96 protein-coding genes and 1 pseudogene (1 of these 97 cut by a window edge) are annotated in these 104,239 nt (G+C 70.8%); 48 read left to right on the plus strand and 49 right to left on the minus strand.

Annotation, left to right across the window (positions count from 1 at the left end):
- The 5 genes from ACFY1E_RS32150 to ACFY1E_RS32170 form a co-directional block, all read left to right on the plus strand.
- Positions 1-117 carry the final stretch of a TetR/AcrR family transcriptional regulator gene (locus ACFY1E_RS32150; protein WP_351463428.1) on the plus strand. The gene continues 576 nt to the left of window position 1, outside the view, so the window shows 117 of its 693 coding nt (coding positions 577-693); its start codon lies beyond the left edge, outside the window; its stop codon occupies positions 115-117.
- 143 nt (positions 118-260) lie between these two features.
- Positions 261-1,079, plus strand: coding sequence for an SDR family oxidoreductase (locus ACFY1E_RS32155; RefSeq protein WP_389082035.1), 819 nt, complete (start codon positions 261-263; stop codon positions 1,077-1,079).
- A complete protein-coding gene (locus tag ACFY1E_RS32160; protein ID WP_389082038.1) occupies positions 1,076-1,900 on the plus strand; it encodes an enoyl-CoA hydratase-related protein in 825 nt (274 codons plus the stop codon). The genes ACFY1E_RS32155 and ACFY1E_RS32160 overlap by 4 nt, the downstream gene beginning before the upstream one ends.
- Positions 1,887-3,110: an acyl-CoA dehydrogenase family protein gene (locus tag ACFY1E_RS32165; RefSeq protein WP_389082039.1), complete on the plus strand. Its 1,224-nt coding sequence runs from the start codon at positions 1,887-1,889 to the stop codon at positions 3,108-3,110. The genes ACFY1E_RS32160 and ACFY1E_RS32165 overlap by 14 nt, the downstream gene beginning before the upstream one ends.
- A gap of 1 nt (position 3,111) precedes the next feature.
- On the plus strand, positions 3,112-3,891 hold the full coding sequence (locus tag ACFY1E_RS32170) for an SDR family oxidoreductase (RefSeq protein WP_389082042.1): 780 nt from the start codon (positions 3,112-3,114) through the stop codon (positions 3,889-3,891).
- Between the two features lie 21 nt (positions 3,892-3,912).
- Here ACFY1E_RS32170 and ACFY1E_RS32175 read toward each other — a convergent pair whose 3' ends face one another.
- The 3 genes from ACFY1E_RS32175 to ACFY1E_RS32185 are packed head-to-tail and all read right to left on the minus strand — an operon-like array spanning position 3,913 to position 6,548.
- The gene (locus ACFY1E_RS32175; protein WP_389082044.1) at positions 3,913-4,560 is read right to left on the minus strand and encodes a dihydrofolate reductase family protein; all 648 of its coding nucleotides are present in this window, start codon (positions 4,558-4,560) and stop codon (positions 3,913-3,915) included.
- A 27-nt stretch (positions 4,561-4,587) separates the two neighbouring features.
- On the minus strand, positions 4,588-5,256 hold the full coding sequence (locus ACFY1E_RS32180; protein ID WP_389082047.1) for a TetR/AcrR family transcriptional regulator: 669 nt from the start codon (positions 5,254-5,256) through the stop codon (positions 4,588-4,590).
- The gene (locus ACFY1E_RS32185) at positions 5,253-6,548 is read right to left on the minus strand and encodes a PucR family transcriptional regulator (RefSeq protein ID WP_389082049.1); all 1,296 of its coding nucleotides are present in this window, start codon (positions 6,546-6,548) and stop codon (positions 5,253-5,255) included. Before ACFY1E_RS32185 ends, ACFY1E_RS32180 begins: the two co-directional genes overlap by 4 nt.
- Before the next feature lie 188 nt (positions 6,549-6,736).
- On the opposite strand from ACFY1E_RS32185, the gene ACFY1E_RS32190 reads away from it, so the two are divergent.
- The 5 genes from ACFY1E_RS32190 to ACFY1E_RS32210 are packed head-to-tail and all read left to right on the plus strand — an operon-like array spanning position 6,737 to position 11,634.
- Positions 6,737-7,495 carry an ABC transporter ATP-binding protein gene (locus ACFY1E_RS32190; protein ID WP_389082051.1) on the plus strand — a complete coding sequence of 253 codons (759 nt, stop codon included), beginning with the start codon at positions 6,737-6,739 and terminating at the stop codon, positions 7,493-7,495.
- Positions 7,492-8,304 carry an ABC transporter ATP-binding protein gene (locus tag ACFY1E_RS32195; RefSeq protein ID WP_389082054.1) on the plus strand — a complete coding sequence of 271 codons (813 nt, stop codon included), beginning with the start codon at positions 7,492-7,494 and terminating at the stop codon, positions 8,302-8,304. Before ACFY1E_RS32190 ends, ACFY1E_RS32195 begins: the two co-directional genes overlap by 4 nt.
- A gap of 5 nt (positions 8,305-8,309) precedes the next feature.
- Positions 8,310-9,191: a branched-chain amino acid ABC transporter permease gene (locus tag ACFY1E_RS32200; RefSeq protein WP_351582796.1), complete on the plus strand. Its 882-nt coding sequence runs from the start codon at positions 8,310-8,312 to the stop codon at positions 9,189-9,191.
- Positions 9,188-10,351, plus strand: a complete 1,164-nt coding sequence (locus tag ACFY1E_RS32205; protein WP_389082057.1) for a branched-chain amino acid ABC transporter permease — start codon at positions 9,188-9,190, stop codon at positions 10,349-10,351. The genes ACFY1E_RS32200 and ACFY1E_RS32205 overlap by 4 nt, the downstream gene beginning before the upstream one ends.
- Before the next feature lie 5 nt (positions 10,352-10,356).
- Positions 10,357-11,634, plus strand: coding sequence for an ABC transporter substrate-binding protein (locus tag ACFY1E_RS32210; protein ID WP_389082059.1), 1,278 nt, complete (start codon positions 10,357-10,359; stop codon positions 11,632-11,634).
- 85 nt (positions 11,635-11,719) lie between these two features.
- Here ACFY1E_RS32210 and ACFY1E_RS32215 read toward each other — a convergent pair whose 3' ends face one another.
- On the minus strand, positions 11,720-12,292 hold the full coding sequence (locus tag ACFY1E_RS32215; protein ID WP_389082061.1) for an SDR family NAD(P)-dependent oxidoreductase: 573 nt from the start codon (positions 12,290-12,292) through the stop codon (positions 11,720-11,722).
- 191 nt (positions 12,293-12,483) lie between these two features.
- Here ACFY1E_RS32215 and ACFY1E_RS32220 point away from each other — a divergent pair, with 191 nt between their 5' ends.
- The 3 genes and pseudogenes from ACFY1E_RS32220 to ACFY1E_RS32230 all read left to right on the plus strand — a co-directional run bounded on the left by ACFY1E_RS32220 (position 12,484) and on the right by ACFY1E_RS32230 (position 15,188).
- Positions 12,484-12,708, plus strand: a complete 225-nt coding sequence (locus tag ACFY1E_RS32220) for a helix-turn-helix domain-containing protein (protein WP_389082063.1) — start codon at positions 12,484-12,486, stop codon at positions 12,706-12,708.
- Positions 12,709-12,766: 58 nt separating this feature from the next.
- Positions 12,767-13,459: pseudogene (locus ACFY1E_RS32225) on the plus strand (PAS domain-containing protein); the annotation flags it as partial.
- 298 nt (positions 13,460-13,757) lie between these two features.
- Positions 13,758-15,188, plus strand: a complete 1,431-nt coding sequence (locus ACFY1E_RS32230) for a SpoIIE family protein phosphatase (RefSeq protein ID WP_389082065.1) — start codon at positions 13,758-13,760, stop codon at positions 15,186-15,188.
- Positions 15,189-15,204: 16 nt separating this feature from the next.
- On the opposite strand, the gene ACFY1E_RS32235 is transcribed toward ACFY1E_RS32230, so the two are convergent.
- Positions 15,205-16,821 (minus strand): cation acetate symporter, encoded by a 1,617-nt coding sequence (locus tag ACFY1E_RS32235; RefSeq protein WP_389082068.1) that lies wholly within the window; start codon positions 16,819-16,821, stop codon positions 15,205-15,207.
- Positions 16,818-17,300, minus strand: coding sequence for a DUF485 domain-containing protein (locus tag ACFY1E_RS32240; protein ID WP_389082070.1), 483 nt, complete (start codon positions 17,298-17,300; stop codon positions 16,818-16,820). The genes ACFY1E_RS32235 and ACFY1E_RS32240 overlap by 4 nt, the downstream gene beginning before the upstream one ends.
- Positions 17,301-17,514: 214 nt before the next feature.
- Here ACFY1E_RS32240 and ACFY1E_RS32245 point away from each other — a divergent pair, with 214 nt between their 5' ends.
- Both ACFY1E_RS32245 and ACFY1E_RS32250 read left to right on the plus strand, forming a co-directional pair.
- Entirely contained in the window at positions 17,515-18,522 is a 1,008-nt protein-coding gene (locus ACFY1E_RS32245) for an NADP-dependent oxidoreductase (RefSeq protein WP_389082072.1), read from the plus strand.
- Positions 18,519-19,322 (plus strand): SDR family oxidoreductase, encoded by an 804-nt coding sequence (locus ACFY1E_RS32250; protein WP_389082074.1) that lies wholly within the window; start codon positions 18,519-18,521, stop codon positions 19,320-19,322. Before ACFY1E_RS32245 ends, ACFY1E_RS32250 begins: the two co-directional genes overlap by 4 nt.
- Before the next feature lie 8 nt (positions 19,323-19,330).
- Here the strand turns inward: ACFY1E_RS32250 and ACFY1E_RS32255 are convergent, their stop codons facing one another.
- A complete protein-coding gene (locus ACFY1E_RS32255; RefSeq protein WP_389082076.1) occupies positions 19,331-19,768 on the minus strand; it encodes a MarR family winged helix-turn-helix transcriptional regulator in 438 nt (145 codons plus the stop codon).
- A 130-nt stretch (positions 19,769-19,898) separates the two neighbouring features.
- On the opposite strand from ACFY1E_RS32255, the gene ACFY1E_RS32260 reads away from it, so the two are divergent.
- Complete coding sequence (locus tag ACFY1E_RS32260; RefSeq protein ID WP_389082078.1) at positions 19,899-21,407, plus strand: MFS transporter; 1,509 nt, start codon at positions 19,899-19,901, stop codon at positions 21,405-21,407.
- 217 nt (positions 21,408-21,624) lie between these two features.
- A complete protein-coding gene (locus ACFY1E_RS32265; RefSeq protein WP_389082081.1) occupies positions 21,625-22,422 on the plus strand; it encodes a maleylpyruvate isomerase family mycothiol-dependent enzyme in 798 nt (265 codons plus the stop codon).
- 16 nt (positions 22,423-22,438) lie between these two features.
- Here the strand turns inward: ACFY1E_RS32265 and ACFY1E_RS32270 are convergent, their stop codons facing one another.
- Positions 22,439-22,588: a M23 family metallopeptidase gene (locus tag ACFY1E_RS32270; protein ID WP_389082083.1), complete on the minus strand. Its 150-nt coding sequence runs from the start codon at positions 22,586-22,588 to the stop codon at positions 22,439-22,441.
- 893 nt (positions 22,589-23,481) lie between these two features.
- Between ACFY1E_RS32270 and ACFY1E_RS32275 the strand changes: the two genes are divergently transcribed.
- The 4 genes from ACFY1E_RS32275 to ACFY1E_RS32290 all read left to right on the plus strand — a co-directional run bounded on the left by ACFY1E_RS32275 (position 23,482) and on the right by ACFY1E_RS32290 (position 27,287).
- Positions 23,482-24,090 carry a hypothetical protein gene (locus ACFY1E_RS32275; protein ID WP_389082085.1) on the plus strand — a complete coding sequence of 203 codons (609 nt, stop codon included), beginning with the start codon at positions 23,482-23,484 and terminating at the stop codon, positions 24,088-24,090.
- Positions 24,091-24,103: 13 nt separating this feature from the next.
- Positions 24,104-25,444, plus strand: a complete 1,341-nt coding sequence (locus ACFY1E_RS32280; protein WP_389082087.1) for a Dyp-type peroxidase — start codon at positions 24,104-24,106, stop codon at positions 25,442-25,444.
- A 25-nt stretch (positions 25,445-25,469) separates the two neighbouring features.
- The gene (locus ACFY1E_RS32285; RefSeq protein WP_389082088.1) at positions 25,470-26,558 is read left to right on the plus strand and encodes a catalase family protein; all 1,089 of its coding nucleotides are present in this window, start codon (positions 25,470-25,472) and stop codon (positions 26,556-26,558) included.
- A 102-nt stretch (positions 26,559-26,660) separates the two neighbouring features.
- Positions 26,661-27,287: a TetR family transcriptional regulator gene (locus ACFY1E_RS32290; RefSeq protein ID WP_389082091.1), complete on the plus strand. Its 627-nt coding sequence runs from the start codon at positions 26,661-26,663 to the stop codon at positions 27,285-27,287.
- 425 nt (positions 27,288-27,712) lie between these two features.
- Here ACFY1E_RS32290 and ACFY1E_RS32295 read toward each other — a convergent pair whose 3' ends face one another.
- Entirely contained in the window at positions 27,713-29,326 is a 1,614-nt protein-coding gene (locus ACFY1E_RS32295; RefSeq protein WP_389082093.1) for an MFS transporter, read from the minus strand.
- 187 nt (positions 29,327-29,513) lie between these two features.
- On the opposite strand from ACFY1E_RS32295, the gene ACFY1E_RS32300 reads away from it, so the two are divergent.
- On the plus strand, positions 29,514-30,152 hold the full coding sequence (locus ACFY1E_RS32300; RefSeq protein ID WP_389082095.1) for a TetR/AcrR family transcriptional regulator: 639 nt from the start codon (positions 29,514-29,516) through the stop codon (positions 30,150-30,152).
- Between the two features lie 35 nt (positions 30,153-30,187).
- The gene (locus ACFY1E_RS32305; RefSeq protein ID WP_389082097.1) at positions 30,188-30,958 is read left to right on the plus strand and encodes a DUF2993 domain-containing protein; all 771 of its coding nucleotides are present in this window, start codon (positions 30,188-30,190) and stop codon (positions 30,956-30,958) included.
- Between the two features lie 2 nt (positions 30,959-30,960).
- Here the strand turns inward: ACFY1E_RS32305 and ACFY1E_RS32310 are convergent, their stop codons facing one another.
- Positions 30,961-31,596, minus strand: coding sequence for a TetR/AcrR family transcriptional regulator (locus ACFY1E_RS32310; RefSeq protein WP_389082099.1), 636 nt, complete (start codon positions 31,594-31,596; stop codon positions 30,961-30,963).
- Positions 31,597-31,731: 135 nt separating this feature from the next.
- On the opposite strand from ACFY1E_RS32310, the gene ACFY1E_RS32315 reads away from it, so the two are divergent.
- From ACFY1E_RS32315 to ACFY1E_RS32335, 5 genes are read left to right on the plus strand one after another with little or no spacing between them, the layout of a single operon-like run.
- Complete coding sequence (locus tag ACFY1E_RS32315) at positions 31,732-32,874, plus strand: VOC family protein (RefSeq protein ID WP_389082101.1); 1,143 nt, start codon at positions 31,732-31,734, stop codon at positions 32,872-32,874.
- 35 nt (positions 32,875-32,909) lie between these two features.
- Complete coding sequence (locus tag ACFY1E_RS32320; protein WP_389082104.1) at positions 32,910-33,848, plus strand: fumarylacetoacetate hydrolase family protein; 939 nt, start codon at positions 32,910-32,912, stop codon at positions 33,846-33,848.
- A 19-nt stretch (positions 33,849-33,867) separates the two neighbouring features.
- Positions 33,868-35,448: a bifunctional 3-(3-hydroxy-phenyl)propionate/3-hydroxycinnamic acid hydroxylase gene (locus tag ACFY1E_RS32325; protein ID WP_389082106.1), complete on the plus strand. Its 1,581-nt coding sequence runs from the start codon at positions 33,868-33,870 to the stop codon at positions 35,446-35,448.
- Positions 35,445-37,412, plus strand: coding sequence for an acetoacetate--CoA ligase (locus tag ACFY1E_RS32330; RefSeq protein WP_389082109.1), 1,968 nt, complete (start codon positions 35,445-35,447; stop codon positions 37,410-37,412). The genes ACFY1E_RS32325 and ACFY1E_RS32330 overlap by 4 nt, the downstream gene beginning before the upstream one ends.
- Positions 37,409-37,753 (plus strand): DoxX family protein, encoded by a 345-nt coding sequence (locus tag ACFY1E_RS32335; protein WP_389082111.1) that lies wholly within the window; start codon positions 37,409-37,411, stop codon positions 37,751-37,753. The genes ACFY1E_RS32330 and ACFY1E_RS32335 overlap by 4 nt, the downstream gene beginning before the upstream one ends.
- Before the next feature lie 194 nt (positions 37,754-37,947).
- On the opposite strand, the gene ACFY1E_RS32340 is transcribed toward ACFY1E_RS32335, so the two are convergent.
- From ACFY1E_RS32340 to ACFY1E_RS32365, 6 genes are all read right to left on the minus strand, one after another.
- Positions 37,948-38,223: an MMPL family transporter gene (locus tag ACFY1E_RS32340; RefSeq protein WP_389082255.1), complete on the minus strand. Its 276-nt coding sequence runs from the start codon at positions 38,221-38,223 to the stop codon at positions 37,948-37,950.
- Between the two features lie 112 nt (positions 38,224-38,335).
- Complete coding sequence (locus ACFY1E_RS32345; RefSeq protein ID WP_389082114.1) at positions 38,336-39,196, minus strand: 3-hydroxybutyryl-CoA dehydrogenase; 861 nt, start codon at positions 39,194-39,196, stop codon at positions 38,336-38,338.
- Between the two features lie 45 nt (positions 39,197-39,241).
- The gene (locus tag ACFY1E_RS32350; RefSeq protein ID WP_389082116.1) at positions 39,242-40,213 is read right to left on the minus strand and encodes a PDR/VanB family oxidoreductase; all 972 of its coding nucleotides are present in this window, start codon (positions 40,211-40,213) and stop codon (positions 39,242-39,244) included.
- 18 nt (positions 40,214-40,231) lie between these two features.
- Entirely contained in the window at positions 40,232-41,422 is a 1,191-nt protein-coding gene (locus ACFY1E_RS32355) for an acetyl-CoA C-acyltransferase (RefSeq protein ID WP_389082119.1), read from the minus strand.
- Between the two features lie 29 nt (positions 41,423-41,451).
- The gene (locus tag ACFY1E_RS32360; protein ID WP_389082121.1) at positions 41,452-42,063 is read right to left on the minus strand and encodes a histidine phosphatase family protein; all 612 of its coding nucleotides are present in this window, start codon (positions 42,061-42,063) and stop codon (positions 41,452-41,454) included.
- Positions 42,064-42,122: 59 nt separating this feature from the next.
- Entirely contained in the window at positions 42,123-43,658 is a 1,536-nt protein-coding gene (locus ACFY1E_RS32365) for an AMP-binding protein (RefSeq protein WP_389082124.1), read from the minus strand.
- A gap of 195 nt (positions 43,659-43,853) precedes the next feature.
- On the opposite strand from ACFY1E_RS32365, the gene ACFY1E_RS32370 reads away from it, so the two are divergent.
- Genes ACFY1E_RS32370 through ACFY1E_RS32380 form a run of 3 tightly spaced genes read left to right on the plus strand, consistent with a single transcriptional unit; the run spans position 43,854 to position 46,700 of the window.
- Positions 43,854-45,092 (plus strand): acyl-CoA dehydrogenase family protein, encoded by a 1,239-nt coding sequence (locus ACFY1E_RS32370; protein WP_389082126.1) that lies wholly within the window; start codon positions 43,854-43,856, stop codon positions 45,090-45,092.
- A 42-nt stretch (positions 45,093-45,134) separates the two neighbouring features.
- Positions 45,135-45,899: an SDR family NAD(P)-dependent oxidoreductase gene (locus ACFY1E_RS32375; protein ID WP_389082128.1), complete on the plus strand. Its 765-nt coding sequence runs from the start codon at positions 45,135-45,137 to the stop codon at positions 45,897-45,899.
- 3 nt (positions 45,900-45,902) lie between these two features.
- On the plus strand, positions 45,903-46,700 hold the full coding sequence (locus ACFY1E_RS32380; protein WP_389082131.1) for a ThuA domain-containing protein: 798 nt from the start codon (positions 45,903-45,905) through the stop codon (positions 46,698-46,700).
- A gap of 35 nt (positions 46,701-46,735) precedes the next feature.
- Here the strand turns inward: ACFY1E_RS32380 and ACFY1E_RS32385 are convergent, their stop codons facing one another.
- Genes ACFY1E_RS32385 through ACFY1E_RS32400 form a run of 4 tightly spaced genes read right to left on the minus strand, consistent with a single transcriptional unit; the run spans position 46,736 to position 51,576 of the window.
- On the minus strand, positions 46,736-47,779 hold the full coding sequence (locus tag ACFY1E_RS32385; RefSeq protein ID WP_389082133.1) for an NAD(P)-dependent alcohol dehydrogenase: 1,044 nt from the start codon (positions 47,777-47,779) through the stop codon (positions 46,736-46,738).
- Positions 47,776-48,912, minus strand: coding sequence for an ABC transporter permease (locus ACFY1E_RS32390; RefSeq protein ID WP_389082135.1), 1,137 nt, complete (start codon positions 48,910-48,912; stop codon positions 47,776-47,778). The genes ACFY1E_RS32385 and ACFY1E_RS32390 overlap by 4 nt, the downstream gene beginning before the upstream one ends.
- Before the next feature lies 1 nt (position 48,913).
- Positions 48,914-50,437 (minus strand): sugar ABC transporter ATP-binding protein, encoded by a 1,524-nt coding sequence (locus ACFY1E_RS32395; RefSeq protein ID WP_389082137.1) that lies wholly within the window; start codon positions 50,435-50,437, stop codon positions 48,914-48,916.
- Entirely contained in the window at positions 50,434-51,576 is a 1,143-nt protein-coding gene (locus ACFY1E_RS32400) for a sugar ABC transporter substrate-binding protein (RefSeq protein ID WP_389082140.1), read from the minus strand. The genes ACFY1E_RS32395 and ACFY1E_RS32400 overlap by 4 nt, the downstream gene beginning before the upstream one ends.
- Positions 51,577-51,963: 387 nt before the next feature.
- On the opposite strand from ACFY1E_RS32400, the gene ACFY1E_RS32405 reads away from it, so the two are divergent.
- Genes ACFY1E_RS32405 through ACFY1E_RS32420 form a run of 4 tightly spaced genes read left to right on the plus strand, consistent with a single transcriptional unit; the run spans position 51,964 to position 54,933 of the window.
- Positions 51,964-53,370: an SRPBCC family protein gene (locus ACFY1E_RS32405; RefSeq protein WP_389082142.1), complete on the plus strand. Its 1,407-nt coding sequence runs from the start codon at positions 51,964-51,966 to the stop codon at positions 53,368-53,370.
- Positions 53,355-53,681 (plus strand): 2Fe-2S iron-sulfur cluster-binding protein, encoded by a 327-nt coding sequence (locus ACFY1E_RS32410; RefSeq protein ID WP_389082144.1) that lies wholly within the window; start codon positions 53,355-53,357, stop codon positions 53,679-53,681. The genes ACFY1E_RS32405 and ACFY1E_RS32410 overlap by 16 nt, the downstream gene beginning before the upstream one ends.
- A 6-nt stretch (positions 53,682-53,687) precedes the next feature.
- Positions 53,688-53,903 (plus strand): transposase, encoded by a 216-nt coding sequence (locus ACFY1E_RS32415; RefSeq protein WP_389082147.1) that lies wholly within the window; start codon positions 53,688-53,690, stop codon positions 53,901-53,903.
- Positions 53,904-53,907: 4 nt separating this feature from the next.
- A complete protein-coding gene (locus ACFY1E_RS32420; RefSeq protein ID WP_389082150.1) occupies positions 53,908-54,933 on the plus strand; it encodes an NADP-dependent oxidoreductase in 1,026 nt (341 codons plus the stop codon).
- A gap of 49 nt (positions 54,934-54,982) precedes the next feature.
- On the opposite strand, the gene ACFY1E_RS32425 is transcribed toward ACFY1E_RS32420, so the two are convergent.
- The 4 genes from ACFY1E_RS32425 to ACFY1E_RS32440 form a co-directional block, all read right to left on the minus strand.
- On the minus strand, positions 54,983-55,297 hold the full coding sequence (locus ACFY1E_RS32425; RefSeq protein ID WP_389082152.1) for a putative quinol monooxygenase: 315 nt from the start codon (positions 55,295-55,297) through the stop codon (positions 54,983-54,985).
- Positions 55,298-55,369: 72 nt separating this feature from the next.
- The gene (locus tag ACFY1E_RS32430; protein WP_389082155.1) at positions 55,370-57,106 is read right to left on the minus strand and encodes a PEP-utilizing enzyme; all 1,737 of its coding nucleotides are present in this window, start codon (positions 57,104-57,106) and stop codon (positions 55,370-55,372) included.
- 31 nt (positions 57,107-57,137) lie between these two features.
- Positions 57,138-57,929, minus strand: coding sequence for an SDR family NAD(P)-dependent oxidoreductase (locus ACFY1E_RS32435; RefSeq protein ID WP_389082157.1), 792 nt, complete (start codon positions 57,927-57,929; stop codon positions 57,138-57,140).
- A 29-nt stretch (positions 57,930-57,958) separates the two neighbouring features.
- Complete coding sequence (locus tag ACFY1E_RS32440; RefSeq protein ID WP_389082160.1) at positions 57,959-59,242, minus strand: aromatic ring-hydroxylating dioxygenase subunit alpha; 1,284 nt, start codon at positions 59,240-59,242, stop codon at positions 57,959-57,961.
- A gap of 155 nt (positions 59,243-59,397) precedes the next feature.
- On the opposite strand from ACFY1E_RS32440, the gene ACFY1E_RS32445 reads away from it, so the two are divergent.
- The 4 genes from ACFY1E_RS32445 to ACFY1E_RS32460 all read left to right on the plus strand — a co-directional run bounded on the left by ACFY1E_RS32445 (position 59,398) and on the right by ACFY1E_RS32460 (position 63,403).
- Positions 59,398-59,853 (plus strand): VOC family protein, encoded by a 456-nt coding sequence (locus ACFY1E_RS32445; RefSeq protein ID WP_389082162.1) that lies wholly within the window; start codon positions 59,398-59,400, stop codon positions 59,851-59,853.
- Positions 59,854-59,950: 97 nt separating this feature from the next.
- Positions 59,951-60,955, plus strand: coding sequence for a thiamine pyrophosphate-dependent dehydrogenase E1 component subunit alpha (locus ACFY1E_RS32450; RefSeq protein ID WP_389082164.1), 1,005 nt, complete (start codon positions 59,951-59,953; stop codon positions 60,953-60,955).
- A gap of 5 nt (positions 60,956-60,960) precedes the next feature.
- Entirely contained in the window at positions 60,961-61,974 is a 1,014-nt protein-coding gene (locus ACFY1E_RS32455; RefSeq protein WP_389082167.1) for an alpha-ketoacid dehydrogenase subunit beta, read from the plus strand.
- A gap of 4 nt (positions 61,975-61,978) precedes the next feature.
- The gene (locus ACFY1E_RS32460) at positions 61,979-63,403 is read left to right on the plus strand and encodes a 2-oxo acid dehydrogenase subunit E2 (RefSeq protein ID WP_389082169.1); all 1,425 of its coding nucleotides are present in this window, start codon (positions 61,979-61,981) and stop codon (positions 63,401-63,403) included.
- 8 nt (positions 63,404-63,411) lie between these two features.
- Here ACFY1E_RS32460 and ACFY1E_RS32465 read toward each other — a convergent pair whose 3' ends face one another.
- On the minus strand, positions 63,412-64,017 hold the full coding sequence (locus ACFY1E_RS32465; protein WP_389082171.1) for a TetR/AcrR family transcriptional regulator: 606 nt from the start codon (positions 64,015-64,017) through the stop codon (positions 63,412-63,414).
- Positions 64,018-64,159: 142 nt separating this feature from the next.
- Here ACFY1E_RS32465 and ACFY1E_RS32470 point away from each other — a divergent pair, with 142 nt between their 5' ends.
- A complete protein-coding gene (locus ACFY1E_RS32470) occupies positions 64,160-64,840 on the plus strand; it encodes a TetR/AcrR family transcriptional regulator (protein ID WP_389082174.1) in 681 nt (226 codons plus the stop codon).
- Positions 64,841-64,989: 149 nt separating this feature from the next.
- Here ACFY1E_RS32470 and ACFY1E_RS32475 read toward each other — a convergent pair whose 3' ends face one another.
- The 7 genes from ACFY1E_RS32475 to ACFY1E_RS32505 all read right to left on the minus strand — a co-directional run bounded on the left by ACFY1E_RS32475 (position 64,990) and on the right by ACFY1E_RS32505 (position 72,085).
- Positions 64,990-65,232: a hypothetical protein gene (locus ACFY1E_RS32475; protein WP_389082176.1), complete on the minus strand. Its 243-nt coding sequence runs from the start codon at positions 65,230-65,232 to the stop codon at positions 64,990-64,992.
- A gap of 27 nt (positions 65,233-65,259) precedes the next feature.
- Positions 65,260-66,414, minus strand: a complete 1,155-nt coding sequence (locus ACFY1E_RS32480; protein ID WP_389082178.1) for a thiolase family protein — start codon at positions 66,412-66,414, stop codon at positions 65,260-65,262.
- Entirely contained in the window at positions 66,411-66,854 is a 444-nt protein-coding gene (locus ACFY1E_RS32485; protein WP_389082181.1) for a Zn-ribbon domain-containing OB-fold protein, read from the minus strand. The genes ACFY1E_RS32480 and ACFY1E_RS32485 overlap by 4 nt, the downstream gene beginning before the upstream one ends.
- A 20-nt stretch (positions 66,855-66,874) precedes the next feature.
- Entirely contained in the window at positions 66,875-67,999 is a 1,125-nt protein-coding gene (locus tag ACFY1E_RS32490) for an acyl-CoA dehydrogenase family protein (protein WP_389082183.1), read from the minus strand.
- The gene (locus ACFY1E_RS32495) at positions 67,996-70,596 is read right to left on the minus strand and encodes a putative PEP-binding protein (protein ID WP_389082186.1); all 2,601 of its coding nucleotides are present in this window, start codon (positions 70,594-70,596) and stop codon (positions 67,996-67,998) included. Before ACFY1E_RS32495 ends, ACFY1E_RS32490 begins: the two co-directional genes overlap by 4 nt.
- Positions 70,593-71,225 carry a hypothetical protein gene (locus ACFY1E_RS32500; RefSeq protein ID WP_389082188.1) on the minus strand — a complete coding sequence of 211 codons (633 nt, stop codon included), beginning with the start codon at positions 71,223-71,225 and terminating at the stop codon, positions 70,593-70,595. Before ACFY1E_RS32500 ends, ACFY1E_RS32495 begins: the two co-directional genes overlap by 4 nt.
- Positions 71,226-71,296: 71 nt before the next feature.
- Positions 71,297-72,085, minus strand: coding sequence for an enoyl-CoA hydratase/isomerase family protein (locus ACFY1E_RS32505; RefSeq protein WP_389082191.1), 789 nt, complete (start codon positions 72,083-72,085; stop codon positions 71,297-71,299).
- A 120-nt stretch (positions 72,086-72,205) separates the two neighbouring features.
- Between ACFY1E_RS32505 and ACFY1E_RS32510 the strand changes: the two genes are divergently transcribed.
- Positions 72,206-73,441, plus strand: a complete 1,236-nt coding sequence (locus ACFY1E_RS32510) for an acyl-CoA dehydrogenase family protein (RefSeq protein WP_389082193.1) — start codon at positions 72,206-72,208, stop codon at positions 73,439-73,441.
- A gap of 206 nt (positions 73,442-73,647) precedes the next feature.
- On the opposite strand, the gene ACFY1E_RS32515 is transcribed toward ACFY1E_RS32510, so the two are convergent.
- The 3 genes from ACFY1E_RS32515 to ACFY1E_RS32525 all read right to left on the minus strand — a co-directional run bounded on the left by ACFY1E_RS32515 (position 73,648) and on the right by ACFY1E_RS32525 (position 77,965).
- Positions 73,648-74,868 carry a metallophosphoesterase gene (locus ACFY1E_RS32515; protein WP_389082196.1) on the minus strand — a complete coding sequence of 407 codons (1,221 nt, stop codon included), beginning with the start codon at positions 74,866-74,868 and terminating at the stop codon, positions 73,648-73,650.
- On the minus strand, positions 74,865-75,128 hold the full coding sequence (locus ACFY1E_RS32520; protein ID WP_389082257.1) for a hypothetical protein: 264 nt from the start codon (positions 75,126-75,128) through the stop codon (positions 74,865-74,867). The genes ACFY1E_RS32515 and ACFY1E_RS32520 overlap by 4 nt, the downstream gene beginning before the upstream one ends.
- Before the next feature lie 143 nt (positions 75,129-75,271).
- A complete protein-coding gene (locus ACFY1E_RS32525) occupies positions 75,272-77,965 on the minus strand; it encodes an RICIN domain-containing protein (RefSeq protein ID WP_389082198.1) in 2,694 nt (897 codons plus the stop codon).
- 447 nt (positions 77,966-78,412) lie between these two features.
- Between ACFY1E_RS32525 and ACFY1E_RS32530 the strand changes: the two genes are divergently transcribed.
- The gene (locus ACFY1E_RS32530) at positions 78,413-80,356 is read left to right on the plus strand and encodes an RICIN domain-containing protein (RefSeq protein WP_389082200.1); all 1,944 of its coding nucleotides are present in this window, start codon (positions 78,413-78,415) and stop codon (positions 80,354-80,356) included.
- 34 nt (positions 80,357-80,390) lie between these two features.
- Here ACFY1E_RS32530 and ACFY1E_RS32535 read toward each other — a convergent pair whose 3' ends face one another.
- The 4 genes from ACFY1E_RS32535 to lat all read right to left on the minus strand — a co-directional run bounded on the left by ACFY1E_RS32535 (position 80,391) and on the right by lat (position 87,362).
- Complete coding sequence (locus tag ACFY1E_RS32535; protein WP_389082203.1) at positions 80,391-82,055, minus strand: alkaline phosphatase family protein; 1,665 nt, start codon at positions 82,053-82,055, stop codon at positions 80,391-80,393.
- A 204-nt stretch (positions 82,056-82,259) separates the two neighbouring features.
- Positions 82,260-84,425, minus strand: coding sequence for a thiamine pyrophosphate-dependent enzyme (locus tag ACFY1E_RS32540; protein WP_389082205.1), 2,166 nt, complete (start codon positions 84,423-84,425; stop codon positions 82,260-82,262).
- On the minus strand, positions 84,422-85,975 hold the full coding sequence (locus ACFY1E_RS32545) for an aldehyde dehydrogenase family protein (protein WP_389082207.1): 1,554 nt from the start codon (positions 85,973-85,975) through the stop codon (positions 84,422-84,424). The genes ACFY1E_RS32540 and ACFY1E_RS32545 overlap by 4 nt, the downstream gene beginning before the upstream one ends.
- A gap of 46 nt (positions 85,976-86,021) precedes the next feature.
- Complete coding sequence (gene lat, locus ACFY1E_RS32550) at positions 86,022-87,362, minus strand: L-lysine 6-transaminase (RefSeq protein WP_389082210.1); 1,341 nt, start codon at positions 87,360-87,362, stop codon at positions 86,022-86,024.
- 210 nt (positions 87,363-87,572) lie between these two features.
- On the opposite strand from lat, the gene ACFY1E_RS32555 reads away from it, so the two are divergent.
- Genes ACFY1E_RS32555 through ACFY1E_RS32565 form a run of 3 tightly spaced genes read left to right on the plus strand, consistent with a single transcriptional unit; the run spans position 87,573 to position 90,605 of the window.
- Positions 87,573-88,931 carry a hypothetical protein gene (locus ACFY1E_RS32555; RefSeq protein WP_389082212.1) on the plus strand — a complete coding sequence of 453 codons (1,359 nt, stop codon included), beginning with the start codon at positions 87,573-87,575 and terminating at the stop codon, positions 88,929-88,931.
- Between the two features lie 4 nt (positions 88,932-88,935).
- Positions 88,936-89,625 (plus strand): transcriptional regulator, encoded by a 690-nt coding sequence (locus ACFY1E_RS32560; RefSeq protein ID WP_389082214.1) that lies wholly within the window; start codon positions 88,936-88,938, stop codon positions 89,623-89,625.
- Positions 89,622-90,605 carry a threo-3-hydroxy-L-aspartate ammonia-lyase gene (locus ACFY1E_RS32565; RefSeq protein WP_389082216.1) on the plus strand — a complete coding sequence of 328 codons (984 nt, stop codon included), beginning with the start codon at positions 89,622-89,624 and terminating at the stop codon, positions 90,603-90,605. The genes ACFY1E_RS32560 and ACFY1E_RS32565 overlap by 4 nt, the downstream gene beginning before the upstream one ends.
- Here the strand turns inward: ACFY1E_RS32565 and ACFY1E_RS32570 are convergent.
- Positions 90,600-90,995, minus strand: a complete 396-nt coding sequence (locus ACFY1E_RS32570) for a nuclear transport factor 2 family protein (protein ID WP_389082218.1) — start codon at positions 90,993-90,995, stop codon at positions 90,600-90,602. The genes ACFY1E_RS32565 and ACFY1E_RS32570 overlap by 6 nt on opposite strands.
- 170 nt (positions 90,996-91,165) lie before the next feature.
- Between ACFY1E_RS32570 and ACFY1E_RS32575 the strand changes: the two genes are divergently transcribed.
- The gene (locus ACFY1E_RS32575; protein WP_351483510.1) at positions 91,166-91,525 is read left to right on the plus strand and encodes a cupin domain-containing protein; all 360 of its coding nucleotides are present in this window, start codon (positions 91,166-91,168) and stop codon (positions 91,523-91,525) included.
- Positions 91,526-91,528: 3 nt separating this feature from the next.
- On the opposite strand, the gene ACFY1E_RS32580 is transcribed toward ACFY1E_RS32575, so the two are convergent.
- Both ACFY1E_RS32580 and ACFY1E_RS32585 read right to left on the minus strand, forming a co-directional pair.
- A complete protein-coding gene (locus ACFY1E_RS32580; protein WP_389082260.1) occupies positions 91,529-92,821 on the minus strand; it encodes a VWA domain-containing protein in 1,293 nt (430 codons plus the stop codon).
- A 59-nt stretch (positions 92,822-92,880) separates the two neighbouring features.
- Positions 92,881-93,738 carry an AAA family ATPase gene (locus ACFY1E_RS32585; protein WP_389082262.1) on the minus strand — a complete coding sequence of 286 codons (858 nt, stop codon included), beginning with the start codon at positions 93,736-93,738 and terminating at the stop codon, positions 92,881-92,883.
- A gap of 188 nt (positions 93,739-93,926) precedes the next feature.
- On the opposite strand from ACFY1E_RS32585, the gene ACFY1E_RS32590 reads away from it, so the two are divergent.
- Positions 93,927-94,523, plus strand: coding sequence for a hypothetical protein (locus ACFY1E_RS32590; RefSeq protein ID WP_389082221.1), 597 nt, complete (start codon positions 93,927-93,929; stop codon positions 94,521-94,523).
- A gap of 74 nt (positions 94,524-94,597) precedes the next feature.
- Here ACFY1E_RS32590 and ACFY1E_RS32595 read toward each other — a convergent pair whose 3' ends face one another.
- Together ACFY1E_RS32595 and ACFY1E_RS32600 are read right to left on the minus strand one after the other, a co-directional pair.
- On the minus strand, positions 94,598-96,091 hold the full coding sequence (locus tag ACFY1E_RS32595; RefSeq protein ID WP_389082223.1) for an MFS transporter: 1,494 nt from the start codon (positions 96,089-96,091) through the stop codon (positions 94,598-94,600).
- The gene (locus ACFY1E_RS32600; RefSeq protein ID WP_389082226.1) at positions 96,088-96,387 is read right to left on the minus strand and encodes a hypothetical protein; all 300 of its coding nucleotides are present in this window, start codon (positions 96,385-96,387) and stop codon (positions 96,088-96,090) included. The genes ACFY1E_RS32595 and ACFY1E_RS32600 overlap by 4 nt, the downstream gene beginning before the upstream one ends.
- A 187-nt stretch (positions 96,388-96,574) precedes the next feature.
- Between ACFY1E_RS32600 and ACFY1E_RS32605 the strand changes: the two genes are divergently transcribed.
- Complete coding sequence (locus ACFY1E_RS32605; RefSeq protein ID WP_389082229.1) at positions 96,575-97,606, plus strand: sigma-70 family RNA polymerase sigma factor; 1,032 nt, start codon at positions 96,575-96,577, stop codon at positions 97,604-97,606.
- 45 nt (positions 97,607-97,651) lie between these two features.
- On the opposite strand, the gene ACFY1E_RS32610 is transcribed toward ACFY1E_RS32605, so the two are convergent.
- The 5 genes from ACFY1E_RS32610 to ACFY1E_RS32630 form a co-directional block, all read right to left on the minus strand.
- Positions 97,652-98,320, minus strand: coding sequence for a lactate utilization protein C (locus ACFY1E_RS32610; protein WP_389082231.1), 669 nt, complete (start codon positions 98,318-98,320; stop codon positions 97,652-97,654).
- Complete coding sequence (locus ACFY1E_RS32615) at positions 98,317-99,795, minus strand: LutB/LldF family L-lactate oxidation iron-sulfur protein (RefSeq protein ID WP_389082233.1); 1,479 nt, start codon at positions 99,793-99,795, stop codon at positions 98,317-98,319. Before ACFY1E_RS32615 ends, ACFY1E_RS32610 begins: the two co-directional genes overlap by 4 nt.
- Positions 99,792-100,547, minus strand: coding sequence for a (Fe-S)-binding protein (locus tag ACFY1E_RS32620; protein WP_389082236.1), 756 nt, complete (start codon positions 100,545-100,547; stop codon positions 99,792-99,794). Before ACFY1E_RS32620 ends, ACFY1E_RS32615 begins: the two co-directional genes overlap by 4 nt.
- Positions 100,548-100,618: 71 nt before the next feature.
- Entirely contained in the window at positions 100,619-102,055 is a 1,437-nt protein-coding gene (locus tag ACFY1E_RS32625) for a rhamnulokinase family protein (RefSeq protein WP_389082265.1), read from the minus strand.
- Between the two features lie 8 nt (positions 102,056-102,063).
- Complete coding sequence (locus ACFY1E_RS32630) at positions 102,064-104,103, minus strand: bifunctional aldolase/short-chain dehydrogenase (protein WP_389082238.1); 2,040 nt, start codon at positions 104,101-104,103, stop codon at positions 102,064-102,066.
- Positions 104,104-104,239 lie beyond the last annotated feature (136 nt).

Below are 104,239 nucleotides of genomic sequence, written 5' to 3' on the forward strand. Positions count from 1 at the left end.
AACGCCTTCGTGCTCGGTGAGCGCGAGGAAGAAGGCACGCCGGTGGACTTCGAGGAGCTCGTCTCCACGGTCAGCCGGCTCTGGGCGAACGCGCTGCGCTTCCCTGACCACCGCTGACCCGGCAGCCTGAGCCGGGACGATGCCCCCCACCACCCCCCTGTGTGGGGTGGCGTACGCCCAACTATTGAACTTGACGTCGGATTCAACTATACAGTTCGGACGGACGGTGCACGGTCCCGCCATCTCGGAGAGGGTTCGCTGTGAACGTTGCACGAAGAGTCGCCATCGTCACCGGTGGTGCCGGCGGTATCGGCAGCGCGCTGGTCGCGCGGCTCGCTCGCGAGGGCGCCCGGGTCGTCGTCACGGACCTCGACGCGGACAGCGCGCGGGCGGTGTCGGACAGGGTCAACGCCGACCATCCGGGGAGCACTGTCAGCGCCGCCGCAGACGCGTCGGACACCCCCCAGATCCAAGAGCTGATCGACCTGGCGGAGAGCACGTTCGGCCCGGTCGACCTCTACTTCGCCAACGCGGGCGTCGCCGGCGCACCCGGCCTCGACGCGAGTGAGCAGGACTGGGACCTGTCGATCGACGTCAACCTGCGCGCCCACATCCGCGCGGCTCGACTGCTCCTCCCGCGCTGGCTGGAGCGCGGCGAAGGCTACTTCGTCACTACCGCCTCGGCCGCCGGGCTGCTCACCCAGATCGGCTCCGCCACATACGCCGTCACCAAGCACGCCGCCGTCGGCTTCGCCGAATGGCTGAGCGTCACGTACGGCGATCGCGGGGTCCGGGTCAGCTGTCTGTGCCCGATGGGCGTGAACACCCGGATGCTGACCGCCGGAAAGGACTCCGGGGACGCGCTGGGACGAGCGGCCACGCAGGCCGTCATGTCCGCGGGTGACGTCCTGGAGCCGGCCGAGGTCGCCGACGCCGTCCTGACCGCGATCGCCGACGAGCGCTTCCTGATCCTGCCGCACGAAGAGGTGCTGGACATGTACCGGCAGAAGGGCGCGGACTACGACCGGTGGCTGCGCGGAATGCGCCGCTACCAGAGCTCCCTGCTGGAGCAGGAATGACCGGCGCGAGCGGAGAGCTCGTCCTCGCCGAACACCGCGGGCCGGTGCTCGTGCTCACCTTCAACCGGCCCGCCAAGCTGAACGCCTGGACCGACGAACTCGAAGACCGCTACTTCGCGCTGCTCGACGCCGCCGAGGACGACCCGGACGTACGTGCCGTCGTGGTGACCGGCGCGGGGCGCGGATTCTGCTCCGGCGCCGACCTCCAACTCCTGCGGTCCGTCCGTGAGATCGACGAGGCCTCCGCGGCGGACAGTGCGCACCGCCGCCCGCGCGACCTGCCACTGACCCAGCGGAAACCGCTGATCGGCGCGATCAACGGCGTCGCCGCCGGCCTGGGCATGGTGGAGGCCCTCTACTGCGACCTCCGCTTCGGCTCGCCCTCGGCCCGGTTCACCACGGCCTTCGCGCAACGCGGGCTCATCGCCGAGTACGGCATCTCCTGGCTGCTGCCCCGGCTGACGGGGCACAGCCGGGCCATGGACCTGCTGCTGTCGAGCCGCATGGTGGACGCCGACGAGGCACTGCGTATCGGACTCCTCGACCACCTGGTCCCCACCGGCAGCGTGGTCGACGCGGCTGTCGGGTACGCCGCCGACCTGGCGACGCGCTGCTCCCCGGGCTCCATGGCCACCATCAAGAGCCGGCTGCACCACGACGCGGACGGCACCTACGCCGACTCCGTGGCCCGCGCGGAGAGCCTCATGCTCCAGGCCTTCCGTGGGGCCGATGTCGTCGAAGGCGTGGCCGGCCACCTCGAGAAGCGCCCACCGGGTTTTCCTCCCCTACCGCCCGTCAGGAGTTCGGATGTCCCTGTTTGAGACGTCGGATCGCGCCAAGAAGTACCAGGCGGATCTGCTGGAGTTCATGGACTCGCACATCTACCCCGCCGAGTCGGTCTACCACGAGCAGATGCGCGCCTCCGGTGACCCGCACTTCCAGCCGCCGATCCTCGAGGAACTCAAGGCGGAGGCACGGCGGCGCGGACTGTGGAACCTCTTCCACCCGCACCCGGAGTGGGGTCCGGGGCTGACGAACCTCGAGTACGCGCCGCTGGCGGAGATCATGGGGCGCAGTCACATCGCCTCCGAAGCGTGCAACTGCAACGCTCCCGACACCGGAAACATGGAGGTGCTCACGCTGTTCGGCAGCGACGAGCACAAGGAGAAGTACCTGAGGCCCCTCCTCGACGGGACGATGGCCTCGGCCTTCGCGATGACCGAGCCGCAGGTCGCCAGCTCCGACGCCACCAACATCGAGCTGCGGATGGAACGCGACGGCGACGAGTACGTGCTCAACGGCCGCAAGTGGTTCGCGTCCAACGCCCTGCACCGCAACTGCAGAGTACTCATCGTCATGGGCAAGACCGACCCCACCGCTGCTGTGCACCGGCAGCAGTCGATGATGGTCGTCCCCATCGACGCCCCCGGGATCACAGTGATGCGCGGCCTGCCGGTGTTCGGCTACCAGGATCGCGAGGGACACGCCGAGATCGACTTCACCGACGTACGGGTCCCGGCCAAGGACCTCCTCAAGGGTGAGGGAGAGGGCTTCGCGATCAGCCAGGCCCGGCTCGGACCCGGTCGGATCCACCACTGCATGCGGGCCATCGGCGCGGCCGAGCGGGCGCTGGAGCTGATGTGCCGGCGCGCCCAGTCACGGGTGACCTTCGGCAGCCCGGTCGCCGAACGGTCCAACATCCAGGACTGGATCGCGGAAGCACGCATCGACATCGAGATGATCCGGCTGCTCACGCTCAAGGCCGCATACCTGATGGACACGGTCGGCAACAAGGAAGCGCGCACCGAGATCGCGGCCATCAAGGTGGCCGCACCGAACATCGCGCTGAAGATCGTCGACCGCGCGATCCAGGTGTACGGCGCTGCGGGCGTGACCGAGGACTTCCCGCTGGCGATGATGTACGCCCACCTGCGGACATTGAGGCTGGCTGACGGTCCCGACGAGGTCCACAAGCGGGCCATCGCCAAGCAGGAACTGCGCCAGTACCGCGACGCGGCAGTGGTGAGCTGACATGGCCGGACTGGATCTCACCGGCCGCACCGCCGTCGTCACGGGTGCCTCACGCGGTATCGGGCTGGCGATCGCCCAGGCCCTCGCCGCCGCCGGCGCGAACGTCGTCCTCACCTCCCGCTCCCAGGAGGCGGCGGACGCCGCCGCGGCCCAGGTCGGCACAGCGATCGGCGTCGGGGCCCACGCGGTCGACGAGGAGGCGGCCCGACGCTGTGTCGAGCTGACGCTCGAACGGTTCGGCAGCCTGGACATCCTCGTCAACAACGCGGGGACCAACCCGGCCTTCGGGCCCGTCATCGACCAGGACCACGGCCGGTTCGCCAAGACCTTCGACGTGAACCTGTGGGCTCCCGTCCTGTGGACGGGCCTGGCCACCCGGGCCTGGATGGGCGAGCACGGAGGCGCGGTCGTCAACACGGCATCGGTCGGCGGCATGGCCTTCGAGGCGAACATCGGCCTCTACAACGCGTCGAAGGCCGCACTGATCCATCTCACCAGGCAACTGGCCCTGGAACTCTCACCGAAGGTCCGCGTCAACGCGGTGGCACCCGGTGTGGTGCGCACCAAGCTGGCCGAGGCCCTGTGGAAGGAGCACGAGCAGACCGTCTCCGCCTCGACGGCACTGGGGCGTATCGGGGAGCCTGCCGACATCGCCTCGGCAGTCGCCTTTCTCGTCTCGGACGCGGCGAGTTGGATCACGGGCGAGACGATGGTGATCGACGGCGGCCAACTCCTGGGTGACGCGGTCCCGTTCAGGCAAGGAGCCGGTATCGGCATCTGAGGCGTGTTGCACAGAGGCGGTTCAGAGACCTGCGCGGCTGAACGTCACATGCGTGACCCCGCTGGGCGAGGAGGTGGCCTCGACCCGGTAGTCCTTCTCGACGCTCTCCAGTCCGTCCCAGAGGCGTACGCCCCGGCCGAGCAGGATCGGGACCACCACGACGTGCAGATGGTCGATGAGCCCGGCGGCGAGGAAGTCGCGGATCACGGTGGGTCCCCCGCCGATGCGTACGTCCTGGCCGCCGGCGGCCTCGCGGGCCGTCTCCAGCGCCTGGGCGGGCGACGTGTCGAGGAAGTGGAAGGTCGTGCCGCCCTCCATCTCGATCGACGGGCGCGTGTGGCGGGTGAGCACGAAGGTCGGTGTGTGGAAGGGCGGGTTGGGTCCCCACCACCCCTTCCACTCCTCGTCCTCGTGCCATCCGGGGTAGCCGTACTTCCCGGCGCCCATGATCTCGGCGCCGATCCCGGGCGTGAACTGCCGCACGAAGGCGTCGTCGAGGCCGCTGGTCCCGCCCGGCTCGCCGGTCATCTCGTGCCACCACCGGGTGGCGAACATCCACTGGTGCAGCCTTTCACCGGCGTGGCCGAACGGCGCTTCCTGGCTCAGACCCTCACCGGTGCCGAAGCCGTCGAGCGAGAGGGAGAAGTTGTGGACGCGGGCGAGTGACATGGCTGGCGACTCCTCTTCTTCTGCTGGTCACGGGCCGGGCGGTGCCGACAGATGGATCAGGATGCCGCACACCTCGTCCACTATCTCCCGGGCCTCCGTCTCATCCCGGCAATCGCCCAGCTCGCGCGCCGCCCCGCCGATGACGGTGGTCAGTACGCTCACCCGGACCCGGCCGGCGCGTCGTCGCTCGTCCACCTCCAGCAGCCGGGCGTTGCGCCGCACCCATGCGCGGTCCCACTGGCGGCGCAGCGCGTCGAAGCCCGCGGGGCCGTCGTCCTCCACGAGGAGCATGCCGAGCCTGCGATTGTCCCAGGCGCCCTCCAGATACGCCCTGGTTCCCGCCACGAACAGAGCGACGGGGTCGTCCACACCACGGCCGCGCTCGGCGGCCAGCGTGGCCGCGGTCCTGCGCTCCTGCTCCTCCCGGAACTCCTCCCACAGGGCGAGGTAGAGCCCTCGCTTCCCGCCGTAGTGCTGGAAGAGGCTGCCCACCGGGATGCCGGAGCGCGCCGCGATCTCGGTGAGGCCGGCGTCGGTGTAACCGCGCTCGGTGAACACCTCCAGCGCGGCGTCCAGCAGCGCACGCCGGACCGTTCCGTTCTGCTCCGCGTGCCCCTCCGGCAGGGCCGACTCTCCCCGCCCGCCCGGCAGTTGACGTGCCGCCTCGGTTCCGGCGGACTCCACGATGCCGCTCACCGGCCCTCCTCACCTTCCCTGGCGCCGTCGCGGATGGCGAGGGCGACCAGTAGTTCCAGCAGGTCGGCGATCCGGCGCGGATTGCGGCCGGTGCGTTCCTCGATCCGGCGCAACCGGTAGTGCGCCGTGTTGTGATGCACCCGCAGCCGGTCGGCGGCCAGCCGCAGATTGAGGTCGGCCTCCGCGAAGGCCCGAATGGTGGCGGCCAGCGTGTCGCCCCGCCCGCGGTCCTCCTCCAGCAGCACCCGCACCCGCGGATCGACCAGCTGACGGGCCAGGTCGTCGGCCCGCAGCGCGAGGTAGTCGAAGGGGGAAAGCCGCGGCAGCGCAGCCACCCCGCCCCCGCTCGGCACCAGGTCGAGGGCTGCCCGCGCCTCCTCGTACGCGCGCGGCAGTTCACACGCGCCTTGCGCGACCGTACTGATCCCCATGGAGAGCATGGTCCCGCCCCGCGCGAGCCGCTGCTGCACGGCCTCGAAGTGGGCGCAGATGTCGTCCGCGGTCATGCCGGCCCGGACCACGGGCACGGCCACCACCTCTTCGTGGCGTACGACGACCAGGGTCCGGCCCGCCCACGGCCCGGCCACGCTCATCGACGCGGTGGTGTCATACCCGTGCTCGGCCGACGTGAGGTCCCCGGTGCGGGTGTCGCCCACACACACCGCCACGACCGCCATCATCGGCGAGTGCGGCCCGATGCCGTACGCCTGCGCGGCGGCGGACAGCGGACCGCGCGTCGGTGCCACGCCGGCCAGGAGCTGGTCAAGAAGGTCCCGGCGCTCCCGGTCGGCGTCCGCCACCACGTGCTGCTGGTACTCGACGTAGGCCTGCGCGGCATGGGTGCTGGCGTAGTCGACGTACCGCATCAGCGGGGTGACCAGGGACAGCGCGGCCTGCTGGGCCTCGGCGGACGTGCCGGCGCAGTCCAGCAGCGCGTCCCACAGCACCTGCCGGCCGACCCGGAAGGCACTGATCCAGTCCTCCAGGGCGAACCCGGCCCGTGCCCGCCGCATGGCCGCGGCGCGGCTGAAGACCAGGTCCTCGGGGGCGATACCGCGATCCCCGGCCAGCGCCGCCAACTGCATCCGGTAGTGCTCGAGCACCTGCTCCCGTACGTCCGAGAAGAAGCGTTCGTCCTGCAGTGCGTACGACGGGATCTCCGCACGCATCACCCCCACGGCGGTGTCCGCCACCTCCTCGACCCGGTCGTGGACGGCGTGCAGGATCCGCCACCGCTCCCGGCGGAGCGGTTCGGAAAGCAGGGGAGCGCCCACAGCGGGCCCGTGCGGCATGGCGCCGATCGTCGCCGCCCGCCTCGTGCTCCGTCAACAGGCTCGGAGTGAGACATCAAGCGTTATCTGTGCGCGGCGCACAGTCCGACGGCCGGGAAGTTGGGTGCTCGCACCCAATGTGCGCCCCGAACGCCCCCACCTACTGTGACGCTCTCCCACCCCCCAGAACGTCGGAAGGGGCGTCACTCATGCTCGCGGTCGACGGTATCACCGTGCGTTTCGGCGGGATCACGGCACTTGACGGTGTCGCGTTCACCGTCGAGCCGGGCACCGCCGTAGGGCTCATCGGGCCGAACGGAGCCGGCAAGACCACCTTGTTCAACTGCCTCACCAGGCGCTGCACTCCCGACGGGGGAGACGTGCGATTCCAGGGCGAGGACCTGCTGGCCCTCCCTCCGCACGCCGTGGCCGGGCGCGGCATCGCCCGCACCTTCCAGAACCTGGGCCTGTTCCCGCAGCTCACGGTCCGGGAGAACGTCATGGTCGGCGCCCACAGCCGGGGGCGCACCGGACACCTCGCCGCGGCGCTCCGGCTGCCCCGCGTCCGGCGGGAGGAGAGGGAACTGCGTGATCGGGCGGACGACCTGCTACGGCGGCTCGGTCTGGCGGACGTCGCCGACCACCCCGCCGCCGGGCTGCCGTTCGGCACGCTCAAACGCGTCGAACTCGCCAGGGCCCTCGCCGTACGGCCCCGGCTGCTGCTGCTCGACGAACCCGTCAACGGGCTCAGCCACGGCGAGGTCGGCCAATTCGCGGATCTGGTCCGGTCGGTGCGCGAGGAGTTCGACCTCACGCTCGTGGTGGTCGAACACCACATGGGCTTCGTGATGGGCCTGTGCGACAAGGTGGTCTGCCTCGACTTCGGCCGCAAGATCGCCGAGGGCACGCCGGAGGAGATCCAGCGCGATCCGGCGGTCGTCGAGGCGTACCTGGGAGTGGCCGCATGAGCGAGCCCACCACCACCGAGACCATGCAGCCGGATGTCCCGACCGCGGAACCGGACTTCCTGAAGGTGTCCGGACTGCACGCCGGATACGGCCAGGCCCGCGTCCTCCAGGGCCTCGACTTCTCCGTCGCCCGCGGCGAGGTGTGCGCGATCCTCGGACCCAACGGCGCGGGCAAGACCACGACACTGCGGGCGCTGAGCGGCATGGTCCGCGGCCGCGGCTCGGTCACCCTGAACGGCACGGAACTGCTGGGCCGTTCGCCCGAACAGGCCGCCCGGCTCGGCGTGGCGCATGTGCCCGAGGGACGGGGCACCTTCAACGAGCTGACCGTCGAGGAGAACCTGTGCATCGGCGCCCACCTGCGCACCGGCTCCGGATGGCGGAGCCGCGCCGAGCGGGCGGCCGTGGCGGCCGACCTGGACCGGATCTACGGCCACTTTCCCAGACTGCGCCAACGCTCGCGGCAGGCCGCCGGCAGCCTCAGCGGCGGGGAGCAGCAGATGCTCGCCATCGGCAGGGCTCTGATGCTGCGGCCCTCGCTGCTGCTCCTCGACGAGCCGTCCCTGGGCCTCGCGCCACTGGTCACCCGTGAGCTGTTCGAAATCGTCCGTGCCGTCAACGAGGAGGAACGCACCACCGTGGTCGTCGTCGAGCAGAACGCCCAGCTCGCGCTGGACATCGCGCACCGGGCGCACGTACTGGAGGCCGGCCGCCTGGTGCTGTCAGGGTCGGCCCAGCAGATCCGCGAGGACGGGCAGGTCGCCGAGGTCTACCTCGGTGTCTCCCTCGGCTCCCGCAAGGCCGGGTGAGCGCCGTGACCGACTTTCTCCAGCAACTGGTGGAAGGACTGGGCTCGGGCGCGGTGTACGCCAGCCTGGCTCTGGCCCTCGTACTGATCCACCGGTTCACGGGCATCGTCAACTTCGCGCAGGGCGAGCTGGCCATGCTCTCCACGTACGTCGCCTGGCAGTTGGTGGCATCCGGGATGCCGTTCTGGCTGGCGCTGCCGGTCACCCTCGCGGTGTCCTTCGCGGGCGGCATGCTGGTCGAGCGGATCGTCATCCGCCCCGTGCAGGGCGCGCCCGAGCTGACGGTGGTCATCGTCACCGTCGGCCTGTTCATCTTCGTCAACGCGCTGGCCGGCCTCATCTGGTCGTTCACCGTCAAGGACTTCCCGCAGCAGTTCCCCGACGGCGGGCTCGACCTGGCCGGAGTACGCGTGGACTGGTCGACGCTCGGGATCCTCGGCGTGGTGGCCGTCGTGATGGGCCTGCTGTATCTGCTGTTCCAGCACACCTCCATCGGCCTGGTGATGCGGGCGGTCGCCTGCAATCCGGCCTCCGCACGGCTGTCGGGCATCCGGGTGGGCCGGGTCCTGATGCTCGGCTGGGGGCTGGCCGCGACGGTCGGCGCCGTGTCGGGCGTGCTCGTCGCCCCACTGCTGTTCCTGGAACCCAACATGATGGGCGGGGTGCTGATCTACGCCTTCGCCGCGGCCACCCTGGGAGGCTTCGACAGCCCCGTGGGCGCGGTCGTCGGCGGCCTGTTCGTGGGCGTCGCCGAGACGCTGACCGGGGCGTACGTCGATGTCGTCGGGGCCGATCTGAAAGTGGGCGTACCCCTCGTGATCATCCTGGCGGTGCTGCTCGTGCGGCCCCAGGGCCTGTTCGGACGGGCGGCGGTGGAGCGCGCATGAGCACCCTCACCACGGCACTCGGCTCCGACCGGGCCCGGCGGCTGCGAGCCGGCCTCACCGCGCTGCTCGCGGTGGCGGTCGCCTGCGGCGCACCCTTCTACTTCGCCCCGTTCCAGGTCTTCCAGCTGACCATGGTGCTGCTGTACGCCGTCGCGCTGGCCGGGCTGAACCTGCTGGTCGGCTTCGGCGGGCAGATCTCGCTCGGGCACGGCGCGTTCTTCGCGGCGGGGGCCTACTCGGCGGCGGTCATGCTCGACCGGTACGACACCGGCCACCTGGCCACGCTTCCGGTCGCGGCCGCCGGATGCTTCCTGCTGGGCCTCGGGTTCGGAGTGCCCGCGCTGCGGCTGCGCGGGCTGTATCTGGCCCTGGTCACCCTCTCCTTCGCGGTGTTCCTGCCGCCCCTGCTCAAACGGCTCGAACCAGTGACGGGCGGCTCCATGGGCCTGACCGTGGACAAACTGCAGCCACCCGCGTGGAGCGGTCTCGCCGAGGACCAGTGGACGTACTTCGTCGTCCTCACCGTTGCCGCGGTGGCCCTGCTGCTCGCCCGCAACCTGCTGCGCTCCCGGGTCGGCCGGGCCCTGCGCGCCGTACGGGACAACGAGAGTGCCGCCGAGGTCATGGGCGTACGGCTGTCGCTGCACAAGACGCTCGCCTTCGCGTGGAGCGCGATGTTCGCGGGGGTCGCCGGGTGTCTCTACACCTGGGTGATCGGCTTCGTCTCGCCCGACTCCTTCAGCTTCGTGCTGTCCATCACCCTGCTGGCCGGCCTGGTGGTGGGAGGGCTCGGCTCGCTGTACGGGCCCCTGCTGGGCGCGGCGTTCGTGATGTACGTGCCGAGCGTCTCCCAGGACCTCAGCGAGGCCGCGCCGGGAGTGGTGTTCGGCCTGCTGATCATCACGGTGATGTTCGTGGGACCGACGGGACTGGCCGGTCTGCCAAGCCGTGTCCTGGGCGCCGCCGCCCGCCGCCTGCCCCGTAGCGCAGCCACTTCCACCGCCGCCGCCGTCGACCGGACGCCGGAGAACGAATCCGCGCCCGATCCGGAGCCGAACGCGCAGGCCGAGAACGGACCCTCCGCGCCCCTCACCCCTGCGGACCCCGCAGTAGCCGACGCCGAACCCGTGGGCGCCCCGCCCCGCACGGAAAAGGACTGAATCACATGCGTAAGACCACCGCTCTGCGGGCTGCCGCAGCCGCCACCGCCGCCCTGCTCACCGCGACCGCCTGCAGCAGCCGGCGAGGGCAGGACACCCAGGACACCGCCGCCGACGGCGCGTGCAAGGGGCAGCAGACCACCGGCATCACGGACAAGACCATCAAGCTCGGCGGGATCTACCCGCTGTCGGGACCGGCCTCCGCGTACGGCACGATCAGCAAGGGCGTCGCCGCCTACTTCAAGTACGTCAACGACAAGGGCGGCATAGACGGCCGCAAGGTGCAGTTCGTCGTCCGTGACGACGGCTACCAGCCGCCCAAGGCGGTCGAGGAGGCCCGCAGACTCGTCGAGCAGGAGAAGGTCTTCGCGGTGTTCCAGACCCTGGGCACCCCGTCCACGGCGGCCGTGTGGGACTACCTCAACAAGCAGAAGGTGCCGCAGCCCTTCGTCGCCACGGGCGCCTCCGTCTGGGGCACCGACGACCAGCATCCCTGGACCATCGGCTGGCAGCCCAACTACGTGGCCGAGGCCCGGGTGTACGCCAAGTACCTCAAGGAGGAGAAGCCGAACGCCAAGGTCGCGGTCCTCTACCAGAACGACGACTTCGGCAAGGACCTGCTCGGTGGGTTCAAGAAGGCCGTAGCCGGCAGCGGCATCAAGGTGGTCGCCGAAGAGAGCTACGAGGTCACCGACCCGTCCGTGTCGGCACAGATGGCGAGCCTCGCACGCTCCAAGGCCGACGTGCTGCTGAACATCACCACTCCCAAGTTCGCCAGCCAGGCCCTCGCCGCCGACGCCAAGAACACCAGGTGGAACCCGCTGCACATCGTCAACAACGTGTCCTCGTCCGCCGCCGTGCTCCAGCCCGTCGGGTTCAAGAACGTCCAGGGCGTGGTCTCGGCGACGTACTTCAAGGACCCCGCCGACCCGCAGTGGGCGAACGACCCCGAGATGAAGACCTACACGGCCGCCCTGCACAAGTACGCCCCGGACGCCGACCCGGCCAACCAGTTCAACGCCTACGGCTGGGCCGTCGCCTCCAGCCTGCACAAGGCCCTGGACGTGATGAAGTGCCCGACCAGGGAAGGGCTGCGTGACGCGGTGCGCAATCTGAAGGACGTGAAGGTGAGGCTGCTGCTGCCCGGCGTCACCCTGTCCACGGGGCAGGGTGACGCCTTCCCGCTGGAGACGATGCAGCTGATGCGGTTCAAGGGCGAGCGGTGGCAGCTGTTCGGCAAGCCGGTGGACACCCGTAAGGAGTTCGGCCCGCTGACGAAGTGAGCCGGCGGGGGCGGTCCCGGTCGATGCCCTGACCCTCGGGACCGCCCCCGCCCCGTCCGCTCCGTGCGGACAGACTGCCTCGTGCTCAGACGGCGTTCAGCCCTCCGTCCACCACCAGGCTCTGCCCGGTGATGTAGGAGGCCCGCTCGGAGAGCAGGAAGGTGACGGCTTCGGCCACCTCCCGGGCGGTGCCCCGGCGCCTGAGCGGTTTGCGGGTGAACGAGGCCGAGCGCGACGCCCGCCCGGCCGAGACCTCGCGACCCATCGGCGTGTCGATCAGACCGGGCACGACCAGGTTGGCGCGTATCCCGCGTGGCGCGCCCTCCTTGGCGACATGGCGGGCGAGTCCGAACAGGCCCGCCTTGGAACTGTCGTAGGCGGGCGAGTCGGTGGCCGCGCGCAGTCCCCGCACGGAACCGCCGAAGACGACCGAGCCTCCGTCGGCGGGGACGGGCAGTGTGTACGTGGCGGCGAGGAAGGGAGCGCCCAGGTTGAGCGAGAGCACGCGTTCCCACTGCTGCGGTGAGGTGTCCGCCAGGCCCGCGCCGAGTCCGATGCCGACGTTGACCACGAGCGCGTCGAGGGCGGCCCTCCGGCCTTGGCCGGGGAGCCGTCGACAACTCCCTGCCCCGCGCCGACGGACCTCATCGCGGCGCACCGCTCCTTCCATGCGGCCGGCCGGCTGCTGGATGCCGCCCGTGCGTACGGTCTGCGCGGCGTGTACGACCTGAGCGACCTGTCCTGGCGGGTGGTCTCGTCTCCGAACCGGAACTCGCCGAGTTGCTGATCGACCGCTCTCTGCGCCCACTGGAGGCGGAGGGTGAGTTCGGAGCGCTCATCGAGGAGTAGGTGCAGGGACACCTGGAGAATAGGCGGCACATCCGCGAGGTCGCCCGCAGCGCACACGTCCATGTCAACACCGTCCGCTACCGGCTGCGCCGGTTCGAGGAGCTGACCGGTGTCGGCCTGGACAGTGCGGATACCGCTGTGGAGCTCAGCTGGGCCCTGGCGGCACGCGGCCTGAGGACACCCCCGCGCGGCCCGGCGCGCCCTGTTCAGGGAGCGGTCCCGTAGCGGCGGGCTACGGACGTTGCCAGAGTGGGACTGTCCCGGTACAGCGGTGGAGAAGCGGATGACGGAGTTCAGCGAAAGCCACGACGATCCGTTCGCCCTGCACCTCGTCGCCCTGGCGGTGCTCGACGACCGGGGAGTCGTGGTCGGATGGAACCAGCGGGCGCAGGAGCTGCTCGGCCACCCGGACACGGCCGTGATCGGTCGTCCGGCCTTCGAGGTTCTTGTCGGCCCGAGCGAAATGCCGGCCGCCAGGGAGGCCGCGGCAAAGTGCAGAAAGGCCGGCGGCTGGTTCGGGGTGCTGAAGGTGCGCCACCGCGACGGGCGGCTCGTGGAGATGGGGCTCAGGGCCCATGCGCTCTCCCGCGACGGCCAGACCAGTGAGTGGCTCCTGGCCGGGGCACTCGCGGTCGACGTCCTGGAGTGGCAGCGGGACCGTGCGGTCCTCGACGGTCTGTACCGCCAGTGCCCGATCGGACTGGTCGTGCACGGCACCGACCTGAGGCTTCTCAGGGTCAACCGGGCCATCGAACGCTTCAGTGGCGTCCCCGCGGAGGGCTTCGAGGGGCTGCCCAGCGGGCAGATGCTCATCCCCGACGACGCACGCAAGGCCCTGGACCGGGTGCGCCAGGTGATGGAGACCGGCAGACCGCTCGTCTACTCCGAGCAGTTCGTCCGACTGGAGCAGGATCCGGCACGGGAACGGGTCGCCCTGGTCTCGTCCTTCCGCATGGAGGATCCCGCGGGCCGCATCCTGGGCGTGGCCGAGATGATCGAGGACATCACCGACCGTCATCGGGCCCAGCGCCGGCTCGCGCTCCTCGACCAGGCCGGCAGCCGTATCGGAACCACCCTCGACGTGGCGGAGACCGCCCGGGAACTCGCCGAGGTGATGGTGCCCCACCTCGCCGACCACGCGTCGGTGGACCTGCTCCAGCCGGTGACGCGCGGCGAGGAACTGGCACCGGCCCTGGCGGGGGCCCGTCGTACGGCTCGGCGCCAGCAGCGTGGGGGCCCAGCAACCCGGCCCACCGCACCCCCACGGCGAGCCGGTGGACTTCGCGCCCGACTCACCCCAGGCCAGGTGCCTGTCCGAAGGGCGGCCCGTCCTGGAACCGGTGCTGCCGCCCGACTGGCTCTCGACGCAAGGCCACCAGGGAGCCCACGCTCCGGACCTGGGCGTCCACTCGCTGATCGGCGTACCCCTCGCCGCGCGCGGCATGGTGCTGGGCGTGATGACCCTGTGGCGTTCGCGCCGCCCCGACCCCTTCGAGGCGGACGATCTCACCCTCGCCCAGGAACTCGCCTCGCGCGCCGCCGTCGCCATCGACAACGCCCGGCGCTTCACCCAGCAACAGCAGACCGCGTTCACCCTGCAGAGCAGCCTGCTGCCCCGGGCGGTCCCGGACCAGCCGGCCGTCGAGGTGGCGCTGCGGTATCTGCCGGCCAGCGCGGCTCCGGGCCTGGGCGGCGACTGGTTCGACGTGATCCCCCTGTCCGGGGCCCGGGTCGCCCTCGTCGTCGGCGACGTGGTGGGACGTGGCATCCACGCGGCCGCCACCATGGGACGGCTGCGGACCGCCGTACACACCCTCGCGAGCCTCGACCTGGAACCGGACGAGCTCCTCTCCCGGCTGGACGACATGGTCAACCTGCTGGCCGTCGAACAGGAGGCGGCGGGCGAACGGCCCGTGGGTGAGCAGGTCGTCGGCGCCACCTGCCTGTACGCCGTGTACGACCCGGTCTCGCGGCGGTGTTCCGTGGCCCGCGCCGGCCACCCGCCGCCCGTGGTGACCACTCCGGACGGACACGTTGCACCGCTCGACCTGCCCGCCGGCCCGCCGCTCGGCCTGGGCGGCCTGCCCTTCGAGGCCCGGGAGGTCGAACTGGCCGAGGGAAGCCTGCTGTGCCTGTACACCAACGGTGTCATCGGCGAACGCCACCTCGACCCCGACGCGGGCCTGTCCAAGCTGTGCGCGGCGCTCACCCGCCCGGCGGACGCCCTGGAGCGAACATGCCAGGCTGTGGTCGACTCGCTCGTACCGTCGCGCCCCAGCGACGACGTCGCCCTGCTGATCGCCCGTACGCGCACGCTGCCGCGGGACGACGTCGCCTCGTGGCAGCTGCCGCCGGAGCCGGCCAGTGCCGCCCGCGCACGGGCGCTGACCTCGGCCAAGCTGACCGAATGGGGTCTGGAGCATCTGGCGTTCACCACCGAGTTGATCGCCAGCGAACTGGTCACCAACGTGTACCGGTACGCCGGCGGCCCCGCGACGCTGCGGCTGATCCGCGAACGGACCCTGGTGTGCGAGGTCAGCGACACCAGCCACACCTCCCCCCGCCTGCGCCGCGCCCGTACGACCGACGAGGGCGGGCGCGGCCTGTTCCTGGTGGCGCAGATGGCCGAACGGTGGGGCGCCCGCTACACCCGCGAGGGCAAGACCGTGTGGACCGAGCAGTCACTGACCGGCATGCTCACCTGACCCTCTCAGGCCGCGGTCATTCCGCTGCGGCGAGCAGCCGTGCCTCGCTCTCGTCGTACAGTCGCCGGTTCACCCGGCTGTCGGCGGCGCGGCGCCGGTGGTCCAGGCGGCTGCCCAGCCACCCGGCCAGGTAGCCGAACGGGATGGAGATCAGCCCGGTGGACTGCATCGGGAACAGGTCGAAGTCGGCGTTCGGGAAGACGGCGGACGGTGTGCCCGAGACGGCCTTGGAGAAGACCATGAGCAGCAACGCGCAGGCCGCACCGCCGTAGAGGGTGGCGAGCAGGCCGGTGCGGGTGAATCCGCGCCAGAACAGGGAGTAGGTGAGCGCGGGTGTCACCGCCGACGCGCCCACGCAGACGGCCAGAGTGGTCAGCACACCGACGTTCCAGTTCTGGACGAGCGTGGCGAGCCCGATGGCCACGGTTCCCACGCCCACGCTCGTCCACGCCGCCACCGTCATCTCCGCACGCGGCTCGGCCTGTCCCCGGCGGGCCGCGTGGGCGAACAGGTCGTGGGCGAGCGAGGAGGCCGCGGCCAGGGTCATCCCCGCGACCGACGACAGCAGGGTGATGAACACCATGCCCGCCACGGCCGAGTAGAGAATCGTCGCGCCCGCGGAGGAGGAGGCCCCGCCGAGCACCTGCGACAGCATGAGCACCGACGTCCGGCCCTGCGGGTCGGCCGCGGTGATGTACCGCGATCCCACCAGCGCCGCCGCCCCCGTACCCATGACGATCACGAGCAGACAGAAGGTGGTGACCGTGCCGACCGCCCACGACATGGAGCGACGCACGGCCGGCACGTCCTGCGCGGAGTACAGACGCATCGTGATGTGGGGGAGACAGGCCACGCCGAGGACCACGGTGATCTGGAGACCGACGAAGTCCAGCCGGTCGACGGCCGAGGTGCCCAGCTGAAGGCCCTGCCGGAGGAAGGCCGGGCCCGCACCGCTGCCCTGCTGGGCCGCCCTGAGAACGTCGCCGGGATTCCAGTCGAATCGGTTCAGCACCAGAGCGGCGACGACGAAACTGGTGCCGATCAGGATCACGATCTTGATCATCTGGATGAGCGCGGTGCCCCGCATGCCGCCGAGCGCCGCGTAAATGATCATCAGGCTGCCGACGACGACGATGCAGGCCGTCCTGGCGCCCGCCATGTGCGGGATGCCCAGGATGAAGGTGAGCAGTGACCCGGCCCCGGAGAGCTGGACGACGAGGAAGGGCACGGTCGCCGAGAGCGTCACGACGCAGGCGGCGACCCGCACCGCCCGCCCGGGCATGTTGCGGGCCAGGACGTCGCCCATGGTGAATCGGCCGGCGTTGCGCAGGGGTTCGGCCAGCAGGAACATCAGCAGGACCAGGGACAGGGCCGTGCTGACCGCGAGGACGTAGCCGTCGTAGCCGGCAAGCGCGATGATGCCCGTGGTGCTCAGGACCGTGGCCGCGGAGATGTAGTCGCCCGCGATGGCCAGGCCGTTCTTGAGCGGGGTGAGCGAGCGGTAGCCGGTGTAGAAGTTCGTCAGATCGTCGCGGTCCGGTCCCGCCATCACGCACATCATCAGCGTGACGGTGACCAGCGCGGTGAACAGGACCAGGACGACAGCCTGCGTCCCGGAGCTGAAGTCGTTCATCTCGCCGTCCCCGCGTTCGGGCCGGCGGGGACCGCCCGCTCCCTGACGGCCAGGGCCAACGGGTCCACCGAGCGCTGTGCGCTGCGTCCGTACCAGGAGACCGCCGCGAAGGTGACGACGAGCTGGAAGACCCCCAGGGTCATTCCCAGGCTCAGCTCCCCGGCGACACTGGCCCCCATCAGGCCGGGCGCGTAGCAGGACAGCACGACGTACACGACGAAGGAGCCGAGCGCGGTGAGGGTGGAGATCCGGCGGAGCGTGCGGTAGGCCGAGCGCAGGGCGGCGAGGTCGGCGTTGGGCCGCTGGGCCTGGTGCGCGTACGGCTCGTCCCAGGAAGCCTGTCCGTACGGCTCGGTCCAGGGGGCTTGCCCGTACGGCTCGTACCGCGGGGCGTTGTGTCCGTACCGCTGGTGCTCGGTGTGCGGTGGCGGCCACCCCGTGTCCGAGGGTGGATACCGGTTCTCGTCGGCGAATGTCATCGCAGGGCCTTCCGCTACGGCGATGGCTGTGAGCGGCGCACGATACCGACTGGTTGGAATGCCCATAAGGTCATCGCGGATCACGTTTCGGGGTCGGTACGGCTCTCCGGGTGCAGGTCGGCGGGCAGCGTGCCGGCGTGTGGCGAACATCATGCACCAGGCATACCCACTGGTCGGTACCGTGCGGCGGAAGCCGTGAACGACAGGAGGCGCGATGTCTGCGACCAACCGCCAGATCCGTCTGGCAGCCCGCCCCGTGGGCGAGGTCAAGCCCGAGGACTGGGAGCACTTCGCAGGGCCCGTCGACGAGCCGGGCCCGGGCCGGTTCGCGGGCCGGACGCGCGTGATCTCCCTGGACCCGGCGATGCGGGGCTGGCTGGACGACCGTCCCTCCTACCTGCCGCCGGTGGGCATCGGCGAGGTCATGCGCGCCGGGTCGGTCATCGAGGTCACGGCGTCGAATCACCCCGACTTCCAGCCGGGCGATTACGTGGTCGGCGCGTTCGGCGTCCAGGAGTACGTGGTTTCCGACGGCAAGGGTGCCCTGAAGGTCGACACCTCCCTCGCCCCGCCCTCGACGTATCTCGGCGCGCTGGGCATGCCCGGCATGACCGCCTACTTCGGTCTGCTGGACGTCGGGGCGCTGAAGGACGGTGAGACCGTCGTGGTGTCGGGGGCGGCCGGGGCGGTCGGCACGATCGCCGGCCAGATCGCGAAGGCCAAGGGCTGCCGGGTCGTGGGCATCGCCGGAGGCCCGGAGAAGTGCGCCATGCTCGTCGACGAGCTGGGATTCGACGCGGCCGTCGACTACCGCGCCGAGGACGTCAGGAAGGCGCTGCGCCGGGAGGCCTCCGACGGCATCGACGTCTACTTCGACAACGTCGGAGGGGACATCCTCGACGCGGCCCTGACGCGGCTGGCGATGCACGCGCGCGTCGTGGTCTGCGGTGCGATCAGCCAGTACAACAACGCCACGCCGGTCAAGGGCCCCTCCAACTACCTCTCCCTGCTGGTGCGTCGCGCCCGCATGGAGGGCTTCGTCGTCTTCGACTACGCCAAGCGCTACGCGCAGGCGGCGCAGGAGATCTCCGCCTGGATCGGGGCCGGCCGCATCAAGGTCAAGGAGCATGTGGTGAAGGGGAGCGTGGACGACTTCCCCGAGACGCTGGGGATGCTCTTCCGCGGGGAGAACGTCGGGAAGCTCGTCCTGGAGCTGGCATGACGGCCGTCGGGAGCGCCGTCGCCGCCCGGCCGGGACAGGCGGAGGGCGCCGCGCTCCAGGGCAAGGTGGCGATCGTCACCGGCGGTGCCAGTGGACTGGGCCGGGCCACGGCACTGGCGCTGGCGGAGGCGGGGGCACGCGTGGTCGTCGCGGACCTCGATGCGCGGGGCGGCCGCGAGGTGGCCGACATGGTCGGCGGCCGTTTCCGCGCCTGCGACGTCTCCGATCCCGACGCCAACCGCGCGCTGGTGGCCTTCGCCCAGGAGCACTACGGCGGCGTCGACATCGCCTTGCTCAACGCCGGGGTGGCGACCGGATGCGGCGTCGGTGAGGACTTCGACCTGGCACGCTACCGTCGCGCGATGGGAGCCAACCTCGACGGCGTGGTCTTCGGCACCCATGCGGTGCTGCCGGCGCTGCGGGCCCGCGGGGGAGGGGCCATCGTGGCGACCGCGTCCCTGGCGGGCCTGGCCGCCGTACCGCTCGATCCTCTGTACGCGGCCAACAAGCACGCGGTCGTAGGGCTTGCCCGCTCCCTGGGGCCGGCTCTTGCGGCGGACAACGTGCGCTTCAACGCCGTCTGTCCCGGCTTCGCGGAGTCGCGGATCATCGATCCGCTGCGCGACATGCTCCCCAAGCAGGGGCTGTCGGTCATTCCGGCCGAGGTCGTGGCGGACACCGTGCTGCGGATCCTCACCGGAGACGGCACGGGGGAGTGCTGGTTCATCCAGCCCGGCCGCGATCCGGAGCCGTTCCGGTTCCGTACGGTCCCTGGTCCCGGCGAGCCTGTCGGCGTCTGAGGAGACCCTCAGGCGGTGGTGGGCTGAGAGGCGAACGCGCGCTCGAGCAGTGCGTACAGAGTGTCCTGCTCCTGCTCGCTGAGTCTGCTCAGCCCGGCCAGCGTCTTGTTCATCTTCCCGCGGATCACGTCGATGACCTGCTCGCCCTCCTCGGTGAGCAGGACGTTCTTGACGCGCCGATCGGAGGGGCTCGGCTCGCGGCGCACCAGGCCGCGCTTCTCCAGCCGGTCGACGATTCCGGTCATGTTGGAGGCGTCGCAGGTCAGCGTGGTGGCCAGCGTGCTCATGGAGGCGGGCCCCCGGCGCAGCACGTTGAGCGTCTTGCCCTGGCTGGCCGTGAGGTTCTCGCTCGCGGCGGCGACCGTGAAGTCGCCGTAGTAGGCAGCCAGGGACACCGAGAGCAGCTCCATGAGCCGGGCGGTGTCGACACGAGCGGGTGCTGTCATGAGCGTCACCTTACGCCGGAAAACTTGACCATCTCAAATATCGATGGCTACGGTCTCCCCTATTACTTGAAGTTCTCAAGCTTCGATGTTCTCAAGTAGTTCGTCGAGCTCTCACGTAGGGAAGAGATCCGTGCCTCACGCGCAGCAGACGGCGCCCCGGAGACAGTCAGCAGACACCGCGATCGTTCTGGTGCTGGGCCTCGCCGCGATGGTCGTCTCGATGATGCAGACGCTCGTCGTCCCGATCCTGGGAATCATCCAGAACGATCTGCGGGCGACCACGGCCAACGTCAGCTGGGTGACCACCGCCACGCTTCTGTCGGCCGCGGTCTTCACACCGCTGCTCGGCCGCTTCGGCGACCAGCACGGCAAGAAGCCCACCCTCGTGGGCGTGCTGCTCGTGATGATCGCGGGCTCGGTGCTCGCCGCCACCACCACCTCGCTGACGTGGCTGATCGTCGCCCGGGTGATGCAGGGTGCGGCCACCGCGATCTTCCCGCTCGCCCTGTCCATCCTGCGTGAGGAGATCAGGCCGGAGAAGCTGCACGGCGCCATGGCCCTGGTCAGCGGCACGCTCGCGTTCGGCAGTGGACTCGCGCTGGTCGGCGCCGGGCTTCTCACCCGCGGCTCCGACCCCGACTACCACCGGGTCTTCTGGCTCGCGGTGGTGCTCGCGGTGATGGCGCTGGCGGGTGTGCTGTTCACCGTGCCCGCTTCCCGGACGACCACGGGCGGGCGCACGGACTGGCTGGGCGCGGGCACCCTGGCGATGCTGCTGGTGCTGCTGCTTCTGCCGGTCTCGCAGGGACACGAGTGGGGATGGACGTCCGGCCGTACGCTCGGCTCCTTCGCCGGGGCCGTCCTCATGGCGGTGGTGTGGGTCGTCGCCGAGCGCCGGGTCAGGGAACCCATGGTGGACATGAAGATGTTCGTCCACCGGCCCGTTCTCTTCACCAACCTGGCCGGGCTGCTGCTGGGCTTCGCGATGTTCGCCCAGTTCATCGGTGTCTCGTACCTCGTCCAGATGCCGGAAGGCGTCGTCGGCTACGGCTTCGGCGCTTCTGTGCTCGAAGCGTCCGTCGTGTATCTGCTGCCGACCACACTCGTCTCGCTCGTGGGCGCCCAGTTCGGCGGGGTCCTGGTGCGCCGGCTCGGCGCGCGCCTCACCCTGGCCGCCGGGGCCTGCTTCGGAGTGCTCGGCTTCACCTGGCTGAGCGTCGCGCACGATGTGACGGCCTCGGTGATCGGCGCCGGCATGGTCATCGGCCTGGCGATCAGCTTCGGCTACGCCGCCATGCCCGCGCTCATCGTCGCCGGCGTGCCCGCCCACCAGTCCGGCATCGCCAACGGCATCAACTCCATCTCCCGCTCGGTCGGCAGCGCCGTCGCAAGCGCGGTGATCACCTCGCTGCTGGCGTCGAAGACCATCCCACTGCCGGGCGGAGGGCCCGCACTGCCCCAGGAGAGCCAGTTCACGACGACCTTCGTGATCGCCGGAGCGGCCTTCGGCCTGGTCGTCGCCGTGGCCCTCGTCGGCATCAAGTCGTCGCACGCCCCTCGTACGTCCGTGCCGAGGAAGGTCGCGGACTCCTCGACGGCGGGGCTTGCGGAGGCGGAGGCCGGTGCCGAGCTCGTGTGACCGTGCTTCAGGCGCTGCCACTGTCTTCAGGCTCTGCCACTGTCTTCAGGCTCTGCCACTGTCTTCGGGCGTTGTCGCCGTCCGGAATCATCGAGAGGTTCAGCCAAGACAAAGCAGTCCTCATCCAGCCGTCTGCTTGAACCCGCAGTCTGCTTGAACCCGCAGTCTCCTTGCCCGCAGTCTCCTTGAACCCGCAGTCTCCGAAAGGCATGTCACGATGACGACGTCCGACCACACCCAGCACGCGCCCGCTGCCACCTCGGTCGATCACCGCAGCGCGGTAGCGGCGGAGACCGCCCGGTTCGTCGCGGCGGTCAAGGTCGCCGACCTGGCCACGGCGGTGCCCAGCTGTCCCGGCTGGACGCTGGCCGAGCTGGTCAGGCACACGGGCAGCGTCCACCGCTGGTTCTCGGTCCTGCTGCGGGCGCGCATCCAGGAACCCCCGCGCACGCGTGACGTGGACCTGCAGCTCCCCGGCCAGGAGGACGGATACGTCGACTGGCTGGCCGAGAGCGCGACCGTGGCCGCGGACGCCTTCGCGGTCACCGACCCGGACCTGCCGATGTGGGCCTGGGGCGCCGACCAGCACGCCCGATTCTGGGCACGCCGGATGCTCTTCGAGACGCTGCTGCACCGGGTCGACGCCGAGGTCGCACTCGGACTCCGGCCCGCGATCGACCGCTCGGTCGCGGTGGACGGCATCGACGAGTTCCTCGTCAATCTGCCCTTCGCCACCTTCTTCGCGCCCAAGGTGGCCGACCTCCGTGGCTCCGACACGACCATCCGCTTCCGCACGACCGACGGGGACGACGCCTGGGTCGTCCGCCTGCGGCCCGACGGCTTCGGGCTCGACCCGGCTCACCCGACCGCGGCCCCCACTGACGCGACCGTCCAGGGAACCGCGGCCGACCTGCTCCTCCTCGTCTACGGCCGACTGCCCTACCAGGCAGGGGCCTTCGCCCATGAGGGCGACGAGCGCTTGCTGACCCACTGGTTCGCCAAATCCGCGTTCTGAGAAGCCGCCGACTCCCTCACACGCTCACCAACTGGGCGGCGGCACCGGCGTAGGACCAGGTGGAGCCCTTCGACATCTCGAAGTGCAGATGCTGCCCGGTCGTGTTCCCGGTGGCGCCGACCTTGCCGAGCCGCCTTCCGGTACCGACCTTCTGACCGGCCTTCACGTGCCGTTCCGAGAGTTGGCATTGAAGCTCTCCCCTCCCTTCGCAAGCTCAGAGAGGGGATTCCCGCCTACCTTGCTGCGGCAGGTTTGACGGTTTTACCCGCCCTGCGACCGCGCCTTCCGGCGGCCGGGACCTCCACGATGACGTGGCCGGCCCGGTACAGGTGCAAGATGTTCCGGGCCGCGTTCCAGTCGGCGTTCGCCGTCCAGCCGCAGTCGGGGTTCTTACAGGCGAACAGCTCCTGGCTCTCTCCGCTGCCTCCTGGGCGATGGAGCGGTTGAGTCCGGCCTTCGCCCTGGCCCCGTTGTGCAGGAACGCGCCCCCGCCTGCGGGGTCGGGCTTGGGGGCCGGGCTCTTGGTCATGCCGAGGATGTTGAGCCGTTCGACCACCAGCACGCCGTATGTGCGGGCGAGATAGGTGGTGGTCTGGTGCTGCCAGTCGAGGGCTCGTCGCGTGGCTTTGGCTCGGAGCTGCCGCTCCAGCGTGAGGAGCTTGGCCTTCCCCTTCGGGTTCAGCCACTTGTCGCGGTCGGCGATGCCGTCCGGGAGACGGGGGCGCCCGTGGTCCTGGTGGTCCTTGTTGGACAGGGCGAGGGGGATGTTCACCCCGGCGTCGATGCCGACCTGTCTGGATGGGGAAGGCGATGTGCCAGCCCAAAGCGTCCTTGACCAGCCGAGCGCCGGTGATCCGGTTTTCCTTGGTGGCCTTCGGCGTGAGTCCTGTGGCTACCTGCGAGTAGTGCGTTGACAAGCCGGGCGGGGCGAACTGATGATGTAATCAGTTATGCGGAGGTGGTCAGAAAGTGGGTCTCGTCTCGCTTGCGTGCCGCCCTGCAATGGCCTATTTGTGGCGATACGTGACGTATTGCCGCCCACGCCCAGAGAGAGGCGCCATGAGCGAGACAGACCTGCACGCCAAGTTCCAGCAGTTCCCCGATGCCGTCCGCGAGAAGGTCGAGACCGCGCTGTCGGACGCGAAGATCGCTCTCAAGCTCAAGGCCGCCGAGATCCTCGCCGACAAGAAGGAGATGGCCGAACACGCCGTCACCACCGCCGGCCGGATCGGCGCCAAGAGCGGTGAAGTGTCCGAGCTGACGACGATCCTGCCGCTGAAGCCGAACGGCGCCGCGCGGCTGCGGAAGTTCTTCAGCCTGGTCGGCGGGAACCTGGCGGGCGCCGGTCAGGTCGGCACCCTGCACAACATGCGGTTCGTCTTCCTCGACAACGACACGAAGCTGCTCTTCGCGACCGCCTTCGACGGCGAGTGGGACCCCTACATCGACGACTTCGCGACGAAGATCCCCGAGTTCATGGACTACCTGTTCAGCAACGTCGAGGGCTGGCCCGGCATCACCTCGCCGGACGTGAAGGACTTCATCGTCAAGTACCAGATCCCGGCGGAGGCGTGGTTCGTCGCCCACCCAACCCTCACCGTCGCTGAAGGCCACCGGCTCAAGCGGCAGGAGGCCGCCGTGCAGCGTTTCCTGTCGGACCTCAACTGAAGGCAGGCACGCCATGCCTTCCCCGCTGTTCCGGCGGTTGCGCCGCCCGCCCACCCTGGACCTCGACGACATCCAGGCGACCCTGCTGCGGGCCCGGCCCGAGCCCTACTTCGGCACCCACGCGATCCTGGAGATCACCGACCCGGCCGCGGGCAGGGAACTGCTGCGCCGGCTGGCGCCGAGGGTGACCTCGGCGGCGCGCTGGGACGAACCGCAGCCGTCCTGGCTGGCCCTGGCCCTCAGCTACCAGGGTCTGGTCGCACTGGGGCTGCCGGAGACCTCACTGGCCTCCTTCCCGGCCAACTTCCGCGCCGGGATGGCCGCCCGCGCCGAGCGGCTGCGGGACACGGGCGTGAACGCGCCGGAGCGCTGGGAGTTCCCCTTCGGCACCCCGCGCGTGCATGTGGCCGTCACGGTCTACGCCGCGAGCGAGGACGACTGGCGGGCCGAAGTCGCCGCGTACGAGAAGGAACTGGGCGAGGTACCGGGCGTCCGGCTGCTGTCGCACCAGGACTTCGCGGCCGACGGGTTCAACGTCTTCGGCTACCGGGACGGCTTCAGCCAGCCGGTGGTCGAGGGCAGCGGCGCCGAACCCCTGCCCGGCGACGGACGGCCCATCAAGGCCGGTGAGTTCGTCCTCGGCTACCCGAGCGAGAGCGGCGTACCTTTGCCCGTACCGGCTCCGGACGTCCTGGGCCGCAACGGCACGTACGTCGTCTTCCGCAAGTACCACTCCCACGTCGCGGCCTTCAACAAGTGGCTGCACGACAACGCCTCCACCGAGGCCGAACGCGAACTGCTGGCCGCCAAGTTGGTCGGCCGCTGGCGCAGCGGCGCGCCCCTCGCCCTGACCCCGGAGCGCGACACCCCCGCGATCGGCGAGGACCCGAACCGGATCAACGACTTCGACTACTCCGCCGACCCGCGCGGACTGCGCACTCCGCTCGGCTCCCACATCCGCCGGATGAACCCGCGCGACACCAAGCTCACGGTCCTCACCGACGTCAACATCCGCCGCATCATCAGGCGCGGCACCTCCTACGGCACCCCTCTGCCCCCGGACCGCCTCAAGGACGACGGCAAGCCGCGCGGCCTGGACTTCATCGCCCTCGGCGCCCGAGCCATCGACAACGTCGAGTTCCTGCAGAGCGAGTGGGTCGGCTCCGGCAACTTCATGGGCCTGGGCAAGGAGAAGGACCCGATGATCTCGCTCCAGGACAAGGGCGCCTACTTCACCGTGCCGGGCACTCCGCCCCGCCGGGTGCAGAACATCCAGTCCTTCAACACCCTGCTCGGCGGCGAGTACTTCTTCATGCCGAGTCTGTCCGCCATCCGCTGGCTCGGCAGCAACTGACCCACACCTCGCGCGGAGATCCCCCATGACCTCGTACGTCCGCTACAGCCCCGACCTCGAACAGCCCTTTCCCAACGAGGACGAACTCGTCCGACAGGTCGTCGCGGCCATGGGCAAGGCCAACCAGCAGGTCGCCGACAAACACCGGCACGGCCTGCGCGACGCTCACGCCAAGAGTCACGGCGTCCTCGCCGGCGAACTACGCATCCAGTCCGGCCTCCCGGCCCACCTCGCCCAGGGCCTCTTCGCGGAACCGGCCACCTACCCGGTGATCGTCCGCTTCTCCTCCGCCCCCGGCGACCTGCGCTCCGACCAGGTGCCCGTCCAGCGTGGCCTCGCGATGAAGGTGATCGGCGCCCCGGGGCCCCGCGCCCTCGAGGACGGCTTCACCACCCAGGACTTCCTCCTCGTCAACCACCCCACCCTGCCCTTCGGCAACATCGCCGAATACGCCAAACTCCAGGGCATCCTGGAGAAACAGCCCGGCCAGAGCGACCAGCAGCTCCAGCTCACCGGCGCGGCCGCCCGGGTGGCCGCCAAGGCCCTCACGCGCGTCGGACGTCCGCTTCCGCCCGCCGTCGAGACCCTGGCCGCCGCCAACGACCACATCCTCGGCGAGACCTTCCACTCCATGGCCGCGCTGCGCTACGGCGACCACGTGGCGAAGATGTCCGCCGCGCCCCGCTCGGCGAACGTCAGGGCCCTCACCGGCAGCCACGTCGACAAGAAGGCCGGCGAGTCGGCCCTGCGCGACCTCGTCGTCGACTTCTTCGCAGGCAACAGCGCCGAGTACGACATCCGCGCCCAGCTGTGCACGGACATCGACCGGATGCCGGTGGAGGACGCCTCGGTCCTGTGGCCCGAGGAACTGTCACCGCACCAGACCGTGGCCGTGCTGCATCTGCCCGCCCAGGACGCCTACAGCGACGCCCGCCGCCGCTACGCCGACGACGTCCTTTCCTTCAGCCCCTGGCACGCCCTGGAGGCCCACCGCCCGTTGGGCTCGATCATGCGCTCCCGCCGCGCCGCGTACCCCGCGTCCAGCGACTTCCGGCACCGCTTCAACGGCATCGAGCCGCAGGAGCCGTCCGACATCAAGGAGCTGCCCGCCTGACCAGGTCCCGACCGACCCCGGATGCGGCCGCGGGTCGGTCGGGACTCGCGTGCCAGAATGGAGAAGTCCCTTCTCCGCCCTGTCTTCTTCGAGGTTCCTTTCGTGTCCCAGCCCGTCGGCCGTGTGCCCCAGCGACGCAACGCACGGTCCAACCGGGCGCGCATCCTCGCCACGGCCCGCCAGGAGCTCGGGCGGAATCCCGACATCACCCTGGAGGAACTCGCCCGCGCCTCCGGTGTCGTACGACGGACGCTGTTCGGTCACTTCCCCGGGCGGGCCGCGCTCTTGGAGGCATTGGCCGAGGAGGCCTCTGAGGCGCTCCAAGCCGCCGTTGCGGTCGGAGCAGGCGCGACGGCACCGGCCGACCGGGCGCTCGCCCACTTCACGTTGTCGCTCTGGCCCGTGGGCGACCGTTACCGGATGCTCCTGGCGCTGGCCCGGCGGGACCTCGGCATGGACCGTGTCGCCGGGATCCTGGAGCCCGCCCGGGTCAGGGTCACGGCCATCCTGGAGCAGGGACAACGGGACGGCGTCTTTCACACCCAGCTGCCGGCCCCGGTGCTGAGCGCCGGTCTTGAGGCGATGACGGTCGCCCTGCTGGAGGAGGTGAACACCGGGGCGCTGGAGGACGACGGCACCCGGGTGGCCGTCACCACGCTCATCGCGGCCGGTGTGCCGGAGAAGCGTGCGCAGATCGTGGTCGACGAGGTGTCCGCCGCCGAGGAGTGAGATGCCCCTGCAGTCCGACGTGACCCTGGTGCGATGCGCCGGGGTCTTTCCGTGTCCGCCCTCACTTCTTTAGTCACCCCTAGATGGGCAATTGTCTTGAGCGTGAACTCCGGCGGACCAGACGGGCTCCCAGCCCTTGAACGGTGCCTGCGCATTGCGCTCCATCGCGAGCAGCCCGGCGGACGCATCTTCAAGACGAGCCGCAGGCCCGCCACCAGCCCTGGCCGAGCAGCACCACGCCAACCATCCACAGCGCCACACCCGGCACTCAATCGCGCGGCGTGTCTTCTCAGATCCAAAAAAAGGGGGGACGGTGCCGGGCGTCCCCTCCCGGCACCGTCCCGGGGCCGTGCGCCGCTCAGGCACAGCCCGTCCTGGGGGTGGGGGAGACCGGAATCGGGGTTCCGGCCTCCGGTGTACGGGGCTCAGGCGCCCACGGTCTCGGTCTGTTCCTCGGTGGCTGGTGCCGCAATTTCCTCACCGTGCTTGGTGGTGTGCTTGCGGCCGGGCAGGACGGCGATGACGATCAGGGTTCCGGCGGCCATGATGATGCCGCCGATGAGGCTGGTGTGGGCGATGGCGTGGGCGAAGGACTCGTGAACCGCGCCGAGCAGGGTCTGGGCCTGGGCGGCGCCGCCCTGGGGGTTCTTGGCTACCTGCTCGGCGACCGCGATGCCGCCACCGACGGAGTCCTTGGCGGTGTCCAGGGCCGCGGCCGGGAGGTGACCGCCGACCAGGTCGGTCAGCTTGTCCTTGTAGGACGTGGCGAGCAGCGAGCCGAGGATGGCGATGCCCAGCGAGGCGCCGAGTTCCAGGGCGGTGTCGTTGGCGCCGCCGCCGACGCCCAGCTCCGACTCGGGGAAGGAGCCCATGATGGTGTCGGTGGCCGGGGACAGGCTCAGGCCGATGGCGAAGCCGAGCAGCAGCAGGGGCGCCAGGAAGTCGGTGTACGTCGAGCCGGAGTCGATCCGCGTGAGCAGGAAGACGCCTGCCGTGCCGATCACCATGCCGGTGCCGACCACGATCTTCACGCCGAGCTTCGGAGCCAGCTTGCCGGTGACGGCGGCGCCGACGAACACGGCTCCGGCCAGCGGCAGCAGGCGGATGCCGGTTTCCAGGGCGTCGTAGCCGAGGACGAACTGCAGGAACTGGGTGGAGTAGTAGATCGAGCCGAAGGTGCCGAAGAAGAAGAACAGCACCGCGAGCATCGAGCCGCCGAAGGGACGCTCGGTGAACTTGCGCACGTCCAGCATCGGGTTGGGGTGCTTCAACTCCCAGGCCACGAAGGCCAGCAGGCCCACGCCGGCGACGACGGCCGCGGTGATGGGGCCGGCGCCCCAGCCGAAGTGCGGGCCCTCGATGGTCGCGTAGACCAGGCAACCGACCGAGGCGATCGACAGCAGACCGCCGACGTAGTCGATGCGGCCCATGCCCTCCGCCTTCGACGGCGGCACGAGCAGCAGCGCGCCGACGACGCCGAGGACGGCGATGGGCACGTTCATCAGGAAGGTCGAGCCCCAGGCGTGGTTCTCCAGTAGCCAGCCGGCGGCCAGCGGACCGGCGGCGATGGCAAGGCCGGAGGTCGCGGACCAGGCGGTGATCGCCTTGGCGCGTTCGGCGCGCGGGAAGATCGCGACCAGCAGCGAGAGGGTGGCCGGCATGACGACGGCGGCACCGACGCCCATGATCGCGCGGGCCGTGATGACCAGGTCGGTGTGGTGGACCAGGCCGCCCATCACCGAACCTCCGGCGAAGATCAGCAGGCCGAGGACGAGGGCGCCGCGGCGGCTGTACTTGTCGCCGATCGCGCCGAGCACGAGCATCAGGGCGGCGTAGGGGACGGTGTAGCCGTCGATGACCCACTGCAGGTCACTGCTGCTGAGCCCCAGGTCCTTGGTCATGTCGGGGGCGGCCACGATCAGTGACGTGTTCGCCATGACGACGATCAGCAGGCTCAGGCACAGGACCAGCAGGGCCCACCAGCGGCGATGGTAGGGCTCCGTCATCTTCTCGACGGGTGTGTTCGGAAAGAGCGGCATGGTCAGGCTCCTCGGCAGGAGGTGAAGCGGAGGCTTCGGGGGTGCGGAATCGATGGGATCGGTGCACGCGGGGCCAAGAGGGGCCCGGCACCAGGGGCAGCTAATTGCCCATTGATGTGCAGACTAGTTTATTGCTCGTTGATGTGCAACTATCGAGTCGCCCTCCCCGCCTACCGGAGGTTTCGACATGATCCACGCACACCTGACGGCCGCCTCGGAACGCAGCCGCACTCTGCTCACGCGGGGCCGCATCCTGGAGGCGGCCCGGCAGGAACTCGCCCGTGACCCCGACAGCAGCCTCGGTGACATCGCCGAGGCGGCAGGAGTGGTGCGCCGTACGGTCTATGGGCACTTCAACGGCCGGGCCGCACTGATGGAGGGGCTGGTGGAGGAGGCCGCGTGGGCCTTGCGGCAGGCGCTCGCAGTCCCGCGCGCACCGGTGGCGGACGCCGTCACGGAGCTGGCGCGCTTCGTCCTCGCGATGTGGCCCGTCGGAGATCGCTACCGCATCCTGCTCCGCCTCGCCCCCCAGGACCTCGGGGCCGATCGGCTCGCCGAAGTCCTGGCCCCGGCGCGGGACATGGCGGAGGCGATCATCGGTCGGGGGCAGCGGCAGGGCGCCTTCCAGGCCGGCGTCCCCCCGGTCGTCCTGACCCGGGCGCTGGAGGGGCACCTGCTGGGGCTTCTCGACTGCGTGAACAGCGGGGTCTGGAGCGACGACGGCACCAGCACCGCGACCGCCGCCCTGATCGCGATGGGCGTGGCCGGCGACAGCGCTGCGGCGTGCGTCCACGGGCTTGTCCGGCCCGCGGGCGACGCCGCGTAGGCGTACTTCCCAAGCATCACCCGAAGAGGAGAACCGTGTATCAGTCCCACCGCGACGAGGAGCCCTGCTACGGCGACGGCTCCGTGTATGCGAGCCCACCGACCCGGACCAGGCGGTGCATGATCATCGCCGCTGCGTCCCTGGTGGCCCTGCTGGTCGGCGGAGTCGCGGTCGACCGGATCGCCGCTGTCCGCGCGGAGAGCCGTACGGCCAAGGCGTTCCAGGACGGCATGGGAACCGCCGATCGGCCGTCGGTGCACGTCAGGGGCTTTCCCGTACTGAACCAACTGGCTGCGGGCAGTCTGGACCATGTCGACCTGACCGCCCACGACATTCCGGCCGACGGCAGTACCCGGCCGCTCCCGGTGACCAGGCTGACAGTCGGGATGGACGGGCTGAAGACCTCGGGGAGCGCCGACGAAGCTCACGCGGACGGCGTCACGGCGACCGCGTTCCTGTCCTACGCGGACGTGTCGAGCGCGCTCGGCGTGCAGGTGTCGCAGGGGGACGAGTCCGGCCGGGTCAACGCGACCGCGAGCCTGCCACTCGTCGGCGACGTGACCGTGAGCGCGGCCGTCTCTGCGGCCGACGGCAACCGCATCGCCTTCACGGACGTACGCGCGGAGCAGGGTGAACTGCTCCCTCCGCTGAAATCACTGCTCGACAAGGCCCTGGACGAGCCCATGCCGCTGCAGAACGTCCCCGAAGGGCTCCGTCTGCGGTCGGTCGCCACCACCGGGGACGGAATCGATGCCCGCTTCACCGGCCGCTCGGTCGTGTTCCACCCGGACTCGTCGTCCGCGTGAGGTCAGGGGGCGTCAGGCAAGGGGCGTCGGGCGACCTCGTGCGCTTCGTCCGCGGACAGGCCCAGCATCCGCAGGACCATCTCGGCGAGGTTGACCGCGGCCTCGTCGCCGTCCACCTCGGGGCGGGCGAACCGCAGTTCCACCAGGGACAGCAGGGTTCCGCCCAGCGCGGACAGAGCGACCATGGGGTCGACGCGCGTGAAGCGGCCGGAGTCGATGCCGACCTGGAGATCACGCAGCGCGCGTCGGGCCAGTCCCTTGCCCGAGTGGATGTGCGCGAGGCCACGGCGACGCAGGACCTGCATCATTTCCGGGTGGGAGTCGGCCATGCGGGCACTGAGCCGAAAGCCGCCCGCGAGCCGCTCCGCCGGGTCGTCGATCCCCGCCAGACGCTCGTCGAATTCCTGCCCGAACTCCTCGAGGGCGTCGATCACTGCCGTCTCGAACAACTCCGCCTTGGAGTCGAAGTGGTTGTAGAAGGAGCCGAAGCCGACGTCCGCGCGCTCGGCGATCGCCTGGATGCTCGCGCTCGTGTCGCCGCTCTCGGCAAGGATCTGCCGGGCCGCTCGCACGAGAGCCCCACGGGTCTCTGCGCGACGTCGCTCGAAACGGTTGCTGGGCGGGGCTGACGTAGACATGCGCAGAAGTCTAACCGTTACCCCATGCAGATAGCAGTCCTGATGAATTCATCATTTCCTGCCGTGAACACCTTGACGACAGAACTGTCACAGTTGATGATTTCCTCATTACAGCAATGTTGCTCGGAGGGCACCATGTCTGGAACACGCGTCAACGGGGACGTCATCACGGCCCACCAGGACCTCCACAGCGAGCAGGGCGCCCTGCGCGGCGAACACCCCGGCCGCTCCCGGAACCCCGTGATCAAGGTGGCGGACCTGGCCTGGCTGGAGTTCGAGAAGCCCGACCTGGACCGGGCGGAGGTCTTCGCCCGGGACTTCGGCTTCGGCGTCGCCGCCCGCACCGAGAGCGAGCTGTGGCTGCGGGGCACCTTCGCGGGCTCGCCCTGCATGGTGATCCGGCGCGGTCGTACGTCCCGCTTCATCGGTCCGGCGTTCCGCGCCGCCGAGCGGGGCGACCTGGACCGGCTGGCCCGCGCCACGGGCAGGGACGTGCGGGACGCCGACGTTCCCGGGGGCGGCAAGGTGGTCGACCTGCTCGACCCGTCCGGCTTCCCGGTCCGGGTCGTGCACTGCGGCGAACAGCTCCCCGCCCTGCCGGAACAGCAGCCGCTGCTCCTCAACTTCGGCACGGATCACCGGCGTACCAACGCCACCCAGCGGCCGCCGCGCGAGCCGTCCCGCATCCAGCGGCTCGGCCATCTGGTCCTGGAGACAAGGGTGTTCGCCCGCGCCCTGGACTGGTACCTGGACACCCTCGGCATGATCGTGTCCGACTTCCTGTTCCTGGACGGACAGCGCGACCGCGGCCCGACGATGGCGTTCATCCGCTGTGACCTGGGCAGCGTGCCGGCCGACCACCACACCCTGGCCATGCACCTCGGGCCGGGCACGGGATACGTCCACTCCGCCTACCAGGTCACCGACCTCGACTCCATCGCCACCGGCGGCGAATACCTCAAGGAGCGCGGTTACAAGCGCAGTTGGGGCATCGGCCGGCACATCCAGGGCAGCCAGCTCTTCGACTACTGGCGCGACCCCGACCACTTCATGCTGGAGCACTTCGCCGACGGCGACCTGTTCTCCTGCGACATCGAGCCCGGCTGGGCGCCGATGTCGACCAGCGGCCTGGCCCAGTGGGGCCCGCCGGCCACCCGCGACTTCCTCGGCGCGAGCCCCTCCCCGCAGCGGATCCGCGATGTCATCGAGGCCCTGCGCGGCGACAACGAGATGGACCCGGCACGACTGTTCGGCCTGCTCAAGGCCGCCAACTCCTGAACCCCCGCACCCGAATCCCTCACAAAGGCACTGACATGAGCACCAATGTCCTGCGCACCGCCGACGGCTGGTGGGTCGTCCTCGGCGAACGCGCCGTCCCCGTCGACACCAAGGCCGCCACCACCGCCGAACTGCTCGCCGACCGCGCCGCCGTACGAGAGGCAGCCCTCTCAGGCGAGGCGGGCACACCCGTCGCCGACCTGGCCGCCCTCTCGCCGGTCACCACCCCCTGCCGGGTGGTCGCCCAGATGGTCAACTACCGCAGCCACGCCCGCGATTCGGGTTTCAAGGGCGACATCCCGCCGGCGTTCTTCCGCAAGGCGTCCGGCTCGGTCAGCGGCCCCGGCGACGCCGTCGTCCGGCCGTCGCACGTGAAATTCCTCGACTACGAGATCGAACTCGGGCTCGTCATGGGCGCGCCCCTGCCCGTCGGCACCGTGGTCGAGGAGCGGGACCTGCCGTCGTACGTCGCCGGACTGGTGATCACCAACGATGTCAGCGCCCGTGAGGTGCAGCTGACCAAGACGCAGTTCTACGAGAGCAAGTCGTACCCCACCTTCACGCCGACCGGTCCGTACCTGACGCTGCTGGAGCCGGAAGACTTCACCCGTCTCCTGGACCTGCGGCTGAAGCTGAGCGTCAACGGCGAGTTGCGCCAGGACCGCACCCTCGCCGACATGATCGTCCGCCCGGCCCCGGCGCTGACCCTGCTGGCGCGCTTCCAGACCCTGGACGCCGGCGACCTGCTGCTCACCGGCACCCCCGGCGGCACGGCCCTTAAGGCGCCGCCGAAGGCCGTAGAGAAGATCGGCGCGCTGCTGCCCCCGGCGGTGAAGTGGAAGGCGTTCTTCAAGAGCCAGGCGAAGAACCCGCACTACCTGAGCCCGGGTGACGTGATCACGGCGACGATCGCGACCCCTGACGGCCGGATCGACCTCGGCGAGCAGCGCACTCCCGTCGCAGCCGCGAACTGATACCCGAAGTGAGCCGCACATGACCGTCGATGAAGCCGCACGTGTGCCCGTCGTGATCGTCGGGGCCGGACCGGTGGGCGTGACCGCCGCCCTCCTCCTGGCCCGGCACGGCGTCCGCAGTGTCGTCCTCGAACGCCACCAGGAGGTCTACCCGCTCCCCCGCGCCGTCGCAGGCGACGACGAGATCCACCGGATCCTCCAAGCCGCAGGCGTCGGTGAGGAGTTCACCGCGATCTCACGACCGGCGAACGGACTACGGCTGCTGGACGCCCGGCACCGGGTGATGGCCGAGTTCCGGCGTACCGAGCACGGCCACCACGGCTACCCGCAGACCAGCATGTTCGACCAGCCCGAGCTGGAACGCGTACTGCGCGGCGCCCTGGCCCGGCGCCCCGAGTGCGAACTACGCGCCGGCGTGGAGGTCACCGGCCTCGGCCCGGACACCACCGGCCCCGTCCGTGTCACCTACCGCGACGACACCGGCGACCACGAGCTGTGGGCCGACGCGGTCCTCGGCTGCGACGGCGCCAACAGCCTCACCCGCGAAGCCATCGGCGGCGCCTGGGAGGACCTGCGCTTCGAGGAACGCTGGAAGGTCATCGACGTCGACACGACGGGCCCCGTCCGCTGTTGGGAAGGCGTCGACCAGATCTGCGACCCGGCCCGGCCGGCCACCTTCATGCGCGTGAGCGAGAACCGCTACCGCTGGGAGTTCCGGCTCGGGGAAGGACAAGAGACGGTCCGTGAGCTGGTCGCCCCGTGGCTGCCGCCCTCGTACGACGGGGACTTCGAGGTCGTCCGTGAGACGCAGTACACCTTCCGGGCCCGCGTCGCCGACCGCTGGCGCAGCGGACGGGTCTTCCTGCTCGGCGACGCCGCTCACCTCACTCCGCCGTTCATCGGACAGGGCCTGTGCTCGGGACTGCGAGACGCCTTCAACCTCAGCTGGAAACTCGCCCGCGTCCTCCAGCAGGGCGGCGACGAACGGCTGTTGGACACCTACGAGAGCGAACGCAGACCGCACGCCCGGCATGTCGTCCGCCTCGCGGTCGCCATGGGCTGGGCCATGACCGGCGGCCAGGACGGCGCCGCCGCGCTCCGCCGCCGGACGCTGGCCGCCGTCTGCCGCATACCCGGCCTGACCGAGCTGGCCGGCCGCGACCTCAGCCCGCCCCTCACCGCCGGACCGCTCGTGCGGCGCGGGGTCCGCCGACGCCTCGCGGGCATGCACTGTCCGCAACCGTGGGTGAGCGTCGGTGGCCGACGTACCCGTTTCGACGAGGCGCTCGGCGACTCCTTCGCCGTGCTGACCGCCTCCGAACCCGGCCCCTCCCTGACCGCGCTTGCCCACAGCCTCGGCATACGCGCGCTCTGGGTGGCCGACCTCGGCGACGACGGCACCCTCGCCGCCTGGCTGCGCGCCGGACGCGCGGACGCCGTCCTGCTGAGGCCCGACCGCGTCGTGATGGACGTCGTTCCGGCGGGCGACCGCGACTTCACGTCGACCGCCGACTGGGCCTCCCTGCTGCACACCACACGAAGCCCTGTCCCTTCCGAACGGACGCCACCGAAAAGCCTGTTGAGGAGTACGACGCGATGAGCACGCCCTTCTTCACACCCGATCCGGAGACGGCGGCCGCCAGTCGCATCGCGGAGTTCGCCCGGCTCCAGGGCATGGACCCGGAGGACTACGCCGCCCTGCATCAGTGGTCGGTCACCGACCTGGAGGGCTTCTGGGGCGCGGTGTGGGAGTACTTCGACATCAACGCCGACACCCCCTACGAGCAGGTGCTGGCCGAGGAGCGGATGCCGGGCGCCCGCTGGTTCCCCGGCGCCACCCTCAATTACGCCCACCATGCCCTGCGTAACCTGGCCGACGAAGACGTGGCGATCGTTGCCCTCGACGAGACCGGTGCCGGATACGAGGTGACCGGCGCCCGGTTGCGTGCCCTGGTGGCGTCCATGGCCGCCACCCTGCGCGACCTCGGCGTCGGCAAGGGCGACCGAGTCGTCGGCTATCTGCCCAACACCCCGCACGCCATCGTCGCGTTCCTCGCCGCCGCGAGCCTGGGCGCCATCTGGTCGGTGTGCGGTCAGGACTACGCCCCCAAGGCCGCGGCCGATCGCTTCGCCCAGCTCGAACCCACCGTCCTGATCGCCGCCGACGGCTACCTCTTCAACGGCACCACCCACGACCGCCGCGACGCAGCCCTCGAACTCGCCCACGCCCTCCCCACGTTGAAGGCGACCGTGCTGGTGGACCACATGGGCCTGCCCTGGCCGTCGCAGGCGTACCCGTCGCTGGTGGTCCCCTGGGAGGACGCCTCCACCCGTACCGAGGAACTCGCCTGTGTACCGGTCCCGTTCGACCATCCGCTGTGGGTCGTGTTCTCCTCCGGCACCACCGGTCTGCCCAAGGGCATCGTCCACGGCCACGGCGGCGTGCTCCTGGAGCACCTGAAAACCCTGGGGCTGCACTCGGACTTGGGCCCCGGTGACCGCCTCCTCTGGTACACCACCACCCACTGGATGATGTGGAACCTGGTCGCCTCCACCCTGCTGACCGGCGCCACGACGTGCACCTACGACGGCAGCCCGGCACCCCACGCCAAACTCGACGTCCTGTGGGAACTGGCCGCCCGCCACCGGGTCACCGTCTTCGGTACCAGCCCCCAATACCTGCTGGGCATGGCCAAGTTCGGCATCGATCCGTCCACGCACGACCTGTCGTCGATCCGCGTCGTCGGCTGCACCGGCTCGGCCCTGCCCGCCTCCGCCTACCCCTGGGTCCGCGAGCATGTCGGCGACCACGTTCTGCTGGCCTCCATCAGCGGCGGCACCGATATCGTCTCCGGCTTCGCGGGCAGCGCCCCCAACACCCCGGTCTGGGCGGGGGAGTTGTCCGCGCCGCACCTGGGCGTGGCGCTCGCCGCGTACGACACCGAGGGCTTCCCCGTCATCGACCAGGTCGGCGAGCTGGTCGTCACCCGCCCCATGCCCTCGATGCCGCTGTACTTCTGGAACGACCACGAGGGCACCCGCTATCGCGACGCCTACTTCTCGACGTACCCCGGAGTGTGGCGACACGGCGACTGGATCACGGTCACCGGGCACGGCTCGGTGATCATCCACGGCCGCTCCGACTCGACGCTCAACCGCAACGGTGTACGGCTCGGCAGCGCCGACATTCATGACGTCGTCGAACGTCTCCCCGAGATCACCGAGGCGCTGGTCATCGGCGCGGAGGAGCCCGACGGCGGCTACTGGATGCCGCTGTTCGTGGTCCCGGCTGCCGGGGTGACCCTGGACGACACCCTGCGCGAGAAGATCCGCGACGCCGTTCGTACGGGTGCCTCACCGCGCCACGTTCCCGACGAGATCCTTGAAGTGCCGGGCATCCCGCACACCCGCACCGGCAAGAAGCTGGAGGTCCCGGTCAAGCGGCTGCTCCAGGGCGCCGCGGTGGAGCAGGTCGTCAACCCCGCCACCGTGGACAGCCCCGACCTCATCGACTACTACGCGCGTCTGGGCGCCGAGCGCCGCGAAGGCAGGACCATCGCATGACCACCATGCTTGCCATCGTCCTGTCCCTGGTCTTCCTCCCGCTGGGCCTGGCCAAGATCGCAGCGGTACCGGTCATGCGGCGGGCAGCGGCCCACCTCGGCATGTCGACCGGCCTTTATCGCGCTGTCGGCGCGCTGGAGGTGGCCGGCGTCGCCGGTCTGCTGCTGGGGCTGACCTGGACGCCACTGGGCGTGGCCGCCGCGACAGGCCTCGCTCTGCTGATGGCCGCGGCGGCGGTGGTCCACCTGCGCCACGGCGACCCGCCGGTCCGGGCCGTCCCGGCCGCCGTAATGGCACTGATCTCCTTGACGTACGCGGCAACGGCGATGACCGCCGGCTGACGCGTCCTGTACGGCCGGGCAGGGGCGGCCCCCTGTGAGGGTGGCGACCGTCCCTCCCCGGCTCCGCGCGGGCTGCCATCGCACACCGGCCTTCCCCTCCCCCCGAGGCCGGGGCGGCCCGTGCCGACGTCCGGGGCCTGCGAGACGACTGGGCTCGACAGGCCCCGGACGTGACACCCCGCTCCCGGGGCATGTCAGTCGCGCTCGGAGGCAGTGGCGGGCGTCTCACTCGGCTGCGCCGGGGGCCTGGGCAGATCACGCCGCTCGATGTCCACGTTCGGCAGGATCTTCTGCAGACCGCGCGGCAGCCACCGGCCGGCCCGGCCGACCCACATGAGCACTGCGGGCACGAACGTCATCCGGATGAGGAAGGCGTCGACCAGAACCCCGAAGGCCAGGGCGAAGGCGATCGGCTTCACGATCGCATCCTGCATCGTGACGAACCCCGCGAAGACCGCCACCATGATCAGCGCGGCGCCCCTGAAGCCGCGTGGAAGGGTGCGTTGACCTGCCGAGGCCTGAAACTGTCCGGCTGAGGCAGCCGGGGACCGCGCCCCCCGCCGGGAGTCGGTCGGCTCTGGCTCAGGTGTCGTAGACGTGGAAGCCGCGGCCGCTCTTGCGGCCGAGGTGGCCCGCGGCGACCATGCGGCGAAGCAGGGCGGGTGGTGCGTACAACGGCTCCTTGAACTCCTCGTACATCGACTCGGCCACGGCCTGGGCGGTGTCGAGGCCGATGAGGTCGAGCAGGCGCAACGGCCCCATGGGATGGGCGCATCCGAGTTCCATGCCGCGGTCGATGTCCTCCGGCCGTGCCGAGCCGGACTCCACCATCCGCACCGCGCCGAGCAGATAGGGCACGAGGAGGGCGTTGACGACGAAGCCGGAACGGTCGGGTGCCTGGATGGCCTGCTTGCCCAACCGCTCCGCGAGGCCGAGGGTGCGGCGCACCGTGTCGGCATCGGTGGTGAGGGCGGGAACGAGCTCGACCAGCCGCTGCACGGGCACGGGGTTGAAGAAGTGCATGCCGATGACCCGCGTCGGCCGTTCGGTGACGACGGCGAGATCGACGACTGGGATCGAGGAGGTGTTGGTGGCCAGGACCGCCGCCGGGTCTTCGACCGCCTTGTCCAGGGTGCGCAGGACATCGGTCTTGATGTCGCGGTTCTCGGCGACCGCCTCGATGACGAACTGACGGTCGGCCAAGTCGGTGAGGTCGCGGGTGAAGGAAACCCTGGCGAGGGCCTGGTCTCGCTCTTCCTCGCCGAGTTTGTGACTCCTCAGGGCTCGGTCGAGGGAAGCGGTGAGTCGGCGGCGGCCCGCCTCCATCGCGTCGGGCGTGGCCTCGGCGACAAGGACGTCGATGCCGCTGCGGGCGGCGACTTCGGCGATGCCGGAGCCCATGAGGCCGCAGCCGACGACGCCAAGACGGGTGATGGGGTCCATCCGAGGTCCTCTCTGATGAGTCGTTGTCCGATGGGGGCATCGCCGTCATAGATCGAGGACCAGGCGGGGGCCGCACGAACGGGAGACGCAGATGAGCATGGTGTCGCCGGCGGCTCGTTCGTCCTCGGACAGCAGCGAGTCGCGGTGGTCGGGTGTGCCGTCGAGCACGGCGGTCTCGCAGGTACCGCAAGTGCCTTCCCTGCAGGAGAAGTCGACCGCGACGCCGGCCTCCTCCACGGTCTCGAGCACCGAACGGTCCGGCGCCACGGTGAGGGTCAGCCCGGAGCGGGCGAGCTCCAGCTCGAAGGCATCAGCAGGGCCGGTTTCAGCCGTTGGTACCGGGGTGAAGCGTTCGAGGCCCAGCGTGCCGGGCGGCCAGGTCGCGCACTGCTCGTGAACTGCCCGCAGCAGGGGTTCGGGACCGCAGGCGTGGACCAGGGTGCCTTCCTGGGGCATGCCGAGGAACGCGGCGAGGTCCAGCAGGCCGTACTCGTCCTGCGGACGGACGAGTACCCGGTCCCCGTACGGGGTGAGGCGGTCCAGGAAGGCCATGGAGGTCCGGGTGCGGCCGCCGTACAGCAGACGCCAGTCGGCTCCCGCGGCCTCGGCCGCCTCGACCATGGGCAGGACGGGCGTGATACCGACACCGCCGGCGATGAAGAGATGGCGTGCGGCCGGCCGCAGCGGGAAGTTGTTCCGTGGTCCGCGGACCCGTACCTTCGCGCCTTCGTGCAGGTGGTCGTGGACGTATGCGGAGCCACCTCGGCCTGCCGGCTCGCGCAGCACGGCGATCTGCCAGGCCTCGCGGTCGGCGGGGTGCCCGCACAGGGAGTACTGACGGATCAGGTCGCCGCCGTCGTCGCCGTTCAGGAGCAGGTCGATGTGGGCGCCCGGCGTCCAGGCGGGGAGCGTGCCCCCGTCCGGGTGGCGCAGGGTGAGGGAGACGACGTCGTCCGCGGCCCGGGTGCGGGTCTCCACGGTGAGCGTCGCGTCGACCGTGGGCAGTTGATCGTTCATGATGGTTCAGCTCCGGGTTCAGGCCGGTGTCGGCACGTGCAGCAGTAGTGCGTCGCCCTGGCCGCCGCCCCCGCACAGGGCGGCCGCACCACTGCCGCCACCGCGCCGTCGCAGTTCGGCCGCGAGGGTCAGCACCAGCCGGGCCCCGGTCATGCCGACCGGGTGCCCCAGCGCGATCGCTCCGCCGTTGACGTTCACCTTGTCCAGGGGGATGCCCAGCTCCCGTACCGAGGCCAGGGCCACCGAGGCGAACGCCTCGTTGATCTCGAACAGGTCCAGGTCGGCGACCTTCAGTCGGCCGTCCCGGGAGAGCGCGTCGTGGATCGCGCCGGCCGGCTGGACGAGCAGTGAGGGGTCGGGGCCCGCGACCGTGCCGTAGGCACCGATCTCGGCGAGCGCCGTCAGGCCCTCCCGCCGGGCGCGCTCGGCGCTCATGACGACGACGGCCGCGGCCCCGTCGGAGAGCTGTGAGGCGTTGCCCGGGGTGATGGTGCCCGCGTCGGAGAAGGCCGGCTTCAGGCGCCCCAGACTCTCGCCGGTGGTCCCGGGCCGTACGCCCTCGTCGTCGGCGACCACCGTCTCGCCCCGGCGCCCGGACACGGTGACGGGAGTGATCTCCTCGGACAGCGCACCCGACTCCTGGGCTTGGGCGGCCCTTTGATGGGAGAGCGCGCCGTACTCGTCCTGTTCCGCACGGGTCAGGTCGAACGGCGCTTGGTAGCGCTCGGTCGCCGCGCCCATGGAGACGCCGTCGAAGGCGCAGACGAGGGCATCGCGGTCGAGGGCGTCCTCCGCCGCTGCCGCACCGTACTTCCAGCCGGTGCGGGCTCCGCGCAGCAGGTGCGGGGCGTTCGACATGGACTCCATGCCACCCGCTACGACGATTTCGTGACGGCCCGAGGCGATCAAGAGGTCGGCCAGGGCGATGGCGTGCAGTCCGGACGGGCAGAGCTTGTTGACGGTGCTCGCGGGCACGGAGAAGGGGATGCCGGCCTGGACGGCGGCCTGCCGTGCCGGGTTGGGGCCGGCTCCGGCCTGGACGACATGTCCCATGACGACGGCTTCCACGGCTGCCGGCTCCAGGTGTACGGCGTCCAGGGCTGCGCGGATGGCGTGGGCACCGAGATCGACCGCGGACAGGGGGCTGAGGGCGCCAAGGAGTTTGCCGATGGGTGTCCTGGCACCGGCGACGATGACGGATCCGGGCATGGCCGGGACCTCCTGGGTGGGGGAAAGGGTCAGGCGGCCGTGCGGGCGTCCACGGCTCGGTCGGCGACCAGATGGGCCGTCTCGTTGACCGAGTGCAGGACGATGCGGCCGCCGGGCATGCGCCGCACCCGGCTCACGGACGTGTAGTCGGGGTGGAACCAGAACATGGTGGACAGGCCCAGCACCGTCGCCAGGTAGGTGTTGGTGATGCCGCCGTGGCACACGGCTGCGACCCGGCCGCCGGGATGGGCGTCGAAAATGGTGGCCATGGCCCGTACGGCACGTGCCCGAAAGGCGTCCCGGTCCAGGTCGGGCACGAAGTCCTCGAAGCGTCCCTCGGCCAGCGCCGCCGCCCGGGGATCGTCGGCGCCGATCTGCTCGGGTGGCGTGTAGGGCTGGGACACGTCCGTGTCCCACTCGCGCAGGTCGTCGAGGACGGTGGCGGTCATGCCGGTGAGTCGTTCCAGGGGCGCGGCGGTCTCCCGGGCGCGGCGGTACGGGCTGACGTAGAGGGCGTCGAGGTCCTCGTGTCCGAGCCAGGCGGCGAGATGTTCGGCCTGGGCGGTGCCCTGCGGGGACAGTCCGGGGTCGAACACTCCGGCCAGCGGGAGGCCGTGCCGGATGAGGAGGAGTTCGGTCATGGTGATCCTTCACAGGGGTGGGCGGGCGCACGGGTGAGCGGTCACGGAGGTGAGCGGGCTCAGCCGGCGATGGTCCGTTCCGAGGCCCAGTAGGGGCGGCGCATCGCGCGTTTGTCGAGCTTGCCCATCGCGTTGCGCAGCAGGCCGGGAACGAACTCGTACGACTTCGGGCACTTGTAGGCGGCGAGGCGCTCACGGCAGAACCGGTCCAGTTCGTCGGCCGGCGGCTCGTCCGCCGCCACGACCAGGGCCCGCAGGGACTCGCCGAAGTCCGGGTCGGGCACGCCGATGACCGCGACCTCGGCGACCGCCGGGTGCTGTCGCAGCACGGCCTCGCTCTCGGCCGGGTAGAGGTTGACCCCGCCGGAGACCACGACGTCCGCGGCCCGGTCGGTGATGAAGATGTAGCCGTCCGCGTCGACGTAGCCGATGTCACCGAGGGTGAAGACGCCGGGGGCGATGTAGGCGGCCCTGGTCTTGTCCGGGTCCGCGTGGTAGCGGACGCCCTGGTCCTCCGGGGCCCGGAAGGCCAGCAACCCTGGTTCGCCGGGCGGCAGTCGCCGGCCGTCGTCATCGGTGACCAGGACCTCGAACGGGGGCCGGGCCCGCCCGACCGAGCCCGGGTGTGCCAGCCACTCGGCACTGCTGATGCGTGCCACGGTGCCCGCCTCGCTGGCGCCGTACGACTCGGTCAGCACCGGACCGAACCAGTCGATCATGGCGCGCTTCACATCGGGCGGACACGCGGAGCCGGTGTGGGAGACCTGCCGCAGGCTGGAGACGTCGTACCGGGCGCGGACCTCGTCAGGGAGGGCGAGCAGCCGTTGGAAGTGGGTGGGCACCATCACCGCCGAGGAGACCCGCCACCTCTGCACCCGGCTCAGGAACGTCTCCGCGTCGTATCTGCCGAGGACGACCACCGGCTCGCCGGCGGCGAGGTGCCGTAGCGAGGTGAGCGGAGCGTTGTGCTGCAGGGGACCGCACACCAGGTGCGGCCCCGGAGGGAATCCGGGACGGGCGGACATCGCGGCGAGGTACGCGGTGCTGTCGGCGACCGGTTCGCTCACCCAGCGCACCTCGGTGCCGCGGGCCCGTCCCGTGGTTCCCGAGGTGTAGACGAGCGGAGGCCGGGCGGTTCGGCCCACGGGGAAGGTGTGCCCGGCGGGTGCTGCGGCCAGCCACCGGTCCCAGTCGAAGGCGTGCCCGAGCGCCGGGGTTCCGTGCACCACCAGCGGCAGGCCCAGTTCCCGCGCCGCGTCGAGCGCGGCACCCGCGCCCACGGGTCCGGTGACGATCCCGGTCACGCCCGCGTCGATGATCTGCTCGACGAGTTCGCCCGAGGTGAGGTTGCGGGACGTGGCCACGGTCCCCACTCCGGCGCGCAGGCCGGCCAGATGGGCCACCAGCGTCGGGATCGCGTTGTCACCGAGGACGGCGACCCTGTCCTCGGGGCCGGGCGCGAACTCCAGCAGCCGGGCCGCCGCCCGCGCCACCTGGTCGGCGAGGCGGGACCAGGACAGCACGTCCAGGTCGTCCGCCAGGGCGGGCTCGTCGGGTGACTCCTGGGCGCGACGGTCGAGTGGCAGCAGCGACATGGCTCCTCCGGCGGCTCCTCGGGCCTCTCCCGGTTTCAGGGGAGAGGGGATGCTGAGACTGTAGCGTTTATCAAGAAAGTGCGGAACACTCTGATCCTGGGCGGAGTCATTCACGCCTGTTTCGGCGGGTGGTGGACGTCCTGGTCCACCGCCTGTTACTAAATCCACCGTGTGGTAAGTGCCCGAGGAGGAGCCATGTCCGAGCTGGATCCGGACGCATGGCGCAGGCAGGTCAGGCAGTGGCTGGCCACCGTGCTCGAACCGGCACGAGCGCCGGACTCCGCCACGCAGACCGCCGACCTGGCCGTGTTCCACAACCTTCCGGAGGACGAGGAACGCCTGCTGCTGGAGCGCTGCCGCGCCTACCAGCGAGCCCGGTTCGACGCCGGCTATCAGGCACTGACCCTCCCCGCGGACAAGGGCGGCGCGGGCCTGACCGCCGCCCATGCGGCGGCCTTCGCCGAAGAGGAGTCGGCCTTCGAGGTGCCGCCGTCCACCGAGCTGATCAGCGTCACCGTGCGGCTGGTCGCGATGGCGGTCTCCCTGTTCGGGACCGCCGAGCAGCGCCGCGACCACGCACGCGCCTTCCTGCGCACCGATCTGCTGGCCTGTCAGCTCTTCAGCGAGCCCGGCGCCGGATCCGACCTCGCGGCCCTGCGCACCCGCGCACGGCAGGAGGGCGACGACTGGGTGATAGACGGCCAGAAGGTGTGGACCTCGGGCGCCCAGTTCGCCGACTACGGTCTGCTGCTCGCCCGCACCGATCCGGCCGTCGTCAAACAGGCCGGCATCACCGCCTTCCTGGTGCCGATGGACGCCACCGGTGTGGAGGTGCGCCCCATCCGTCAGATGAGCGGCGGCGCCTCCTTCAACGAGGTCTTCCTCAGCGGCGTACGCGTCCCCGACCGCCTCCGGATCGGGCGGCCGGGCCAGGGCTGGGAGGTCGCCACCACCACCCTCGCCTTCGAACGCACCGCCTCCGGCAGCGGCAACCGCCGCAAGGGCGGCACCTTCACGGATGTTCTCGCGCTCGCCCGCTCCCTCGGCCGTACCCAGGACCCGCTGGTCCGCCAGCGCCTCGCCGACCTGTACGTCCGTGCCGCCCTGCGCACGGCGACCGTCGAACGCGTCGCCAGGACGAGTGCGGCCGGCGGCCGGCCGGGCCCGGAGGCGTCGTTGACCAAGCTCATGGCCTCCGAACTGCTCACCCGCACAGGGCAGGTCGCCGCCGAGCTGATGGGGGCGCGGATCAGCGCCGACACCGGGGAACCGGGCACCTTCGCCTGGACCGAGCACCTCCTCGGCGCCCCCGGCTACCGGCTGGCCGGAGGCACCGACCAGATCCAGCGCAACCTGATCGGCGAGCGGGTGTTGCGACTGCCGCCCGAGCCGCGGGTGGACCGGGTGCCGTTCTCGCAACTCCCCGGCAACTGAGGCGCCAGGCCTCGTTTCGGCAATCACGAAGGAGTGACATCGATGGATCTGGGACTGACGGGCGCCAAGGCGCTGGTGACCGGTGCGAGCCGGGGCATAGGCCGGGCGATCGCCGCGCAACTGGCCGCGGAGGGCTGTGCGCTGGCGCTGTGCGCCCGGGGTGAGGAAGGACTGGCGAAGACCGCCGCCGAGCTGCGCGCCGAGGGCGCCACGGTGTTCGAGGAAGCGGTCGACGTCACCGACCCGCAGGCCCTCGCCGGCTTTGTGGAGCGGGCGGCCGGCGCGCTCGGCGGCCTGGACCTGCTGGTGTCCAACGTGTCGGCGGGCAACGTGAAAGGCCCCGAGTCCTGGGAAGCCAGCCTGCGCGGCGACCTGATCCCGTTCGCGGGACTCGTCGAGGCCGCCATGCCCCATCTGGAGGCCTCCGACCGGGCCGCGGTCGTGGCCATCGGCACCACCAACGCCTCCGACACCGCGCGCCCGGCCGGAGCGAACTCCTACTCCGCCCTCAAGGCGGCCGTCGTCCAGCACGCCTCCGCCCTCGCACACGCCCTCGCCCCGAAGGGCATCCGCGTCAACACCGTCTCGCCCGGCCCGATCGACTTCCCCGGCGGCGCCTGGGAGACCATCCGCACCAGCCGTCCGGAGGTCTACGAGGAAGTGCTCGCCAAGCTTCCGATCGGCCGCTACGGCACCGCGGAGGACGTGGCCGCGGCGGTGGCGTTCCTGCTCGGGCGGACCGGCGCCTTCTGTGTGGGGGTCAACCTGGTGGTGGACGGCGGGCTGCTCACCCGCGTCCAGTACTGAGCCGTGGCCGGCCCTGCAGGCCGCCTGGACGCCGTGCTCGTCTGCGGCGGCCGCTGGCACGACTTCGACCACGCGCGGCTCAGGCTGCTGGAACTGCTCGGTGAGCATCCGAGGGTGCGCACCACCGTCTACCAGGACTACGACTGCGTGGAAGCCCTCGACCGGGCCGACCTGCTGGTCACCTACACCTGTGACGTCCGGCCCCGCCCGGCGCAGCGGGCCGCGCTCGCCCGGGTGGTGGAGCGGGGCGGTCGCTGGCTCGCCCTGCACGGCACCAACGCGGTGATCGAGCCGCCGGCACACGGCGGGACACGGGAGTTCACGACCCCGCGGCTCCTCGGGGAACTGGCCCAGGTGCTCGGCAGCCAGTTCCTGGCCCACCCGCCGATCGAGCCGTACGAGGTGTGCGTGACCGATCCCGGCCATCCGCTGGTCGCCGGGATCGGCCCGTTCACGGTCACCGACGAGTTGTACGTCTGTGAGCTGCACGGGGAGTTGGACGTGTTGCTGCACGCCGAGTACACGGGGCCGTGCCGCGGTTTCGCCGAGGGCGGCACGGCGGCCCTCGACAGTGCGCCCCGACCGGTGCTGTACCTCAAGCGGCACGGTCTCGGCGAGGTCTGCTACTTCACCCTCGGCCACTGCAGGGGCCGTTACGACATGCAGGACCTGGGCGTGGACGACACCGGGCGTGTGGACCGCGGACCCTGGCAGACGCCGGAGTTCCTGACGGTCCTGCGGCGTTGCGTGGAACGGACGGTGGCCGGCCGGAGCCCGGCAGAGGAGCGGGCCGGCGCCTGAGTGGGCTCGGGCACCGGCCCTGCGCGCGGGGCGGCTCACGCGTGCGGAAGTACCACCGCGCGGCCCTTGATGTCACCGGCGTGCAGACGCTCGTAGGCCGCGGGCGCCTCGTCGAGGGTGAAGGTCTCGACGTGGGAGGAGACCAGACCCCGTCGGGCCAGTTCGACCACCTCCATGAGCTCGTGGCGGCCGCCCCAGTAGGGGAAGGAGGCCGAGGCCTCGAGCGGCAGCCCGCCGCCGAAGCCGACCGCCAGGGTGCCTCCGCCGAGGCCGACGATCGTCACATCGCCCTCCACGGCGACCGCGGCCGCGGCCACGGCGAGTGTCGGCTCGGCGCCCACGAAGTCCAGCACCACTTCCGCTCCGATCCCACCGGTCAGCTCCCGGATCTGTGCGGCCGCAGCGCCGTCGGAGAGCAGCGTCTCGTGGGCGCCGACGGCGTGGGCCAGCTCCAGCTTGTCCTTGCTGACGTCGAGGGCGACCACCGTGGCCGGTGTGAGAGCGCGGAGCAACTGCACGGCCAGGTGACCCAGACCGCCGACTCCGATCACCACCGCCGTGCTGCCGGGGACCAGCTTGGGCAGCGATTTCCTGATGGCGTGATAGGGCGTCAGCCCCGCGTCGGTGAGCGGGGCGGCCTGTACCGGGTCCAGTCCGTTCAACGGCACCAGATGGCGGGGCGAGTCCACCAGCATGTACTCGGCGAGCGCGCCGGGGGAGCCGAGTCCCGGCGGCAGGATGCCGAGTCCGGCGGCGTGCGGGCAGCAGTTCTCCTTGCCCACGGCGCACTTGGGGCACTGCCCACAGCCCCAGGGGCCGTACACCGCCACCTCGTCGCCCTCCGTCACGGCGGTGACACCGCTGCCCACGGCGGCGACGGTGCCGACCCCCTCATGGCCGAGCGTCATCGGCAGCGGGTAGGGGAACTGGTCCTCGGGCCACCCCATGACCGCCAGGTCGGAGTGGCACAGCCCCGCCGCGGTCACCTTCAACAGCACCTGGCCCGGCCCCGGTTGGGGCAGGGGAACCTCGACGACCTCGGGGGCCTGTCCGACCTTCCGGTACTGCACAGCCTTCATGTGGCGGTCTCCTTGTCGATGGGGGGCAGGGCGTCGCCCTCCGAGGGAGCCTCGGAGCCGACACGCGAGTGGCTTCCGCGTCGGCGGCGCAGAACGGCGGGCAGGGTGAGCCGGCCACCCGTCAGGACCAGTGCCACGATGAGGACGGAGCCGGTGAACAGGCTCGCGGCCCACTGCGCGCTGGTGGCGAGCCCGAGTCCCGTGATTCCGGTCCCGAGCAGGAGCACCGCGAGCACGGTGCCCCAGGCGTTGAAGCGGCCCGCTCGCAACTGGGTCGCCCCGACGAAGGCGGCGGCGTAGGCCGACAGCAGGTACGGCGTGCCCGCGGTCGGCGATCCGGAACCGACCGAGGACGCGAAGACGACGCCGGCGAAACCGGACAGCAGCGCGGAGGCCACCAGGGTCAGAAAGCGCAGCCGGTCGGTGCGCACGCCCTGCAGCCGGGCCGCGTCGGCGTTGAAGCCGGTCGCGTACAACCGGCGTCCGGTGGCGGTGTGTTCCAGCAGGAACCAGATGGTCAGCGCTGCGAGCAGCAGATACAGCACCGGCAGGGTGATGCCGCCCGCGTCGAGCTGGGCGATGCTCGCGAACGGCTTGGCGAGCAACTGCACACCGGTGATGGAGCTGTCGTCGGTGACCATGGTGATCAGTGACTGGATCAGCGCGCCGGTGGCCAGGGTGGCGATGAAGGAGTCGACGCGGAGGACCACGACCACGATGCCGTTGACGACTCCCACCAGCAGTGCGGCGGTCATCGCCAGAGCGACCGCCACGCCGGGACCGAGTCCGGCGGAGACCAGGAAGCGGGCGGTCAGCACGCTGGTGAGCGACATGGTGTAGGCGACCGAGAGGTCGAAGACGCGTGCGGCCAGGGGCGGTACGACGCTGAGTGCCACCAGACCGGCCACCGCATTGCCGTTCAGTATCTGCTTGACCGTGATGACGGTCGGGAACGTGTCCGGCGCCCAGACCGAGAAGACCACGACGATGGCCAGCCATACGTACACGGCGCCGATGTTCCGGAACGACAGGGCGGCCGCCGCCCGTCGGACCGGCGCTCCCCGGAGGAACGGCGCGGACCTCTGCGCTGCGGACGGCGGTCGATCCACCGCCCGGGTCGGGGTCGATGTCATCTCACTCGGTTCCTTCCATCGCGTGCACGAGCGCGCGTTCGGTGATGTCCTGGCCGCTGATCTCCCGTGCGATCCGGCCGTCCCGTACCACCAGGACGCGGGTGCACAGCGCGAGCAGGTCCTGGGTGTCGGAGGAGCACACGATGACGCCCATGCCCTCCGCGGCCTGTCGCTCTATCAGGTCGTACAGCTGCAGACGGGTGGCGATGTCCACGCCCGCCGTGGGTTCGCACAGCGCCAGCACGGGCGGGTGCTGGGCCAGACAGCGGGCCATGACGACCTTCTGCTGGTTGCCGCCGCTCAGGGTGGTGATGCGGGCGCCGGGGCCGGCCGTGCGTACCCCGAGCCGACGGATCCAGTCGTCGACCAGGGCGGACTCGCGGCGCCGGTGCAGGCGCCCGACGCGGGCGCGCAGTCGCCGTAGGAGTGGCAGAGTGAGGTTCTCGCCGACCGAGAAGTCGCCGATGACTCCCTCGACCGCCCGGTCCGCCGGGACCATGGGAAGGCCCAGGGTGTCGGCGTGGCGAGCCCGAGTCCATTGCGCGGAGCGTTCCGGCAGTCGCAGCCGGCCGCTCACCGGTCCGGTATGGGCCCCGCACACCACATACGGCACGATCTCGTGACCGGAGCCGACCAGACCGGTGATGCCCAGGAGCTCGCCGCGCGCCAGGTCGAGGTCGACTCCTCGCAGTGGCCCGGCCCGTAGGCCGCGTACCTGGAGTACGGAAGGGGCGGAATCGGTGGCGGGTGCCGGACGGTGGTCCGTCTCGGTCGCGGTGTGCGTCTCCTCGCCCGCCATCAGTTCCGCCAGCGAGCGTGGGGTTACTTCGGCGACCGGGCGGGTGGCGATGCGGCGTCCGCCGCGGATGACGGTGACGCGGTCGGCGAGCGCGAAGATCTCGTCCATGCGGTGCGACACGTACAGGACTCCGGCGCCGCCGTCGCGGATCTCCCGCACGATGTCGAAGAGACGGGCCACTTCGCCGGGCGGAAGCACGGCGGTGGGCTCGTCGAGCACCAGGACACCCCGGCCGCCCTCCCAGCCCTGGAGCGCGGCGGCGATGGCCACCACCGTGCGCTGGACGGGGGTCGCCTTCGTCAGGGGACGGTGTACGTCGATGTCGACGCCGAACCGTTCGACGAGGGCGGTTGTCCGCCTCGACATCTCCGGCCAGTCGATGTTGCCCAGGGCCGTGCGGGCGAAGCCGTGACTGAGGGCGAGGTTGTCGATGGCGCTCAACTCGTCCACCAGGCCCAGTTCCTGGTGGACGAAGCGGAGCCGGTCGTGGCGGGAGTTGGTGGCGTGGCCGAGGTCGAAGGGTTCGCCGTCGAGTTCGGCCATCGCTCCCGGCTCCGCGTGGTGGTAGCCGGCGAGAATCTTGATGAGGGTGGACTTGCCGGAGCCGTTGGGTCCGATGAGGGCGTGGATCTCACCGGGTGCGACCTCGAGGTCCACGTCGGTCAGTGCCCGGGTGCCGCCGAATCTCTTCGACAGGGCAGCCACCCGCAGGACCGGCCCGGTCAACTCAGGCCCCAGAGCGCCTTGAACTGCTGCTGGTAGCTCTCGACGATCGGGAAGTCGCCGTCGGCGGAGGGCAGGTTGTCCTTGGTGACGAGCATGTTGGGCAGTGCGGCCTTCTGGTCGACGGCCATGGACTGGCCGGTGAAGTGCCGGGCCAGCGCGTCGGCCTGGAGCCAGGCGGTCTCGTGGGAGTTGAGGGCCATCGCGCCGTCGGTGAGGCCGCTCTGGATGTACTGGTAGTTCTGCGCGTCACCGACGTTGACGACGATGTGCTTGCCGGTGATGCCGGCGGTCTTCAGCGCGGCGGGCACACCCACGTTGAGCAGGCCCAGGGAGAAGACGACATGGGTCACCTTCGGGTGTGAGCGCAGATACGACACGACGCGGTCCGGCATGTCCTTGCCCACGGCGGTGATCGGCACGTCGACGTTGTCCAGCGCGCAACCGGCGCACCACTGCTGGTAGTTGGCCGCGAAGGAGTCCTTGACGGGCTTGAGGATCGTGTAGGCCGGCAGGTCGAAGTAGACGGTGTCCGCCTTGGCGCCGCTGTTCGAGACCACCCACGCGGCGAGCATCCGGCCCTGGACACCGACGTCCTTGGGCCCGTTCTTCAGCAGGGAGATGCCGTCGCCCGCCACATCGTCGGCGTTCGACTGGATGACGGGGATGCCGGCCGCCTTCAGCTGTGCCAGCTGCTTGCTGTAGACCGCGCGCGGGAAACCGGAGGCGATCACGGCGTCGGGCCTGTCGCGCACGGCCTGCTCGTAGGCCGCCTGGACGGATTCCGGCGTGCCCTGCGTGGCAATCTGCTTCACCTTCCAGCCGAGTTGCCCAGCGGCTGCGGTGAAGAAGTCGGCGAGGTCCTTGCAGGACTGGACGCCGCAGAGGATGAAGTCGATCTCCTTGCCCTTGGGGATGGGCTTGCCGACGGGCTGGGTGACGGAGATCGCGGTCGGGCGCTGCGCGTACGTCTTGAGAGCCGTGCGGGCCGCCGTCAGTCCGGGGGAGCCGGCTGCCGCCGCCTGCGAGGAACCGGCGGCCGGTGTGGTGCCGCTCCCGCACGCCGTCAGGGTGAGCAGGGCGGTGGCGGGGACGATCGCGGTGAGGGCGCGGCGGACCGCGCGTCCGGGTGTGGAACTCATCGTTGAGAACTCCCGTGGTGTGGCGCCTGGGCTGCCGCGACCCGCGGCGCGGGGCGGAACGGCACGCAACAGGTATGAGGGGTGCGTCGATCGCCGGCGTGGGGTACGGCGCGGGCCGCCTGGGAGAGATCCCCGCGGCGCTGGCACCGGGCTGGCCCAAGACCGTCCCGGATCGTAGAAACTTATGAGGCACTACAGTCTCAAGTGGGTCGGAGTGTGACACGCCGGAGTGGCCTTGGGGAGGGGAGGCGCCGAGAAATTTCTCCGCTCCGTGACTCATTCAGTGCTGACCTCGGGAGACGTGGTCTTCATCGGTGGTCGAAAGTGTTGCTCCGTACTGCAAGCGGTAACTACACTCGCTCTAAAGTTTCTGCCGGAGGAGAGATGATGGACGAAACGTCGGAGCTGGGTACCGCGCGGTGCCCCGGGCCCAGCGTCCAGGACTACCTCGACCAGGACAGCCGCCCGGTCCCGCCCGCTCTGAGGTTCGAGCGGAACGACCCCCTCGGCAGCGAGGACATCGACACCGCCCGCTTCACCTCCCGCGAGTGGGCCGAACGTGAGATGCAGCAGGTCTGGCGGCGCGTCTGGCAGTTCGCCTGTCTGGAGAGCGAGATCCCCGAGGTCGGCGACCACGAGGTCTACGAGATCGGCGACGACTCGCTCATCGTCGTGCGTACGGCCCCCGACGAGATCCGGGCCTTTGTCAACGTGTGCCTGCACCGCGGACGCAAACTGCGCACCGGCGGCGGCAACGTGAGCGAGTTCCGCTGCTCCTTCCACGGCTTCGCCTGGAACCTCGACGGCACGATGCGGACCCCGCCCTGCGCCTGGGACTTCCCGCACGTCGCCCCGGAGAAGTTCGCCCTCCCCGAGGCCCGGGTGGCCACCTGGCGCGGCTTCGTCTTCATCAACATGGACCCGTACGCGGAGTCCTTCGACAGCTACCGCGGCACCTTCGACGACTACTACATCTGGCCGCTGGAGAACCGCTACAAGTCCCTGCACATCGCCAAGGTGCTGCCCTGCAACTGGAAGGTCGCCCAGGACGCGTTCATCGAGTCCTTCCATGTGATCGCCACCCACCCGCAGATGCTGACGTGGCTCGCCGACGCCAACTCGCAGTACGACGTGATGGCGGACCAGCCCAACTGGAACCGGATGATCAACATCCAGGGCGCGCCCAGCCCGCACGTCGCGGACTCCGTCACGGAGGAGGACGTCCTGGAGACCTTCTACGACTCACGCGCCTTCTACGCCGCCGCCCAGGGCCGTGACCTGGTACGGCAGGAGGGCGACGAACTGCCGGCGATCCCGCCCGGCGGCACCGCCCGCCAGGTCCTCGCGGAGCGGATGCGGGCGCAGCTGGCGGCCACCTCGGCACAGGACTTCTCGCAGACCCCGGACACGGAACTGCTGGACGCCATCAACTACTTGCTGTTCCCCAACTTCAACCCCTGGGGCGGCGCCAAGTCCAACATCATCTACCGGTTCCGGCCCAACGGCCTCGACCCCGACTCCTGCACCGCCGAGATCATCTTCATGTCCTCCCCGAAGCAGCCCGGCGAGATGCCGCCCCCGGCGAAGATCCGCTGGGTGCCCGAGGACATGCTCTTCGCCGACATCCCCGAACTCGGTGTGCTGGGGCCCGTCTTCGACCAGGACTGCGAGAACCTGCCCTACGTCCAGCAGGGCCTGAAGGCGATGCGCAAGCCGGGCATCACGCTCGCCAACTACCAGGAGAGCCGCATCCGCCACTTCAACCGGACGCTCGACCAGTGGATGGAGAAGTGACCCACCGGGTGTCGGTCCGGCCCCTGGGCGCCGACCTCGACGTACTCGACGGCGAGGACCTGTTCACCGCCGCAGCGCGGCTCGGCTACCGCTGGCCCACCGTCTGCGGCGGCAAGGGCACCTGCCGCACCTGCTTCGTCCAGGTGGAGGAGGGCGTGGAGAACTGTTCCCCCGTGGGCTCGCTGGAACGCGAGGGCATCGAGGCCCTGCGCAGGCCGGTGGACGGCCTGACCCGGCTCGCCTGCCGGCTCCTGGTCGAGGGCCCGGTGACCGTGACCAAGCGCGGCGTGCGCCGCCGAGTGCAGGAGTGAGGCCCCATGTCCAAGCAAGTGATCCACCCGCTGACCGGGCAGGTGTACCGGCTCACCGAGGACGGACTGGTCGAGGTGACCGACCCCAGGACCGGGGCGCGGGGCGTGTTCGACTTCCAGGCCCGGTGGCAGTCGGGCGAACTGCGCCACGCCGACCTCCAGATGGCCGGGTGGGTCGGCCGGCTCGCCCAGCGGCGCACGGCACCTGAGCAGGAGGGCTGAGGCCGTGTCCCCGCGCACCACCCGGGTGGTCTGCCTGAGGCGTCGGCCCGCGAAGGAACCGGTCCCCGGTGACTTCGCCGTCGAGGAACGCCCCCTGCCGCTCCTCCGCGAGGGACAGGTCCTCGTCCGCAACCTCTACATGAGCGTCGACCCGTCCATGCGCGGACGGCTGGAGACCACCGAGAAGCACTACACGCACAACTTCACCCCCGGCTCCCCGCTGGACGGGCGGGCCCTCGGCGTCGTGGAGGAGAGCCGCTGTCCCGCTGTTCCGCCGGGTGCCTTCGTACGTCACCAGCTGGGCTGGCGGGAGCGGGTCGTACTGAACGGGTCGGACACCGACGGGGCGGCGCGCATCGACCCGCGACTCGCCCCGCTGCCCACCTGGCTCGGGTTGCTCGGTCAGACCGGATTCACCGCGTACGTGGGCCTGACCCGGATCGCGGAGCTGCGCCCCGGCGACACCGTCCTCGTCTCGGCGGCGGCCGGCGCCGTCGGTACCGCCGCCGGCCAGTTCGCGCGGCTGCTGGGCGCGGACCGCGTCGTCGGAACCGCGGGCGGACCCGGCAAGTGCGCCTTGCTGGTCGAGGAGTTCGGCTACGACGCCGCCGCGGACTACCGTGCCGAGCCGGTGCGCGACGCGCTGGCCCGGATGGCACCCGAGGGCATCGACGTGTACTTCGACAACGTGGGCGGTGAGCAGCTCGCGGCGGCCCTGCACGCCCTGCGGACCGGTGGCAGGGTCGCCCTGTGCGGCATGATGTCGCAGTTCGGCGGCGAGCGGCGGACCGTGGACATCAACCATCTGGTCCAGGCGGTCCTCAAGCGGCTGACGCTGTCCGGTTTCATCGTCCGCGACCACGACGACCTGCGGCCGGAGTTCGAGCAGCGGGTCGCGGGCTGGCTCGCCGAGGGCCGGATCACCGCGCGCGAGACGGTCGTGGACGGCCTGGAGAACGCCCCGGGGGCGCTGCTGTCCCTGCTGGGCGGCGGCAACGTCGGCAAGATGCTCGTGCGGCTGGCCGACTGACGCATGAACGCCTGAAAAAACGGCGCCCCCCGGCGAGGGCGGCGCCGTTTCAACGCATGGGTTGTGACTCGGCGACCGTGTGCGCCGTCAGGGAGACCCCGACCCGGGTCAGCCCCGCCACGGCCGCGCGGAAGTCCTTCATGTGCGGGGTGGCGAAGTGCTCGTCGAGGGCCTGCCGGGAGGCCCAGTGCTCGAACACCCGGATGCGCCGCTCGTCGCCGGGGTCGGGGGTCATGGCGTAGTCCAGGCAGCCGGACTCCGCCTCGCGGGTCCGCCGGCCCAGTTCGGCGAGGGCCCTCAGCATGGTGACGCGGTCGCCGGGTGCGTAGTCCATCCAGCCCGCGACGATGACTTCCTCTGCCATGGCGTGTTCCCTTCGTGGTCATGGGTGTGGGCCCGCCGTCCCGTCAGGGGGAGCGGCGGGCCCACGCGTTCCTCAGAGGCCGAGTGCGCCCGGCACGCCGTCCACGGTGACCGTGCCCTTGTCGCCGTCCACCGTGATCACCATGCCGTCCCGCAGCCGCCGCGTCCCGTTCTCGACGGAGATCACGGCCGGGATGCCCAGTTCACGGCAGACCACCACGGCGTGGCTGTTGAGGGCGCCCACGTCCACGACGGCCGCTCCGGCGACCAGGAACAGCGGGGTCCAGGCCGCGTCCGTGATCGGCGCGACCAGCACCTCACCGGGCTCCAGCGCCTCGCACGAGGCCGGGTCGGTGACCACCCGCACCCTGCCGGTGTAGGTGCCGTGGCTGCCGCCCACGCCGCCGAGGACATCGCCCTCGACGGCCGCCGGGGTCCGTTCCTCGGCGCGCCGCGGCCAGGTGTCGACTTCCGTGTGCGCGTCGTCGGCGACGAAGAACGGCGGCTCCAGGTCGTACAGACCCGCGTACTCCTCGAGCCGCTGGGCGATCACCGGGCCGAAGGACTCCGGGGCGGCGACATAGTCGTCCAGTTCGGTGTCCAGCAGCATCATCACGTCCTCGGGCCGGGCGAACAGCCCCGCCTCGACGCCGCGGCGACCCAGCTCCCGTATCGCCATGCGGATCTCGTTGACGACGGTGACGCAGTTCGCCTTGGTGCGTTCACGCGCCGGGATCCACACCTGGGAGGCGTGCATGCCCGCGTCGAACAGGGGCTGCGTCTCCTCGGGCAGCGCGGCCCGGATCTCCCGTGCCGTCCGCTCGCGCCCTTCCGCCAGCCGCTGGTGGCGGGCGGCGGGGGAGGCGTCGTCGGGGCTGTGCCGGATCCGGTCGACCAGGGCCAGCGCCTGCACGGGCGCCGCCTCCCAGGACAGGGCGTGGATGTCCCACTCGTTCGGGCCGCGGTCGCCGGACTCCGCCAGGAACTCCTCGAAGGAGTCACGGAACGCCTTCACATCCCCGGTCGCGGTGTCGAGCGCCTGCTCCACCGCGGCCGGACCCCGGTCGAACAGGGCGCTGAGCTCGGCCGAGGCCGCCACCTGGCGGGACAGCGTCCACAGCCCGGTCGAGGGGGAAGCGGAGTCGACGTCGCCGAGACCGCCGATGAGGTCGAGCAGGGCGCCGGGGCGGTCCACGCCCGCGCACAGCGGGCCGAGGATCGCCGGCCCGACGGACGCGGGCAGCGACGACTCGACGTGCCGCTGGAAGGTCGTCTCCACCTCGTCCAGCAACGACCGCGCGTGGGCCACCAGTTCGGCCTCGGAAAGGCGGGTCAGGTCGGGGCGCGAGCGGCGCAGGGCACGCAGCCGTTCCCGGTCGGCGTCGGCCTCGGGGAAGCCGGTCTGGCCGAGCATCCGCTGAAGGGTGGCGCCCGCCTTGCCGGTCAGCTCCTCGTCCTGGTCGTCCGGGTGCGCCACGTACACCGGAGTGTCGGAGCGCTGGCCGACGAAGGCCGCGTCGATCTGGTCCGCCGTCTGGCCCATCCGGATGCCGAACAGCCGCATGTGGGACAGGTTGAGGTAGAAGTGGCCGCCGAACATGCCGACGAACGGCGGCCGGGGCCCGGCCACCTCCTCCTCGCGGTAGATACCGAACCCGACGAAGCCGCGCCGCCAGCCCTGCAGACCGCGCCCCCAGACCAGGGTCCAGCCCAGCGGGCTGGCCGGGTCCGGCAGGGTCTCGCCCGCGTTGGCCCGGGTGTAGTGCGGCAGCCGCTCACTGCGCTGCCAGTCCGTGATCCAGCTCTTCATGACCGAGGTCTCCCGCCCTTGGTGCCCGCCCCTACCACTGCGCCGTGCCGCCGTCGACGCTGATCAGCGCCCCCGTGATGCCCGCACCGGCGTCGCTCGCCAGCAGCGAGGCGACGGCCGAGATCTGCTCCACCGTGGTGATCTTCTTGGTGGCGGCGTGCTCGGCGAAGCGGCTGAGCCATTCCTCGTAACTGATGCCCTCGGCCTCGGCGGCGGCCGGTCCGGCGGCCCGCATCAGGTCGGTGTCGACGGCGCCGGGACAGATGGCGTTGCAGGTGATGCCCTGGGTGCCGTACTCGAAGGCGGTCGCCTTCGTCAGTCCGTGGATGGCGTGCTTGTTGGTGATGTAGTGGCTGATCGCCGGCTTGTTGGCCTGCTTGCCCTCCACCGAGGAGATGTTGATGATCCGGCCCCAGCCGCCCGCGAGCATCTTCGGCAGTGCCCGGCGCGTGCCGTAGAAGTAGGCGTTGAGGTTGAAGGCGAGGGCGTGGTTCCAGGCCTCGTCGCTGAGCTCGTGAACGGGGGCGAAGCCCTGGGTGCCGCCCGCGTTGTTGACCCAGATGTCGAGCCGGCCGAACCTCTCGGCGGCGAAGTCGGCGAGGGACTCGATGTCCTCCTGCCTGCTTGCGTCACAGGGGTGGAAGACGGCCCGGTCCCCGGCGTCCAGCTCCTCCAGGGCCTGCTTGCCCTTGATCTCGCTGCGGCCGCTGATGACGACCCTGGCGCCGTCGGCCAGGAAGGCCTCGGCGATGGCGCGGCCGATGCTGCGTGTGCTGCCCGTGATCACCGCGACACGACCGTCGAGGCTGCCCGTAGCCACCATGGTGTTCTCCTGCGCTTGTTGTGGGTCGGTCACCTGGCGGCTTCGTCCAGGTGCTGGTGAACGGTGCGGTGGAAGTGCTGGAGGCCGGGCTCGTTGCGCCCGAAGACGAAGTCGGTTCCCGCTGCGGCCAGGGCCTTGAGCCCCTGCTGGACTCCGTACGTCGTCGCGTAGTCCTCGTCGCGGACCACCTCGTGGAACCAGGCGCCGAACCGGTCGGCGGCCCGGCGTTCCTCCTCGGTGACCGCCGGTTCCCGCAGCAGGATGATCTGCTGGGTCACCGACTCGGTCGCCGTGCGGGGGAGCACCAGGGAGACGGCGATCTTCTGGCGCCAGCCGCCGGCGATCGCGAGCCCGGGGAAGAGCCAGTAGATGGGCCCGACACAGTCTCCGGGGTCACGCTCGTCCGGCGGCAGCTCGCTCGCCTGCGCGATGGGGCGCAGGGCGGGTGCGATGCGCTGGTGGGGGCCCCAGGTGTCGTGGGCCATCATGTTGGAGAGGTTCGTCTCGAACACCGTCTTCGGGTGCAGCGAGGCGAAGTGGTACGTCTCCAGATACCCGTCGAGGGTGACCTTCCAGTTGGGGCTGGTCAGCTCGCTGGTGGCGTAGTGATGGCACTCCGCCAGGCGGAGGCCCTCCAGCAGCGGCTGCAGATCGCCCAGCCAGTCGTCCAGGTCGGGCTCGGCCGCCGGGTCCAGTGAGACGAAGACGATTCCCGCCCGCTCCCCGGCCGGCAGCCGCACCAGGCCGCGTCCCTCGCGCGGTACCTCGCCGAAGGTCTTCTCCGCGTACACACCCCGCAGCTCACCGGCCAGGTCGTACGACCAGGAGTGGTAGGGGCAGGTGAGCCGCTTGGACACCCCGCACCCGGCTTCCAGGAGCCGGGCGCCCCGGTGCCGGCACGCGTTGATCATCGCGTGCACGGCGCCCTGCCGGTCACGCGTGATCAGCACCGGAACGCCGAGCACGTCGATCGCCTTGTACGTGTTCGGCCCGGGCAGCTCGCACGACATCGCGAGCGGCAGCGGGACACTCCGGTGGACGGCGTCCGTCTCGCGCTGCCAGCGGTCGGCGTCGAGGTAGTTGGCGACGGGTTCCGTCCACTGGCCGTCCGCCTCATGCGTCGTGTTGGCGCGGTAATGCGCCATCACCCGCTCGACGAGTTCGGCCGCCTCCCGCCGCATCGCCACGGACGCGGCGTCGGTGGACCGGTCCTGGCTGATCCACGACGAGTACTCGGGGGTGGAGGGGGCGGAGGCCGGTGACCTGCGCTCGGTCGCTGTTTCCCGAATCTCCGGTGAACTGGTCTGGACCACGATGTCCTCACAATCCTCCCAGCCGCGAGCCGGTGACCGGCTTCGGAACGCGACAGCTGGGCTGTGTCCGAAACTGCAACAGGACTTAGTGTGGTCTGTCAATAGAAAGTGTGGAAGTTGCCGCTCGGCGTCCCGTGGGGGTGCGTGTGATGGTCATGACGCGACCGTTCGAGGTGGGCGTGGTGGTGCGGGACCTCGGGCTGATGGAGCGCTTCTACTGCGACGTCATCGGCTGTCGCGCCGAGCGCCGCTCCCGTGTGCCGCAGTCCGTCGGGGGTCCGGCCGGGCTGGGCGGCGAGCTGACGGTCGCCTGGCTCCGGGTGCCTTCCGGAGGGCGCGTCAAGTTGATCCTGCCCCGGTCGGCGCCGGTGTCGTCGGGCGCGGCGCCCTGGTCCACCGGGCGGCCGGGACTGTCGTATCTCACCTTCCATGTCGACGACATGGACCCGGTCGTTGCGGCGCTGCGGGGCGCGGGCGCCCGGCCCCTGTCGGACCCGGTCGTCGTCCGCGCGGGTGGTCGCCGGATCAGCTTCTGGGCGGATCCGGAGGGCAACGTCGTGGAGTTGGTGGACGAGCGGGGCGACGAGCCGGGTCCGAGCCGTAGTAATTAGAGACGCTGTTCAGTAAGGTGCCTGCATGCCGGTTACTGTAGGCCGACACAAGTAACTCCGATTGCTTGGCAACCTCCCTCGGGCGAAGGGGCGGACGATGGCTCAACGAGCGTCAACGGCGTCGAAGAAATCCCCGCAGGTCAGTACCGCGGTCATCAGGGATCTGCACGAACGCATGGTGCGCATCCGGCTGTTCGAGACCGAGGCCGGAAAACTCATGGAGGCCGGCAAGCTGCCCGGCTTCCTGCATCTGTATGTCGGCCAGGAAGCCGTCGCCGCCGGCGTGATGACGGCCCTGCGCGACGACGACCAGATCACCTCCACCCACCGCGGCCACGGACACGCCGTGGCCAAGGGCGTCGGCTTCCGCGCGATGTACGCCGAGCTCTACGGCCGTGTCACCGGCGCCTGCCTCGGCCGCGGCGGGAGCATGCACATCAACGACCTCACCCGCGGCATGCTCGGCGCCAACGGCATCGTCGGCGCCGGCGTCCCGATCGCCGTGGGCGCCGCCTTCGCCGCCCGGTACAAGGGCGAGGACAGCGTCGCCGTGACCTTCTTCGGCGACGGCTCCACCAACATCGGCGCCTTCCACGAGGGCGCCAACATGGCCGCCGTCCTCGGCCTGCCCGTGGTCTTCGTCTGCGAGAACAACGGCTACGCCGAGTTCACCCCGCAGTCCGCCCACATGCTGCTCACCGACGTCGCCGACCGGGCCGCCGCCTACGGTATGCCCAGCGTGATCGTCGACGGCATGGACGCGGTCGCCGTCCACCGCGCCGCGACCGAAGCCGTCGCACGCGCCCGGTCCGGAGCGGGCCCCATGATGATCGAGGCCAAGACCTACCGCTACTTCGACCACCAGGGCGTCAAGGGCCTGCGCCACCCCTACCGCTCGGACGAGGAGGTCGCCGAGTGGAAGGCCCGCGACCCCATCGACCTGATCGAGACCCGGGCGATCGCCGACGGCACCGCCACCCGCGCGGAACTCGACGACGTATGGCAGCGCACACGCGACGAGATCGCCGAAGCCATCGCGTACGCCGAGGCGAGCCCGCTGCCCGACCCCGCCGACCTGCTGCTGAACGTCTACTCGGGATGACCGCCATGACCACCACCACCGAGGCGGCGGCCGTCGCCACGCGCAAGCTCACCTACGTCAAGGCCTTCAACGAGGGCCTCGCACAGGCCATGCGCGAGGACGAGAACGTCTTCGTCGCCGGGGAGGACGTGGCCGGATACGGCGGCGTGTTCCGCATGTTCGACAACCTGCTCGACGAGTTCGGCCCCCGCCGCATGATCGACACCCCGATCTCCGAAGCCGCCCTCGTCGGCCTCGGCGTGGGAGCCGCCGCCCGGGGTCTGCGCCCCGTCGTCGACCTGATGTTCATGGACTTCATCGGCGTCTGCCTCGACCAGGTCGTCAACCAGGCGGCGAAGATGAAGTACATGTTCGGCGGCGCGCTGTCCGTGCCGCTCACCATCACCACCGCCTCCGGAGCGGGCCTCGGTGCCGCGGCCCAGCACAGCCAGAGTCTGGAGGCGTGGCTCGCGCATGTGCCCGGCCTCAAGGTGGTGATGCCCTGCGACGCGTACACCGCCAAGGGCCTGACCGTCTCCGCCATCCGCGACGACAACCCCACCGTCGTCATGCTCAACAAGGTGCTGCTCGGCAGCACCGGCGAGGTGCCCGAGGAGATCTACGGCATCCCGCTGGGCCAGGCGCACACCGCGCGGCAGGGCTCCGACGTCACCGTGATCGCTCTCGGCCGCATGGTGGGGGAGGCCCTCGCGGCGGCCGACGAACTCGCCGCAGAGGGCGTCGAGATCGAGGTGATCGATCCGCGCACCGTGCAGCCGCTGGACACGGAGACGATGTTCGCCTCCGTCCGCCGCACCAACCGGGTCCTCGTGGTGCACGAGGCCGTCACCTTCGGCGGGCTCGGCGCGGAGATCGCCGCCCAGATCCAGGACGAGGTCTTCGACTACCTCGACGCGCCGGTCCTGCGCATCGGCGCCCCCTTCTCACCGGTGCCCTTCTCGCCGGTCCTGGAGAAGGCGTACGTGCCCGACCGTGCCCGCATCGCCCAGGGGTGCCGGCGCCTTCTCGAAAGGTCGTGACGACGTGGCGGTCGAGGTTCTGCTGCCGAAGATCGGCCTGACCATGCAGGAAGGCACGATCGACGAATGGCTGGTGCCCGTCGGCGCGGCCGTCGCCGAGGGCGACGCACTGCTGCGGCTGGCCACCGACAAGGTCGACGTGGACGTGGAGGCAGAGGCCGGGGGCCTGTTCCACCCGGTGGTCCCGGCGGGGGCCACCGTGCCGGCCGGCACCCTCATCGGCTGGCTGCTGGCCGAAGGCGAACAGCCACCGGGGGCGACGGGTGGGCCTGCGACCTCCGGGCCTGGGACCGTCAGGGACACGGACACGGACACGGACACGGACGCGGTGGCTGAGGCTGCAGCGGGCGGCGGTGTCGGCGCGGGCTCCCCGGCCGCCCTCGGCGGCACTGGTGCGGCATCCACTCCCGTCGGCACCAACGCCCGGCTCCTGTCCTCGCCGTACGCACGGCGGGTCGCCGCAGCCGTCGGCGTGGAGCTCACCGCCGTCCGTGGCACGGGGCCGGGCGGCCGGATCGTCTCCGAGGACGTGGAGGAGTTCTTCGCGGCCCTCCCCGACGACCCCGTCATACCGGTCCCGCAGGAGGCCACCCCTTCCTCCCCGCTGGTCCGCAAGCTGGCGAAGGAACGCGGCATCGACCTGTCCGAGGTGAACGGCACGGGGCCGGGCGGCCGGGTCCGCCGGTCTGATCTCGACGCGGCCACCGCTGCCCCCGTGCGCCGGAACGCCGCTCCTCAGCCCGGCGACGTCCTCCCCCTGACCGGGATGCGCGGCACCATCGCCCGCAGGATGCACGCCAGCCTCCAGGAGATGGCACAGCTGACGCACGGCTACGAGGTGCGGATGGACGCCGTGGTGTCCCTGCGGGAACGGCTCAAGCAGGAGTGGGCCGACGGTGAGCTGCCGGTGCCCAGCCTGGGCGACTTCGTGCTGAAGGCCGCGGCCCTGGCCCTGCGCGAGCACCCCCTGCTCAACGCGACGGTCCTGGACGACGGCATCCATCTGCTCGACGGCATCCACCTGGGCTTCGCGGTGGCCGTACCGGGCGGCCTCATGGTGCCCGTCATCGAGGACGCGGCGGTGCTGCCGCTGCATGAGATCGCCCGCCGGTCGAAGGAGCTGGCACAGGCCGCACGCGAGGGGCGGATCTCCCTCGCGCAGTTGGAGGGGGCGACCTTCACCGTCACCTCGCTCGGCGGATACGGCGTCGACTTCTTCACCCCGGTGATCAACCCCGGCAATGTCGGGATCCTCGGCGTGGGCAGGCTCAGGGACGGTGTCGAGTGGGTGGACGACCGGCCGCTGCGGACCCGGGTGCTCACCCTGAGCCTCACCTTCGACCACCGTGCCGTCGACGGCGCACCCGCCGCCGAGTATCTGCGCACGGTGGGCGAGCTGCTGAGCAAGCCCCTCCGTCTGCTGGTGTGACCCGAGGCCTACCGGGCCGGGTCGGCGATCCGCTCCGCGAGATCGCCGACCTCGCGGACGAACGAGCGGTGGCCCAGCGACCGGTAGACGTCGTCGCCCCGGACCTGCGAGGTGGCTGCGGTTTCCAGCAGCGCCAGCAGGCCCAGGCCGTTCACCGCCGCCTCGGCGTCGGAGACGGACGCGCGGGCCTTGCGGACCAGCCGCACCAGCTCCTCCAGCAACTGCGTACGGCTCTCCTGGCGCAGCGCCTCCGCCTCCTGGCTCATTCCGGCCGACGACACGAAGAACACGGTGGCGGCGGACCGGTTCTCGGCCATCCACGCCAGCAGGGCGGTGATCGCCGCTCCGGTGTGCGAGCCGGGCTCGTGGGCCTCCGTGATCGCCTGCAACTGCTCGCGCAGCGCCGCGGCGAACGCCCGCATGGCCTCGGCCAGGACCTGGTCCTTGGAGGAGAAGTGGTAGTACACCGCGGCCGAGGTCATCTCCGCGCGAGAGGCGATGTCGGCCACCGTCACCTCGTCCGGCGGCTGGGTGGCGAACAACTCGGTGGCCGCCTCGATCACCCACTGCTTGCGCGAGGGACGGTGAGCTGCGCGGGTTCCGGATGTCGTCATGGTGTCAAGTATGCCGGGACCTGACTGCGTCGGAGGCCAGCGTGCAGCAGGAATCAGGCGATCGGAGGGTGGGAGTTACTGGATACAATGGTCAGTACCAGCGATCATGGGTGCGGACCGACGGCAGCGGGCAGGGAGCAGGATGGCCACCACGAAGAACGGCAAGCAGCCCGCCCACCGGCCCTCTCGCCGACAGCACATCATCGGCGCCGCCGTGCGGGTCTTCGGCCGTAACGGGTTCGCGGAGACGAGCATCCAGGACATCGCGGACGAGGCCGAGGTCGTCCCCACGGCCGTCTACTACCACTTCGACGGCAAGGAGGAACTGCTCGAACTCGCCATGCGCCGGGTCTTCGACCAGCTGAACGCGGTCGTGGAGGCGGCCCGGCCGGAATCCGAGCCGGGTGACGCCGAGGGCCTGGTCCGCGTCATCGACGCCGTTTGGGAGTGGGTGGAGAAGAACCCCGACGAGGCCCGGCTCTACCAGGTGCAGGTCGCCTCCGCCAACGGCAGCGTGAAGGTCCTGCGGGACGAGTTCGAGCAGCGCCACATCCAGCGTGGCTACGACTACCTGCCCGAGGGCAGCACGCGCAGCCCTCGCGCGGCGAAGGCCCGGCACGCGGGCCAGGCGCTCGCCGTCCGCACGCTGATCAGTACGACGATGCTGGTCACCGCGTTGCGGGCGGAGGGAGGACCGCTGTCCCGGCTGCCCTCCCGGGCCGTGCTGCAGGCGGTCAGGGAGCTGGCGCTGCGCATCGTGGCCGCCGAGGAGACACCGGCGGGGCAGCAGAGGCCGGCCAAGAAGGCCACGTCACGGACCTGAGAGGGCCCACCAGGACAGTGACGTGCGGCCGGCGAACAGCCCCCGTCGTCGCGTCGCGCCGGGAAAGGGCGACCCCAGGTCGTGAACGTCACCAGCTCCTGCGGCTCACTGGGGCCGTAGATCCCCGTCCACGGACACACCCGCGTTGTTCACCGGCACGTCGATCCCGCCGGTCGGCTCCCGTGCTCCTGGACCGCCGCGACAACGCTTTTCGCGCAGGTCACGTCCAGGACCAGGGGCAGGGCCCGCGGGCCGACGGTGCGGCACGCCTCCTCGGCGGCCGCCCTCTCACGCGCCCCGACCAGGACCCGCAGCGCCCGGTCCGCGAGCTGCCGGCCGATCTCCGGGCCGAGGCCATGTGCGCCGCCGGTTCCCCAGGGCGGCTCTGGCACCGCGCCGCAAGGCTCGCTCGCCGCCTCTCACACCGTCAGAACCGAGCAGGCGCTGATCCCGGGCGCGCCGTACACATGGGTGAAGCCCACCCGGGGAGCGCCCGGCACCTGCGCGCCGGGTGCCCGGCCCTGCAACTGCCGTACGACCTCGTGGAACTGCCGCAGTCCCGAGGCGCCGACGGGCTCCCCGCCGGCCAGACAACCGCCGTCGGTGTTGACCGGGATCCGGCCCGCGGGATCGGTGGCCCCGGCGGCCAGCAGCTCCTCCTGCTCGCCGTGGCCGCACAGTCCGGTCTCCGCGAGGTGGACCAGCTCCGAGCCGCTGTCCGTGTCCTGAAGCTGCGCGACCTGAACGTCCGCGGGCCGTACGCCCGCCGTGCGGAAGGCCGCCTCGGCGGCGTCGACGCTGGGGCTGCGGTGCGGGCCCGGCGGCAGCCAGGGGGAGAACACCTCGAACGAACCGAACCGCCGCGTCCGGAAGGCCAACGAGGCCAGCCTGACCGGCTGTTCGCACAGGTCGAACGCTCGGTCGCCGAGCGCGAGGACCAGGGCCGCCGCGCCCTGTCCGGGCGAACAGAACATGTACTGGGTGAGTGGAGGGCTGACCTCGGCGGAGTCCAGGATCTCCTGCACCGTCAGCGGTTTGCGGCGCCATGCCAGGGGGTGCTGGGCGCCGTTGCGGAAGGCCCGCTCGGCCACCATCGCCAGCGCCCGCTCGGACATCCCGTGCTCGTACAGGTACCGCTGGGTCTTGAGCGCGAAGAACTGGGTGGTCAGCATCATGCCGGTCTCGGCGTACCAGTCGCCGAGGCCGTAGCGGGCTGCGGAGACATGGAACGCGCCCCGTTCGTGCTTGTCGAAGCCCACCGCCAGTCCCAGGGAGGCCTCGCCCGCGCGCAACGCGTTGGCCACCGCGAGGACCGTGGAGGCACCGGTCGCGCAGCCGTTCTGCACGTTGACGAAGGGCACTCCGGTCAGACCCAGACGGCCCACCAGGGTGTCGGGCTTGCCGGACACGTCGGAGCCGCCGGCCGCATAGCCGATGTCCTCCCAGGCGACACCCGCGTCGGCCAGCGCCGCGCGCACCGCCCGCTCGGCCATGTCCATACCGGTGACGCTCTCGTCGCGGCCGAAGGGATGCATCCCGCATCCGACCACGTACACGTCGTCGGGCCGGTTCACAGCTCTCCGTCCCGCTCCGGACGGAACGCGAACGTGACGACCTCGGTCCCGTCGTCGTGCCGGTACGCGGGCACCAGGGTGAGCCGGACCGGCAGACCGATACGGATCTCCTCGCGGGGCACCGCCAGCCGCGCCTCGACCAGCACCTCGCCGAGGTCCACGTAGCCCACGTGGTACGGCCGGTAGCCCTCGGCCGGCGGCCGGTACGGCGGTTTCGGCGGGAACGCCTGGAGCGTCCACGACCACACCTGCCCCCTGACGGGCAGCACCTGCTTCGACATCACCCCCTCCGCGCACCTGGGGCACGAGTCCTGCCGGGGGAAGACGACGGTGTGGCACGCGGAGCAGCGGGCGCCCACAAGACGCGGCGCGTCCCCGTCGTCGTGCTCACGGTCGTCCGGGTTCTCGAACAGTGACTCGTCGATGAGCCTGGTGGTCATGTTCCCGCCCTCCCTCCACGTCACCAGCCCAGCAGGGCGGCCAGCCGTTCCCGGTGGTGTGCGGCGCCGCCCAGCAGCACCGCGTCGGACTGCGCGCGCCGGAAGTACAGGTGCGCGTCGTGCTCCCAGGTGAAGCCCATGCCGCCGTGGAGCTGCACGCACTCGGTGGCGACGGAGACGAACGCCTCGCCGCACCAGGCCTGTGCCACCGCTGCCGCCTCGGCCAGTGCCCGAGGTGAGCCGTCCGCCCGGACCGCGCGCACCACGGCCGACCGTGCGGCCTCGACCTGGAGCAGCATGTCGGCGCAGGCGTGCTTGACCGCCTGGAAGCCGCCGATCGCCCTGCCGAACTGGGTGCGGTCGCGCACATGGGCCACCGTCATGTCCAAGGCGGCCTGGGCTCCGCCCAGTTGCTCGGCGGCCAGAGCCACCAGGGCCACGTCCAGAGCGCGGGAGACGACGTCCGCCCCCTCGCCGCCGGCGGTCAGCGCCCGAACCCGGGCCCGGTGGAAAGTGACCACCGCCTGGCCCCGACTGAGGTCCAACGTGGGCACCCGGCGCACCGTGACGCCCGGTTCCCGCGGATCGGCCAGGAAGAGGTCCACGCCGTCGGCCCCGGTCGCGGCCACCACCAGCGTCTCGGCGTCGGCGCCGTCGAGGACGAACGGCGCGGTGCCGTCCAGGAGGGGGACGCTGCCCTGCCAGGAGACGGCCACGGGCACGGCGTCGGCCCGCCACGTCCCGTCGGGTGCGACCACGGCCAGGGCGTGTACGACGCCTTCCGCCAGCCTGTCCAGCGCCTTGTCGGCCGTGCCGCAGCCTGCCAGCACCTGTCCGGCCAGCACGGTGGAGGACAGCAGCGGCACCGGTGCCAGGGCCCGGCCCAACTCCTCGCAGACGGCGGCGATGCCGGCGAGGCCGCCGATGCCTCCCGCCGACCCGGGCAGGCCGAGCGCCGCGAGGCCGACCTGCCGGCCGAGGGTGTCCCACAGCCCTGCGTCGATGCCGGGGGCCTCCTCGGACAGCCGGCGTACCGCGGCGGTGCCGCCGGCGTCCGCGCACACCGCGCGGACGGTCTCCCGGAGGTCCTCCAGTTCGGTGTCCGACAGGGCTGTGCCGTCGGTCTCGGTCACGGTGCTCGTCATCGTGTGCTCCCGCTGGTGTCCTCGCGTGCGCGCAGCGCGCTGTGCGCGGCCGCCATCCGGGCCACCGGCACGCGGTGCGCGGAACACGAGACGTAGTCGAGGCCGAGGCCGTCGCAGAACGCGATGGACTCAGGGTCACCGCCGTGCTCACCGCACACGCCCAGCTTGATGCCGGGCCGTACGCTCCGGGCCCGCTCGGCCGCCAGGCCGACCAGGGCACCGACCCCGTGCGGGTCGAGCCGTGCGAACGGGCTGGCGGTCAGGAAACCGCGTTCCTGGTACGAGGCGAGCACCTGGCGTTCGACGTCGTCCCGGGAGAAGCCGTAGGTGAGCTGGGTGAGGTCGTTGGTGCCGAAGGAGAAGAACTCGGCGTGCCCGGCGAGTTCCCCGGCCAGCAGCGCGGCGCGCGGGGTCTCGATCATCGTGCCGAGCCGGTACGGGACCTCCACCCCGGTGCGGGCGGCGACCGCGGCGGCGGCGTCACGTACGTACGCGGCCACCGCGGCCAGTTCCTCCGGCAGGCTGACGAGCGGGATCATCACTTCCAGCTCCGGCCGGACCCCGGTGGCGGCGACATCGGCCCAGGCGGTGAAGAGCGCCTCGGCCTGCGCCGGGTAGAGCCGCTCGTGCAGCAGCGCCAGCCGCACCCCGCGCAGCCCGAGCATCGGGTTCGCCTCCCGCAGCGCGGCGGCCCGCTGCTCCTCGGCCGCGTCCAGGGCCTGCCCGGGGGCGGGGAGGAACTCGTGCAGCGGGGCATCCAGCAGGCGCACGGTCACCGGGCGGTTGCCCACGGCGGCCAGCAGCGCGGTGAAGTCCTCGTGCTGAGCGCGCTCCAGGGCCACCAGGGCCTCGTCCCGGGCGGTGGGGTCGGCGGCCAGCAGCACCCGGCGGATCAGCGGCAGCCGCTCGCCGAGGAACTGGTGCTCCGTACGGCACAGTCCGACACCCTCCGCGCCCAGCGCGAGGGCCGTCTCCACTTCGGTGGCCGTGTCGGCGTTGACCCGTACGCCCAGTCGGCGTATGTCGTCCGCCCAGGTCAGCAGGGTGGACAGTTCGGGCGGCGGTCCGGCGACGCTGACGCTCAGCGTGCCCGCGTAGATGGCGCCGGTGCGGCCGTCCAGCGAGACCGGGTCGCCCTCGCGCACCACGCGCTCCCCGAAGCGGACCGTCCCCGTGGCCCGGTCCACACGCAGCCCCTCGGCGCCGCACACGGCGGGCTTGCCGGCGCCCCGCGCGACCACGGCGGCGTGCGAGGCGATCCCGCCGCTGCCGGTCAGCACGGCGACGGAGGCCAGCATCCCGGGCACGTCCGCCGGGGTCGTCTCGGCGGCCACCAGGACGACCCGGATGCCGTCCGCGGCCATTTCGAGGGCCCTCTCGCTGGAGAGCGCCACCGTTCCGGTCGCCGCTCCCGGCGACGCGGGCAAGCCCCTCACGAGGAGTTCCTCGCCACCGGTGAGCCGCAGTCGGGGGTGGAGCAGTTCCTGTACCTGCGCGGGTGTGATCCGCCGGACGGCCTCCTCGTGGCCGAGCGCCCCGTCCCGGGCGAGGTCCGCGGCCAGACACACCGACGCCCGCAGCGGCGGGCGGAGTTGGGCGGAGGCGGCGAGCAGGGAGATCTCGTCGTCGCGTACCTCGAAGTCGACCGACACCGGCGCGCGCAGGTGCCGCTCCAGGGTGAGCAGGGAGTGCTCCAGCAGCACGGTGCCGCCCGCGAGCCGGTCCAGCGGTTCACCGGAGTGCGGCGGCGGGGAGCTGCGGCGCACCCCGCGGAAGAAGGAGCCCTGTGGGGACAGACGCCCGGTCTCGGGATCGCGGCTGACCGCCGTGCCGTAGCCCGAGTGGTCTGCCGGGCCGATGCGCAGGGCCTGCACATGCAGGGCGAGGGCCAGGTCGGCGGGGAGTCGCTGGGCCCGGCGGGACCTTCGCGCACGCGGCGAGTCCCACCGGGCGAGCAGGGCACGGGCGGCGAGCGCCAGCTGTTGTGCCGGGTCGTCGGGCAAGGGCCGGGAGCCGTGCTCGGCCACCAGGGACAGCAGCACCCCCACCCGCTCCCGCGGCTCCGGGGTGTCCAGGAGGGCGTCGTCGAGAACCGCACCGGGAACGTCCAAGGCGTGTTCGGCGATCACGCGGACGGTGGCGGCCCACACCTCGTACAGCGCGTCCGCCTGCCCGATGAGGGAGCACAGGTCGTCGGCAGTGGCCGGGGTCACGCCGAGGCAGGCCAGGTCCGGCGGCAGGCCGGCGATCTCGGTCGGCGCGCTCGCCGACAGGCGCAGCAGCAGCGGCCGGGTCGTGTCGCCGATCCGCCGTCCCGAGAGCTGTTCGACGAGGTCCAGGGCGGCTTCGGCGGTCGCGGGTTCGCACAGCGACGCGGCGGAGGTGGCGGGCACGGTGAGCCCGGGCACGACCGGCAGACCGAGGGCCACCAGCCCGTCCATCGCCGCGCCGTGCGCGCCCAGCTCGTCGGCGTCCAGACCCCGGATACGTCCTTGCCCGTACGGCACCAGGGTTCGTCCGGGAAGCCCCGAGCCGGACGGGGTGAAGGACGCCCGGGACGGTGCGGGTGGGCCCGCCTCGCGGTCGGTGACGCTCACCCCCGCCCCCCGGTGACGAGCTCCTCTTCACGGGCCTCGTCCTCGGCACGGCTGATGCCCAGCACGAGCAGCAGCTCCTGGTGCAGCCGCATCCATACGGTGTGGTACGAGTCGCACAGCGGCGAGGCCAGCCACTGAGGCGCGCCGTCGTCGAAGCGGTCGAGGGCGTCCTCCAGATCCGTCAGGTACCGCCCACTGCCCGAGAGCACCCGGTCCAGTCGGCGCAGCACGGGCTGGATGGCCTCGTGCACGTCCTCCAGCGACTCGCGCACGCCGGCGTCGTAGACGTCGTCGGAATGGTCGTTGGCAGTGCCGTCCGGGCGGCACTGCCATGCCGTGCACACGTCCCGGATCTTCCGGTTGACCGGCAGGAACGCTTCGTAGGCCGCGGTGATCCGCTCCTCCTGCTCGGAGCCGGCGGGAACCCGCAGCAGCTGCGCGACGGCGGACTTGGCCCGCTCGGTCGGCAGCACCACCGGCCCCTTCACCGTCGCCAGCCCGGCATCGACCAGCGGCCGGTACTCGGAGTCCGGACGACCGCGCCACATGCCACGCAGAACGAGGTCGACGACGGCTTCGGTGAGGGGCTCGTCGGACGCGTCCGGAAGGTCCACGGCAGCAGATTGCATCGCCACACCTTTTGCTCGGTTCTGTGTTGCCCGGAGGTTACGCCCCGGCAGGCGGGTTAGTGAAGAGGGACTCAAGAAACACTTTTCGCCGAGAGGAACGACGTGATGCGGTCCTGTGCATCCTGACCGTCCGCGAGGGCGGCGATGGACCGCGCTTCTTCGGCGAGGTGACGGCGCAGGTCGTCACCGGTGTCGAGGCGCAGCAGACCCTTCGCGGCGCGCAGTGCGGCACCGGCGCCGGCAGCCAGATCGGCGGCGGTCCTCTGGGCCGTGTCGTCCAGTTCCGCGTCGGGCACGGACCGGGAGACCAGGCCCCACCGTTCGGCGTCGTCACCGGTCAGGACCGGGTTGGTGAGGATCAGTTCCGCCGCCCTGCGGCGGCCCACCAGGCGTGGCAGGAACCATGACGCCCCGCAGTCCGGGGTGAGTCCGACCGCCGTGTACGCCAGCCGGAAGCGCGCGGAGCGGGCCGCGAGGACGATGTCGCCGACGAGGGCGAGGCCGATCCCGCCGCCCGCGGCCGCTCCGCGCACGGCGGTCACCAACGGCACCGGCAGCTCGTACAGGACCTGTATCGCGGCGTGCGCGGCGCTCGCCACGGCGTGCACATAGGCGCCGGTCTCCGTGCCACGGCCGGCGAACGCGCGCAGGTCACCGCCCACGCAGAAGCTGCCGCCCGTCGACCGCAGCAGGACCGCTCCACCCGGGTCCGCGGCCACCTCCAGGGCCGTGTCCCGCAGTGCCTCGGCCGTCCTGAGATCCAGGGCGTTGCCTCGCTCGGGATCGTCCAGCAGCAACTCGACGACACCATCGGGATGGCGGACCGTGCGGACCGGGCCGGTGCTCGCGGTCGGGCTCATGGGTGTCTCTCCCGTCGTCTTCCCGTCGCCGGGGGCTTCCGGGCAAGATACTAAACACGCTATACAGTTTCTAGGAGGCGGCGGCTGAGGACGCCCGTACGCCCGTCGCCGGGAGGTCCCGTGCCCATCCAGTTCGATGTCGATCCGACTGTCGCCCAACTGGCCGAATCCACCAGGGAGTTCGTGCGCGAGGTGGTCATCGCGGCCGAGCGCGAATGCGGCGGGTCCGTGCACGACGCCCCCGAGGCGCTGCGGGAGAGACTGCAGAAAGCCGCCCGTGACGCGGGTGTCTTCGCTCCGCACGTACCGAAGCGCTGGGGCGGCCACGGGCTCGACCTGCGCGGCCAGGCGGTGGTGTTCGAAGCGGCGGGTTACTCGCTGCTCGGACCGCTGGCGCTGAACTGCGCAGCGCCGGACGAGGGCAACATGCACCTGCTGGAGAAGGTGGCCACCGAAGACCAGAAGCAGACGTATCTGCGCCCGCTCGCCGCGGGCGAGACACGGTCCTGCTTCGCCATGACCGAACCGGCTCCGGGAGCGGGTGCCGATCCCCGCCTGCTGCGGACCACCGCGACCCGGGTGCCCGGCGGCTGGCGTATCGACGGGCGCAAGTGGTTCATCACCGGTGCCCAGGGAGCCGGGTTCGCCATCGTCATGGCCCGCACCTCCGGCGGCCCCGGCGACCCGGGCGGCGCCACCATGTTCCTGGTGGACGCCGACACCCCCGGCATGCGCCTCGTCCGGACGATCGAGACCCTCGACGAGTCGCTCTTCGCCGGACACAGCGAGATCGTCTTCGACGGGTGCGTGGTGGGGGAGGAGCGGGTGCTGGGCGCGGTGGACCGCGGCTTCGAGGGCGCCCAGGTACGGCTCGCTCCCGCCCGGCTGACCCACTGCATGCGCTGGCTGGGAGCGGCCCGCCGCGCCCAGGACGTCGCACTGGAGCGGGCCGGGAGCCGGATGGCCTTCGGCTCGGCGCTGGGAGACCTCGGCATGGTCCAGCAGATGCTGGCCGACTCCGAGATCGACATCGAGGCGAGCCGCGCCTTGATCCTGCGCACGGCCTGGGAGCTGGACACCGGCTCGGCAGCGGCCGCCCAGCTCTCCTCGGTTTCCAAGACCTTCGTGGCGGAGGCGGTGAACCGGGTCGTCGACCGCGCGGTGCAGATCTGCGGAGCCCTCGGGATCTCGACCGCCGACGCCCCACTCGCCCGTCTGTTCCGGGAGGTACGGCCCTTCCGGATCTACGACGGCCCGTCGGAGACGCACCGTTTCGCCATAGCGCGCCGCGCGGTGAGGCCGTATCGCCGGCAGCTCACGGGCGGTGGCCCCGCTTCAAGGCCGAGCGGCCGGTAGCCGAAGTCCTCGCCAGGATGGCCCTCGCACCCTCGGTGTGAGCCTGCTTGGTCGCGCCCCCGCAGCGGCCGATTTCCTCGAGCAGCGCGGCGGAGGGCATCCGGTACCTGGCTGGTCGCGGTGTCCGGGCGACAGATATTCGCGAACGAGGTCCTGGTGATCCCGGCGTCCGACATCACCGTGGAGATCAGCGGCCCGTCCGCGTGCTACGGCGAGGTGGGCCGGTGCGGAGAGCGGAGCACGAGCAGGGTGATCTCGCTGGGGGCGAAGACGCGGAACGGCGGGCCCCAGAAGCCGGTGCCGCGGCTGGTGTAGAGGAGAGTGCGGGCGCCGTGCCTGCTGAGGCCGGCGAGGGCGGGTTGGTCGATGCGGACCAGGTGGTGGAAGGGCCAGATCTGGCCGCCGTGGGTGTGGCCGGAGAGCTGGAGGTCGATGCCGGCGGCCGCGGCCCGGTCGATGAACTTGGGCTGGTGGGCCAGGAGCAGGACGGGCAGCTCGGGGTCGGCGCCGTCCAGAGCTCCGGCGAGGTGGGCGCGGTGGCCTGCCAGGCCGGAGGACTCGGCGGTGACGTCGTCCACGCCGGCGACCACGAGGGTGTCGCCGCCGCGTTCGAGCAGCAGATGGCGGTTGCGCAGCGGCTGCCAGCCCAGTTCGTCCATCAGGTCGACCCAGCCCTGCGCCTCGCTGTAGTACTCGTGGTTGCCGGTGACGTAGACGCGCGCGTGGGTGGCGCGCACGGTGCCGAGGGGGAGGGCCTGGGCGCGGCGGCGTTCGGCCGTGCCGTCCGCGATGTCGCCGGTGTGGCAGACCAGGTCGGCTTCCAGGGCGTTCACCGTCTCGCACACCCGGGCCGACCAGCGGGCGCGGTCGAGGGGGCCGTAGTGGGTGTCGGTGATGAGGGCGACGCGGACGCCATCCAGTCCGGCACCCAGTCGTGGGAGTTGCACGTCGAGTCGGCGCACGCGGGGCACCCGGCGGGCCTCGATGGACCCCCAGGCGAGAAGTACGGCGGTCACGCCGAGGACGGCCCAGGTGACGATCCGGGCCCGGTCCTGACTCCCGCCGACGCCGGCCACGGTCAGGACGAGCCGCAAGAGGACCCCGAGCAGAACGGACCAGGTGAACAGAACCCAGCTGGTGCCCAGCAGGGTGTCACCGGCTATCGCTGCCCGGTCCTGCTGGCGCCGACCGTGCCCGTGCACCATCGCGAGCGGCATACCGACGAGGCCCAGGACGAACAAGGCTGTGCTGACCAGCGTGACGGGCAGCGGCCAGTGCTGGCCGGTGTACAGGAGCACCCAGCAGGGCACGGTCCACAGGAGTACCGGGGCGATCAACGGCATGTAGCGCATCAGGCGGTGCAGTCGGCTCGGGCGCGGCGCTCGCGCTTCACCGTCGGCGGGTCGGATGTTTCTGGTGTCGGTCACGCTTGCCCTCCCCAACCGTGCTGCCGTCTCGCGCACTGTATCCGGTCGGCCTCGCGTCGGCCGGACCGGAGTTCAAGTCCGCGGCCCGTGGGCGAAGGCCGCCGAGGACGCAGGTCGCCCACAGCGCTGCGCAGGATTCCAAGCGCGTTCACCTGGAGCTCGGTGGCACGGCTCGGGTCGCCGGCAAAGCAGCTGTTGCCGGGCAGCGCGCGGGTGGTGCTGGGCGCCGCGACGCACGGTGTGCCGCCCGCCGCGTAGATGGCGCAGCGCCCTTGTGCAGCGGCGGGACAGCAAGCCGCGCCCCCAACCGGGTTCGTCGTGCGGCTGGAGGCGGGCTGAGGGGTGTTGACGGCGGGCGGACGTGTCTGGGCGAGCGGATTCGCCGACGCGTCGGGTCACCCTGTCACTGGATCGTCCACGCCTGGTTGGACTGGTTAAGGGGCATGTACTGACTGATGGTGGCTCCGTTCGCCGTCGATCCGCCGCCGACCTCCAGGACCTGCCCGGTCTCGAAGTTGCGGATGACGTACCCACCGCTGGTCGGCTCGAAGTACCACAGCTGGTTGTTGCCGCCGTTGTAGGTGTACTGCTGCAGCGCGGTCCCCCTCCAGTGACTGGAGCCGTTGACGTCGAGGGCCTTGCCGCTGTTCCTGTTCACGATCTTGTAGAGCTGACCGCTGACCGGGACGATGTTCCACTGCTGGTTGGTACCGCCGTTGCTCGGCCACTGGACGACGCTCCCGCCGTCGGCGGTGGAGTTCTGGTACACGTCCATCAGCTGGCCGCTGTTGACGTTCTTGATCGTGTAGTTCGTCGACGGGTTGGTGTTCGGCGTACCGGTCGAGCCCTCCAGCGCGCCGCCGGCCTGCTGGACACTGAAGTCGGCGATGAAGAAGTAGGCGCCGTCGGTCTTTGCGATGCGCAGGTAGCGGAACTTCTGGCGGACGTCGATGTTGCCCGTGAGCGTAGAGGCGAGCGGCAGGGTGGTGGCGCCCTGGCGTCCCAGCACGGTGTAGGTGGCGAACGACGGGTCGTTGGAGCCACGGATCTCGAAGTTGCTGCGCGTCTCGGGCTGGTCGAGGTCCTGGCGCGTCGTCAGGGAGTACTGGCCGAGCTGGTAGGCCTGCCCGAGATCGACCTGCCACCAGGCCGAGGTGTCGCTGCCGGTCGGCGACCAGCCGGTCGAGCCGTTGTTGTCGTCGGCATTCGCGGCCGGCGTCCAGGAACCGTAGACCGACGACGCGGACGCCGACTTGTTGTAGGCGAGGTTGATCTTGGCTGCCAGCCCCTGGTAGGCGGACTCCAGACCGGAGGCCTTGATCACCGAGTCGCCGGACGTCGTGTTGTTGGTGAGTGTGACGTTGGAGCCGTTGCGGTTCTGGTTGATGAATCCGTCGGTGTGCGACAGCACGTTGTTCGAGAGGGTCATGTTGTCCGACCCCTCGTCGGTGTAGAGGCCGGACACGGCCGAGCCGCACGCGGCCGGCATGCGGAGCACGTCGTGGATGTAGTTGCCGTTGATGACCGTGCCCGGGTCGTTGGAGAGGTGGTAGATGCCGGCGGAGTCGCACAGCCGGTTCATCACGTTGCCGATCCGGTTGTAGCTGATGCTGTTGTTGCCTTCGGCGTTGGCCGCGGACTGCCAGCCCCAGCCCAGCGAGATCGCGGCCCACGGGGTGTCGGAGATGTCGTTGTGGTCGATGGTGGTGCTGTTGACGAAGCCCGCGTCGATGCCCGCGGTGCCCGGGTAGTCCTCGCCGATCCGGGTGATCAGGTTGTTCTTGACGGTGACGTTCTTGACCACCTCCCGGGCGTCCTCACCGGCCGGTGACGTGGGCGGGTTGTAGACGGTGTGGTACTCCACGGTCGGGTCGGAGAACTTGCCGACCATGATTCCGTTGCCGGCGATGTCGTAGACGAGGTTGCCGGTCACGCTGCTGTCGTGCACGCCGTGGGACAGATCGAGGGCACTGGCGCCCATCTGTGTGAAGGTGTTGCCGGTGAAGGAGACACGGTCGGCGTCCGCGGCCTGGACCCCGGCCGGCGGACGGCCGACGTACTGGTGGTTGGAGGTGTCGGCGGAGAGGTTGTAGTTGCCGCCCTGGGCGTTGAGGTAGCCGTTGTTCGTCGCTTCCATCCAGGTGGTCTGGGTGAAGGTGAGCCCGGAGAAGCGCAGGTCGTGGGAGGGACTGTCGAGGTTCGTGCCCTTGATGTCGAAGAGCGTCTGCACCGTCGGCGCCTGCACGGTGGCCGTGGACATGTCCTCGCCGGGGCGGGGCTTGTAGTAGACGGTCTGCGCGGCCGTGTCGACGTAGAACTCGCCCGGTTCGTTGAGGAACTCGTGGGCGTTCTCGAAGTGCAGCGGCGAGCCGTCGGCGAGGATCGGGAAGGGCCGCTGGAACAGGATGCCCGCCTCGTGGTCCTGGATCGACACGTTGGCGATGCCGTTGGCAGAGCTGATCGACTTCAGCCGCAGGTAGCTCTCGCCCCACTGCGTTTCCAGCATCATCTCGACCTGGCTGAGGTTGTTCCAGTTGGAGACCTGTGAACTGAGCACCTTGAGCAGCTTGTTGGTCTTGTCGCTGCCCTGCAGCTGGAAGTCCGAGCCGAGGTCGGGGAAGCGGGCCCGGGTGGCGCGGACCCCGTTGACGTACAGCTGCCGGAAGTTGAGGCTGCCCACCGGCGCCTTGTACTCGCCGTTCGCGGCCGCGGTCCAGCCCGTGATCGCCTTGCCGCCGGTGATTACCGGGGTCTCGCCGTTGTACGCCTGGTAGACGACCGTGTGGCCGTTCGTGCCCGAGTCACTGGTGCCGAAGCTGATCGGGGCGGTGAGGGGGTAGGTGCCGCCGCGCAGGTTCACGACGATGTCGTCGGACATGTTCGCGTTGACGGCCCGGACCGCGGCCTGGGCGGCCTGGATGGTCTTGAAGGCTGAGGCGGTGCTGGTTCCCGAGTTGCTGTCACTGCCGTTGACGGGGTCGACGTAGAAGTTGGTCGTGGCCGCGTAGGCGGGCGTAGCGGGCAGCACGGCCGCGAAGACGACAGCCGCCGCTGCGAGCGCCTTGACCGTCCCCGCGCCGATGCGTGGAGGTCTCATCTGTGGTGTCCTTCCGGGAACCCTCGCTGCTTCTTATGAGTTGCATTTATCGATGCAAGAAGGCGGGCCGGTCAAGACGATAGGCACGCTTATTTTTCACTGGTGCAACAAGAAGTGAGGAAACTTCCCAGGTGGAGGTGGACTGATGGCGGCGAGCGGCCGCCGATCGAGTCCCTCTCGGACTGCTCCAGCGAGACCGTCATTCTCAAAATGAGTAGTACTCATTGTGCGCTTGAGTGTTCCGGCTGATCTCCGCCCTGGCTTCTCTGTCAAACATGGCATGTATCTATGGAACGAACCGTCAAATAGAGGGCAAAACGGTTTGGTTGACGCTCTGTCCGACCACTTTCATCCACGTAACTGTTGACACGGCGCAGTTACATCACTGAACTTCATGCGTAACTCAGCGCATGGAGCCCCGAGCCGTTCGAGACCGGGAGTACAGCTATGCCGTCAGAAAGAAGACTGTCCCGTCGTACTCTGCTGGGCTCCGCGGCCGCCGCCGTGGCCGCGAGCGCGCTGCCCGTGGTTCCCGGCGTCTCCGGCCTGCTCCCTCAGGCGGCCGCCGCGGACCTGCAGACCAATCTCAGCAACCTGGTGAACTTGCGGTTCGGCATGTTCAACCACTTCAACATGGGCACGTTCACCAACCAGGAGTGGGCCGCGCCGAACCAGGACCCGGCTCTGTTCGCGCCCACAGCGGTCGACTGCGCCCAGTGGGCGGCGGCCGCCGCAGCGGCGAAAATGAGCTACGGCGTCCTGACCACCAAGCACCACGACGGCTTCTGCCTGTGGCCCAGTGCCCACAACAGCTACAACGTCGCCAACAGTTCCTACAAGCACGACGTCGTCGCGCAGTACGTGACCGCCTTCCGGGCCCGGGGCCTGAAGGTCGGCCTGTACTTCTCCATCTGGGACCGCACTTACGACGTGCAGGCCTACGACACCCGCCACAAAGTCGCCTCCGACCAGGCCGTCCAGCCCGGCGACATCACCTACATCCTCAACCAGATCACCGAACTGCTCACCGGCTACGGCACCATCGACATGTTCGTCACCGACGGCTACGCCTGGCAGATGGGCCAGCAGGCCGTCCCCTACCAGCGCATCAGGGAGCATGTGAAGTCCCTGCAGCCCGACATCGTGATGATCGACCACGGCGGGCTGTCGGTGCCGTTCCTCGGCGACGCGATCTACTTCGAGGAGCCCCTCGGCATCAGCTCACCCGCCGGCAACACCTACGCCTCGCTGCAGGGCCAAACGATCAGCAACGGGTGGTTCTGGCATCCGACGACGCCCACGACGGATCCGATGAGCAGGGACTCCATCCTCTCCCATCTGGCGGACCTGGAGCCCAAGTACACCTCGTTCATCCTCAACTGCCCGCCCAACCGCAACGGTGTGCTGGACACCAACATCGTCAACCGGCTCTCCGAGGTCGGCGCCGCCTGGAGCGGCCCCGACACCTCCCGGCCGCCCCTGCCCGCCCAGATGCTCCGCGCCGAACACCCGGTCACCCCCGTGGCCGCCTACGCCACCGACCACCACGCCGGCGAAGGCCCCATGAACGCCATCGACGGTCTCAGCGACAAGGGCTTCGAGACCTGCTGGTCCACCTGGAACCTCACGCTGCCCCAGACCATCACCGTCGACCTCGGGGGTGTGTGGAGCAACATCTCCACCCTGGAGTACCTGCCCAAGCAGTGGAACCGCACCAACACCACCGACGGTGACATCACCGCCTGCACCATCTCCACCAGCACCGACGGCACCACCTTCACCCAGGTCGCGACCGCTTCCTGGACCGGCGACCGCACCACAAAAGTCGTCGAATGGCCTGCCGTCAACGCCGCCTTCGTCCGCATCCGGGTCACCGCCGGCACCGGCGGCTACGCCAACATCGGCAACCTGCGCATCGGCGGCCGCACCGCGACACCCGCCCTGGTGTCCATCCTCTTCCCGGGCGACGGCACCGTGTACCGCCTCGTCGCCCGCCACAGCGGCAAGGTCGCCGACGTCTCGGGCGCCAAGACCGCCAACAACACCGCCATCCTGCAGTGGCCCTGGCAGAACCACGCCAACCAGAAGTGGACGATAGCCCGGGCCGACAGCGGCTACTACAAGATCCGCAACGTCAACAGCGGCACGCTCATGGAAATCGGCGGACTCTCCCGCGTGAACGGCGGAGGCGCCGATATCTGGAGCGATGCCAACGCGCCCCAGCAGCACTGGGCCATCACCCCCACCGGCGACGGCTACTACCTCCTCACCAACCGGTTGAGCGGCCTGTCCCTCAACGTCGACGGCGGCTCCGTCGCCGACGGAGCCGCCATCAACCAGTGGGGCTACACCGCCATCGCCCAGCAGCAGTGGCAGATCATCCCCTCGTAGGCCAGGCGCCCGACTCGCGCCTCCCGGACACCTGTCAGCGCAGCGGGAGCGCCCGAGTGTGTTCGATGCGTACGGCGTCCAGGGACTGGGAGTCGAGGCCCAGGAGCCGCAGGATCGTCGGGGCGATCTGTGTGGTCCGCACCGCGGCGCCGACGCGCACCCCCTGCGGGGTGGCGGCGCCGGAGACGACGAGCGGGACGTCGAGGTCGTCGGCGTGGGCGCCCCCGTGTTCGGCGATCTTGCCCTTGCCGCCGGTGTAGACGACGCCGTACCGGGTGATGCCGAACAGGTCGGGAACGCGGGAGTCGCCCGGGCGGACGTGGAAGTAGCGGGCCACGTCAGCGCCCGCGTACAGGGTCTTCAGGCCGGCGGACGTGAAGGGCTTGGCCGCGCCGTCGATGCCGTTGCCGGTGCCGGACTGAGCGAGCAGGTACGCCTTGGCGAAGTCGGTGGCGGCCTTGGAGCGGTCGGTGAGCCAGAGGAGCATCGCGTCGTCGTCCACGGCATGCGCGACCAGGTCGCCGGCGCCCGGGTGCGCGGCCTTCCACGCGGTGTTGAGCCCGTCCAGGAGGGGGCCGTCGTCGATACGGGTCAGCGCCTTCGGGTCGGTCGGCGACTGGCCGTGCTTGGCCGACAGGACGACCGTCGTGCTGCGGTCCAGGTGCTGCTTGTGCAGTTCGGCGAGGAAGACCCCGACCTGCTGGTCGACGAAGTCGAGGTTCTTGGCCAGCAGCGGCCCGGGAACGCCCTCGGCCTGGTAGCCGCCCGTCAGCCCGTCGGAGGAGGGCAGCTTCTGGGCTGTCGACACCGACTGGAAGTTCATGCCGAAGACCGCCGGGGTGCCGACCTCGTGGGTGCGGCCCTGGTCGTAGCCGTCGATCTCGTTCAGCACGGCCCGCACCTTGTAGCCGTCGTACTGTTCGGTCGCCGCGTTGTCCTTCGTCCAGTCCTTGCCGGCGGGGTAGCCGATGGCCTGGCTGTTGATCTCGGGGGCGAACAGGTCCTGGATGCCGTTGCCGCTCGGGCCGTTGAGGATGTCGTACGCGACGTGCTTGTCGGACCACGCGGTCCGCAGCCCGGCCTTGCGGGCCACGTCGAAGACCGTGTTCACCTTCAGGTAGCCGTGCGGGTAGAGCGGCTTGCACGTCTTCGGGTCGACCGGCAGCTTCGACGGGTCGATGAGGCTCGCTGCGTCTCCCGTCATCTTCAGGATGCTGCCGGGCAGCCCCGCGAGGCCCTGACCGGCGTCGAGGGAGTCCTTGTTCTTGTCGAGGTCCTCGGTGAGGTCGACCTCGGCCCCCCGCTCGGCGCCCGCGCAGGCGGTCGTGCCGGCCGGGAGGAGCGCGGCGTCGTACGTGTCGTCGTAGTAGACGCCCGTGGTGCCCGGGTCGCCGCCGGTGAGCTGGCCGACCATGCCGGGGAACGAGTCGGAGGGGACGGTGGTTCTCGCGTGGGTGTACTCCACGCCCCCGCCGACGAGTCGGGCGAGCGCCGAGTCGGGGTGGCGGTCGATGTACCAGGCCAGGTCGGACTGGTGCAGGCCGTCTACGGACAGCAGCAGGACGTGCCGGGCGCGAGCGTGTGCCTGCGCGTGTGCCGCGGCGGGCGCGGTGGCCGTGGCGGTGAGGGCGCCCGCGGCGGCGAGCGCGGCGGCTGCCGCGGCGACGGTACGGGCGGGACGGACTGGACGTCGGAACAACGGTGCTCCTCGGTTGTACGGCGCGGGGGGCGGCGGCGAACCGTGCAACGACATGGGAAGGGCAGAACGTGTACGGGAGCGGACGTACGGACCGGGTCCTGCCCAAGAAACGCATCGGCGCACGCAAAGAGGTGCGCTGCCGACGCCGCCCACCGGGTCCCGGACAACTCCCGTACGGTGGACGGGCCCTCCCCGCGCCCGGCCTCAGCGGCCCTCTGAGAGCAACTCGCGCGCGGCCCGCTGAACATCGTCCTCCGACACGAGCACCAGTTGCGCCGCCTGCCCCAGCGGGACGAAGCTGTCCGCGCTGGTGACCCGCCGTACCGCGCCGCTGAATCCGCCGTCGACCAGGGCGGTGACGACTCCCTCCGACACGCCTCCGGTACGGCGGGTCTCGTCGACCACGAGGACACGGCCCGTCACCCGGGCCTCCCGCAGCAGGTCGTCGACCGGCAGGGGGGCCAGCCAGCGCAGGTCGACGACCCGGCAGGCGATGCCCTGTTGCTCCAGCCGGCGCGTGGCCCGAAGCGAGATGCGCAGGCCGTTGCCGAAGGTCACGAGGGTCAGGTCGGTGCCGGTGCCGTAGGTGCGTGCCCGGCCGATCGGTACGTGCTCGGCGGGTGGTGGGTAGGGGGTGAGCCAGGCGTCGTCCCCGTCTTCATGGAGATCCCGGGCGTGGTAGAGCGCGATGGGTTCGAGGAAGGCGCTGATGGTGCCGTCCACTTTCGCCGCCGCTACGCAGGTGCGGAGCATCGCGGCGGCGTCGTCGGGGCGGGACGGGGAGGCGATGACCAGGCCGGGAATGTCGCGCAGGGCGCCCACCGCGTTGTCGTTGTGGAAGTGGCCGCCGAAGCCGCGCTGGTAGCCGTATCCGGCGATCCGCACCACCATGGGGTTGCGGTACTGCCCCTGCGAGAAGAACTGCAACGTGGCGGCCTCGCCGCGCAGTTGGTCCCCGGCGTTGTGCAGATACGCGAGGTACTGGATCTCCGCCACCGGCAGCAGCCCGGACAGGCCCGCCCCCAGCGCGAGCCCGAGGATGGCCTGCTCGTCCAGCAAGGTGTCGAAGACCCTGGCGGTGCCGAAACGCCGCTGCAGGCCCCTGGTCAGTCCGTAGACCCCGCCCTTGCGGCCGACGTCCTCACCGAACACGACCAGCTCCGGATGGCTGCCGAGCAGGTCGGCGAGCGTGTGCGTGATGGCCTGCGCGACGGTGACGGGCTCGCCCACGGGTGCCGCGGACGCCTCGCTCGTACGACGTGCCGCAGTCGCCACGAGGTCGGCGCGGCGGGGTGCGATGGGGGCGGCGATCTGTGTGGCGGTGGTCAGGGGCTCGCTCTCCAGGGCCTCCTTGGCGACGGCGAACACCCGGCCGCCCACCTCGTCGTACCGGTCGAGAACCTCCTGCCGGGTGAGGACGCCGGAGGCTGTGAGCAGCCGCGCCGTGGCCAGCAGCGGGTCGCGGCGCAGGTCCGCGGCGACGTCGGAGGGCATCCGGTAGGCGGCTTCGGCGTCCGAGCCCGCATGGCCGAGGAAGCGCACCGTCGACAGGTGCAGGAACGCGGGTCGGCGGTGCTTGCGTACGTGGGCCACCGCCTCGCGCGCGGTGTCGTACGCGGCCTGCGGATCGCAGCCGTCCGCGGCGAAGTAGGCGAGGGCGGGCCGGTCGCCGTAGGCGCGCCGCACCCAGTCGGGCGGGGTCGGCACGCTGATGCCCAGGCCGTTGTCCTCGCAGACGAACAGGATCGGCATCGGCAGGCCCTGGTAGGCCGCATGGCAGGCGCTGTTGATGGCGCCCGCCGCCGTGGAGTGGTTGACCGAGGCGTCGCCGAAGGAGCAGCAGACGACGGCGTCGCCGGGCCAGGCGCACTCGGCTCCGAGCCGCCTGGCGCGGGCGATGCTCCACGCCACCCCGACCGCCCGGGGCAGGTGGGAGGCGATGGTCGACGTCTGCGGAATGACGGCCAGTTCGCGGCGCCCGTACACCTTGTGCCGCCCACCGGCGATCGGCTCCTCGGTCCCGGCGGCCACCCCCAGGAGCATGTCCCTGACCGCGTCGACGCCGCCGGCCTGCCGGGCGCGGGCGCAGTAGAACGCGCCGGAGCGGTAGTGCAGCAGCGCCGGGTCTGTGGGGCGCAGCGCGAGGGCGAGCGCGGCGTTGCCCTCGTGCCCGCTCGATCCGATGGTGTAGTAGCCGCGGCCCTGCTGCTGCATCCACCGCGCCGCGAAGTCGGCGTGCCGGCTCTCCGACTGGGCGTCGAACAGGTCCAGTGCGGTACGGGAGTCCAGCGGGCCCGCAGCCCGGGCGGCAGACCTCAGACCGGCCACCGCCTCGCGGAAGTGCCGGTCCAGGTCCTCGACGCCGCTCACAGGCGGAACGCCATGTCGGGTTCGAGCGCGGCCACGTCCATCTGCGCCTTCTGCAGCCGGCCGGAGTGGTCCCAGTTCATCGACTGCCACCGGGTGAACTGGTCGAGCACCCACTGCCCCGACTGGCGAGAACCGTTGCCCGACTTGCCGTTTCCGCCGAACGGCAGGTGCGCCTCGGCCCCGGAGGTGGTGTTGTTGACGCTGACCATGCCGGCGGAGATGCCGCGCCGGAAGGTCCACACCTCGTGCGGGTCGGTGGTGTAGATCGCGGCGGACAGGCCGTAGCCGTGGAGGTTGGCCAGTTCCAGGGCTTCGTCGAAGTCCCGGTAGGTGGTCACTCCGACGAGGGGGCCGAAGGTCTCGGTGAGGAACAGGTCGTCGTCGCGGCGCACCCCGTCGACGATCACCGGGTGGTAGAACAGGCCCGCTTCGGGGTCGCCGACGAAGCCCTTGCGCGGGTTGTCGGCCGTGATCCGTCCGATGCCGTCGGAGCCGTGGGTGCGGTGGTGGTCCTTGATCCAGCCGAGGAAGGTCTCGTAGCGCTGCGCGAACCGCTCGTCGAGCATCGGGCCGTACAGGACGTCCTCGAAGGCGTCGCCGATCCGGGCCGCGCGGCTCGCGGCGTCGAAGCGGGCGAGGAAGTCCTCGTGCACGGACTCGTGGACGAGGAGCGTCCCGAGGGAGGTGCAGCGCTGACCGGCGGTACCGAATCCGGAGAACAAAGCCCCTTCCACCGCCAGGTCGAGGTTCGCGCTCGGGGTGACCACCTGGGGGTTCTTGCCGCCCAGCTCCAGGCAGGGGGTCTGCAGGTGGCTTCCGCACAGGGCGCCGATCTTCTGGCCGACGAGCGTGGACCCGGTGAAGCCGACCTTGTCGACCAGCCCGGCGTCGAGGGAGGACTCCAGACCGACGTACGTCTGCTCCCCGTCGGCCAGCACGAGGTTGAGTACGCCGTCGGGCAGGCCGCCGCCGTGCACGAACAGGTCGAAGAGGGCCTTGGCGCTCGCGGCGGCGTACTCGGCGGGCTTCCACACCACGGTGTTGCCGGTCACCAGTGCCGGCACGAGGTACCAGGCCGGCACGGCCACCGGGAAGTTGCCCGCGGTGATCACCGCGACCGCGCCGACGGGATTGCGGAAGGTGAACAGCTGCTTGTCGGGCATCTCCGAGGGCACCGTCTGCCCATAGAGCCGACGGCCCTCGCCCAGGAAGAAGTCGCAGGTGTCGATGATCTCCTGCACCTCGCCGAGCGCCTCCGCGAGCGGCTTGCCGATCTCTTCGGTGACGATGCGGGCGAGCCGGTCCTTGTTGGCCTCGACGAGCCGGCCGATCTTTCCGATCGCGGATCCGCGCACCGGCGCCGGGACCTCGGACCAGGACCGCTGCGCCGCCTTCGCGGCCTTGGCGGCCTCGACGAACGTCGAGGCGTCCCCGAGCGAGATCTCGGTGACCACCTCGGTGGTACGGCCGGGATTGGGGCGTTGGAGAGTCCCGCCGGGAGCGCCGGCGACCGGGTGGCCGGCAACGATCGAGGCGACGGAACGGGCCATGACATTGCTCCTTGTCCGCTGGGGTGGGGCGGTGTCCGCCGGGAAGTCAGTGCAGGCCGGCGAGGACCCGGTCGAGAGCTCGCAGGGCGAGGGTGAGCTCGTCCTGGGTGATGGACAGGGCGGGACGGAAACGCACCGAACGCTCACCGCACGGCAATGCGATCACCTGCTCCTCGGTGCGCAACCGGCGCACCGCCTCGTCGCGGGCGCCGCTGTCCGGCAGGTCGATGGCGCACATCAGCCCGCGTCCGCGCGCGTTGGACGCCACCGCCCCATGCCGGACTTCCAGATCACGCAGTTCGGCAAGGAACCACGATCCCACGGCGGCGGCGTGCGCCACCAGATCGTCCCGTTCGATGATCTCCATGATGCGCCGGGCGCGGACCATGTCGACCAGGCCACCGCCCCAGGTGGAGTTGATCCGCCCGGAGACCCGCAGGACGTTGTCGGGCACCTCGTCCACCCGGCGGCCGGCCATGATGCCGCCGAGCTGGACCTTCTTGGCGAAGGCCACGATGTCCGGCTCCAGGCCGAGTTGCTGGTACGCCCAGGTGGTGCCGGTGATGCCCACACCGGTCTGCACCTCGTCGAGCACGAACAGCGCGTCGTACTCGTGGCACAGTGCCTGCATCGCCTGGAGGAACTCGGGGCGCATGTGGTTGTCGCCGCCCTCGCCCTGGATCGGCTCCGCGATGAAGCAGGCGACGTCGTGCGGGTTGTCCTCGAAGGCCCGGCGCGCCTGTGCGAGGGCTCGTTGCTCGGCCTCCTCGACCTCGGCGAGGTGGCGTTCGAGGGGGAAGCGCATCGCGGGTACGTCGATGCGGGGCCAGTCGAACTGCGGGAAGCGGGCCGTCTTGTTGGGCTCGGTGTTGGTCAGCGAAAGGGTGTATCCGCTGCGGCCGTGGAAGGCGCGACGGAGGTGGAGCACCTTGGTGCCCAGGTCGGGGGAGCGGCCCGCGGCCTCGTTGCGGCGGCTCTTCCAGTCGAACGCCGTCTTCAGCGCGTTCTCGACGGCGAGCGCCCCGCCCTCCACGAAGAACAGCCTGGGCAGCTCCGGATCGCCCAGCACCCGGGCGAACGTCTCGACGAACTCGGCGTAGTGCGTGGTGTACATGTCGGGGTTGGCGGGCTTGTTCGCCGCCACCTGCGCAAGCAGGGTCATGAACTCCGGATCGCCCACGATGCCAGGCGCGTTGAGGCCCAGCGGAGCAGAGGCGAAGAACGAGTAGAGGTCGAGGAACTTCTCACTGGTGCGGGCATCCACGATCCACGAGCCCCGACTGGCGAGCGGGTCGAGCACCAGCTTGAAACCGTCGGTCAGCACATGACGGCCGAGTCTTTCGTGCACCTCGCCCGGGTGGATCGTCGACGCAGCAGCAACCGTCATGGGACACCTACTCTCGATAGCCGCGAACAGGAGATGTTTCGTCAGTCACGAGGAGTAACAAAATTATGTTAGGTGTGTTGGCGAGATTGCCGCAAGATTTCGTGCCGGGGTAGATGTGAATGCCGCCCGGAGGGGCTTGTCCACCGGCTCGACCTGCGTTACTGATCATGACTTAGGCCGATTGTCAGTGGTGCGTCCTACTCTCGCCATATGACCTACTGCGTCTGGCACAGGGGCCTCGGCATCACGCTCGACCTGACCGAGGCGGATCTCGGGCACCCCGAATACCCGCGGCTGCTCGACGAGATCTACGGCAACTACCAGCCGGATCTTCTGTACTGCCTGGAAGCCCATGAGGACGAGGGGTTCATCTGCCCCGGCTTCATGGCCATCCGCAAGGTCAACGGCCGCCCGCACGCCATGCACGTGGCCAAGGGGGAGCGCCCCGAGACGAAGGACGAAAGCGATCTCCACAAGGCCCTGAGGGAGTACACCGTCAAGGTCGCCGCGGGAGAGGGATTCCGGGTCACGGGGGCCGCGGGTGTCGAGGGTGGAAAGCGCCGTACGGACGTGACCGTGGAAGGCGCCGAGCGTCACCGGCTCGCGTACGAGATACAGCTCGCGGCCATAGCCGGCGGTTCCGTCGACGAGCGCACCCGCACCGCATTCCGGGACGGGCTCACCCCCCTGTGGCTCGTCAACAACGAGAACGCGATCCCCATCGACCGCGCGCCCTGGGCCCGGCTGAACGTACAGAGCTGGCGGGACGTGACCGACCGCGCGGCTCTGCCGGTGCGCGGCGGCATCAAGCAACTGCACATGTCCCGCTGCGACTGGAGCAATGCGGTCCCCTGCCCGCAGCAGGGCGCCGGCCGCTGCGGCGGACGGCACGCGCTGTGGGAACCCGTGCGCGGCCTCTACTACGACGACGTCATCCGGCGCACGGCCACGGGCGAACTCGTCTCGCTCTACCTGCCCCATCCGGCGGGCCGGCGCGGCTGGTACATGTGGGTCACCCCGACGGACAAGGACGAGTTCCTCGAAGGCCGTCCCGAACCCCTGCCCGGGCCCCGCACGGGCGGGCTGGGACACGTGCCCGCCCCTCGGGCCGGTGCGTGGGAGGCCGGTGACCCCCTGGAGGCGGGTCTTCGCAGCGAGCTCACCCGGGCGCGTGACGACGAACGGCCCATCGACGCCTCGCTGTGGCACACCGAGCCGGGGCCGTCCGAGTTCTCGCGCCCCTTCACCGTGGGCGAGTTCCTCATACCCGGCGATCTGGTGGCGGCCCGGCGGACCTTCACCCGGGCGCTGGAGCACTGCGCGGACATCGCCGCGCGCCTGCCCAGCGGCGCGGACATCGCGGCCGGACGCGCCGAGATCACCGGCGAGCAGCGGGAGCGCCTCGCGGACGCCCGGGAGCGCTGCCGACGACTCGCCGAGGAGATGCACACGCACCCCTGGTGGGAGACGGTCGGTGACCGCCATGCCGCACGGGAGGCGCTGACGTACGCCGCGACCCACGACACGGCGCCCTGGACTATCCGTCCAGAGATTGGACCAGTAGTCTAAGTGCATGGTTGACGAGCATGTCCACGACGCCGAGCGGGATGCGATCCTCGCCGCGCTCAGACCTGTGGTCGACGGGATCGCGGCGACGTTCGGCCCGGTGTGCGAGGTGGTCCTGCACGACTACCGGCAACCGGAGAAGTCGGTCGTCGCCGTCGCCGGCGAGGTGACCGGGCGGGCCGTCGGCGGGGCGATGAGCGAGATCGGCATGAGGGTGCTCGCGCGCGGCGACGAGGCGGCCGACGACCTCAACTACGTCACCCGCACCGCGGCCGGAAAGCTGGTCAAGTCGTCCACGATGGTGCTGCGCGACTCCACCGGAGCGGTGTTCGGCGCGCTCTGCGTCAACGTGGACAGCGGCGCCGTCAACGAGGCCCACGCCCTGCTCGGCGCACTGGCCGGCCTCGGCACCGGGGCCACTGAGCCGCCGGTCACGGCCTTCGGCAACGACATCGACTCCGTCGTGGACGCCATCCTCGACGCCCACCGGCTCGGACGAAGCCAGAGCTGGGCCGCACTGGACCGGGCCGAGCGCCTCGACCTGTTCCGCAGACTCGACGAACACGGTGTGTTCGCCGTGCGCCGGGCGATCGAGCAGGTCGCCGCCCGGCTCGGCATCTCCCGCGCCTCCGCCTACAGCTACCTCGCCCAGGCCCGAGCCGCCACCGACCCGACCCCCGCTGGAGGACACGCGTGACGACCACCATCCCGCCGGTCACCCTCGACACCGTCCGCGACGCCGCCGACCGGCTCAAGGGCATCGCCCACCGCACCCCCGTACTGCGCTCCCGCACGCTCGACGAACTCGTGGGCGCCGAGGTCTTCCTCAAGTGCGAGAACTTCCAGCGGGTCGGCGCCTTCAAGTTCCGCGGCGCCTACAACGCGGCCTCCCGGCTCACCCCCGACCAGCTGGCCCGCGGCATCGCCGCCTACTCCTCCGGCAACCACGCCCAGGCCGTCGCCCTCGCCGCCCGCGAACTGGGCACCACCGCCGTCATCGTCATGCCGGAGGACGCCCCGCGCTCCAAGGTGGACGCCACCGTCGGCTACGGCGCCGAGATCGTGACGTACGACCGCTACACCGAGGACCGCGTCGCCGTCGGCCAGACCTTGGCCGACGAGCGGGGCCTTGCCCTCATCCCGCCGTACGAGCACCCCCACGTCATGGCCGGGCAGGGTACGGCCGCGCTCGAACTCCTCGAGGAAACAGGGGAGTTGGGCGCACTGGTGGTGCCCGTCGGCGGCGGCGGGCTGATCGCCGGGTCCGCCACCGCGGCCAAGGGGCTGCACCCCGGGATCCGCGTGATCGGCGTCGAACCGGAGGCCGGGGACGACACCAAGCGGTCCCTGGAGGCGGGCCGGCGCGTCAGCATCCCCGTGCCGCGCACCATCGCCGACGGACAGGCCCTGGACACGCCCGGCGAGCTGACGTTCTCCGTCAACCGGCGGCTCGTCGACGGCATCGCCCTCGTCTCCGACGACGAGATCCGCGACGCCATGCGCTTCGCCTTCGAGCGCCTGAAGATCGTCGTCGAGCCCAGCGGGGCCACCCCACTGGCCGCCCTGCTCGCCGGGCGTGCGGGCTCCCTTCCGCGCCGGATCGGTGTCATCGTCTCCGGCGGGAACGTGGACGCGGACCGCTTCGCCCGGCTGTGCGGCCGGGCGACGGCGTCATGACCAGAACTCGTTGACCTTGTCGATGTCCGCCACGCACTCGTCGAGGTCGGTGATCTTGTCCCCGACGATCCGGAAGACGATGGCTCCGTCCTCGTCGACCCGCTTGTCACCGCGCTGGGCGGTGAAGTGGTGCATGGAAACCGCGTGGCCGCGCCCGTCCACCAGGACGTTGCGCAGCTCGACCTTGAACGTGCCGCCCGTCTCCTCGTAGAGCCGGCGGTAGTAGTCGAGGACCGCGTCGATTCCCTTGCAGTCGCCGGACAGCTGGTGGCTTCCGGGTACGTGGTGCGTGGCGTCGCCCGTCATCATCGAGCGCAGGGTGTCCATGTCGCCGCGCGAGAAGGCCTCGTAGCCCGTGCGGACGAGTTGTGCGTGGGGATGTTCAGCCACGGTGATCGCCACCTTTCTGGGTGGTTCGGCGAAAGCGGCCTCGCACCATTCTCCGCTCGTTCGACCCGGTTGTCCGCTCATCGACGTTTTCTCCGCATCCCGGATGGCGGTCCCGGCTGGACCGGCGGACGATGGTGGGGTGGGCGGGGCTCGCAAGGAAGGGAGCCGTCATGCTTGAGATCAAGGCCGTCGAGAAACCCGACGAGCGGCGCGATTTCCCGCGCGGACACCTCGAAGCCGTCCATATGACCGGACTCGACTTCGCCGTGGGGACCTTCGAACCGGGCTGGAAGTGGTCGGAGTCCGTGGCACCCATCGCCGGGACCAAGAGCTGCCAGGTCCATCACAACGGGTACTGCGTCTCCGGACGCATGCGCCTGCGCATGGACGACGGCGCCGAGCAGGAGGTAGGACCGGGCGACGTGTTCGTGGTGTCGCCGGGCCACGACGCCTGGGTGGTCAGCGACGAACCGTGCGTGGTGTACGACTTCGCCGGCCAGATGGCGACGGAGTACGCGAAGAAGGGCTAGCGGTCAGACCGGCAGCAGGCGCGCGATGAGCGCGCCGAGCTGCCGCGCGTTGCGGCACTCGTGCATCTCCACCAACTCGGCGTACTCGGGTGCGGCGGAGTCACCCGTGCCCCACTGGGCGTGCGGCTCGGGATTCAACCAGTAGACGCGGCGGGCCCGTTCGGCCACCTGCCGTACCGCCGACAGGTTCGGGTCGCTCATGTTCGTACGGGCGTCGCCCAGCACGAACACCGTCGTGCGCGGGCTCACCGCGTCGCCGTACCGCTCCGCGAACTCGCCCAGGGCGACGCCGTAGTCGCTGCTGCCGTGCCAGCCCGTGAGCGTCGCCTCCGCCCGGATACGGGCGCCCAGCCCCTCCGGGTCGGCCGCACCGTGCTCGAGCAGCCGGGTCACCTCGTCGAGCCGGTTGACGAAGGCGAACACCCGCACCTTGCTGAACTGGTCGTGCAGCGCCTGCACCAGCAGCATCGTGAAGTCCGAGAACCCGGACACCGACCCCGACACATCGCACAGCAGCACCAGTTCGGGCCGTACGGGACGGCGCCTGCGCAGCACCGGCTTCATCGGCACCCCGCCCGTCGACAGGGAACCACGCAGGGTGCGCCGCAGATCGATGCTGCCGCGGGCGGCGCGGCGCCGGCGGGCCGCGAGCCGGGTGGCCAGCTTGCGGGCCAGCGGCTGAACCGTCCTGCGCAACTCGGCGAGCTGGAGCTTCCCGGCGTACAGGAAGTCGACCCGGTCCGGCGTGGTGGCCACCGCGCGCCGCGCGAGCTCGTCCCGGTCGCGCTGCTCGGCGATCCGGCGCCGCGCCTCCACGGCCACCTGTCTGCGGAAGGTCTCGATGCGCCGCCGGATCTCGTCGTCGAGCAGCCGGTCGGCGAACCCGGAACTGCCGTCACGGGCCTGGACGTTCTCGCGGACGCGGGCCAGCAGGGTCTGCGGGCGGAGCCGGTCCAGCGCCTGGTACGACGACCAGCCCTGCGACCCCGGCGCCGCACCGTAACCGCCGAACCCGTCGACCGCCTCCGCCGCCAGCTGCCCCATCAGCACCACGTCGCCCGCGGCGAGTGCGGCGGCGAGCCGTTCCCGCAGATCGTCCCGGTCCGCGGGCTCCGCCTCCGGCGCGCCCACGCCCCGCGGGAAGTACAGGTCGAAGACCGGATCGAACACCTGCCGCTGCACCGTGCCGTGCAGCAGCGTCGCGGCCAGTCCCTCCCGCAGCAGCTCCCGGTCCGCCAGGCCCAGCGCCGCCACCGCCTGCGCCGCGTCCACGGTCTCGCCAGTGCCGATCCGCATGCCGTGCGCGCGCAGCGCCCCGACCAGCGAGGTGAGGCGCTCCGCCACTCCCGGGGCGGTCACACGGCGTCCAGGTCGAGCTTGGCGGCCGCCTTGAGAACGTCGTCCTGGTGCTTGAGCAGGACACCCAGACTGTCCCGCACGACGCCCTCGTCGAGGGTGTCGGCCCCCAGCGCGAGGAGGGTGCGCGCCCAGTCGATCGTCTCGGCGACCGAGGGCACCTTGCGCAGGTCCATCGCGCGCAGCGCACCGACCACCCGCACCACCGAGTCGGCCAGCGCCGCATCCAGGCCGGGCACCTTCAGCCGTACGATCCGGCGCTCCAGCTCCTGCTCGGGGAAGCCGATGTGCAGGAACAGACAGCGACGGCGCAGCGCCTCGGACAGCTCGCGGCTCGCGTTCGAGGTGAGGACGACGAAGGGGCGGCGGGTCGCGGTGATCGTGCCCAGCTCGGGCACTGTGACCTGGAAGTCGCTCAGCACCTCCAGGAGCAGGCCCTCCACCTCGACGTCCGCCTTGTCGGTCTCGTCGATCAGCAGCACCTTGGGGTCGTCGCCGCGGATGGCGGTGAGCAGCGGGCGGGTGAGCAGGAACTCCTCGCTGAAGATGTCCGTGCGGGTCTCGTCCCAGGTCTCGTCGCGGCCGGCGCTGATGCGGAGCAGCTGCTTGGCGTGGTTCCACTCGTACAGCGCCCGGGACTCGTCCACGCCCTCGTAGCACTGCAGCCGGACCAGCCGGGCACCCGCCACCTCGGCCACGGCCTTGGCGAGCTCCGTCTTGCCGACCCCGGCCGGGCCCTCCACCAGCAGCGGCTTGCCCAGCCGGTCGGCGAGGAAGACGGTCGTGGCCACCGCGGGCGAGGCGAGATAGCCGGTGGCGGCCAGACGCGCGGAGACGTCGTCGACGGATGAGAACAGCAACGGGGCCTCCAGCTCGGCATGGGTCGGGTCTACTATCTAAGCGCTTGTTCACCCCGCTGTCACGCAAAATGTGGGGCGGCCGGGCGAAGCACGCGGCACCCTTCGGGTCGTGATCGGGCACCCGCCGGCGGTAGGTCGTCGCCGCCTTCGAAGCCGTTGTCAGTGGTGCCTTGTACGTTCCGGGCATGGGGATCTATCTGGTCAGTGTCGGTGCGCAGGAGTGGTTCGCGGACGACGAGGAGGAGGGCGGCCGAGGAGCCGTCGCCTCCGCGCTCGACGAGGAGTTGAGGCGGCGCGGTCTGCCGGCGTACACCTCGGTGCCCGAGGAGGCGGACTTCGTGCGCGGCTCGGGGATGTCGTTCGAGGAGAAGCTGGTGCCTCCCATGGACGGCTTCAGCGCCCTGTGCCGCTCGCATCTGTCACGGGCCGAGGAGGAGGTGCTCTGCGGCTGGACACTGCTGGTGCCACTGTCCCTCGACGAGGAGATCTGGCTCCCCGTCAACTCCGCCCACACGGACGAGACGATGGTCGCCGGCGCTCCCCAGGTCCTCCGCCTCGCCGAGCGGCTTGCCACAGCCGTCGAACTGCCGGTGGACGAGATACCGGCGGCCAACGACAACCTGGACCTGACCATGTGGTTCCTGGACGGACCGGCGAAGGACCTGGCCGCCACCCGGCCCGGCCCATGGAGCGAGAACCTGGACACCGCGTTCTACGTGGCGCTGTATCTGCGGGCCGCCCAGCACTCGCTGCGCCGCGGCTGCCCGATCGCGTACTGCTGATACGCACCCCGCGGTGACTCCGGCACAACGAAATCCCGGGATGGCTGTCAGCGCCACCCCGGAATTCTCTTCGTTCATGCGGGGTCGTAGGAGGGCTCCAGGTCTTGTCGGGTTACTGGTGGGACGGCGGGTTCGCCGCGGGTGTTGGAGGCGCGCAACCCGATGACTCCGGCGGCCAGGAGACAGAGGGCACTGACGAGCAGGGCCCGCTGGAATCCGGCGGTGAGCGCCTCCGGGGGCGGGATGTGCGCGGCCAACAGGTGGCTGGTGCGGCTGGTCGCGATCCCGCTGAACACCGCCAGGCCGAGCGCTGACCCGAGCTGGAAGGAGGTGGTGATCAGGGCCGCGGCCAAACCGGCACGATCCTCCGGCACACCCGCGTTCGCGGCCGTCTGCACACCGGCGTACAGCAGCCCCAACCCGGTTCCCATGAGCACCAGCGGGGCGAGGAGGTTGCCGAGATAGGTGCCGTCCACCGGGATGCGGGAGAGCCACAGGATGCCACCGGCGGCGAGCAGCGCACCGGAGACGATGATCGGACGGGTACCGGTCCGGACGAACATCTTCGTCGCCAGGGTCGAGCCGAAACCGATGCCCACGCTCACCGGCACATACGAGAGCCCGGACTGCAGCTGGGAGTACCCAAGGACGTTCTGCATGTACAGAGTGACGAAGAAGAACATCGAGTAGAACCCGGCCCAGGCGATCACCTGGGTGGCATCGGCCGCGGCCAGGCCCTTGATCCGGAAGATCGACAGCGGGACCAGCGGATGGGAGCGCCGTTGCTCATTGACCACGAACGCGGCCATCAGCAACGCCGAGGCGGCCAGCCCGCCGACGGTGCGGCCCGCACCCCAGCCCTCGTCCGGCGCCTTCACCAAGGTGAAGATCAGCAGCAGCATGCCGGCGGTGACCAGCACGGCGCCGACCACGTCGAAACCGCCCGGCGCGGACCGGCCGTGGTCGGCTTTCAGGATCCGGAACGCCCCGAACAGCACCAGCGCGCACAGCGGGAGGTTCACGAAGAACACCCACCGCCAGCCGAAGTCCTCGGTGAGCAGCCCGCCGAAGAGCAGGCCGACCGCCGAGGCCATCCCGCTGATCCCGGCCCACACGCCCAGCGCCTTGTGCCGGTCGGAGCCCTGGAAGGTGGTGGTCACGATGGACAGCGCTGCCGGGGACATCATCGCCGCCCCGAAGCCCTGGACGAGCCGGGCGCCGACCAGCAGCCCCTGGTTCTCGGCCAAGCCGCAGGCCAGCGAGGAGGCCGCGAACAGAGCGGTCCCGGCGATCAGCAGCCGCCGCCGCCCCAGCAGGTCCCCGGCCCGACCGCCCAGCAGCAGGAACCCGCCATAGGTGATCAGATAGCCGCTGACCACCCACTGCAGGTTCTGCACCGAGAACCCCAGCTGCGTACGGATGGTCGGCAGCGCGACGTTCACGATCGCGCCGTCCATGACGTCCAGGAACGTCACCGCGCACAGCAGCGCCAGCGTGACCTTCCCGCGCCCGGTCGCCAGGAACGACTCCCGCGGCGGTGCCGCCGATGCGGTCATGGCGCCGCTCACGATCCGGCTGCTTCCATCACGGGGCCGACCTCGACCCCGCCACCGACCCGCAGCACCGGGCAGTCCTTGGCCAGCGCCAGCGCGCCATCCATGTCCTCGGCGGACACCACCGAGTAGGCGACCATCCGGGAGTCGCTGCCGCCGACCTCGCCGAGCGAGGCGTAACCGGTCACCGCGTTGCCGACGTCCACCAGGGCCGAGCCCAGCGCGCCGAACCAGGCCTGCCACTCGGCCGGCGTCCCGGCGTCGGGCTCGTAGCCGGAGGGCACACGGAAGGAGAAGACGTACTTGGTCATGATCTGTGGTCCTGTTCTGTGTCCGGGGCGTGCCCCGGACCGGGACCGCCTCCAACCGGGTGGACGCCGGCGCCGACCCGAAATTGGTCGGCGCACGGCCGCCCAATTCGCAGGACCGACGGCGTCTTCATGGTCAGGTGAGCCGAACGCACCCCGACGGGAAGAAGAAGAGCGAGGATGCATGCCGATGGAGAGGGACACGACGGATCTGATCGCCCGGGCCCGGGCCGGCGACCACCAGGCGTTCCGCGACCTGGTGCAGGGCCACTCCCACGAGTTGCAGGTGCACTGCTACCGCATCCTCGGATCCCTGCAGGACGCCGAGGACGCACTCCAGGAGACCCTCGTGTCCGCCTGGCGTAACCTCGGCGAGTTCGAACAGCGGTCCTCGCTCCGGACCTGGCTCTACAAGATCGCGACCAACCGGTGCCTGAGCATGTTGCGGGCCGACAGCCGACGCCCCCGCATCGCCGCCCCGCTGCCCGAGGCCGACCTGCCCGAACCCACCGGCGTCGGCGACGCCCCGGCCTGGCTGGAGCCCTACCCCGACGTCCTGCTCGACCACCTCGTCGACCGACGCCCCGGACCGGAGGCCCGCTACGAGACCACCGAGGCCATCTCGTTGGCCTTCATCACCGCCCTGCAACTGCTGCCACCACGCCAACGCGCCGTTCTGGTCCTCCGCGACGTCCTGGGCTACCACGCCGCCGAAGTCGCCCAGATGCTCGGCACCACTCAGGAATCCGTGAGCAGTGCCCTGAAACGCGCCCGCGCCACCGTCGACAACAGCCTCGCCGGCCCCAGCCACACCGGTGGGCCCGCACCCCGACCCGACACGGCCGCCGAACAGCGGCTCGTCGCCCGGTTCACCGATGCCATGGAACGCGCCGACCTGGACGCGCTGATCGAACTGCTGGTCACCGACGTGAGGCTCTCCATGCCCCCGGCCATGCTGGAGTACCGCGGCATCGAAACAGCGCAGCGCATCCTGGCCGCCGTCACCTTCCGCCCCGGCCGCGCCTACCGCGCAGTCCCCACCCGCGCCAACGGCCAGCCGGCCTTCGGCCTGTACCTGGCAGACCCCCACGCCGGTGTCTACCGCGCCTACTGCCTCCTGGTCATCACCACGGCCGGCGACCACATCACCGCCATCACCAGCTTCACCACCGACGTCATGACACGCTTCGGACTGCCCCGAACCCTGCCCGAAACGGATTGAAGGACCGCCGACCGACCCCCCCCGCGCTCACTGACGGTACGGAGGTCAAGGGTTGACTTCGCCACTCGCACGACCGCTCACCAGCACCACCTCCAGCGTGCGCGGTCCGTGCACCCCCTCCACCCGGTCCAGTTCGATGTCGCTCGTCGCCGACGGGCCGGAGATCCATGTCAACGGGCGGGCCGGGTCGAGGCGTTCGAGGGCCTGGGGCACGGACGAGACGACCTGCTCCGGGACCCGTACGACACAGATGTGGTGGTCGGGGACGAGGGTGATGCGACGGCGGCCCTGGTCGGGGCTGCCGTCCAGGACGATGGTGCCGGTCTCGGCGATGGCGACAGCGCAGCCGGTGACCACGCTCTCGACCTGGTCCAGCTCGTGCGGGGTGCTCTCGGCGCGATCCGGCACCCGCTCGGCGTCCGTCGCCGCAAGCCACCCCTCATCCAGACCGGACGGCACCAGCAGCGTCTTCGAGCCCCGTTCGGCGAGCAACCGGCCGATCACCGCCGCCAGCTCGGCCCCTGTGCAGCGGTGCACGACCGCCCGGTAGTCCGCCAGGTTCTCGGCCAGCAGATCCACCGTCTGCTCGACACTCCGCTCCCCGTGCTCCCGCAGATAGTCGCGTGAAACGGCCTGCTCGTACGGCGTGTCGTCCTGTGGTACGTCTGCGAGTGCGCGCCGCACCCGGCCCAGGATCCGTTCCCTGCTGCTCACTTCGCGCCGTCCTTTCCGCCGTTCGTACGCTGCCACCAGTCGCGGAACGGTTCCGCGGGCACCGCCGGCAGATCCCGGCTGCCGCTCCACGCCTTGCCCGGACCGGGCAGCGTCCGTGGGTGGAGGCGGCGGGTGCGGGAGGCGAGCCGCTGGCCGGTGCGCAGGGCACCCGGGTGCGTGAACGCCCAGCGGGCCGCGCGCATCGCCGCCCGTTCGGCCGCGTGTCCCTTCGCGGGCTGCAGCACCACCTTGTTGCCCTCGCGGGTCACCTGCCCGCCCTCCACGACCCGCTCCCGCAGATGGACCAGCACCTCGGGGATGTCGATGGCGACCGGGCACACCTCGTAGCAGGCACCGCACAGCGACGAGGCGTACGGCAGGGAGGCGTCGATCTCGCTTGCAGTGCCCCGGAGCTGGGGGCTGAGGATCGCGCCGATCGGGCCGGGATACACCGAGCCGTAGGCGTGGCCGCCGGCCCGCTCGTACACCGGGCAGACGTTCAGGCAGGCCGAGCAGCGGATGCAGCGCAGCGCCTGGCGGCCGACCTCGTCGGCGAGGGTGTCGGTGCGGCCGTTGTCGAGCAGCACCAGGTGGAAGGTGCGCGGTCCGTCGCCGTCCGTGGTGCCGGTCCATGTCGAGGTGTAGGGGTTCATGCGCTCGGCGGTGGAGGAGCGGGGGAGGGTCTGCAGGAACACCTCCAGGTCCCGCCAGGTCGGCACGATCTTCTCGATGCCGACGACCGAGATCAGCGTCTCGGGCAGGGTCAGGCACATCCGCCCGTTGCCCTCGGACTCGACGACCACCAGCGTGCCGGTGTCGGCGACCATGAAGTTGGCGCCGGAGATGCCGACCTTGGCGCGCAGGAACTTCTCCCGCAGGTGGAGGCGAGCGGCCTCGGCGAGTTCGGCGGGTGTGTCGGTCAGGCCCTCGGGGGCCGGGCGGCCCCACTCGCTCATCTCGCGCTCGAAGATGTCCCGGATCTCGCCGCGGTTGCGGTGGATCGCCGGGACCAGGATGTGGGAGGGCCGGTCCTTGCCCAACTGCACGATGAGTTCGGCGAGATCGGTCTCGTAGGCGCGGATGCCCTCGGCTTCGAGGGCTTCGTTGAGGCCGATCTCCTGCGTGGCCATCGACTTGACCTTGACGACCTCCGTCTCGCCGGTCGCCTTCACCAGACCGGCCACGATCCGGTTGGCGTCGTCGGCGTCGGCGGCCCAGTGCACGATGCCGCCCGCGGCCGTGACCGACTCCTCCAACTGCTCCAGATACCGGTCGAGATGACGCAGCGTATGGTCCTTGATCCGCTTGCCCGCCTCGCGCAGCGCCGCCCAGTCCGACACCTCCGCGACGGCCTTCGCCCGCTTGGCGCGGATGGTGTGGGTGGCGTGCCGCAGATTGCCGCGCAGCGTCGGGTTGTTCACCGCCTCGTGCGCGGCCTTCGGAAAGGCCGGCATCCCTACGAACGTCCCGCTCATACGGCCGGCTCCTCCTCCGTGCTCGCCAGGATCTCCGCGATGTGCACCGGCCGCATGCGGCTGCTGAGCCGCGTCATCGTCCCGCCGATGTGCATCAGACAGGAGTTGTCGGCCGCGCACAGCACCTCCGCGCCGGTCGACTCGGCATTGCGCACCTTGTCCGCGCCCATCGCCGCCGAGACGTCGGAGTTCTTCAGCGCGAAGGTACCGCCGAAGCCGCAGCACTCCTCGGCACCCGGCAGCTCGACCAGTTCCAGACCCTTCACGGCCTGGAGCAGCCGGCGCGGGCGGTCCCCGAGCCCCAGGCCGCGCAGCCCGTGACAGGTCGGGTGGTACGTCACCTGGTGCGGGTAGTACGCGCCGACGTCGGTCACCCCGAGCACGTCCACCAGGAACTCGGTGAGCTCGTACGTCTTCGGGACAACAGGAGCCAGCGTCGCCGCGAGCGTGTCCCCGCGCCCCTCGGCCCGGGCCCGCTCACCCATCCGCGGATACAGCTCCCGCACCATCGCCCCGCACGACCCGGAAGGCGTCACGATCGCCTCGTACTCCCCGAAGACATCGGAGAAATGCCGGGCCAGTGGCTCCGCCTCATGCCGGTACCCGGTGTTGTAGTGCGCCTGCCCGCAGCAGGTCTGGGCCATCGGGAAGTCGACCTCCACGCCCAGCCTGGACAGCAGTTTCACCACGGCGCGCCCGGTCTCCGGGTAGAGCGTGTCGTTGACACAGGTCAGGAACAGGGCGACACGCATCGCGGCTCCTTGCGATCGATCATCGGATGAGTGAAGGGTAGCCGGGGGACGGGGCGCGGGGGAGACCCCTCTCACCTTCCGGTGAGCCGGGCCTGCGCCTCACGCCACCGGGCGGCGTCACCTCGCGGCTCGTAGCGGGTCAGCGGCTGGGTGCGGGTGAGCAGGCGCCGCCCGCTCGCGAGGTCGCCGACCAGCCCGTGCGCCCGGGCCTGGACCAGCACGTTCCCCAGCGCCGCCGCCTCCGTCGGACCCGCCACCACGGGCAGCCCGCACGCGTCGGCGGTCAGCTGGCACAGCAGCGCGTTGCGGGTGCCGCCGCCGACGACGTGCACGACGTCGACCGGATGCCCGGTCAGCCGCTGGGCGTCCTCGATCGCCCGGCGGTGGGCCAGGGCCAGCGAGTCGAGAATGCAGCGCGTGATCTCCGCGGGGGATTCGGGCACCGGCTGTCCCGAGACACGGCACGCCTCGGCGATCCGCTCCGGCATCCGCCCCGGCGCCAGGAACACCGCGTCCCCCGCATCCACCACCGACCGCAGCGCCGGCACCTTGGCCGCCTCCCGCAGCAGCTCGCCCAGCTCCGGTTCGCCCCAGGCCCGTACGCACTCCTGGAGCAGCCACAGTCCCATGATGTTGCGCAGATAGCGGACCGTGCCGTCCAGACCCAGCTCATTGGTGAAGTTGGCGGCCCGGCTCTCCTCGCTCAGCACGGGCGCATTCAGCTCGAGACCGGCCAGCGACCAGGTCCCGGTGCAGATGTACGCGAACCGCCCGCCGTCGGCCGGTACGGCGGCCACCGCGGACGCCGTGTCGTGCGAGCCGACCGCCGTCACCGGCACCGGACCCCTCAGCCCGGTCTCCTCCAGCACCTCCGGCCGCAGCACACCCGCCGGATCCCCGGGCTGCCGCAGCGGCGCGAACAACCCCAGGTCGATCCCCACACGGGAGGCGACCTCGTACGACCACTCACGCGTCCGAGGGTCGATCAGCTGGGTGGTCGAGGCGTTGGTGAGCTCGGTGCCCTGCTCGCCGGTGAGCCAGTAGGACATCAGGTCCGGGATGAGCAACAACCGCTCGGCATGGGCGAGTTGGGCCGTCTCCCGCGCCGCGACCAGCTGGTACAGGGTGTTGAAGGGCGCGTACTGCAACCCGGTCGCCGCATACAGCTGCTCGGCGGGCACGCTCGCCCACACCTTTTCCGCGACGCCCTCGGTGCGGGAGTCCCGGTAGTGCACGGGATTGCCGAGCAGCGCACCGCCTCCGTCCAGCAGCCCGTAGTCCACGGCCCAGCTGTCGATACCGACGGAATCGACCTGCCCGGCAGCCCTGAGCCCGTCCAGGACGCCCCCGTACAGGGACAGGATGTCCCACCGCAGCCCCTCGGGCACCCGGACGGGCCGGTTGGGGAAGCGGTGCGCCTCGGTCAGCTCCAGGCTGTCGGCGCCGACGCGGCCGACCATGACACGCCCGCTGGACGCGCCGAGGTCGACCGCGGCGTACGACTTCACGAACGCGCTCACCGCAGGAAGGCGGCCGCGACGCCGGCGTCGACCGGGACGTGCAGCCCGGTGGTGTGGGTCAGCTCCCCGCCGGTCAGCGCGAACACGGCGTTCGCGACATGCTCCGGCAGTACCTCCCGCTTGAGGATGGTCCGCTGGGCGTAGAACTCGCCCAGCTTCTCCTCAGGCACCCCGTACACGGCCGCCCGCTGGGCACCCCAGCCGCCCGCGAAGATCCCGGAACCGCGCACCACACCGTCCGGGTTGACCCCGTTGACGCGGATGCCGTGCTCGCCCAACTCGGCTGCCAGCAGCCGCACTTGATGAGACTGGTCGGCCTTGGTGGCCGAGTAGGCGATGTTGTTGGGACCGGCGAAGACGGCGTTCTTGGAGGCGATGTAGACGATGTCACCGCCCAGCTCCTGCGCGATCATCACCCGGGCCGCCTCCCGCGACACGAGGAAGGACCCACGGGCCATGATGTCGTGCTGCAGGTCCCAGTCCCTGGCCGAAGTCTCCAGCAGCGGCTTGGAGATGGAGATCCCGGCGTTGTTGACCACCAGATCGACCCCGCCGAAGGCGAGCACGGCCGCCTTGAAGGCCGCGGCGATCTGCTCCTCGTCCGTCACGTCCACGGTGACGGCGACCGCCTTGTCCGGGCCACCCAACTCCTCGGCCACCGCAGTGGCGTTGTCCGCATTGAGATCGGCGACGACGACACACGCGCCCTCACCGACCAGCCGCTCCGCGATGGCCTTGCCGATCCCGCTGCCCGCACCCGTGACGAGTGCGACCCGCGTGGCGAGCGGCTTGGGCTTCGGCATCCGCTGGAGCTTGGCCTCCTCCAGCGCCCAGTACTCGATGCGGAACTTCTCCGACTCCTCGATCGGCGCATACGTCGACACGGCCTCGGCACCGCGCATCACGTTGATGGCGTTGACATAGAACTCGCCGGCCACTCGCGCCGTCTGCTTGTCCTTGCCGAAGCTGAACATGCCCACACCCGGCACCAGCACGATCGCCGGGTCGGCACCGCGCATCGCGGGGGAGTCGGGCAACGCGTGCCGCTGGTAGTAGGCGGCGTACTCCTCGCGGTACTCGGCGTGCAGCTCCTTCAGCCGCGCGATCGCCTCCTCCACGGGAGCGGACGGCGGCAGGTCGAGCACGAGTGGCCGTACCTTCGTCCGCAGGAAGTGGTCGGGGCAGGAGGTCCCGAGCGCGGCGAGCCGCGGATGCTCGGCCCGCGCCAGGAACTCCAGGACGACCTCGGAGTCGTTGAAGTGCCCGACCTGCGGCTTGTCCTGAGACGCAACGGCCCGCACATACGGCGCCAAGGCCGCCGCCCGCTCCCGCCGCTCGGCCTCGGGCAGCGCCTCGTAGCCCTCGATCACCGGCCCGAACGGCTCGTCCTTCCCCCGCTCGGCGAGGAATGCCTCGGCGGTGCGGATGATGTGCAGCGAGTTGCGCTCGCACTCCTCGGAGGTGTCGCCCCAGGCGGTGATCCCGTGGCCGCCGAGGATGCACCCGATGGCCTGCGGGTTGGCCTCCTTGACCGCGGCGATGTCCAGGCCGAGCTGGAACCCGGGCCGCCGCCACGGCACCCACACCACCGTGTCGCCGAAACACTCGGCGGTCAGCTTCTCCCCGTCGGCCGCGCAGGCGAGCGCGATCCCGGAGTCGGGGTGCAGATGATCGACGTGCGCGGCGTCGACCAGACCGTGCATCGCGGTGTCGATGGAGGGAGCAGCACCCCCCTTCCCGTGCAGGCAGTAGTCGAACGCGGCGACCATTTCGTCCTCGCGCTCGACACCCGGATAGACGCCCTGCAGGGCCCGCAACCGGTCCAGCCGCAACGCGGCGAGCCCGGCCTCGGTGAGCGTGCCGAGGTCGCCACCGGACCCCTTGACCCACATCAACTCGACATCACCACCGGTGACAGGGTCGGTACCGGTGCCTTTCGCGGAAGTGTTGCCGCCGGCGTAGTTGGTATTACGGGGATCAGCACCGAGGCGATGGGACCGGGCCAGCAGAGCGGCAGCTTCGGGGTGGGATGCCATGTCCATTCAGTCCTTCTGGAGATACGTGCCCCGACAGGGGTGCGGGGCTGTACAAATGTGCGGCTCCGTTGCGCCCCTTTTAGGGGTGCGGGGCTGTATCAATGTGTGGCTGCGCCGCGCGGGCGCGACCGGTCGC

The sequence above is a fragment of the Streptomyces sp. NPDC001604 genome (assembly GCF_042893475.1).
Lineage (GTDB): Bacteria > Actinomycetota > Actinomycetes > Streptomycetales > Streptomycetaceae > Streptomyces.

Bases quoted from the DNA above. Each gene is read 5' to 3' on its own strand.
- ACFY1E_RS32160 (WP_389082038.1), top strand. From the start codon at position 1,076: ATGACCGGCGCGAGCGGAGAGCTCGTCCTCGCCGAACACCGCGGGCCG.
- ACFY1E_RS32165 (WP_389082039.1), top strand. From the start codon at position 1,887: ATGTCCCTGTTTGAGACGTCGGATCGCGCCAAGAAGTACCAGGCGGAT.
- ACFY1E_RS32170 (WP_389082042.1), top strand. From the start codon at position 3,112: ATGGCCGGACTGGATCTCACCGGCCGCACCGCCGTCGTCACGGGTGCC.
- ACFY1E_RS32175 (WP_389082044.1), bottom strand. From the start codon at position 4,560: ATGTCACTCGCCCGCGTCCACAACTTCTCCCTCTCGCTCGACGGCTTC.
- ACFY1E_RS32185 (WP_389082049.1), bottom strand. From the start codon at position 6,548: ATGCCGCACGGGCCCGCTGTGGGCGCTCCCCTGCTTTCCGAACCGCTC.
- ACFY1E_RS32190 (WP_389082051.1), top strand. From the start codon at position 6,737: ATGCTCGCGGTCGACGGTATCACCGTGCGTTTCGGCGGGATCACGGCA.
- ACFY1E_RS32195 (WP_389082054.1), top strand. From the start codon at position 7,492: ATGAGCGAGCCCACCACCACCGAGACCATGCAGCCGGATGTCCCGACC.
- ACFY1E_RS32205 (WP_389082057.1), top strand. From the start codon at position 9,188: ATGAGCACCCTCACCACGGCACTCGGCTCCGACCGGGCCCGGCGGCTG.
- ACFY1E_RS32210 (WP_389082059.1), top strand. From the start codon at position 10,357: ATGCGTAAGACCACCGCTCTGCGGGCTGCCGCAGCCGCCACCGCCGCC.
- ACFY1E_RS32235 (WP_389082068.1), bottom strand. From the start codon at position 16,821: ATGAACGACTTCAGCTCCGGGACGCAGGCTGTCGTCCTGGTCCTGTTC.
- ACFY1E_RS32240 (WP_389082070.1), bottom strand. From the start codon at position 17,300: ATGACATTCGCCGACGAGAACCGGTATCCACCCTCGGACACGGGGTGG.
- ACFY1E_RS32245 (WP_389082072.1), top strand. From the start codon at position 17,515: ATGTCTGCGACCAACCGCCAGATCCGTCTGGCAGCCCGCCCCGTGGGC.
- ACFY1E_RS32250 (WP_389082074.1), top strand. From the start codon at position 18,519: ATGACGGCCGTCGGGAGCGCCGTCGCCGCCCGGCCGGGACAGGCGGAG.
- ACFY1E_RS32255 (WP_389082076.1), bottom strand. From the start codon at position 19,768: ATGACAGCACCCGCTCGTGTCGACACCGCCCGGCTCATGGAGCTGCTC.
- ACFY1E_RS32265 (WP_389082081.1), top strand. From the start codon at position 21,625: ATGACGACGTCCGACCACACCCAGCACGCGCCCGCTGCCACCTCGGTC.
- ACFY1E_RS32275 (WP_389082085.1), top strand. From the start codon at position 23,482: ATGAGCGAGACAGACCTGCACGCCAAGTTCCAGCAGTTCCCCGATGCC.
- ACFY1E_RS32280 (WP_389082087.1), top strand. From the start codon at position 24,104: ATGCCTTCCCCGCTGTTCCGGCGGTTGCGCCGCCCGCCCACCCTGGAC.
- ACFY1E_RS32285 (WP_389082088.1), top strand. From the start codon at position 25,470: ATGACCTCGTACGTCCGCTACAGCCCCGACCTCGAACAGCCCTTTCCC.
- ACFY1E_RS32295 (WP_389082093.1), bottom strand. From the start codon at position 29,326: ATGCCGCTCTTTCCGAACACACCCGTCGAGAAGATGACGGAGCCCTAC.
- ACFY1E_RS32300 (WP_389082095.1), top strand. From the start codon at position 29,514: ATGATCCACGCACACCTGACGGCCGCCTCGGAACGCAGCCGCACTCTG.
- ACFY1E_RS32310 (WP_389082099.1), bottom strand. From the start codon at position 31,596: ATGTCTACGTCAGCCCCGCCCAGCAACCGTTTCGAGCGACGTCGCGCA.
- ACFY1E_RS32315 (WP_389082101.1), top strand. From the start codon at position 31,732: ATGTCTGGAACACGCGTCAACGGGGACGTCATCACGGCCCACCAGGAC.
- ACFY1E_RS32320 (WP_389082104.1), top strand. From the start codon at position 32,910: ATGAGCACCAATGTCCTGCGCACCGCCGACGGCTGGTGGGTCGTCCTC.
- ACFY1E_RS32325 (WP_389082106.1), top strand. From the start codon at position 33,868: ATGACCGTCGATGAAGCCGCACGTGTGCCCGTCGTGATCGTCGGGGCC.
- ACFY1E_RS32330 (WP_389082109.1), top strand. From the start codon at position 35,445: ATGAGCACGCCCTTCTTCACACCCGATCCGGAGACGGCGGCCGCCAGT.
- ACFY1E_RS32335 (WP_389082111.1), top strand. From the start codon at position 37,409: ATGACCACCATGCTTGCCATCGTCCTGTCCCTGGTCTTCCTCCCGCTG.
- ACFY1E_RS32345 (WP_389082114.1), bottom strand. From the start codon at position 39,196: ATGGACCCCATCACCCGTCTTGGCGTCGTCGGCTGCGGCCTCATGGGC.
- ACFY1E_RS32350 (WP_389082116.1), bottom strand. From the start codon at position 40,213: ATGAACGATCAACTGCCCACGGTCGACGCGACGCTCACCGTGGAGACC.
- ACFY1E_RS32355 (WP_389082119.1), bottom strand. From the start codon at position 41,422: ATGCCCGGATCCGTCATCGTCGCCGGTGCCAGGACACCCATCGGCAAA.
- ACFY1E_RS32360 (WP_389082121.1), bottom strand. From the start codon at position 42,063: ATGACCGAACTCCTCCTCATCCGGCACGGCCTCCCGCTGGCCGGAGTG.
- ACFY1E_RS32365 (WP_389082124.1), bottom strand. From the start codon at position 43,658: ATGTCGCTGCTGCCACTCGACCGTCGCGCCCAGGAGTCACCCGACGAG.
- ACFY1E_RS32370 (WP_389082126.1), top strand. From the start codon at position 43,854: ATGTCCGAGCTGGATCCGGACGCATGGCGCAGGCAGGTCAGGCAGTGG.
- ACFY1E_RS32375 (WP_389082128.1), top strand. From the start codon at position 45,135: ATGGATCTGGGACTGACGGGCGCCAAGGCGCTGGTGACCGGTGCGAGC.
- ACFY1E_RS32385 (WP_389082133.1), bottom strand. From the start codon at position 47,779: ATGAAGGCTGTGCAGTACCGGAAGGTCGGACAGGCCCCCGAGGTCGTC.
- ACFY1E_RS32390 (WP_389082135.1), bottom strand. From the start codon at position 48,912: ATGACATCGACCCCGACCCGGGCGGTGGATCGACCGCCGTCCGCAGCG.
- ACFY1E_RS32400 (WP_389082140.1), bottom strand. From the start codon at position 51,576: ATGAGTTCCACACCCGGACGCGCGGTCCGCCGCGCCCTCACCGCGATC.
- ACFY1E_RS32405 (WP_389082142.1), top strand. From the start codon at position 51,964: ATGGACGAAACGTCGGAGCTGGGTACCGCGCGGTGCCCCGGGCCCAGC.
- ACFY1E_RS32415 (WP_389082147.1), top strand. From the start codon at position 53,688: ATGTCCAAGCAAGTGATCCACCCGCTGACCGGGCAGGTGTACCGGCTC.
- ACFY1E_RS32425 (WP_389082152.1), bottom strand. From the start codon at position 55,297: ATGGCAGAGGAAGTCATCGTCGCGGGCTGGATGGACTACGCACCCGGC.
- ACFY1E_RS32430 (WP_389082155.1), bottom strand. From the start codon at position 57,106: ATGAAGAGCTGGATCACGGACTGGCAGCGCAGTGAGCGGCTGCCGCAC.
- ACFY1E_RS32435 (WP_389082157.1), bottom strand. From the start codon at position 57,929: ATGGTGGCTACGGGCAGCCTCGACGGTCGTGTCGCGGTGATCACGGGC.
- ACFY1E_RS32445 (WP_389082162.1), top strand. From the start codon at position 59,398: ATGACGCGACCGTTCGAGGTGGGCGTGGTGGTGCGGGACCTCGGGCTG.
- ACFY1E_RS32450 (WP_389082164.1), top strand. From the start codon at position 59,951: ATGGCTCAACGAGCGTCAACGGCGTCGAAGAAATCCCCGCAGGTCAGT.
- ACFY1E_RS32455 (WP_389082167.1), top strand. From the start codon at position 60,961: ATGACCACCACCACCGAGGCGGCGGCCGTCGCCACGCGCAAGCTCACC.
- ACFY1E_RS32465 (WP_389082171.1), bottom strand. From the start codon at position 64,017: ATGACGACATCCGGAACCCGCGCAGCTCACCGTCCCTCGCGCAAGCAG.
- ACFY1E_RS32470 (WP_389082174.1), top strand. From the start codon at position 64,160: ATGGCCACCACGAAGAACGGCAAGCAGCCCGCCCACCGGCCCTCTCGC.
- ACFY1E_RS32485 (WP_389082181.1), bottom strand. From the start codon at position 66,854: ATGACCACCAGGCTCATCGACGAGTCACTGTTCGAGAACCCGGACGAC.
- ACFY1E_RS32490 (WP_389082183.1), bottom strand. From the start codon at position 67,999: ATGACGAGCACCGTGACCGAGACCGACGGCACAGCCCTGTCGGACACC.
- ACFY1E_RS32500 (WP_389082188.1), bottom strand. From the start codon at position 71,225: ATGCAATCTGCTGCCGTGGACCTTCCGGACGCGTCCGACGAGCCCCTC.
- ACFY1E_RS32505 (WP_389082191.1), bottom strand. From the start codon at position 72,085: ATGAGCCCGACCGCGAGCACCGGCCCGGTCCGCACGGTCCGCCATCCC.
- ACFY1E_RS32525 (WP_389082198.1), bottom strand. From the start codon at position 77,965: ATGAGACCTCCACGCATCGGCGCGGGGACGGTCAAGGCGCTCGCAGCG.
- ACFY1E_RS32530 (WP_389082200.1), top strand. From the start codon at position 78,413: ATGCCGTCAGAAAGAAGACTGTCCCGTCGTACTCTGCTGGGCTCCGCG.
- ACFY1E_RS32545 (WP_389082207.1), bottom strand. From the start codon at position 85,975: ATGGCCCGTTCCGTCGCCTCGATCGTTGCCGGCCACCCGGTCGCCGGC.
- lat (WP_389082210.1), bottom strand. From the start codon at position 87,362: ATGACGGTTGCTGCTGCGTCGACGATCCACCCGGGCGAGGTGCACGAA.
- ACFY1E_RS32555 (WP_389082212.1), top strand. From the start codon at position 87,573: ATGACCTACTGCGTCTGGCACAGGGGCCTCGGCATCACGCTCGACCTG.
- ACFY1E_RS32560 (WP_389082214.1), top strand. From the start codon at position 88,936: ATGGTTGACGAGCATGTCCACGACGCCGAGCGGGATGCGATCCTCGCC.
- ACFY1E_RS32575 (WP_351483510.1), top strand. From the start codon at position 91,166: ATGCTTGAGATCAAGGCCGTCGAGAAACCCGACGAGCGGCGCGATTTC.
- ACFY1E_RS32580 (WP_389082260.1), bottom strand. From the start codon at position 92,821: ATGCGGATCGGCACTGGCGAGACCGTGGACGCGGCGCAGGCGGTGGCG.
- ACFY1E_RS32590 (WP_389082221.1), top strand. From the start codon at position 93,927: ATGGGGATCTATCTGGTCAGTGTCGGTGCGCAGGAGTGGTTCGCGGAC.
- ACFY1E_RS32600 (WP_389082226.1), bottom strand. From the start codon at position 96,387: ATGACCAAGTACGTCTTCTCCTTCCGTGTGCCCTCCGGCTACGAGCCC.
- ACFY1E_RS32605 (WP_389082229.1), top strand. From the start codon at position 96,575: ATGGAGAGGGACACGACGGATCTGATCGCCCGGGCCCGGGCCGGCGAC.
- ACFY1E_RS32615 (WP_389082233.1), bottom strand. From the start codon at position 99,795: ATGAGCGGGACGTTCGTAGGGATGCCGGCCTTTCCGAAGGCCGCGCAC.
- ACFY1E_RS32620 (WP_389082236.1), bottom strand. From the start codon at position 100,547: ATGCGTGTCGCCCTGTTCCTGACCTGTGTCAACGACACGCTCTACCCG.
- ACFY1E_RS32630 (WP_389082238.1), bottom strand. From the start codon at position 104,103: ATGGCATCCCACCCCGAAGCTGCCGCTCTGCTGGCCCGGTCCCATCGC.